The organism is Paenibacillus sp. J53TS2, assembly GCF_018403305.1.
GTDB lineage: Bacteria > Bacillota > Bacilli > Paenibacillales > Paenibacillaceae > Fontibacillus > Fontibacillus rhizolycopersici.
The window spans coordinates 288,358-403,700 of the sequence record NZ_BOSK01000003.1 but is presented as its reverse complement, the minus strand read 5'-3'; the positions used below and the strand labels follow the sequence as shown (position 1 = coordinate 403,700).

The following is a 115,343-nucleotide window of genomic DNA, read 5'->3' as shown; positions in this document are numbered from 1 at the left end:
ATTACGAAAAATTCGGGTATCAGATTCCAAACGTGGTTTTCCCGACAGGGAACGTCGTTAAAGACGGACTGCTTTACATTTACTACGGGGTGACCGATACGGCGATCGCGCTGGCGACTGTGCCGGTCGAGGAACTCGTCGATTATATCCTGAATGATCCACAGGCCTAAACTGCTAATGCCTCCATTGGAATGACCGCATCAAGCGGTTATTCCAAGAGCCATTTTTGCAACCGCTTACTGAAAGAGGTTGAAAAGGGTAAAAGCACCGGTTAGTGAAAGTGAATTTATAAATGTTATGTTATATAACATTGTTTTCTGAAAGCGGCACAAAAAACATCAAAACCAGCTTGATATTTCGGATATAATCGAAGATTTATAGGATATAGTCGAATCGGTACAGCTTTTATAATAGGTAATATAACGGGTAAGGAAACAAAAGTGATCATTTCCTGTTATGTTTAAGGACTAGATCCAAAAAACAAGAGAAGAGGGTTGACTATGGGCAAAAAACACAGAGGCAAAAAAGCGGTACTGCTCGGTTTGGTTGCGGTGCTGGCATTGTTCACGGCGGCTTGCGGTAACGAAAACGCGGCGGGCGGCAACAACAACTCCGGCGGCGCAGGCGAAGCGGAGACGATTACCTTAAACATGATGCATCCTTGGACTTCCCCGAACGTGGACAACGAAGTCTACAAAGCGCGGATCGCCGAGTTCGAAAAGCAGCACCCGAACATCGTAATTAAGCAAGACGGCGTACCATCCGCCCAATACAAAACCAAGCTACGCACGTTAGCGGCCGCCAACAACCTGTCCGATATCAACGTCGTATGGCCAGGGGCGGATTTGTCGCCGCTTGTAGCCGGTAATTTGCTTCAGCCGATCAACGATCTGATGGACAACTGGGGCTCCATTCTGCCGGAAGCCGCGTTAGCCGGATTTAACGTGGACGGACAGCAATATGCGGTACCGACCAAGCAAAACTTCGTAGACATCATTTATTACAACAAAGAGATGTTCGCTCAAGTGGGTTACGATCAATTCCCCGACACCTACGATAAATTCATCGATGCAGTGAAGAAGCTGAAAGCGGCGGGGATTACCCCGATTTCGCTCGGCAATAAAGAGCAATGGCCGCTGCAATCGTCTTATATTTCCATCATCGGCGACCGGTTCACCGGAAGCGATTTCCTTCCGGCCGTGCTTGAAGGCAAAGCGAAGTTCACCGACCCTGAGTTCGTCAAGGCGCTTTCGGTCATCGATGAGCTGACGAAGTTGGGTGCCTTCAATACGGACGCCAACAACATGGACTCCGTTCAAGGCCAGGACTACTTCATTCAAGGGAAGGCAGCCATGCATATTTCCTCCGCAACCGTCGATGGACGAGTACGGATTAACAACGAAGAGGGAGATAAATTCGGCATCGCTCTGTTCCCAAGCGTAGAAGGCGGCAAAGGCGATCCGAAGAAGAGCGCCGGGATCGTGCAATACGGCATCGCTATCAAGAACGGGCTCGACGAGAAGAAAAAAGCGGCTGCCGAGGAGTTCTTGAAGTTTTTCGTGAGCGAAGATCTGTATAAAGAGTTGATCCGCAACGGGGTGGTCGTGCCCGCTAAGGTAGAAATTCCCGAAGACGCCAGCCCATATCTGAAAGAAATGCTATCGCTGACAGGTGGCGGTACAGCCCCGGTATTCGATAGCGTTATTCCTACGCAAGTGGTGGACGTCCTGCAAAACGGATTGCAAGCCTTGACCGTGGGCCGCGGCACTCCAGAAGAGCTGGCTAAGGAAGTTCAGGAAGCCATGGAGAACTATAGCAGCAATTAACGAAGAAGAGTAGGCATTCTATATTCGCGATCAAACTTGCGCTTACGTCTTTCAAAATCGATGCGTGAAAGAAAACCCGAATCCCGGGTTTTCTTCATTCATCGGGCTTGAACCTAGATTCGACATAAAGGAAAAGGAGGGAACCTCTGGTGCAAACGTTACGAGGCACGAAACTGGCGATCTTTATCGGGTTGTTTCCGGCGTTAATCATCTATCTGGGCATTGCCATCGTTCCGATCGGAATGTCTCTGTACTATTCGGTGATGGATTGGAACGGCATCGGTTCGATGAAGTTCGTCGGCCTTGATAATTTCGTGAAGATCCTGGGCGATGACACCTTCTGGCTATCCGTCAAAAATAACATCATCATCATGGTGACCGGCTTGATCGGCCAAATTCCGCTTGGTCTATTGCTTGCGCTTCTGCTCAACCGCGGACTCAAAGGCTCCGGATTTTTCCGGACGGTTGGCTTCATGCCGGTCGTGATATCATCCGTCATGGTGTCCCTGATCTGGGGCATGGTTTATAACACGGAGTACGGGATGCTGAACAATCTGCTGAGTATCATTGGCCTAGACGGCTGGAAGCAAAATTGGCTCGGCGACGACCGGTGGTCGATGCTGTCGATCAGCATTGCGTACATCTGGCAGAACTGCGGACTGTACATGGTGATTTTCCTGGCCGCGCTGCAGAACATCCCCGACGAGGTGAACGAAGCAGCCGAACTGGATGGAGCCACCGGGCTCAAACGCACCTTTCGCATTACGATTCCGATGATTCGCAGCACGCTTATGGTTGGGGTCGTCTACAGTATCAGTAACTCCTTCCGCGTCTTCGACCTGATTCAGATCCTGACGGGCGGCGGTCCGGCGCATCAAACCGAGGTCATGACGATTCACATGTACAACAGCGCCTTCATGAACATGCGTTACGGATACGGCAGTGCCGTGTCGATCCTGATTCTGCTGTTTAGCTTGATCGTCATCTCCCTGGTGAATCGACTGGGCCGAGAAAAAGAAGCTTAAGGAAGGAGGATATACCCATGAATAAGAAGTCTGTCGGCTTCCGAATATTTGCATACACTTTTCTAAGCCTATTCGCTATGATGAATATAGTCCCGCTGTTCTGGATGGTCGTCAACTCTTTCAAAAACGAACAGGAATACGCGGCCAGTCCGTTTTCGTTCCCGGAGGCATTGCATTTTTCCAACTACGCCGAGGCGTGGAAGGTCGCGAATATGAATGTATACTTTCTGAACAGCCTTTTCGTCACGTTTACTTCCTTGATCGTGACCGTATTTTTCGGGGCCTTGGCGTCCTATTTCCTATCGCGGTTTCAATTCAAGCTTCGCGGATTCACCTACGGCGTATTTCTGCTCGGCATGCTGGTGCCGATTCATGCGACTTTGATTCCGATCTTTCTGATCATGCAAAAATTGCATCTGCTGGATACGCATTTATCGTTAATCTTGCCGTATACGGCGTTCCACCTATCCTTAACGATTATTATTCTGGAGGGCTTCATGCGGGGATTCCCCAAGGATTTGGAGGAATCGGGTGTGATGGACGGCGCGGGCATTTTCCGGATCTTCTGGTCAATCATTCTCCCGATCACGAGACCCGCGATGGCCACCGTCGTCATCCTCAACTTCATATACAACTGGAATGAGTACTTGTTCGCCTTGGTGTTGATCAGCTCTTCCGCACTCAAAACGCTGCCGCTTGGCTTGGCCAACTTCGTCGGCATCGAGACGGCGAGCCTCACCCTGCAAATGGCGGCGCTAACGATGGCGCTCATTCCGATCATTATCTTTTATCTCCTGTTGCAGAAACAATTGGTTACCGGAATGACAGCAGGAGCGGTTAAGGGCTAAGACATCACGAATGGCGGAGGTGAAGGCGATGACAGGCTATAGAAGGTTGCTCGGCAGCTTTGGTTTAAAGCGGAAGGCGCTTGTCATCTTCTTGATCTTCGTCATCCTCCCGACGTTTGGCGTCGGCGTGGTCGTGCAAATCCAATTTAACGAGGTCCTGCGGGAGCAGTTCATCAATTCGACCAAGCGAAATCTCGATAACGTCGCCGGCCAACTCAACGAGCAGACCAAGATGGTCGAGGATATCGCCAATTACTTGATATTGAGTCCGGATATGCGGAACTTTCTGCGCACGTCGCCTCCGCTCAGCAGCGAACAGCAAGCTTCCTATAAGCGAAATATCGAGGATTTTTTAACATTCCAACTGATGTCAAAGGGGTACATTCGATCCATCGAAGTTAATGGATTCAATGGCAGCTTTATCGAAATGGGCGAGCCGTTCAGCGGCGACGAGACGAAATGGGAACAGGCCGCCAAGGTGCGCAAAGGCGGGATTACCTGGACTGAAGGATATGCGCTCCATAGCGATTGGAACGGCGAAGTTCGCGTCCTGTCGATGTTCCGCGTCCTCAACTCCTACAGCCAGATTACCAAACCGCTCGGAAGGCTGATCATTCGTTTGGACGAAGCGAGTATCGTCGGTTTACTGGAGAAAGGGATTTTTAAAGACGGGGCCGGGAGCGTGTTTATCGTCGGCTCGGAAGGCCAGGTGATCCTGGGATCGAAGAATCCGTTGCCGGACGTGCTCCAACCGGGAGCGCCGCTTCTGGACAAGCTCTCGTCCGGACGGGGAGACTTAACGTACGAGGTGAACGGCCAGCGTTATTTGACCCTATATAAGGGGATGGAAAACACCGACTGGAAAGTGGTCGCCATGATTCCCGAAGCGAAGGTATCCGAGGAGTTCCGAGGGATCAAGATGACGATGCTGGTCATCCTGACGGCGATTATGCTGCTGGGGTTAACCGCATTGATCGGGTTCCACTATACGATCATCCGACCGATTTTGCGACTCAAAAAAGAAACCAGCAAAGTCACCTACGGCGATTTCAACGCTCGGGTTCCGGTCAATTCCAACGACGAAATTTCCGAATTGAACCGCAAATTCAATGAGATGGTCGCGACGATCCAGCAGCTCATTGAGCATAAATATAAGCTGGAGCTAAGGGAACGGGAATCCGAGCTAAAGCTCATGCAAAACCAGATGGATCCGCATTTTCTGTACAATACGCTCGATATGATCCGTTGGACGGCACGATTGGAGCAGGCGACGAAATCGAGCCAACTGATCGAAATGCTGTCGAAGTTCTTCCGGTCCAGCATGAATAACGGAAGTTATCAGACCACGCTGCGCAAGGAACTGGAATTCGCCCAATCCTACTTGTACCTGCAGCAGCGCCGGCTCGGGGAGAAAAAGTTGAAGTATTCCCTCCACGCCGAGGCGGGCATCGAGGAGGCCGTAACGTTGAAAGCTACGATCCAGCCGTTGGTGGAGAACTTCATCAAGCATGGCCTGGACCGCGGCAAACCGTTCGGGGAAGTGAGCGTGCGCTGTTACGCCCGCGAAGGCGAAATTCGAGTGGACGTCATCGACAACGGCAAAGGAATGGATCCCGGCAAGGCGGAAGCCATCCGGAACGCCCTGGAGCGAACGGGAACCAGCGGAACCAGGGAGGGAGCCATGCATAACATTCACGAAAGACTATCGATCTTTTTCGGACAGAACTACGGTTTGGAGATCGTAGAGACTTCGGCCGAAGGCACGTGGGTACGGCTTCGTTTCCCTTTTGCCGAGGCTTGCTATCCCGGAGGTGAACCCCATGAATCTTGATTATGGAACGAATACAGATCCTGCCGGCGTTGGTAAACGGGTGAAGATGCTGATCGTGGACGACGAAGCGGTCATCTGCGAGGGGCTGCGTTATACGATCGACTGGACGAAGCTGGGCGTGGAAGTCGTAGGCGAGGCGTATGACGGGAAAGAGGCGCTGCGGCTGGTCGAGGAGCATGGCGTCCAACTGGTGCTTTCGGACATCCGCATGGACGGCATGGACGGGCTGGAGCTGGCCAAGCATTTGCGGCAACGGCATCCTGCGGTGCAGGTGGTCATGATCAGCGGCTATGAGGATTTCGAATATGCACGCCAGGCCATTCGGCTTGGCGTGGAAGACTATCTGCTGAAGCCGGTCGATATCGAGGAATTGAGCTCGGTCGTGAAAAAAATCGTTGCCGGCATTCGGACCGGCGATAAGGAAGAGAAAGACCGGGAAATCGAGCTATGGCTTTCGGGCATGGCCCGGCACGGCTCGGCGTACGGCAAAGAGCCGCCGCCTTCGCTGGACGGCGTCCAATTTCGCATCGTAGCGACCCAATTGGCCGATTTCCACGAACGATTTGCCGATATGGAAGCGGAGCGGTTCGAAGAAATCCAAGAAGCTTGGTTGCTCGGGTTGCATCGCAATCTGGAGGCTGGCCCGTTTCGAGCGCTGTCCGTTTTCGACCATGAAAACTTACTTATCACCTTCTTGGCTTCGGAGCAAAGGGCCGAACTGGAGGCTTGGGACGAAAGGCTGTCCTCGGCTATGGGTTCGCTTGACCCTGGAGCGGGGGGACGTATTTATGGCGGTGCTTCCTCCGTATACGAGGATCTGGAAGAAACCGCGGATCGCTGCGCCGAAGCCGTGCGTCTGCTGGCGCTTCATGTGCTGGACGGGCGCCGGGTCCTGACGGCCGACTACGGCGATGCGGCGATGTTCGGCCGGACGCTGCCGGCGTTCGATATCACGGAGACGGTGCAAGGACTCGTATCCGCGTTCTTCAAGCAGGACCGGGAGGAAGTTCGCCGGGCGGTGGAGGGCATGGTTCGGTTTTGCCGGGAATCGGGTTATTTGCTGCCGGAATTCTGGAACCTGTACGAGGAATTGTTTGCACTGCTCCGCCAGCGCTTGCGCAAAAGCGGCATGACCGGGTTGGATTACGCCCGCCGGGGACAGCCGGACCCGAATATATATAACTCCTATGCCGGACTTGAAACGGTGGTCTTGGAGGATATGGAGGAACTGCAGCGGTTAATTGACCAGAACGGAATCGACAAGTCTTACTGGATCGTCGAAAAAGCGAAAAAGTTCATCGTCGACCGTTACCGCACGGACCTCAAGGCTTCCGAGGTCGCCGCTTGGCTGAAAATCACTCCGAGCTATTTCAGTTATATTTTTAAGCAGAGCACGGGAAAAGGGTTTACGGAGTATATGAATGAGATGCGGATCGATCAGGCCAAAAACCTGCTGGCCACGACGCAAGATAAGGTATTCGAGATTGCGGACAAGGTCGGTTATAAGGAATACAAGTATTTCGTGTCCGTGTTCAAAACGTACACGGGCATGACGCCGAAGGAGTACCGCGGTCTGCGCGTCTGCAAGGAGGCGTCCGTGGGCGGCGGGAATACGGCGGCCGGTATGGAACCGGCCAATGACTAGGAGACGGTCGGACGGCGTTTGGGCCTCCGGCCGATAAGCGGGAGGAAGACGGATGGAAACTTACAAGCTGCCGTCCGCTCCGTTAGAAGAGCGGGTAGCGGATTTGCTGTCCCGGATGACGCTCCGGGAAAAGGTGGGCCAACTCAATCAGCGGATGTACGGCTGGGACGCTTATGTGCGGAAGGGAGAAACGTTCGAGCTGACCGATGCGTTCAGGGACGAAGTAGCCAAAGGCGGCGGAATGGGCGCGCTGTACGGCTTGTTTCGCAGCGACCCTTGGTCGGGCGTGAATTACGATAACGGCATAGCCGCGGCGGATAGCGCGAGGGTGGCGAACATGGTGCAGCAGTACGTGCTGGAGCATACTCGGCTGGGCATTCCCGTCCTGTTGACGGAGGAATGCCCGCACGGCCACCAGGCGCTGGACGGGACGCTGCTGCCGGTCAATCTCGGCGCCGGGGCAACCTGGAATCCCGAGCTGATGGAGCGGGCGTACGCCCATGTGGCGGCGGAAATCCGCAGCCGCGGCGCGCACGTGGGGCTGGTCTCGGCGCTCGATATTTTGCAGGAACCGCGCTGGGGGCGTTCCGAGGAATGTTACGGCGAGGATCCTTATTTGGCCGCCCGCTTCACGGAAGCGGCGGTGCGCGGAATGCAGGGTGACGAGCCGCAGAAGCTGGATGCGCCGGATCGCGTCGCGGTCGTCCTGAAGCATTTATGCGCGCAGGGGGCGGCTCAAGGCGGGCGTAATGCCGGTCCGGCGGCCATCGGGCCGCGGGAGCTGCGGGAGATCCATCTCCCGGCTGCCCGGGCGGGAGCTCTTGCCGGAGCTGCAGGTTTCATGGCAGCCTATAACGAAATTGATGGCGTGCCGTGCCATGCCAACCGCGATTTGCTGACCGGCATCCTACGGGAGGAATGGGGCTTCGAAGGACTGGTGATGGCAGACGGCTGCGCGGTAGACCGGCTGCTGGCGCTAACCGGCACCTATGAGTCCGCGGCTGCCCTCGCCTTGGCGTCAGGCGTCGATCTTAGCTTATGGGATACCGCTTTTTCCACGCTGGAAGAGGCGGTACGCCTAGGATGGGTGCAGGAGGCGGAGATCGACCGTGCGGCCGCGCGCGTGCTGCGGCTGAAATTCCGGCTGGGGCTGTTCGATCGGCCTTACGTGCCGGAGCTCCGGGCCATTTCCGTTGTCGGCAGCCCGGAATTCCGGGACGTGAACCTGCAGGTCGCCCGCGAATCGGCCGTGCTGCTCAAGAACGAAGGCGACTTGCTGCCGATCGTCGGCCGAACGCGGAGGATCGCGGTGATCGGCCCGAACGCCGACCGCTTGTACAACCAGCTGGGCGACTATACGAGCGTCCAGCGGGAAGGGACGGGCACGACGGTGCTGCAGGGCATCCGTTCGTGCGCCCCGGAAGAGACCGAGGTCGTGTACGCCCTGGGATGCGGCATCCGCGACCGGTCCAAGGCGGGCTTCGCCGAGGCGGTTGAAGCTGCCCAGGGCGCGGACGTCGCGGTACTCGTGCTCGGCGGAAGCAGCGCCCGAGAGTTCGGAGGCGACTTCGAAGACAACGGCGCGGCGATCGTCAAAGAGGGCAGCCCGTCCGAGATGGACTGTGGCGAAGGCGTCGACCTGGCTGACCTTTCGCTCGGCGGAGTCCAGCGGGAACTGCTCGAGGCCGTTGCCGCCACCGGCACGCCGGTCGTCGCCGTCATCGTGCAAGGCCGCCCGCATGCGCTCCTCGACGTCGTTGATTTATGCGGTGCGGTCCTCTGCGCGTGGTATCCCGGCACGGAAGGCGGCCGGGCGATCGGGGAGCTCCTGTTCGGCATCGCGAATCCGAGCGGCAAGCTGCCTGTGACGATGCCGCGATCCTCAGCCCAACTTCCCGTGTATTACAACCAAAAGGATCCCGGACGAACCCGAAATTACGTCGATATGCCCTCCGCGCCGTTGTACCCGTTTGGCTACGGGTTGAGCTATACGCAGTTTGCTTATGCCCATTTATCCTTGTCCCGGGAAGTCGTCTCGACGGCGGAGCTGGAGAACGGGGAGCGGGTGAAGGTTCGCGTCGAGGTAGAAAATACGGGGGCCAGGAGCGGGGCGGAAACGGTCCAACTGTACATTCGAGCCCGGGAATCGGGCATCACCCGGCGGATTGCCGAGCTGAAGGGGTTCCACAAAATCGAGCTGAACCCGGGAGAAAGCCGTTTCGTCGAGTTCATGTTGGGCCTGGAGGAGCTGGGGATCTGGAACCGCGAGTTGCGTTTTGCGGCGGTTCCTTGCATAGTCTCCGTTCAAGTCGGGGGCGACAGCCGCGACACTCTTTCCGCTGATCTGACCGTCACAGTGTAACTATAGGAGACAATTTCGTAATTTGCAGCGCAAGGTTCCAAGGGCGGTCGCCCTGGTACTTGCGCTGTTTTGTTTTTATGGGGAAGGGGAAGCGGCTTTGGCGCCAGAGAATCCCCTTTGTCGGACGCTTTGCAGCATTATCCCGTTTGATCAGAAGTTAAGACAGTTAAGACTACAACATGAAACAGGCCAACTCGGGTGAGCAAACTTACGCCCCCTGAACAAAAGGGATAATGGTGAAAAACGCCCGCACAGAGCACAAAGCGCCCGGTTTATTTCGTTTCCCGGAAAGCGCTGGGCGATTGGCCGGTTACTTTTTTGAACAACATGGAGAAATATTTGTCGTTCCCGTAACCGACCCGTGCGGCGACTTCATGTATCGGCGCGTTGGTTTCGCGGAGCAGGCGCTTGGCCTCCTCGATCCGGCGGGTGATGAGATAGTTGACGGGCGAGTCACCAAGTTCTTTTTTGAACAGATGAGATAAATAATGTTGACTGACGTAGAGGGTATCGGCAATTTCCTTGAGCGTAATGCTGCGGGTGTAATTCTTATCGATGAACTGCTTGGTGCGGACGGTAATTTCGTTCTTGTCCTTCAAAGGATCAAAAGGATGCTTCACGTCAACGATCCGGTATAGGAGCGTGATCAGTGACATGAGCAGGTTGTTGCTGAGCGTCTCGTAGCCGAGCACTTGGGAATCACATTCCTGCAGCATTTCCGACAGGTAGCTCTCGACTTTATAGGCGTATTTTTCGCACGGGATCACCGGGTCGACGGAGGCGGGCAGCAGCTGCCCCGGCGGTACGCCGTCGATATGCACGTTGCCAACACCGCAGTAGATTAACTTAAACGGCTCTGGACTCACCGAACGTTCCTCATGCGGAACGCCTGCGTTATAGACAGCGACATCGCCGGGATGCACTTCGTAGGTCGTGCCCCCGATCCGGAATTCCCCTCGGCCTTCGACGATATAGATGATCTCGCAATAGTCGTGGATTTGCGGCGGCGCGTAGAAACGGCGTTCGTCCACGACTTGGCCGGCGTACAGCAGCTCGGGCGTCTTTTTGAAGCGGAAGCGGTCGCTTTTGCGATGAGGAATTTCGATTTTCGGCACGATGGGCTCCTCCCGAACGTTGGATACTCCCATTATAGCGGAAGCGAAGGCGAATGGGAGGAAATTGCAGGAAAATTACGCAGCGGAGAGGCGGTTCACTATTTTGCGGTGTTGCGGCGGCAAGAGGGCAATATAGTAGGTTCCCGAACGTACCGAGCCAACTTTAGAATGGGACTATAATTCATTGTCCAAGGAGGCAGGTTGGGTATGGTTGAAAACGGTTACAGATGGCGGGACGGATTTCCGAAAGTCGGCATTCGTCCAACGATCGACGGCAGAAGACGAGGCGTACGCGAATCGCTGGAGGAGCAGACGATGAACCTGGCCAAGGCAGTGGCCCGGCTGCTAGAGGCGGAGCTCCGTTACCCGAACGGGCAGCCGGTGGAATGCGTAATCGCCGATACGTGCATCGGCGGCGTAGCGGAAGCGGCGGCCGCGGCGAAGAAATTCAAGTCGGCCGAGGTCGGCGTATCGATCACCGTAACGCCGTGCTGGTGTTACGGTACGGAAACGATGGATACCGATCCGCAGATCCCGAAGGCGGTATGGGGCTTTAACGGCACCGGCCGTCCGGGTGCGGTGTATTTGGCCGCCGTGTTGTCCGCGCATGCGCAAAAAGGGCTGCCGGCGTTTGGCATCTACGGCGAGGACGTACAGGACGAAGGCGACGACCGGATCCCGGCCGACGTGCAGGAGAAGCTGCTGCGGTTTGCCCGCAGCGGGCTGGCGGCGGCGCTGATGCGCGACCGGGCCTATCTATCGATGGGCTCGGTGTCGATGGGGATCGCAGGGTCGATGGTGAACGACGCCTTTTTCCAGGAGTATCTGGGAATGCGCAACGAGTATATCGACATGACCGAGTTTACGCGGCGGATGGAGGAAGGGATTTACGATCCCGAGGAATACGATGCAGCATTGGCCTGGGTCAAGGAGAATTGCCAGGAAGGTCCGGATAATAACCCGGCCCAGCTACAGACGACGCGGGAGCGCAAGGACCAAGAATGGGAGACGGTCGTTAAAATGACGCTGATCACGCGCGACCTGATGATCGGCAACCCGCGCCTTGCCGAATTGGGGTACGAGGAAGAAGCGCAAGGCCATCACGCGATTGCCTCCGGCTTCCAGGGGCAGCGTCAGTGGACGGATCACTTCCCGAACGGCGATTTCATGGAGACGATGCTTAATTCGTCGTTCGACTGGAACGGCACGCGCGCGCCTTACCTTGTGGCAACGGAGAACGACAGTCTGAACGGCGTCGGCATGCTGTTTGGGTATTTCTTGACGAATACGGCGCAGATTTTTGCCGATGTGCGTACGTACTGGAGCCCGGCCTCCGTGGAGCGGGTGACCGGCCATAAGCTGGAAGGACGCGCTGCGGGCGGTCTCTTGCACTTGATTAACTCCGGTTCGGCGGCGCTCGACGGAACCGGCGAGCAAATGAAGGACGGCGCTCCCATCATCAAGCCGTTCTGGGAGATCAGCGACGAGGAGGTCGATCGCATGTTGCAAGCGACGCAATTCCGACCGGCTTCGCTGGAGTATTTCCGAGGCGGCGGATTCTCCACCGACTATTTGACCCGTGGCGGCATGCCGATGACGATGACCCGGCTCAACCTGGTCAAAGGGCTCGGGCCAGTGCTGCAAATCGCCGAGGGGTACTCGGTGGATCTGCCGGAGCAAGTGCACCACACGCTGGATAAACGAACGGACCCAACGTGGCCGTCGACCTGGTTTGCGCCAAACCTAACCGGCAGCGGCGCGTTCGCTAGCGTCTACGACGTGATGGATCACTGGGGCGCGAACCACGGCGTGATTAGCTACGGCCATATCGGCGCCGATCTGATCACGCTGGCGTCAATCCTGCGCATCCCGGTCAGCATGCACAACGTGCCGAAGGAGAAGGTGTTCCGTCCGCGGGCCTGGGGCCTGTTCGGTACCGAGGATGCGGAGAGCGCAGACTTCCGGGCGTGCACCGCGTTTGGACCGCTGTACAAGTAAACCGTTACTCAAGCCTATAAAGGAGCTAAACGAGATGCAAAACATGGAAACACGCCAGGAGCTTTGCAAATATGCCCGTAAGATTGTGGAGAGCGGGTTGGTCGTGGGGCCGGGCGGCAACATCAGCGCCCGGGCTGGCGATAAGATGTATCTGTCGCCGAGCGGCTTCGCGCTCGAGGAGATCGAGCCGGAGCAGTGGATCGAGGTGGATATCCCGACGGGGGAAGTGACCGAGATCGGCCTGCGTCCGTCGTCCGAGGTGCTGATGCATCTATATGGCTACCGCCAAAAGCCCGACATGGGAGCCATGGTGCATACGCACCCGTCCCATTGCATCGCTTTTACGCTGATCGAACGGGACCTGCCGATCATGTTCCCGGATCAGGCCGCTTTGGTCGGTCGGACGGCGTTTATCCCGTATTTGATCCCAACGACGGATCTGCTGGCGAATGCGGTCGCCGAAAAGGTGAACGAGGCGAGCTCGATTTTGCTTGGGAACCATGGGCTGGTGACAACGGGCCGTAATTTGCGGGAGGCTTACTACCGAACCCAGGTCGTGGAGGAAAGCGCGAAAATTTACTTAAACGCGAAGGCGGCGGGTACGCCTGTCCCTTTAACGGACCAGGAGGTCGCGGACATCGCGGCGCTCGAAAGTGAAGACTACCGGATCACGCTGCTGCAAAAAATGAAGTGATTGGACGGTGAAGGTCATGTCATCGGAACAACAACATTTCCCTTGCGTCCTCGCGTTTGATTTAGGCGCTAGCAGCGGTCGGGCATTCGTCGGCGAGATCATCTCCGAGCGCCTTGGTGACCCCTCCGGCGCCGGTGCCGACAACGGCTCTTCCAGCGTTCGGAAGCTGAATATCATCGAGGTTCACCGTTTCCCAAACGTTCCGGTCCAAATCGGCGGGCACCTGTATTGGGATACGCCGATGCTCCTGCGAGAGATCAAAACCGGCATTCGCAAAGCGTTCCAGGCCGGGTACCGGCCGGAGAGCTGCGCCATCGATACCTGGGGCGTCGATTTTGGCCTGTTGGATCGAAACGGAGAGCTGCTCGGCATTCCGTACCATTATCGGGATCGTCAAACCGAAGGAATGGTCGAGGAGGTATCCGCCCTGGTCGGCCCGGAGCGATTGTTCCGCGAAAGCGGACTGCAGTTTATGCCCTTTAACACGTTGTATCAGCTGTATGCCATGAGAAAAGCCGGTTCTCCCAAACTGGATCTGGCCGAAACGCTGTTGTTGACGCCGGATTTGCTGAACTATTTTCTAACCGGCCGGCGCGTTTGCGAATTTACGATGGCGACGACGACGGGGCTGTTCGATCCGGGAAGGGGCGCGTGGAACGCTACATTGATGGAGCAACTCGGTATCCCGAGCGCGATACTTCCCGATCCTGTACCCCCGGGCACCGAAATCGGCGAATTGACGGCGGAGGTCTGTGCGGAGCTTGGCGTGCCGCCGATCAAGATCATCGCCGCAGCCTCGCACGACACGGAATCCGCGGCTGCGGCCGTGCCGGCGGATTCGCCGGCGTTCGCCTACCTCGTGAGCGGCACCTGGTCGCTGCTGGGGACTCAGATGGCGAAGCCGCTGCTGACGTCGGAGGTGCTGGAGCGCCAATTCTCTAACGAGGGCGGCGTGGACGGCACCTACCATTTGCTCAAAAATATCATGGGCCTGTGGATCCTCCAAGAGTGTAAACGCAAATGGGAGCAGGACGGCGAAGTCTACTCTTTCGCCGAACTCGTACTGCTAGCTGAGCAGGCCGAGCCGCTGCGCACCTTGATCGACCCGGATGACTTGCGGTTTATGAATCCGGTCGACATGCCGGAGGAGATCCGGGCTTACTGCCGAGAAACGGGCCAGCCGGTACCGGAATCGCCCGGTGCCTTCGCCCGCTGCATCCTCGAAAGCCTGGCACTCCGCTACCGCCAGGTGTTGGAGCAGGCCGAGGAACTGACCGGCTTACGGTTTGCCGGGCTGCATATGGTCGGCGGCGGCATTCAGAACGAGCTACTCTGCCGGTTTACGGCAGAAGCGATCGGTCGCCGGGTCTGGGCAGGACCGGTGGAAGCCAGCGCGATCGGCAATCTGCTTGTCCAGCTGCGAACCGGCGGCTGGCTTAAGGATTTGCAGGAAGGCCTCGCACTGGTCAAGGCATCCTTCCCGCTCCGGATTTACGAGCCGGAGTCTGAGGAAAGCCAGTCGGCTTGGGCCGCCGCCTATGAGCGATTCGAACGACTTGGGAGGTCGATGAAATGTTAAAAGGGATATCCAGCCTCCTTTCACCTGAGCTGTTGAAGACTCTGATGGAAATGGGGCATTCGGACGAGATCGTGCTTGCCGACGGCAATTTTCCGGCAGCCAGCCACGCCCAGCGCTTAATCCGCTGTGACGGTCACGGCATCCCCGCGTTGCTGGATGCCATCCTGCCGCTGTTTCCGCTCGACGTCTACGTGGGCCACCCGGTCGCGTTGATGGCGGTCATGCCCGGCGATCCGGTAGAAACGCCGATTTGGGATGAGTACCGTCAGATCGTGAGCCGCCACCACTCGGCGGATCAGCCGTTCGAGGAAGTCGAGCGGTTTGCCTTTTACGAACGGGCCAAACAGGCGTATGCGATCGTCTCCACCGGGGAAAAAGCGTTGTACGCTAACGTGATTCTAAAAAAAGGCGTAGTAAAATCATAAGAAAAGTTATCGAATGCAAAGGGGGCTGCCGGAAGGCATGCCCCCTTTTAACGCCGAGAAAAAGCGTTTACAATAAAAGAGACCGCGGCCTCGGACAGAATGAGCAGATAGGGCTTCGGAGAAGGGGAGTGGACGGCAATGAGTTATACGGCATTGGTGACCGGCGCCGATCACGGCATCGGACTTGAACTGGTGCGCAAGCTGCTGGAGGAAGGCCACCGGGTGTTTGCCGGGAGGTTCAATTCGGCGGATCCAGGGCTGCCGGAGTTGGTATCGTCGTACGGCAACCGGTTGATTCTTGTGGACCTGGACGTGGGCAGCGATGCCAGCGTGCAGGCGGCAGCCGACAAGGTGCGGGAGCATACGGATTCGTTGGACCTCCTGATCAATAATGCGGCGATTCTGGGCGATATCGAAACGACGGTCCTCGGCGAGTTAAACTTCGAAGAAATGCTGCAGGTATTCAACGTCAACGCTTTAGGCAGTCTTCGGATGACGAATGCACTGATTAGGCTAATCCTAAACAGCGAGTCGCGGACGATCGCTAACATTTCCTCAGAAGCGGGAAGCATCGGTCAATGCTACAGGGACAGCTGGTTCGCTTATACGATGTCGAAGACGGCGGTGAACATGCATTCGAACGTCGTACATAACGGCGTGAAAGCGCAAGGGGGACAAGTGCTAGTCCTTCATCCCGGCTGGGTGCAGACGTTTATGCGCGGGGAAAAAGATTCTGCCGCAACCTTCACACCGGAACAATCGGCAGGTAAGTTATGGAGCATTATCCGAGAGGCGATGGAGCAGCGGCGAAGCGAGCCTGCCAAGGCGCCGGTATTCCTTGATGTGGATGGCCATATTTTACCGTGGTAGTCAAGTAGGATCCTTAATTGAAAATGGAGGTATCGACAAATGGAATACACGTACTTAGGACGTTCTGGAATAAAAGTGAGCAAGCTTTGCCTCGGCACGATGAACTTCGGAGTGAACACCGACGAGAAGGAAGCATTCCGGATCATGGACGCAGCTCTTGATGCGGGCGTGAACTTTTTTGATACGGCCAATATTTACGGATGGGGCGAAAACGCTGGGAAGACAGAAGAAATCATTGGCCGCTGGTTTGCCCAAGGCGGAAGCCGCCGCGAGAAAGTCGTGCTGGCCACCAAGGTTCATGGCGATATGAGCGATCCCCTCGACGGACCAAACAGCCCAGCCGGGTTATCATCCTATAAAATCCGCCGCCATCTGGAAGGCTCGCTGCGCCGGCTGCAAACCGACCACATCGAGTTGTACCAAATGCACCATATCGACCGCAACGTATCTTGGGATGAACTGTGGGAAGCATTTCAAGTTTCCATCCTGCAAGGAAAAATCGGTTATGTCGGCTCGAGTAACTTCGCCGGTTGGGATCTGGTGAAGGCGCAGTATGAGGCGAAGAACCGCCATATGCTTGGCCTCGTATCGGAGCAGCATAAATATAATCTGCTCTGCCGTTTGCCAGAGCTGGAAGTGTTGCCAGCCGCGGAGCATCTCGGCATCGGCGTCGTAGCTTGGAGCCCGCTCGAAGGCGGATTGCTCGGCGGCAACGCGTCAAAGAAGCAAGCTGGCTCGCGCACGGCGAACGATAACCGCTACGAGCAGTTCCGTCCGCAGCTTGAGGCATTCTCGGCGTTGTGTCAGGAGTTGGGCGAAAGCGAAGCTAACGTGGCTTTGGCTTGGACTCTGGTGAATCCCGCGATGACCGCGCCGATCATCGGACCGCGTACGTTGGAGCAGTTCCAGGATACATTGCGGGTGGTCGATATCAAGCTGGATGAGGCCACGTTGAAGAGATTAGATGAGATCTTCCCGGGTCCGGGAGGTTCGGCACCTCAAGCTTACGCTTGGTAAAAGGGGGATGACGGAGATGAGTAACACGCGGAAAAACGCATGGGTAATCGGCAATAACGCTGACGCGCCTTACCATCCGCTGAACGCGGTACAAGATGAGCTGGAGCGGATTCTGCAGGATGATTTCGAGCTTACGACCAGCCTGGATTACGGCATGCTGGCCGCTGGAACACTAGAGGAATACGATCTCTGCATCTCCTATACGGACCGTTGGGAGGACTCGGTTAGCGCGGAGCAGGCGGCGGGGCTACTTACCTACGTGGCAAATGGCGGCGGGTTGCTTGTCGTGCATAACGGGATCTCCTTGCAGGTCCGACCGGAGTTGGCCCAATTAATCGGGGCCAAGTTTACAGAGCATCCGCCATATACGGAGCTTGAGTTCCAGGTAGTGGTCGGAGCTGGGCATCCGGTCGTGGAAGGGATCGAACCTTTTGTGCTGGCGGAAGAACCTTATCGCTTCGAATTCGATCCGTTTTGCGCCAAAGAGGTGCTGCTCACGTACCACCATGAAGGCCAAGATTGGCCAGCGGCCTGGGCGCATGCTTATGGACTCGGCAAGGTCGTGTTCCTGATGCCGGGGCATCACCTCCCCACGTTTCAGCATCCCGAGGTAGCAAAACTGCTGCGAGGTGGAGCGAAGTGGGCGGCAAAATAAATTAGTATGAACTGGACTGGTCCTTTCGAGGCGAAACTTCGCCTTGGGGACCAGTATTTTTTGTGATTCAAAGAGGTAAGGTCAACCCTCTCTCACCCCACCGCCCCCCTGCCACCCCTGTCACCCCCGACACCCTCCGTCAGCCCCACCGTCACCTATGTCTGCCCCCTTCCCTTAACGATTATCCCATTTGATCAGGTTACGGCCGGTTCTGAAATGAATCCGAATGAATCGGGACAACAAGAAGATCTTCCGAGATGAAAGTAGTTTAGGGAGAAGAAAACAGCCAAGAGGAAGAAAGTAACTTAATGAGAAGAAAGTAGCTTAATGCGAAAGAAAGTAGCCTAAAGAGAAGAAACAATTAAGTTTAAATCAGAATGTAGCAGTCCGAACGCAAGAAATGAAAGAAGCGAAAGAAACGAAAAACGATGTAAGGCGACTAGAGCGGTAGTCGAGTCTATGATTAGGCCGCAGCTGCAAGGGGAGAATTCAGTTGACGGGCGATTAGTTTGTGGTAAGAGATTGCTGTAACCGATACACACATGGAAAGCAACTTTAGCAGCCTCTGCTGTTGCGTTTCTTTCGTTCCAGCTAGATGCAGTTGCCGGCGTCCGGTGAATTCGTTCAGGTACGCTTGAAGATGCTTCGATCCTAAGGCAACATAGGTACTCTTCAGTGAATCCCACGCCTCTCTCACCAATTTTCGCAAGGGAGTAAATAACCGAAAAGCCAGAGGGAACGACTGTACGGCAGAAGTACGAACATCCACATTTCGGGTGATAAACTCGTCGAGTTCAAGGCGGTTGGGCCTTCTTCCATCGCCTCTTTTGTGAGGCAACAGGCGTATTTTGACTAGCTCTGGTTCGCCTGATTCCGTTAGCGTGCATCCGGCTACGACCGCCGTGGCATGCGGGTGGGGGAACTGACACCGGGACGGGTTGCGACCGTACTGGTCGCTATTCACTTTCACATCACCACTCAGTAGTACCCGGGCATCGGACTCACCGAGGGTATGGCGTATTTTGTGCAGCATCAACCAGGCGGTCTTATAGGTGACATGGATCACCTGACTTAGCCGCATCGCCGAGATGCCGTCGGGGAGCAGGAATAGCTCCAGAGCGCGAAACCACTTCATTAAAGAGAGATGTGTTCTTTCAAAAATGGTACCGACCAAAGGTGAAGTTTGATGCATGCATCGTCCACACTCAAACAAGGGGATACGTCGGGTGGTCAGGCGGGTACACCGAGGGTAAGCACAGCGCGGGCAGACGAAGCCAGTAGGCCACTTCATGGCAATTAACGCCTCAATGCAGGCCTCTTCATTCTGATAGAAACTGTTAATAATTTGAAGATCCGTATCCGAACTGTCTCCCATGATCGCTTCCCCCCATTTCAATGAAAATACGTACGTATGTTCGTTGTAAGAAAATTTTACCAAACATACGTTCTTGAATCAAGCTTTTAACCTCACTTTAATAAACTTTTTTGCATTATTTTTTATTCACCATCTCCCTGGATAACTCGAATCCTGCAATCACTGCTTTCTGAGCTAAAGGGATAATCGTGGAGAGAGGTGTGAAGAGTACCCAATTACCAATTGCTTTAATCCGATAAAGCGATAAGTGCCCAAAGTCCAAAATTTTAATCGGCATTTTATGAAAGCGCTATACCCAAAACAAACCAAATCGTTTAAAATTAAAACAAACAAAAATAAAGGAAAAACCAAACAAACAAAAATGGAGGTAATTATGGTACAGAACTTATGGGACTCATCCAAAGCATCGGCTTTATCCACGGGATTGGAGCAAATCGTCTACCGTTCTAATTTACTTGGGGCAGACCGACGGGTGTGCAACTGGGGTGGCGGCAATACGTCGAGCAAAACCATGGAGAAAGACTTCCGTGGCCGGGATGTTGAAGTGATGTGGGTGAAGGGCAGCGGTTCGGATCTCGCAACGATGAAAGCTGGTAACTTCACCGGATTGCGCATGGACGACATTCGGCCCCTTTTTGAGCGGGAGGAGATGTCGGATGAAGAGATGGTGGCTTACTTGACGAACTGTATGATCGACGCCAAACATCCGCGAGCATCGATTGAAACGCTGCTTCATGCGTTTTTGCCCTTCAAGCATGTGGACCATACACATCCGGACGCGATCATCAGCTTGTGCTGTGCCGATAACGGCCAAGACATAGCCCGGGAAATCTACGGCAATCGGTTTGTGTGGGTTCCTTATATACGCCCAGGGTTTATGTTATCCAAAATGATCGCAGAGGGCGTACTGGCCAACCCGGATGCGGAGTTGGTGTTGATGGAAAAGCACGGGCTGGTGACTTGGGGAGAGACGCAAGAGGATTGTTACACCAAAACCATTGCCATTATCAATGAGGCAGAGGCGTATATTGAAGCGAAAAGCGGTACTCAAGCCGCGAAAGGCCGCGTGTTTGGCGGGCAGTTGGCTGAGCCGCTCGAAGCCGGACAGCGCCGAGCGATCGCGGCCGAGGTCATGCCGCTGGTCCGTGGGTTGGCGAGCGGGGAGAAGCCGGTCATCGTCACGTTCGATGACGAGGCGGACGTGCTCGAATTTGCCGGCAGCAAGGATGCGGGTGGGCTGTCGCAGATTGGAGCGGCTTGTCCCGATCACTTGGTGCACACCAAGGTGGTGCCGCTTTTCATCGACTGGAAGCCGGATGCCGCAGACGTCACCGGGCTGAAAGAGAAGCTGGCGGCAGGAATCGCCGATTACAAAGCGCGTTACCAAGCTTATTTTGAGCGTAATAAACAGGCGAATGACGCCATGTTTGACGCTGCACCGCGCGTCATTCTGATCCCTGGCGTGGGCATGCTGAACACCGGCAAAAGCTGGGTCAACTCCAAGCTGAGCGGGGCGTTATACCATCGGGCGATCGCAGTGATGAAAGGTGCAACGGCTCTCGGTCGGTTCGTATCGCTCAGTGAGAACGAGTCCTACAACGTCGAGTATTGGCCGCTTGAGCTGTACAAATTGTCATTGGCTCCGGCAGAAGCGGAATTCTCCCGCAAGGTTGCATTCATTACCGGAGGCGCTGGCGGGATTGGCAGTGAATCGGCTCGGCGACTGGCTGGAGAGGGAGCTCATGTCGTGTTGGCAGATCTCAATTTGGAGGGTGCGCGGAAGATAGCTGCCGAAATAAATGCCCAATACGGCGAGAACCGGGCACTGGCAGTGAAGATGGATGTAACGAGTGAAGAACAGGTCACGGCTGCTTACGCCGAAACAGCGTTGACCTACGGAGGCGTCGATATCATCGTGAATAACGCTGGGTTAGCGACGTCCAGCCCGTTCACGGAAACTTCGCTAAAGGAATGGAATTTGAATATGTCTGTGCTGGGGACGGGATATTTTCTCGTCGCGCGGGAAGCGTTCAAGCTGATGAAGGAGCAAAGCCTCGGCGGCAGCATGGTGTTTATCGGCTCGAAGAACTCGGTGTACGCCGGCAAAAACGTCACTGCTTACAGCTCCGCCAAGGCGCTCGAAGCTCATTTGGCCCGCTGCATCGCGGCCGAGGGCGGGGAGCTGGGCATTCGGGTGAATACGATTTTGCCCGATGCGATTTTGCAGGGCTCGGCCATTTGGAATTCTAACTGGCGGAATGAACGGGCCGCCGCTTACGGCATTGAGCCGGACCAACTGGAGGAATATTACCGCAAGCGCACGACGCTGCTGGTGAATATTTATCCGCGCGATATCGCCGAGGGCGTCGCCTTCTTCGCTTCGTCCAAGTCGGCGAAAACGACCGGCTGCATGCTGACGATCGACGGTGGTGTCCCGGCGGCGTTTGTAAGGTAGCATAAAAACCTAAGGGAGGTGCGAGGATGGAGCTGCTGGATAAAGCGGATACGGCAACGACCGAGACTGGCATCAAGGTTTCGATGTTTGTCACTTGTATCGGCGATGCGGTGTACCCGCGCATCGCGGAAGCGATGGCCCGATTGCTGGCTCGGGTCGGCGTCAAACTGGAATTTCCGCAGGTGCAAACCTGTTGCGGTCAGCCGGCGTTCAACAGCGGGTATTGGGATGAGGCGCGACGTTCGGCGGCCACGCTGCTTGAGGCTTTTTCAGATAGCGATTTCGTTGTTGGACCTTCAGGCTCATGCATCGGAATGATTCAACACTACCCGAAGCTGTTCGAGCAGGATCCGGTCCGGCTGGCAATGGCCGAGGAATTGAAAGCGAAGTCGTATGAATTTACCCAATTCCTCGTTCAGGTACTGGGCGTAACCGATCTTGGAGCGACGTTTCCGCATAAGGTTACGTACCACCCGTCCTGTCATGGCAGTCGGTTGCTCGGAATCAGGGAGGAGCCGATGGCACTACTCCAAAACGTAAGGGGCATGGAGCTTGTACCGCTCCCATTTGCGGAGGATTGCTGTGGATTCGGGGGCACGTTTGCCGTGAAGATGGCCGATATATCCGGGGCGATGGTGACGGAAAAAGCCGACCACGTCCTGGAGACGTCAGCCGAGGTACTGACCGGGTTGGACATGGCCTGCCTGATGAACATCGCCGGTCAACTTCGGTACCGCCGTCAGCCGGTACGCGTGATGCATCTGGCGGAGCTGCTGTATGAGGGGGTGAGCGGGGCATGAGCAGCGTAAAAGAGCGAGCGGATCTAGCACTAAACAATGATTTCTTGCGTAAGGCGGTGCGATTTACGACCGAACGTCTGCGCGACGGGAAGCGGAAAGCCGCCGATGACCATGGGAATTGGGAGGAATGGCGGGAGCGGGGGCGGCAAATTCGCCTGCATACGATCGCGCATCTCGATTACTACTTAAATCGATTTGCCGAGCAAGCTCGGGCGAATGGGGCGCATGTTCACATTGCTTCGACCGGTGAAGAGGCGGTGCGGATTGCTTTGGAGATTGCGGCACGCAAGCAAGCCCGTTCCGTCGTGAAGTCGAAATCGATGGTCAGCGAGGAACTACACATCAACCGGGCGCTGGAAGAAGCGGGCGTGGAGGCGGTTGAAACCGATCTGGGCGAGTATATCATTCAGCTTGCCGGTGAAGCCCCTTCGCATATCATCATCCCGGCGATTCACAAAAACCGTTACCAGATCGCCGAGCTGTTGTCCCGCGAAGCGGGGGAAGAGCTGCCGCCGGAAACGAGCGTGCTGGCGGGCTTCGTGCGCCGGAAGCTGCGGGCGAAGTTTCTGGCGGCGGACATCGGCATGACCGGCTGCAACTTCGCGATCGCCGAGACCGGTTCGATCGTGCTGTTCGAGAACGAAGGCAACGCCCGCATGGTGTCGACCGTGCCGAAAACGCAAATCACGTTTATGGGCATGGAGCGCATCATCCCCTCCTGGAGTGACCTCGAGGTGATGGCGACGCTGCTGCCGCGCTCGGCGACCGGTCAGAAGTTGACGGTTTATATGTCCGGCATCACCGGACCGCGCCGTAAAGCGGATGGGGACGGCCCGGAGGAGATGCACATCATCATCCTCGATAACGGCCGGTCCGAGCAACTGGGTGATCCGGAGTTTCAGGAGCTGCTGAACTGCATCCGCTGCGGAGCCTGCCTCAACGCTTGTCCGGTATATCGCCATATCGGCGGCCATGCTTACGGCGGAACGTACAGCGGCCCGATCGGAGCGGTCCTGACGCCGGCGCTGAACAAGAATGTAGCGGAATGGGACGATATCGCTTCGGCCTCCAGCTTGTGCGGGGCCTGTTATGAAGCGTGTCCGGTCAAAATTCCGCTGCACGACATGCTTGTCTATTTGCGCCGGCGCAAGGTCGAGCAAGGCTATGGAAACAAGCTGGAGTCGGCAGGGATGAGGGGCTTTGCCGCCGTGACGTCAAGCTCCAAGCGGTTCCAACGCGCGCTGAAGGCGGGAAGGGTCTTGCAGCGAATTATCGTTCGCAACGGTGAAATTCCGGCGCGGATTGGCCCGCTGAAGGGTTGGAACCGTTACCGCGTTGCGCCAAGCCTGGCAAACGAACCGTTCCGCGAACGCTGGAATGCGCTTCAGCATGAACTGCGCGCTTCCGTTCCGCAAACAGTGACCGGCACGGTCGTGCAGGAGCGGATGAAGGAGGCGCTACACAAGCGTGCGGCTAAGCCAATCGACCGGAAAGAAGGTCATACCTATGATGGATAACGAATATAACGATTGGTTGAAAGTGAAGGAAGCGGAAGCGCGGCAGAAGCAGGAGCAGTTTATGGACCGGATTGCCGGAAAACTCAAGCGGCCGCGGCTGCGGGAAGCGCCGGATCATCCGTTCCGGGGAGCGCCGGCGTACTGGAGGGAGCTGGATTGGAGCCTGGAGGAGCGATTGGCTCGATTTGAGGACAATTTTACGGCAGCGGGGGGGCATGTCGCCCGGCTGGACGATCTTGAAGCGGCCAAGGCATACATTATGGCCAAGGCGCAAGCGCTTGGCGCTCGTTATATTCTACGCCAGGACAATCCGTTACTGGCGGAGCTTGGACTGGATGAGGCGCTTGCCGCAGACGGCGCCCGCGTGTCCGTGTGGAACGGGCATCGCTCCGAGGCCTGGATCGCCCGGGCGGCGGAGGCGGACTTCGGCGTCGTGGCGCCGGACTTTGCCGTCGCTTATACCGGTTCGCTGGTCGTTCAGTCGGCCGCGGAGGAAGGGCGCTCGGTTAGCCTGTTGCCGACGGCGCTGTTCGCGATCATCCCCGTAGAGCGGATGAAAACCCGTTTGGGCGAGGTGCTGGATACGTTCGATGCGGTCGGACGCGAAACCTTGCCTGCCGGCATCCATTTCATCTCCGGCCCAAGCCGTTCGGCGGACATCGAAAACGATCTGACGATCGGAGTTCATGGGCCGGGCATCGTGTTTGCGCTACTCGTCGGTTAATACAACACTTCGATGTTCTTGCCTTGCAGAAGCTGAAGCCAGGCATCGGAGGGGCGCTCGTCCGTGATTAGATAGTCGATTTGCTCCCAGTCCGCCAGCTTGACGAAAGCATTCTTGTCAAATTTCGTATGGTCGGCCAGCAAAATGACTTTGTCCGCGTGACGGAGCATATGCTTCTTCAGCTCGCATTCCGGCTCGTTGGAATCGGAGATGCCCTTGTCCGGCGACATGCCTTTGCAACTGATGATCGCGGTGTCGACGTTGTACTTCTGCACGGTTTCCTGGGCGGCGGGGCCGACCAGCGACAGGGAACGCGCGCGCAGCGAACCGCCGGTGGAAATGATGTTCAGGTTCGAGCCGGCGAATTCGTTCAGGACGCTGACGGAATTAGTGATGACGGTGACGTTGTTTTTCGAATGCAGCGTCTTCAAAAATTCAAAGCAGGTCGAGCTCGGATCGATCATCAGCGTGTCGCCGTCGTTCACCAGGTCGATGGCCTTGAGCGCGATGTCCCGCTTGATCTCCACATTAAGCGTGTTCCGGGTCGTATACGGCAAGTCTTCGTTCGTGTGCCGGTTGAGTATGGCGCCGCCGTAGGAGCGGGTCGCGATCCCCTCTTTTTCGAGCTTCTCCAGGTCGCGGCGGATCGTCTCCTCCGTCACCTCAAACATCCGGCTGAGCTCGGACACCAGGACACGCTTGTCCTGATGAAGCAGGTCGATGATTTTTTGTTTGCGTTCTGCCGCCAGCATGGCGATTCACCTCGGGATCCGTTCATATTGTCAAGACACCAGGGTCTTGGGTTCCCTCCCATCATAGCGAGAAAAAGGGGCGCTTGGCAACCGCATTTGAAGAATGAGTCGGCTGAAACAGTCAGATTCCTTTCACGGAATAGACAAAAACAAAATAAAAACAACATAATACATCTTTGTTTATGTTGACTATGAGAGGAAACAGACATAGGATAGAAGTAAGAACAGGCAGCATTTCAGAGCGAGGAGCGCTGAACGATGAGAGAATACGTTGCGGTTGATATCGGCGCCTCCAGCGGGAGGCTGGTAAGGGGAGAACTGCAGGATGGACGGTTGTCGCTGCAGGAAATCCACCGGTTTGACAACGGGTTTTCCGAACGTGACGGGCATTGTTATTGGGATATCGATCATATATATCGGGAAATCCTCCGTGGGCTACAGCAGGCCAAACAGCTTGGGATCGAGAACTGTACGCTAGGCATTGATACATGGGCGGTCGATTATGCGCTGCTGGACGGGAAAGGGGAACGGATCGGCGAGGTTTATGCTTACCGCGATTCCCGTACGCTTGAAGCAGTTCCTCAAGTTCACGAGATCCATCCATTTGCACGGATTTATGAGAAAACGGGCATTCAGCATCTGCCTTTCAATACGGTGTACCAGTTATTCGCGCATGACCGCGAGGAGCTGGCGACGGCAGAGCAGATCCTGCTCGTGCCGGATTATCTCTATTATTTGTTATCCGGGCGGCGGATCAGTGAGATGACCAACGCTTCGACAACCGCGTTATTAAACCTGCAAACCCGCGAGTACGACCCGGGATTGCTTGAGTTGCTGGGGTTGCCCCGATCGAAGTTTCCGGTGCTAACTGAGCCCGGGACGCGGCTTGGGAAGATCAAGCCGGAATTGGTTCGGGATTATGGGTTGCCCGAATGCGAGCTGATCGTCGCGGCGACGCACGATACGGCCTCCGCTGTGTTAGGCGTTCCGGCCAGCGGCGATTCGTGGGCGTACCTCAGCAGTGGGACGTGGTCGTTGATCGGCGTGGAGCGGCAGACACCGCTGGCGACGGCGGAAGCGATGGAGCGCAACTATACCAATGAATGGGGCGCGTACGGAACGTACCGCTTTTTGAAAAACATCATGGGCATGTGGTTGATCCAAGAGGTTCGTAAGGATTACGACAAACAACACAGCTACGCCGAATTGGTGGAATTGGCGGAGGCGGTCTCGCCGTTTCGTTCCTTGATCGATTGTAACGACGATCGATTCCTGAACCCGGCGAATATGACCGAAGAGATTCGGCGGTTCTGTGCGGCGACGGGCCAGCCGGTTCCGGATACGCCGGGCGAGGTGGCGCGGTGCATTTTTGACAGCTTGGCCTTGTCCTATGATTTTTACTTGAATGAACTTGAGTGGCTGACCGGTCAACAGCCGGAGACGCTGCATATCGTCGGCGGTGGTGCTAACAATGGGCTGCTATGCCAATGGACGGCGGACGTGTCAGGCATCCAAGTGGAAGCCGGGCCGACGGAGTCGACGGCTCTGGGCAATTTGCTGGTGCAAATGATCAGCAGCGGCGCGATTCGCGATATCGGCGAGGGGCGTGAGCTGATTCGGCGGTCTTTTCCGATCCAGACGTATGTTCCTCGGGGGAGCAATGCCGACCCGATTACAGAGGCGCGGAAACGGTTCGTGAATTTGTTGGCACGATGACGGTTGGACGGAGCTATAGATAAATTATGCAAAAGGAGGAACAGAACATGGACAACGCGATTCAAACCAGCTATCACGAGGCGAAAAAGCTGTATGAGCACCATGGAATCGACGTCGACGCTGCACTGGCCCGACTGAGTCAAATCAAGATTTCGCTGCATTGCTGGCAGGGGGACGACGTCAAGGGATTCCTGGGCAAGGATCAAGAGCTGGGCGGCGGCCTGGCGGTTACCGGCAGTTATCCGGGCCGGGCGCGGACGTCGGACGAACTGCGGCAGGATCTAGACGAGGCGCTTCGCTTGATTCCCGGCCGGCACAAGGTCAATCTTCATGCAATTTATGCCGATACGGACGAACGGGTTGAGCTTGACGCCCTGGAGCCTAGACACTTTGCCGGTTGGGTAGATTGGGCGAAGGAGCGGGGGTTGGGGCTGGATTTTAACCCAACTTGCTTCTCGCACGAGAAAGCCAAGGACGGGTTCACGCTTAGTCACCCGGACCTGGATATCCGCAAGTTCTGGATCGACCACTGCAAAGCGTCGCGCAAGATCTCTGAATCGTTTGGACGGGAGCTCGGCCAGCCGTGCGTGACTAACGTCTGGATCCCGGATGGCTTCAAGGATTCGCCGGTGGATCGACTCACGCCTCGGGCTCGTTTGATGGAGGCTCTTGATGAAGTTTTCGCCGAACCGATCGATGAGAAATACAATATCGATGCGGTGGAGAGCAAGCTGTTCGGGATCGGCTCGGAGAGCTATGTCGTCGGCTCGCATGAATTTTACATGGGGTATGCGTTGTCTCGCGGCAAAGCGGTCTGCTTCGACGCCGGCCATTTCCATCCGACGGAGACGATCTCTAACAAGTTGTCCTCCTGGCTGTTGTTTGGCCGCGAGCTTCTCCTTCATGTCAGCCGCCCGGTGCGATGGGACAGCGATCACGTCGTGACGATGGACGACGAGCTGTTGGAAATCGCCCGCGAGCTGGTACGCGGCGAGCTGCTGGACCGTACGCACATCGGTCTCGACTTCTTCGACGGCAGCATCAATCATATCGCGGCTTGGGTCATCGGGACGCGCAACACGCAAAAAGCGCTGTTGCGGGCGATGCTGGAGCCGCTCGACAAGCTGAAGCAATTGGAACTGGACGGCGATTACACATCGCGGCTGGCGTTGGTCGAAGAATTCAAATCGTATCCGTACGGTGCCATTTGGGATTACTTCTGCGCAACGCAAGGCGTGCCAGTGCGTGAAGCTTGGCTGGCAGACGTGAAAGAATACGAAACGAACGTGCTGGCGACTCGGTAATGCAACCTAGGTTATCCGTTTTTTTATATAAGCTTGACCAAAAGGAGAGGAACCTACTGTGAGTACGACATTAACGGAAGTGGAGCAAGGTCGGCGGGTCCCGGGGATGGAAGTGCCTTTCATCCGGGAGATGGCGGAAATCTCGTTCCATATGTGGCGGCTGGGCTGGGATGAACGCAACGGAGGGAATATCAGCTATCTGCTGGATGAAGCGGAGGTGGCGAAATATCTTGGAGCCGCTTCTGTAACGGAGCGCCGTAAGCTGCAACTCGCGTTTCCGGTGAAGGAGCTGGCGGGACGTTATTTTATCGTGACGGGCTCGGGCAAGTATTTCAAAAATGTGATCTCCGATCCGGAAGCGAATCTGGGCGTATTGCGGGTGGCTGAAGGCGGTGACCAGGTCGAGATCCTGTGGGGCCTTCGGGACGGGGCGGTACCGACCAGCGAACTGCCAGCGCACTTCATGAGCCATATCGAGCGTTTGAAGGTGGACCCGGCGCACCGGATCATCATGCACTGCCATGCGACCCATGCGCTGGCCATGACGTTCGTCCATGAGCTGGATGAGAAAAAACTGACGAAAACGCTATGGGAAATGTGCACGGAATGTCTCGTGGTGTTCCCCGACGGCATCGGCATCGTGCCGTGGATGGTGCCCGGCAGCCCGGACATCGGGCGGGCGACCGCCGCGAAGATGCGAGAGCATCGCGTCGTCGTATGGCCGCAGCACGGGATTTTTGGCACCGGTACGACGATGGACGAGGCGTTCGGCTTGATCGAAACGGTCGAAAAGGCGGCGCAAATCTACATGCTGCTCGGCGACCGTCCGGTGCTGCAAAAGATCACCGATGCCCAGTTGCGCGACTTGGCAGTAGCGTTTGGTGTGACACCGCAGCCGGGGATTTTGAGCTAGGGATTATAGCGGAGGAGCAGAGGCTAGGCGCACGGGCTAAAAGCTGTGAGTGGAGAGCAAGAGGGATAGCGATGGAGAGCTAGTATAGAGCATAGACGATAATAGAGAAGAGACGATCGTTGGGAATACAGATCAGGACTCCGGTGCAGGGGTCCTTTTTTGCATGCTGCCGGCGATCTCGAAAGGGAGGTTCGGCTAACGGACACAGGAGACGTTATTTAGCCCAAAAGCGAGGGTTCGCATTTCTAACGGACCCTAGTGCACCTATTTCGCCAAATTGATGATGGAAACGTCCGATGGGGAGCCGATAAGGGCTCCTGGGTCCGTTAGAACTCGGAAGAGGCGCAAATGGACAGAATAAGGGCGCTCCGGTCCGTTAGAAGTAGGATGGGACAAAATTGATCTCAAATTCGCTAACAAATCCTATTGTCATTTTGAGCGGGTGGCAGTACAATGAGGGTAAATCGACTTGTACGTACAATTAGAGAAGAATTGTCGAAAATACCGATATGGTATGTACAAGTTAGCTAGCAGTTATTTATGATTAGGAGGCGCTTTGGCATATGAAATTGAAACCGCATTCTTTTTGGTTCGTGACCGGCAGCCAGCACTTATACGGCCCTGAAACGCTGGAGGAGGTGGCCGCCCATTCCCGCATCATCGCAGAACAACTGGACCAAGACCCGGCGATCGGATTCCCGGTCGTGTTCAAACCGATCGTAACGACGCCAGACGAAATCTACAAGTTGATCCTGGCCGCGAACGGCGATGAGACCTGCGCGGGGATCATCACCTGGATGCACACGTTCTCGCCGGCCAAAATGTGGATCGCCGGCTTGTCGCAGCTGCAAAAACCGCTGTTGCATTTCCATACGCAGTTTAACCGCGATATTCCTTGGGAAACCATCGATATGGACTTCATGAACCTGAACCAGTCGGCCCACGGCGACCGTGAGTATGGCCATATCGGCGCCCGGCTGGGCATCGCTCGCAAAATCGTGGTCGGCCATTGGGAAGACGGCGAAGTGCGCGGCTCGATCGCCGGCTGGATGCGGACGGCGGCCGCTTATGCTGAGAGCCGTCAGCTTAAGGTGGCCCGCTTCGGCGACAACATGCGCGAGGTGGCGGTGACGGAAGGCGACAAGGTCGAAGCGCAAATCAAGTTCGGTTGGTCAGTGAACGGATATGGCGTCGGTGATCTGGTGCAGGTGTTAAACGAAGTCAGCGATGCGGAAGCCGAAGCGCTGCTGAAGGATTACGCCGAGCAGTACGCGATTACGCAAGCGGGCCTAAGCAACGGACCAGTTCGCGAATCTATCGCCTATCAGGCGAAGCTTGAAATCGCCATGAAGTGGTTTTTGGAGCAAGGCGGCTTTGGCGCGTTTACGACAACGTTCGAAGACCTGCATGGGCTCAAGCAGCTTCCGGGTCTGGCCGTGCAGCGGCTGATGGAAGCCGGATACGGCTTCGGCGGCGAAGGCGACTGGAAAACCGCGGCTTTGACGCGCGTATTGAAGGTGCTGGCGAACAACAAGAGCACCTCGTTTATGGAGGACTACACGTATCATTTTGAGCCGGGTAACCACATGATTCTTGGCGCGCACATGCTGGAGGTGTGCCCGACGATTGCCGCGACGAAGCCTACCATCGAGGTACATCCGCTGGGCATCGGCGGCAAAGCCGATCCGGCACGGATCGTATTCGACGGCCAGGCCGGTCCGGCGGTCAACGCTTCGCTCGTCGATCTGGGCCATCGTTTCCGGCTGCTGGTCAACGTGGTGGACGGCGTGAAGGTAGAGAAGCCGATGCCGAAGCTGCCGGTCGCTCGCGTGTTGTGGAAGCCGCAGCCTTCGCTGCGAGAATCGGCGGAGGCGTGGATTTTAGCCGGCGGGGCGCACCATACGGTGTTGTCTTACGCCATCACGGCGGAGAACCTGTCCGATTGGGCGGAAATGACCGGCATCGAAGCGTTGATCATCGACAAGGATACCTCGGTACCTCGATTTAAGAATGAGCTGCGCTGGAGCGATGCGGCTTACCGGCTGCGTTAATCACAGTCCAAATCGGCCGATGATTTCGGCCCGATACGTTCGCCCGGCCTATGTTACAATAACGGGTAGTCAATAGAACGGTGGCATTGGTGAAGGGTGGACGAAACATGAATGACCGGAAAATCCCGAAATATATGCAGCTCAAAAACGAATTGTTGTCTTGGCTCGAGCAAGGAAAGCTCCAGCCCGGGAAACAGGTTCCGTCGGAGAACGAGATCGCGGAGCAGTTCGGCTTAAGCCGGCAGACGGTTCGGCAAACGTTCGGCGAGCTGGAGAAGGACGGCTGGCTGGAGCGCATCCAGGGCAAGGGCACATTCGTCCGGCATCCCGGACGGCGAGACGGCGAAGCGGTCAAGACGATCGGGATCATGACGACGTATATTTCGGATTATATTTTTCCCCATATCGTTCGGGGGGCGGAAGCGGAGCTGCGCCAGCAGGGGTATCGATTGATGCTGTCGAGCACGGACAATACGAAGGAGAAGGAGATGGACAGTCTTCAGCTCATGACGAGCCAGCCGCTCAGCGGACTGATCATCGAGCCGACGAAAAGCGCGGAGGGCAACCCGAATTTGGGGTATTTTTTGGAGTTGCAGGAGAAGGGCATTCCGTATCTCATGATCAATGAGAAGTATCACGAGTTGGAATGCCCTTGCCTGAAGGTGGATGACGAGGCGGGAGGCCGGAAGGCGGCGCGTTACTTGCTGGAGAAGGGGCACCGGCAGATCGCCGGGTTCTTCAAAAGGGATGACCTGCAGGGCGTAAACCGGCTGAAGGGCTTCCTGTCCGCCCATCGGGACTTCGGGATTGCGGTGTCACCGCAGCATGTGGTGACGTTTACGACGGAGCAAAAAGGCGAGTACGCCTATCAAAAAGCGCTGGAGCTGTTTCAAAAAACGCCGGATCAGCGTCCAACCGCATTGGTGTGTTATAACGACGAGTTGGCGGTGATGCTGATGGACGCCGCGGCCGCATGCGGCTTACGGGTACCTGAGGATTTGTCCGTCATCGGTTTCGACGATTCCAGCCTGGCGGCAGCCTCGGGCACGAAGCTGACGACGCTGACCCACCCAAAAACAACGATGGGAGAGCTTGCCGCCCGCCAACTGATCGGGATGATTGAGCGGGGAGAAACGCCGGGCGATACGGTGTTCGAACCGGAGCTGATTGAACGGGATTCGGTGCTGGAACTGACGGGTCAGAAATAAACGGGAATGAGACAACTTGGCGGTTTCATCGTCCTGCTGAAGTTCGGCGGGGCGGTGCCGTTTCGGGTTGAAGCAGGTGCTCGGTAACTTGTACGTACCTTTTGTTATATGGGATGACATGGGATGAGGAAAGGGGTTGGATCAAGCGATGATGGAAGCCTTAAAGCAGCAGGTGTGGGAAGCCAATTTGGAGTTGCCCAAATATGGCCTGGTCACGTTTACGTGGGGAAACGTCAGCGGGATCGATCGGGAAAGCGGATTGTTCGTCATCAAACCAAGCGGCGTGCCGTATGAGGAATTAAAACCGGAGCATATGGTCGTGGTCGATCTGGAAGGCAATGTAGTGGAGGGGAACCTGCGAGCGTCCTCCGATACGCCAACGCATCGGGTGCTCTACCGTGAATTCCCCGAAATCGGCGGGGTCGTGCACACGCATTCCCCATGGGGAACCAGTTGGGCCCAGGCGGGGCGGGGATTACCGGCGTACGGAACGACGCATGCCGATTACTTCTACGGAGAGATCCCGGTAACGCGGCCGATGACGCGGGAAGAAATCAAGGGTGCTTACGAGTTGGAGACAGGCAATGTCATCGTGGAGCGGTTTGCCGAGCTTGGCCTCGATCCGAACCAGGTGCCTGGGGTGCTTGTGCATTCGCATGCCCCGTTCGTATGGGGCAAGGATGCGCATAATGCCGTTCATAACGCGGTCGTGCTGGAGGAAGTAGCGAAAATCGCCGCCCGCATGCTGCAGATCAACCCGGATACGCAGGCGATGGATCAGACGCTGTTGGATCGGCATTTTTTGCGGAAGCACGGAGTAAATGCTTATTACGGGCAGAAATAACGGGGAGGGATAACCATGAGCAAAGGGAAAAAGTACACGATCGGCGTCGACTACGGCACCCAGTCCGGACGCGCAGTGCTGGTAGATTTGTCGGACGGCCGGGAGGTCGCTGACCATGTCACGCCATATCCGCATCATGTCATCGACGAGCGGCTGCCCGGTTCCGGGATCAAGCTCGAGCATGATTGGGCCTTGCAGCATCCCGGCGACTATCTGGAGGTGCTTCGGCGCTCCGTGCCCGCGGTGCTAAAGGAATCGGGGATCGATCCGGCGGACGTGATCGGGATTGGGATCGATTTTACCGCCTGCACGATGCTCCCGGTGGACGCCCAAGGTCAGCCGCTTAGCTTCGATCCGGAGCTGGCCGACAACCCGCATAGCTGGGTGAAGTTATGGAAGCACCATGCGGCCCAGCCGGAGGCCGACAAGATCAACGCGATTGCGGCTGATCGGGGAGAGGCTTTTTTGCCGCGATATGGGGGGAAGATTTCCTCCGAATGGATGATGGCCAAGGTATGGCAAATTCTCGATGAAGCGCCGGAGATCTACGAGAAGACAGATCTGTTTCTGGAAGCGACCGATTGGGTTATTGCGCAAATGACCGGCAACATCGTCCGCAACAGTTGTACGGCGGGTTATAAAGCAATATGGCATAAGCAAGACGGATATCCGAGCAAGGCGTATTTTAAGGCGCTGGATCCTCGGATGGAGGATTTGACGGATACGAAGCTGCGCGGCGACGTGATTCCGCTGGGGACGAACGCGGGCGGACTTCTGCCGGAAATGGCCGAGATGATGGGCCTTACGCCAGGCATCGCCGTGGCGGTGGGTAACGTGGACGCGCATGCGGCCGTGCCGGCCGTCGGCGTCGTTACGCCGGGCAAGCTGGTCATGGCGATGGGAACCTCGATTTGCCACATGCTGCTGGGGACGGAAGAGAAACAGGTGGAAGGCATGTGCGGCGTGGTCGAGGATGGAATCATTCCGGGCTTGTACGGTTATGAGGCTGGGCAGTCGGCCGTGGGCGATATTTTTGAATGGTACGTCGAAGAAGCGTTGCCGGCTTACGTGAAGGAGGCCGCCGAGAAGGAAGGCCTGAATGTGCACCAATGGCTGGAGCGGGAAGCGGCCGCGTACCAACCGGGGCAAACCGGCCTGCTCGCGCTGGATTGGTGGAACGGCAACCGGTCCGTGCTGGTGGATACCGATTTGACCGGTCTGATTGTGGGGATGACGCTGCTGACCAAGCCGCAGGAGATTTACCGGGCGCTGTTGGAATCGACGGCTTTTGGCACGCGCAAAATCGTTGACGCGTTTGATCAAAACGGCGTACGGGTGGATGCGCTGTATGCCTGTGGGGGACTGCCGCAGAAAAACCGCCTGTTGATGCAAATTTATGCGGATGTGACGAACCGCGAGATTTTTGTGGCGGATTCCAAGCAGACGCCGGCTCTTGGTGCGGCGATGTTCGCGGCCGTTGCGGCGGGTGAGGCGGCTGGCGGGTACGATTCGATCCTGGATGCGGCCGGGAAGATGGCCCGCGTCAAGGAGGAAACGTTCAAGCCGATTCCGGCGCACGTGGAAGTGTACGAGAAGTTGTACCAGGAGTACAGCCAGCTGCACGATTATTTTGGCCGCGGGGAAAACAACGTGATGAAACGTCTGAAGCGGATTAAGCAGGCAGCGGAGTAAGAGTAGGGGACGGGCGGAGAGATGGGCTGGCGAGTAACGTACCGATGGCTCAAAGGCTTCGCCTGTCGCCTATTTCGGAAGCTGCGGGAGTATTAGGATGTTGCGGAAGGTTGCAGGAGTCGATGGATAGCCCAGGGAGGGGATACCATGCTGAAAGACAGGTTATTGGAGCAATTGAAAGTGATTGAACTAGAACGGGGTGCAATCCGGAAGGTCGTTCCTTACTTGCGGGAACAAGGTTATGATCATGTCCTGCTGGTGGCGGACGATCACACGTATGCGGCGGCGGGGGAGCAACTGAGCGGTTTGCTGGCGGCCGAGGCCGTCGAGACGCGCGTTTGCCTGATTCAGCCTGACGCGCAGGGCGATGTCGTCGCTGACGAGATCGCGCTTGTCCAGCTGCTGCTGGAGATCCGTCCCGAGGAGACGGACGCGCTCATCGCTGTGGGCTCCGGGACGATTCACGATATCGTCCGGTTTGCCGCGCACAAGACCGGCAAGCCGTTCGTATCGGTGCCAACGGCACCGTCCGTGGACGGCTTCACCTCCGCGGGCGCGCCGCTCATTATTCGCGGGGTCAAGAAGACAGTGCCGGCGGTGCCGCCGGTAGCGATATTCGCCGACCTCGACGTTCTGATGGCGGCCCCGCAGCGGCTGGTCGCCGCGGGTTTTGGCGATATGCTCGGCAAGTGTACCAGCCTGTTCGACTGGAAGTTCTCCCGTCTGACCGCGGGGGAACCTTATGACGAACAGGCGGCGGCGATAACCGAGCGTGCGCTCTTGAACTGCGTGACGCACGCCGATGCGATTGGCGCGCGCTCGGAAGAAGGGATCCGCGCCTTGATGACGGCGCTGATCGAATCGGGCATCGCCATGCTGCTGTTCGGGCAGTCGCACCCGGCCTCCGGCGCAGAACACCATCTCTCCCATTACTGGGAGATGGAATACCTGCGCTTGGGCCGGCGGGCGCTGCTGCACGGCGCCAAAGTCGGCGTTGCCTGCGCCGAAATCGCCCGCGCGTACCACGCCGCGGGCGAAGGGACCTTCCCGGGCGCCGAGCCGGCGGCGCTCCGGGAACACGGGGAGCAGGTCCGCGCCTGGCTGCGGGACCTGCCCGGCGAAGCCGAGCTCCGCGGCCTGCTGCGCAAGGCCGGCGGGCCGGCAACCCTCGCCGAGCTGGGCGTCGGCGAGGAGCTGTTCGCGCGCAGCCTGCGCGAAGCCCACCTGGTGCGCGACCGCCGCACGCTGCTGCGGGCGCTGAACGAGGCGGAGCAGGCCTAGCGCGCGAACCGTCCCGCGGCCGGGCTGCCGGCTCGTTTGGCGCGAAATAGCGGTGATCCATCACCTTATTTCGCGTAAACTTCGATTTTTTGGCGAAATAGCGCCACAAAATCACCTTATCTCCCCGTATTCCGCCTTCCAAAGGGATTCCGGGGCGAAATAAGACCAAAAAATCACCTTATTCCGGTGAAAACGGGCGTTCCGTCGGAAATAAGGTGATTTTTTACCGCTATTTATGTCCGGCCACGGCCACGGCCAAAAGCCCCTTAAGCCACGCTCAACAAATCAATCAAAGCGCGGAGTGCGCTGGTTGGTTGGGCGTTTTTGCGGTAGATGAGCTCGGTCTGCATATGGCGCATCGCTTCGGGGACCTCATGAATCCGCACGGTACCGTCCTGCGCCTGCTTCTCGGCGACGATCCGCGGCACCAGCGAGATGCCGAGGCCGGCCGAAACGCCGCCGAGGATCGCTTCCAGCGTGCCGAATTCCATTGCTCCCACGTAAGTTCGGCCGCGAGACTGCTGCATTTCTTCCAGCATTTCGCGGTAGGTACAGCCTCGGCTGTAGACAAGGCTTGGCTTCGTTAGGGCTTCGTCCAGGTTATCAATGCCCGGGGGAGAAATGACGACAACCTCCTCGTCGAACACGGGAATACGGGTCAACTCGTCATGATTGTAGCGGAAGTTGCCGAAGGCTACGTCTAGATCGTAATGGATCACCTTCTCCGCCAGGCGGTCGGAGAGATCGGTGGTCAGCGTTAATTCGACCTTTGGATGCATTTCGTAATACTTGCTCAGCAGCTTGGGCAGCCGAACGGCTGCCGTTGTTTGGGTCGAGCCGATCAGCAACGGACCGGTAGGCTCGCCGGAGAAGGAAAGCGCTGCTGCCGCTTCGTCCAGAAGGCCGACGATTTTATCGGCGTAATCCAGCAGCATTTTGCCGCTGGAGGTCAAGGTCATGCCTCGGTTATGGCGGTAGAACAGCCCCGTCCCCAGCTCAGTCTCCAGTTGTCTAATGCGAGCGGTCACATTGGACTGTACATAACCCAGCCGGTCGGCGGCTTTCGTGATGGAGCCTTCTCGGGCAACGGCTTGAAAAATGCGTAATTCTGCGCTTTCCATCGGGGGAGTCCTCCTTTTGTGCGGATATCACCAAAAATGATATCAACTATCTCTACCAATCATTATACATAATTTCAAACCTCCCTTACAATACAAACAAGAATGACACCATGGGAGGAAGAGCTACATGAGGACTTATATAAATATACAGGTTTGCTGCTGTTGACCACGTTCTTAATGGGGACGGCCTACCCCGTTGCTAAGCTGGGAATGGTGTATACGACCCCGCTTATGTTAATGGGACTCCGGTTCTTGTTTGCCGGGGGATTACTTGCCTTATTCAGCGCTAAAAAACCGCAACCCCAAGGAGTCAAGTCCTGGCGGCAGATCCTGCTGCTCGGTTTATTTCAATCGGTTGGGGTGATGGGATTCACCGCTTACAGCATGAGATGGATCACCTCCGGGGAGTCGGCGATTATCTCGAGTACCAGCCCGCTCATGCTGATCTTATGGGGTGCGTTGATGGGCACTGCTTATCGCGTGAGGCAATGGTTTGGCGTAGCGATCGGTTTTATCGGCGTGATGATCACCTTTGGGCTGCATTTGAGCTTGGACCCCGGCATGGTGTTTGCTTTTGCCGGAGCGGTTTGCTTTACCGTCGCCACGTTGCTCATCAATCGATTTGGCCCGGCGTTCGATAAAAGCGTGCTGGCCGCCTACCAAATGCTCGCAGGCGGCGTTATGCTGCTGACCCTCAGCATAATAGGGGAGAACCCCGTCTTTGATCTGAATGTTACGTCAGGGTTGGTGGTCGTTTGGATGGTTTTCTTCTGTTCCATCGTCCAATTTACGCTTTGGTTCTATTTGCTTAGCCATAGCGATCCGGGAAAAACGAGCTCGTTCCTGTTCCTCGTTCCGATCTTTAGCGTGCTTTGCAGCTGGCTGCTGCTTGGCGAGCACATCGATTGGTATGTATACGTTGGCGGAGCCTTGACCTGCGCGGGCGTATTCCTGGTGAACTGGCAGGCGAAACGCAGCCCGCAGATCCACGCGAAGGCAACGAGTCCATATTTGATGCAGGAGGAGATGTAAATATGGGTTACCTTAACAAGGTTGTTCTGGTTACCGGGGGCGGTACGGGAATCGGCAGAGCTACAGCCATGCTGCTGGCCGAACGCGGGGCGATCGTCGCCATCAACTACTCCCGTTCCGCGGTGGAGGCCGAGGAGACCGCGCAGGCCATTCGGCAATTCGGCGGCCGGGCGATGGCCATTCAGGCCGATGTATCCCGAAATGCCGAGGTCGTCTCCATGGTCGAACAGATCGTCAAGGCATTCGGGACGATCGATTACTTGGTCAACAATGCCAGCATCACCCGGTATATCGCCATGGAGGACTTGGATGCGGTCACGGAGGAGACATGGGACGATCTGTTCGCGGTCAACGTGAAAGGCATGTTCAACTGTGCACGGGCCGCCGCGCCGTATTTGAAGGCCGGGAAGGGAGCCATCGTCAACGTCGGCAGCATCGCAGGAATCACGGGGAAAGGCTCTTCGCTTCCGTATGCAGTATCGAAGGCCGCCGTCCATGGTTTGACGAAATCGCTGGCCCATGCCTTGGCGCCGGACATTCGCGTCACCGGCGTAGCCCCCGGAGCGGTAGACACGCGTTGGTGGGCAGGTAAGGAGGAGCAGATGCGTGCGCTCATTCGTCATCTGCCCTTGGACCGGATCTCCACACCGGAGGAAATTGCCGCACTCATCGCCGCTGTCCTGGAACAGCCCTCACTGACCGGGCAAATCGTTACCATCGATAACGGGCAAACGATGTAGAATAGGTTGTTCATAAAAAAAGCAGCTTTCAGGCCGAATGGGGAACCTGATCGCTGCTTCTTTTGTTATTCCTCTCGCACATCATACAGCACCCGGGCCAGGAGGTCCTGGCTATAGTTGCCGAAGTTCCTGCCGAAGATAGTCAACCCCCGCTTGTTGATCGGCTTGTCGGTGACGGCGATGCGAAACGTCAGCTCGCTTTTGTAATCAAGGTTGATCTGCTCCAGTGTGACGTCGGAGATGCGGCATCCGTCGATAAAGCTGCCCTCATTGTTGATCCGGATCAGCTTCAGCATGCCGTATTGGTTCAGATGCGGCGGCCACCAATCCGGGTTAAACGTGCCACGTGCATCGCCGAAATCTCCCGGACTCGTCCAGAAGCCAATTTCAACGCCGTTCAAATAGAAATAGATGTCGGATGGGTAGTTGTCGCAATATCCCGGGGCCTCCGAGCCAAGCTCCATCGAAAATTGAATTTCCCGAAAGGTCTGGTTCGGCTTGAGGTAGTTCGGAATGCGATATTCGAGGAAACCCTCGGACAACCAAATGATCTCCGAATCGATTCGCTGCGGATCGGCAAAGTAGCGAGGTTCGTCAAAATCGCCGATGATGCTGTCCTTTGTCGCGAGCCCGCAGGTTGGAGCAACCTGATAATTACTGTAGTGACCCACTTGAATTTCCACTTCATATAAATTGTCGACATCCTTGCTCCGCAGGTCGACCATCAGCTTGTCTTTGTTCAAATAACAAATCTTCTGGATGCCATGTTTGCCTACCGAAGTATTGATTTCGATCAAACCGCTCTCTTCGAGCTTCTTAATATGCATGGTAATGGCCCCGTTGCTTAAGCCTAGTTTGGTGGCCAGGTCGTTCAGATTTAAGGCTTGGTTCTTCGCCAGCAGTTCGAGGATTTGAATCCTGATCTCGGAGCTTAATGCTTTAAAAATGTCGATCCCGCTCATCAAATCCTTAATATAGATCATCGGATATTCGAACCTTCTTCCAATAGGATAATGGATTCTTTTATTTTAGAATATTATAAACTAACTCGGTCGTTTAATAAAGTATCAAATCAAAATATGTAAATATAGTTCAAAAAATAGTTTAATTTTGTAATAAATACGCAATTAACTTCATGTTAATCTAAACTTAATTTCATTGTTTTATTGAAAATTCATGTGAATTACAGCGATTTTCAGGTGTTGCAGGATGTTTTATCTCATTAATTTTATAAAAACATAAAACAGTTTAGATAAATATATTTACAACCTTAATTTCATATGTTATTTTATACCTGTAAACGTATTCATTCAAGGAAATTCGAAATGGTTTAGTATTTACTAAAACGGAAGGTGGTCAACATGTCATCAGCAGCACCGCGAGCAACGATGGTCGTAGACAAAGCCTTTAAGATTGCCGAAGTGGATCGGCGGATTTACGGCTCCTTCATTGAACATCTGGGCCGAGCGGTCTACGGAGGGATTTATGAGCCTTCGCATCCGGCGGCCGACCGATTGGGATTCCGTAACGACGTAAAGGAGCTGGTCAAACAGCTGAACGTTCCGATCATCCGGTATCCCGGCGGGAACTTCGTATCCGGGTACAACTGGGAGGATGGAGTCGGTCCGGTTGAAGCGAGACCTAAGCGCCTGGAGCTGGCTTGGAGAACGGTTGAGCCTAATTGGGTTGGGACAAACGAGTTTGCAAGCTGGGCTAAAGAGGTTGGCTCGGAAGTGATGATGGCGGTGAACCTGGGCACTCGCGGTGTTGACGCCGCCCGCAATTTACTGGAGTACTGCAACCATCCCGGCGGTAGCTATTGGAGCGAATTGCGCCGCAGCCATGGTTACGAGCAGCCGCACAAGATCAAAACCTGGTGCCTGGGCAACGAGATGGACGGCCCCTGGCAAATCGGTCAGAAGACGCCGCAGGAATACGGCCGCCTCGCTTACGAGACGGCGAAGGCGATGCGTTTGGTGGATCCCGATATCGAGCTTGTATCTTGCGGAAGCTCCAGTTCTTCGATGCCTTCGTTCCCTGAATGGGAAGCGGTGACGCTGGATCATACCTACGAGGTTGCTGACTACATATCTCTGCATCAATATTATGGCAACCGGGATAACGATAGCGCCGGATTCCTGGCTCGCTCGATGGATATGGACCATTTCATCCGGACGGTGATCGCCACCTGCGATTATGTCAAAGCGAAGAAACGCAGCTCCAAAACGATGTACCTCAGTTTCGACGAATGGAACGTCTGGTACCACTCCAACGATGCCGACGCCAAGCTTACGCCTTGGGGAATTGCTCCGCCTCAGCTGGAAGACGTCTACAATTTCGAGGACGCCTTGCTTGTAGGCAGCATGCTGATTACGTTCCTGCGTCATGCCGACCGGGTGAAAATGGCTTGCATGGCGCAACTGGTCAACGTCATCGCCCCGATCATGACAGAGAATGGCGGACGGTCCTGGAAGCAAACCATCTTTTACCCGTATATGCATGCCTCGGTTTTCGGACGGGGGGTCTCGCTTCAACCGGTTGTCAACTCGCCGGTATACGATGCCAAGGATTATACCGATGTCCCTTATCTGGACAGCGCTGTTGTATATAACGAAGCGGAAGAGACGCTTACGATTTTTGCAGTTAACCGCCATCTAGAGGAAGCCCTTGAGCTGGATTGCGACATCCGCGGGTTTGAAGGATACCGCCTGATCGAGCATCTCGTGCTGGAGCACGAGGATTTGAAGGCCGTAAATACGGCGGACCGGGAAGATGTTAAACCTCACGCCGCAGGGAGTGCGACATGCGATGACGGTTATGTCAAAGCGCGATTGGCCAAAGCTTCCTGGAACGTGATTCGTTTGGGTAAGCCAATAAACTAGCTAGCGAATCGGTGCTCCTCCAAGAGAAGCCGGTTTATCTCCCAATTGAACGATGACAACATGAGCTATGCACAACAGGTGAGCGCTTCTAAGGGTCATTGATTGACCAACGGGTTGACTAGAAGTGAGAGAAACAGACTGTAGATGGAGTGTGTAGATTTTATTTTGTCAGGGAGGGTCAAGGATGAAGAAAAAAGGATTCATAGTGCTCTTGATATTAACGATGGCTACCTGGTTATGGGGCTGCGGCAAGGCGTCGACGACGGCCGGAGGGGAAACCTCCGTGCTGGACGGCGGTGCTGGTGAAAGTGCGACAGAACTCTCTTATTGGACATTCGTAGAACTGCATGGACAGCATTTTGAAAAGATGTTGGAGAAGTGGAACGCCGCGAATCCGGATCGGCAAATTAAGCTGAACGTCACCGTGATGCCTTACGATGATATGCATAACAAATTATCGATTGCCGTGCAGACAGGCGTTGGCGCTCCGGATATCGCCGATATCGAGCTGGGCAAGTTCCCGGATTTCTTGGCCGGGACGCCGCAGTTGGTCGAATTGAACGACGTCATCGACCCGTACCGAGACACGATCGTCAAATCCAGAATCGACCTTTACAGCAAGGACGGTAAGAATTACGGCATTCCGACCCACGTCGGCGCTTCGGTCGCTTTTTACAATACGGAAATTTTGGAAGCGGCCGGGGTGGATTACAAGACGATCGTCACATGGGATGATTATAAAAAAGCCGGGATCCAAGTTTATGAGAAAACCGGGAAATACATGGGGACCGCCGATACGAGCGCAACGTGGCAAACTTCCCAGCTGCTGGCGCAGCAAGGGACGGACTTTACGGACGACGCCGGGAACCCGGTCGTCAATTCAGAAGCGATGGTCAAGGCGCTCACGTTGCTGAAAGACCTACAGGACAACAATGTCATCGCCACGATCGCCGGCGGGCAGCCGGATACGGAAGAAGCGTACGGGGAGTTTAACGCAGGGAACTATGCGACCGCTTTCATGCCGCTGTGGCAAATGTCGAGATACACGAACTATATGAAGGATTTATCCGGAAAGATCGCGATCGCACCGATCCCGGTCATCGAGAAAGGGATGCCGCGGTCGGTCGGCGGCGGAGGAACCGGAACCGTTGTGACCAAGACGGCGAAAGATGTTCAACTGGCGAAGGATTTCTTGGCTTTCGCTAAACTGTCGGAGGATGCCAATATTGAGATCTGGAATACGTTGGGTTTCGACCCGGTCAACATGGATGTATGGGAAATGAAGGACGTTACCCATAACCCGGATAACCAGTTCGTTCAATATTTCGTGAACAATCCATTTGACGTGCTGGCCGATATCAAGGACGAAATTCGACTCATCAAATCGACTTCGGCGTCGCCAACGATCAACAACGTACTCTGTACGGTCACGTTAAACGAAATATTTGAAGACGGCAAGGATATCAAGCAGGCTTTGGACGATGCGCAAGCACAAATCGAGCAGGAACTGAAGTAATCCCAAATCTGCAGAAATAAACAGCGAGCTACTCCATCCGGAGTAGCTCTGTTTAAAAAAAGGGGTAGGGCGATGGTCAAAAAATTCCTATACTCACAAAAAGTAGCACCTTACGTATTTATTTTTCCGTTTGTGCTCGTGTTCCTCATCTTTTGGGTGTATCCTCTGGCCAGCTCCTTCGGGATGAGCTTTCAGAAAGTGACCCTAGGGCAGGAAGCGGCGTGGATCGGAATGGACAATTACGAGAAATTGATGGGGGACGGTATTTTCCTCAAAGCGGTTGGTAACAGCGCCATCTATATGGTCTTGACTTTAGTGATTCTGATTCCGTTTCCGATGCTGTTTGCCGTATTGATCAACAACAAGTTCATGTGGGCCAGGGAGTTTTTCAAGTCCTCATTTTTCTTCCCGGCATTGACCTCGGTCGTGGTGGCCGGGACCATTTTTCGACTGATGTTCGGGGAGATGGAAGGTTCCTTGATCAATAGCTTCCTCGGGTTATTTGGCGTGGAGCCTATCAAGTTCCTGAAAGGGCAAACCACCGGCTTCATTGCTTTATTGGCCCTGGCGACCTGGCGATGGACCGGGGTGAACATGCTCTATTTCCTATCCGGACTTAAGAATATTCCTGACGAATATTACGAAGCTGCTTCGATCGATGGCGCCTCACCCATCCAGCGATTTATGAAGATCACGATGCCGCTGTTGAAGCCGACAACGATTTATGTTTTGACGATCAGTATTTATGCCGGCCTGGCGATGTTCATCGAAAGCATGATGCTCTGGAACGGCAACAATTCTCCGAAGAACATCGGGTTAACTATCGTTGGCTATTTATACCGCCAAGGGATCGAGAAGAACAACCTGGGGTATGCGGCTGCCGTCGGTATCGTACTTCTCGTCATTACGATGGTCATTAACCTCACGCAGCTGGCCTTTACCGGTATGTTTAAGAAGGAGGAGGAAGTATGACGAAATCAACCCGCGGCTTGCCGATCAAAATCGTCTTATTCCTGTTTTTTGCCTTCCTGTGCGTACTGATCCTTCTGCCATTTTACGCCGTAACGCTAGCTTCGTTTAAGCCTGGCGAGGATTTGATCCGGTACGGGCTCAATTTGCGGTTTGATCTGCCTGCCATGAGCTTTGATAACTTTGTTTACTTGTTCACAGGGAATCATTCCTATTTTATGTGGTTCTTCAACTCGCTGTTGCTGACAGTCATACAGGTGGTATTGACGCTGTTGGTCAGCGCTACAGTGGCGTACGGGTTTTCGGCTTATGAATTTAAGGGGAAAAACGTCCTGTTCGTCTGCGTGCTGCTGATCATGATGGTTCCGTTCGAAATTCTGCTGCTGCCGCTGTATACGTTGACCTACGATATCGGGCTGATGAATTCCTACTCGGCCATCATACTGCCGGGGATCGCCAGCGCAGCGACCATCTTCTTCTTCAGACAATATCTGCGAGGAATTCCCCGGGAAATTATCGCGGCCGGCCGCGTTGACGGGGCAAGTGAGTACGGGATCTACGTGCGGCTGATCCTGCCGATCATGAAGCCTTCTTTTGCGGCGATGGCAATCCTGAACGGCATGAACAGCTGGAATAATTTCCTGTGGCCGTTTATGGTCCTGAGCGATGCGAACAAATATACGTTGCCGATCGGGTTAAAGACGCTGCTAACCCCTTACGGCAACAACTATGATTTGCTGATAGTAGGTTCGTTTTTCTCCATCATTCCGATTTTTATCTTGTTCGTCGCTTTCCAAAAATACTTTATCGATGGGATGACAGCGGGAGCAGTCAAAGGCTAGAACGGAAATAATGCCCGAGAAGCAGGCCGGCGAGAAATCCAAATAATAGAAGGAGAAGGAGAAACCGAGATGAGTCACAAGCAGGAGTATCTGAATCCGATCGTGGAGCAGCGGGCGGATCCGTGGGTTTACAAGCATCAGGACGGTTATTATTACTTTACGGCTTCGGTTCCCGAGTACGACCGGATCGAAATCCGCCGATCGACGACGCTGCAAGGATTGGGGGAGGCCGAGCCGGTCGTGGCCTGGCGTAAATATGAATCCGGTCCGTTGAGCGCCAACATCTGGGCGCCGGAACTCCATTTCATCGAAGGGAAATGGTATATCTATTTTGCCGCGGCGCGAACGACCGAGACGAACGAGGGGTTATTTGATCACCGGATGTACGTGCTGGAGAACCCTTCAGCCAATCCGCTCGAAGGTATATGGCAAGAGAAAGGCCAGGTTCGCACGTCATGGGAGTCGTTTGCGCTGGATGCAACGATGTTCGAGCATCAGGGGGAACGTTATTACGTTTGGGCACAGAAGGACCCGAAGATTGAAGGCAACTCCAATCTCTACATCTCCCGAATGAGCAATCCTTGGACGCTGATTGGAGAACAAGTCATGATCTCTTCGCCCGAATTCGACTGGGAAACCATCGGTTTTAAAGTAAACGAAGGACCGGCGGTACTAAAACGGAATGGGCGTATTTTCATCAGCTATTCGGCTAGTGCCACCAACCATCATTATTGTATGGGTTTGCTCTCCGCCGATGCATCTGCAAACTTGCTGGACTCCGGCTCCTGGATGAAATCGCCGATCCCGGTGTTCGTCTCCAATGAGGCTGCCGGTCAGTTCGGACCGGGACACAACAGCTTTACCGTCTCGGAAGACGGGCGCGACGTGTTGGTCTATCATGCCCGCAATTACAGGGAGATCGTTGGCGATCCGCTGTATGACCCGAACCGGCATACGCGGGCTCAGTTTCTGGAATGGAACGAAGATGGTACGCCGAATTTCGGTGTGCCGGTGCCGGACTCTTCCCTTAAGGGGAATTAGGGCAAATCAGTTGAACCCAAGTCCTTGCGGCGGGTTTGATCCGTTCAGGAAAAAGGCTGCTCTAGGCTCATCCAACGATGAGAAGGAGCAGCTTTTTCGTTCCTTTGCATCAAAATAGTGCAACAAGTCAACAGAATAATGTTTGTGGATGAAGCAAAAATTGAAATATAATAAATTGTAAACGCTTTATTAATCTTACTAACTGGAAGAACGAAACTTTTTTTCCGGTCGGAGGAATGCCTAATGATTAAAGTGCTTATTGTTGACGACGAACCCAAGCTCAGAGAAGGCCTACGTACGTTCATCGATTGGGAAGCCTGTGGCTACGAAGTTGTGGATACAGCGGCGAACGGGAACGAAGCACTGGATAAATTTCAACGATATCAACCCGACCTGGTGGTGGCTGACATCCGTATGCCTGGTATGGACGGGTTGCAATTGATCGAAAAGCTCCGAATGCAGGATCCGCTCCTGCATATTTTGATACTTAGCGGGTACGCGGACTTTAGTTACGCTAAGAAGGCGATGACCCAGCGTGTGGACGGTTATTTGCTGAAGCCGGTGGATGAGGATGAACTGAAGGATTATCTCTGGAAGATCAAGCTGACGGTCGATGAGGAGAGGGCCTCCCAGCAGTGGAAGCACGTCACGACCGAATGGAACCGGGAAGCACTGATACAGTCCGTGCTGACCGGTGAAGAAGATGACGATCCTGCTCCGCTATGCGAGCGGGCCAGTGAAGTCGGCATCAGCGGTAAGGTGTATCAAGTCCTGTTGCTTAGCGCGCAAACGGAAGGGGACGTCGAGGCCCAAGGCAATGCACTGGTCCGCAAAGCGCTGGCTCGGCTGTTCGAGGAACCCGGCCGCGGTTGGGTGTTCGCCATTCACGCCAAGATTGGAGTCCTGATTAAAGAACCGCTTTTATCGGTTGAACTCGGGGGGATCTATCGCGAGCTCACGGCTGAATTGGCCGGCACGGGGATCCGTTTCTCTGTGGCACTTGGCGGGAAGGTCGGTTGCTTGACGGAAATTCGGGAATCCTATCGGACAGCGTGCGAACTGGTTCGGCATCATTTTTTTCTAGATCAGGGAACCGTTTTGACCCCGGAAGACAAGCGATCCGGAAGGGCTGCTGACGCAGGGGATTTGTCGACCGAAGAACTGGGGGAACAGCTCTTTTATGCGGTAGACATCGGCAATCAGGATGCCGTGAAATCTTTGCTGCGCCAACTGGGCGAAGCGTATATGACGGATGGCGCGATGGAGAATGAAATCAAGAACCGTTACGTTGAGCTGTTGACGACGATATACAGCAAGGCGCTGAAGCAGTCGCCGGAGCTGCAAAGCCGCGGCAAGGAGTTTTCAGACGGTTTTTCCAAGATCCAAAAGGCCTATTCCATTCTGGAATTAAACGGGCAGGCAGAGGTTCTACTGCAGCAGATCATGAATCAACTCGGTGAAGACGGGAAACACCGCGAAGTCAAAATTATGCTAGACCTCATTCACCGGAACTACAGCGATAATCTCAAACTGGAGACACTCTCCGGTATTTTTAACTATAACAGCGCTTATTTAGGCAAGTTGTTCAAGAATACGACGGGCGAATATTTCAACACGTATCTGGATAAAGTGCGGATTGAGAAAGCAAAGAGTTACCTGGAGGAAGGCTTGAAGGTATACCAGGTGGCTGAAAAGGTCGGATATACGAACGTCGATTATTTTCATAGCAAATTCCGCAAGTATGTCGGGACTTCCCCTTCTGCCTACCGAAAGCAGACCAACCATGCTTGAGGCTTCTCTGGGCCGTTCCTCTCTCGTTAGGGGGTCGGAGGATGTAGGTCATCCGCTTTCTTCTGACCATTATCCCGTTGCATCAGGGAGTGGAGAAAGAGGTACTGAAACGTACGAGTGAAAAAAATGTAATAAAAGCGACCATTCTCGTTCGCTGATTAACCCGTAAGTTCAGCAGTCAATTAAGCCGCTGCTGCAATGGACGGGTTTTTTTGGTGTTCTATTAGCTGGCGGTACGGGATCGCCGGAATGGACACGCACATCTGAAGCAGTTTCTGGCGCATCGTCTCTTCAGAATCAGACATGCGCAGGCGGCGGCGTACAGTATACTCATTCAGATACGTCTGCAAATGCCCTATCCCCAAGGCAACATACGTATTTTTGAGAGAATCCCAAGCTGCTCTTATTTCTTTTCGCAAGGGCCAATACAGCCGATAAGCCAACGGGAACGACTGGATACTAGAGGTATGGACATCGACCTGCTTATTGATGAACGCGGCGAGATCGTGCCGGTTAGCCCGTTGTCCGCCACCCCTTTTATGCGATATCAGCTGAATCTTCACCCGCTCCAGCTCGCCGGACTCCGTTACCGTGCATCCGGCGACGACCGCGGTGGCATAAGGTTGAGAGGCTGGATGAAACCGCAACGGATCGTTCGCATACTGATCGCAGTTCACCTTCACCTCTCCGCAGAGCAGCTCCTGGGCATCGCATTCGCCGAGAGTATGGCGGATTTTGTGCAGCATGAGCCATGCGGTCTTGTAGGTAACCCGGATCACCTGACTCAACCGCAGCGCCGAGATGCCATCGGGAAGCAGGAATAATTCCATAGTTTGAAACCATTTCACCAAAGGCAGATGGGTTCTTTCAAATATGGTTCCCACCAAGGGCGAGGCTTGATAGCCGCATCTACCGCATTCAAACAAAGGAAGGCGGCGGGAGGATAGACGGGCGCACTCGGTATAGGCGCATCGCGGGCAGACGAAGCCATTGGGCCACTTCATAGCGATGATCGCAGCAATGCAGTCCGCTTCACTTTGAAAACGGGGGTTGATAGATTGAAGCTCCGTATTCGCATCTAATTCCAATGTACGATCCCTCCAACTCAAGATATGCGCACATACGTTCTCTTTTCCTTATTATACCAAACACACGTTCTGTTTTCAAGGAAAAAATCCCAGAAAATGATCTTGTTTTTAAACTCCTCCCCGATACCCCTAATTCTGAATGAAAGGGATAATCGTTGAGAGTAGGGGTGAGGTACCTATGGGGCCGTGTGGTCGATGCGATATTTTTATATGAAAAGATGACTAATATTCCGTGTATCGCAGGGGATGAATGGCGGGCTATGATAGGGTTGGTAAACCACGCGGGAACAAGCAGGGCATAACTTTTAAGCGCTTACAACGAAATTTTAGAGTATGGGAGCGAGGTAATCGTATGACGAACAGCACGTACCAATATCCTTATCAAAACCCCGATTTGCCACTGGCGCAGCGGGTGGATGACTTGGTTTCCCGATTCACACTGGAAGAGAAAGTTGAGCTGATGTGCCAGTTTCAAACCGAGGTGCCGCGGCTCGGCGTCAAACCATACAAACACGGTACGGAAGGGGCCCATGGCGTAGCTTGGCTAGGGGAAGCGACGTCTTTTCCGCAAAATACAGGGCTGGCCTGTACCTGGAATCCCGAGCTGATGCGTCAAATCGGCTCTGTGATCGGCGATGAGGCACGCGTGTATTTTCAGCGGAACCCGGCGGTTAACGGCTTGACGATCTGGGCGCCAACCGTTGATATGGAAAGGGACCCGCGGTGGGGGCGGACGGAGGAGGCCTATGGCGAAGATCCGCACCTCACGGGGGCGTTGACGACCGAGCTGGTGAAAGGCCTGCAAGGCGATCATCCGTTTTATTATAAAGCCGTAGCGACGTTGAAGCATTTTTACGGGAACAACAATGAAGTGGACCGCGGCAGCGATTCGGTGAGCATCGATCCGCGAAACAAGCGAGAGTATTACTTGAAAGCGTTTGAACGCACGTTCCGGGAAGGCCGGGCCGGGTCAATGATGACGGCTTATAACGGGATTAACGGTACGCCTTGCAACCTCAATCATGAAGTAAACGACATCGTTAAAGGCGAATGGGAGATGGACGGGTTTGTCGTTGGCGATGCCGGCGACGTGATGGGGACGGTGATGGATCACCGTTACTTGGAATCTTACGCGGAAGCGGTGGCTGGGAGCATAAAGGCAGGCATCGACAGCATGACGGATGATCAACCGATCATGTTCCAGGCGCTGCGAAATGCGTTGGATCAAGGCTTGCTGGCCGAGTCGGACCTAGACCGCGCCTTGCGCAACGCCTTCCGCGTCCGGTTCCGGCTGGGCGAGTTCGATCCGGAGGAGCGAAATCCGTACAGCCGCGTCCCGGAGGACAAACTGTGCGCACCGGAGCATGCGGCCTTGTCGTTGGCGGCGACTCGGGAATCGATTGTGCTATTGAAGAATGAAGGCTTACTGCCCCTGCCGCAAACGTTAAGTTCGGTGGCCGTTGTCGGGCCGCTGGCGGATGAAGCGATTACGGACTGGTACAGCGGCACGCCGCCTTACCGTGTAACTCCGTTGCAAGGCCTAAAGGAGAAAATGGGAGACCGTCCCGTCCTGTTCGGAACGGGCATGGACCGGATTCGCTTGCGCTCCTCGGTGAGCGGCAAATATGTCCGGATCGCGTCTGGTGAAGGGGCGGAAGCATTTCTGGCAGCTACCAGCGAGAACGCGGCCGATGCGGCGGTATTTGAGCGGGGCGATTGGGGCTGGGGCTCGAGCACGCTACGTTTGGTGGATACCGGCAAATTTGTGACCGAGACCGATTCGGGTCTGCTGACGGCAACGGCGAACGAAGCCAGCGGCTGGTTCGTGAAGGAAGTATTCGACTTTAGCCCCGCATCGGACGGCCAGATCGAGATGAAGGCATGGAACGGGCGGCCCATCGTCCTGAACGAGCGCGGCGGGTTGATCGCGGTTGGCGAGAACGTTTTTGATAATGCCATTAAGGTCGACAGCCGTCTGCCAGGGGAAAAATGGGTTGTGGAAATCGTAGAGAATGGGATCGAGAAGGCTGTCCATGCGGCCAAATCAGCGGAGACGGCGATTGTCGTCGTGGGTAACAACCCGTTCATTAATGCGAAGGAAACGATTGACCGCGCTGACATTGTACTGCCTCCAGCGCAGCAAGTGCTGATTCAAGCGGTACGGGCAACGAATCCGAATACCGTGGTCGTCATTGTCGGCAGCTATCCGTTTGCAGTCAATTGGGAGAATGAGCATGTGCCGTCGATTCTGTTTACCTCCCATGCTGCCCAAGAGCTTGGACATGCCGTAACCGACGTGTTGTTCGGCGACTATAATCCGGCGGGACGCCTCAATATGACCTGGTACCAATCGGTGAACCAGCTACCGGAATTGAAGGATTACGACATTATGAAAGGAAAGCGGACTTATCAATATTTTGACGGAGAAGTCCTTTACCCATTTGGTCATGGGCTTAGCTATACAACGTTTGAATATAGCGGACTGACGCTGGATCGGACGACGGTTGGTCAGGACGGTGAAGTTCAGATCGCATTTGAAGTGCGGAACTCCGGAGATGTGGCCGGGGATGAAGTGCCGCAGCTATACGTACGGATCGGGCAGTCTCGGGTGCCGCGTCCACTCAAGGCGTTGAAGGGTTTTACTCGCCTGCATCTTCAGCCGGGAGAAGCGAAACGGGTTACATTTACGCTGAAGGCGGATGAGCTGGCGTTCTGGGATGTGACTCGGGATCGGTATTGCGTGGAGGCGGGCGAAGTGACGGTCATGGTTGGATCTTCCTCGGAGGTCATTGCCTTGATGGCAACACTTCAGGTGGAAGGTGAAACCGTGCCGCCGCGTTCACTGCTCGAACCGGTGCGTGCGGTCAACTACGATGATTACGAGCAGGTCTTCCTGGATGAGTGCCGCGAGGGCGGCGAAAGCATCCGGTTAAAATCCGAGCGTGGATGGATTGCTTTCCGCGATGTCGATTTCGGAGAAGGAGCCTCCCGGTTCGAAGCTCGGGTATCGGGGAATTTGAAGGGCGGCGAAATCGCGGTGACCCTGGATTCCACGGATGGCGAGGCTGTGGTCAACTGCAAGCTTCTGCCGACCGGCGGACGCCAGGCCTGGACGACGGTAACTGCCGAAGCCGCAACCGGCTTGTCGGGCCGGCATGATGTGTATCTGCATCTGCAAGGGGAAGTGCAAATCAGCTGGTTCAAGTTATGTTAGAAGGATTAATCGCCGGATGTCTCCGGTTCTTTTGAGCCAAACTATAAAAAACGACAAATTAGCTGGGACTAATTCCAGCTAATTTGTCGCATCAAGAACGCGAACTAATCGAAATCTTCCCGGCACTTGCTGTGCTCACCGAACAGCTACACCCCCACCGGCGCCAGCAGCCGTTTGCGGAATTCCGAAGGCGAGCAGTTCATCGTCTTGCGGAATACCCGGATAAAATAGCTGATGTTGTCAAAGCCAACTTCCAGTGCAATATCGGAGATTTTGCGCTCCGGCTCGCGCAGCAGCTCGGCGGCCTGGCGAATTCGGTAGGAATTGATGTAATCCATCGGTGTCTGGCGGGTCATCGATTTAAAGAAGCGGCAGAACTGGCCCTCGCTCATTGGGATCAGTGCCGCCAGTTCCGCAAGCCGGATGGGATGACCGTAGTTCTGCTGGATATGCTGGATAACGGTCTTGAGCCTGTCGATCTTGGACGATTCGCTGCGGCTGCTGCCATAGGATCGGTTGACGGCCCGGCCTGTCGCTGCGGTTTCCGCCAGCATCAAGTATAGATGTCCTTTCACGGCGCCTTCATAGCCGGGCGATTCAGTGCTGCAACTGCGCATCATGGCTACAATATGCTCTAGTAAGGCAAGGCTTGCCGCTTCCTCTCGCTGAATATGGCGAGGGAACGTCGCTTTTCGTTCTTGCAGCGGCAGGACAAGGTTCTCCTGAACCGCGTCGTAATGGGCGCTGGCCAACAGCTGCGTATCGAAGACGAGGGAGAAGAACGCGCAGCCTTGCTCGCCGTGCGCATGCGCGGCGTGAATGTCTCCGCCATCGATAAACACCGCTTCCCCGGCCCGGACCGGGAAGTAGTCGGTATCGACTTGAAAGAGGGTTTCGCCTTCGAGGCAGTAGAAAAACTCAGCCTCGTCGTGCCAATGGCAGTCAATGACGTGTTCCCCGGGACCGTAGCGATACCAGTAAGTGCCGAACGGAAGGCGTTCATTGCCGTGACTTTTGCTCTCCTTCAGGGAGCGGCGGAGCGCTTGATCCATGCCTCTTCACCTCGTCAAAATAGTGTTATATTTTCGCTTGATAATGTTAGTTTATTGTTCGTTGTATCAGTATAATGCAAGTATAGAACGTTTTCATTTGAAAAACAATGTGACGAAAGGCGGGTTTTCCCAAATGAAGTTTACCGATGGCAACTGGCTGATTCGCGACGAATTTACGCTCTCCACCGCGGTGCAGGCCTATGATTTCCAGGTTCAGGACCATACCTTGATCGCCTCCGCATCGACAACACCGATCCGCGGCCGCGGCGACATGATCAATACCACCTTACTGACGATGCAATTCCATTCTCCACTGCCGGGAGTCATTGGCGTAAAGCTGATTCATTTTGCCGGTACGGTCGACCATGGTCCGCATTTTGAGCTCGCGAAGGGCGGCGACCATGCCGAGATCACCGAGAACGAACAATACGCCGAACTGAAGAGCGGCAGCCTTAGCGTCCGTATCAACAAAGGCCCGCAATGGTCCGTCGATTTCTATCGCGGTAGCGAGCGGATTACCGGCAGCGGCTCCAAATCGATGGCGCACATCACCGAAACGGGCGGCAACACCTATATGCGTGAGGAGCTTGACCTTCGCGTCGGCGAATGGGTATACGGACTAGGCGAACGCTTCACCTCGTTCCTCAAGAACGGGCAAGTCGTCGATATCTGGAACAAGGACGGCGGCACGAGTTCCGAGCAGTCCTACAAGAATATTCCTTTCTACGTCACCAATAAAGGGTATGGCGTACTGGTTAACGATCCGGGGGCGGTTTCCTTCGAAGTCGCGTCGGAAAAGGTGAAAAAAGTGCAATTCAGCGTCCCCGGCGAATCGCTTGAATATTTCGTGATCGATGGACCGGAGCCGAAGGACGTACTGAACAAATATACCGATTTGACCGGCAAGCCATCGCTGCCGCCGGCATGGAGCTTTGGCCTGTGGCTGACGACCTCGTTTACGACCGATTACGATGAAGCTACCGTGAATTCCTTCGTGGACGGCATGGCCGAGCGCGACTTGCCGTTGCATGTATTCCACTTCGATTGCTTCTGGATGCGCGAATTCCACTGGACAGACTTTAAATGGGACGAGCGCGTATTCCCGGATCCGGTAGGAATGCTGAAGCGCCTGAAGGAAAAAGGCCTGAAAATCTGCGTATGGATCAACCCGTATATTGGTCAGCGTTCCCGTTTGTTTGAAGAAGGCAAGAAGAACGGCTATCTAGTGAAAAAAGCGAATGGCGACGTGTGGCAATGGAACTTGTGGCAGCCAGGCATGGCTCTTGTGGATTTTACAAATCCGGAGGCTTGCGAATGGTTCGCCGGGTACTTGCGTGAACTGGTCGACATGGGCGTCGATTGCTTCAAAACCGACTTCGGCGAACGGATTCCGACGGATGTCGTATACCACGACGGCTCCGATCCGGTGAAAATGCACAACTACTACACGTACCTGTACAATAAAGTCGTCTTCGAAGTGCTTGAAGAGAAGTTGGGCAAAAATGAAGCCGCCTTGTTCGCTCGTTCCGCGACCGTCGGCGGTCAGAAGTTCCCGGTTCACTGGGGCGGCGACTGCTACGCCGATTATGAATCGATGGCGGAAAGCCTTCGCGGCGGCCTATCGCTGGGCCTCGCCGGCTTTGGCTTCTGGAGCCACGATATCGGCGGCTTCGAAAATACGGCACCGGTGCATGTGTTCAAACGCTGGCTGGCCTTCGGCTTGCTGTCGAGTCATAGCCGCTTGCACGGAAGCAGCTCGTACCGCGTACCTTGGGCTTATGACGACGAGGCCGTGGACGTAACCCGGTTCTTCACCAAGTTAAAATGCCGGTTGATGCCGTATATGTTTGACACCGCCGTGCAGGCGACGCAGCAAGGCGTGCCGACGATGCGGGCGATGTTCCTCGAATTCCCAGAGGATCCGGCTTGCGATACGTTGGACCGTCAATATATGCTAGGCGACTCGTTGCTCGTTGCGCCGGTATTCAGCGAAAAGGGCGACGTCTCGTACTACTTGCCGGAAGGCCAATGGACCCACTTGCTGTCCGGACAGACGGTAGAAGGCGGCAAATGGCGCAAAGAGAAATACGATTTCTTCAGCCTGCCGCTGTTTGTTCGCCCGAATTCGATTTTGGCGACGGGAGCGAATGATGTTCGTCCGGATTATGATTATGCGGACAAAGTGGAGCTCGGCTTGTACGCGATCAAGGACGGCGCAACGTTGTCTCGAACGGTTCGCAATGCGAAAGGCGATGCCGAACTCAACGTTACCGTCGTTCGCAGCGGAAAGCTCGTGAAATTGACGGCCGAAGGCGCTGGCAAACCGTTCTTCGTCACGCTGCATGGCATGGACGAAGCGGCTGCGGTGCAAGGCGCGGTGTTGGCAAGTAACGGCGCGGTGGAAGTGGCTTCCTTCAGCGGCAAAACCGAACTGCAAATCACTTTGAAATAATTGGTCCTGGACCTTGGCCGCTAGGTAATTTAATATGTGACAGGCATCCCTGGCGTAAGGGTAAGTGTCAGGGATGCCGAAATATCCCCTTTTCCCCTTAAAGAAGGGGATATTTCCATTTTAATGAGGGGGGATCTGATTGTTGGGTAAACTGGTCCGCATCACCAACAACCTGAGATTGAAGCATAAGTTGCTCATTTCCTATATTGTCGTGGTTATGATCCCCATCCTTATCGTAGGGGTCGCTGTAACCGCTTACTTTCGCAACCAAGCGATGGAACGTGCGATCGCGCAGACCACCAACAACGTCGAGAAAGTAAAGACCCGGACCGCCACGATGCTCCGCGTGCCGACCGATATTTCTGATTTTTTTATGCTCGATGAGGGACTGGAGAAGATAGTGGACACCCGGTATCCCAGTGTGTTGGAGCTCACGAAGGCATACCTCGATTATGATGATTTCCGCAACTACGACAGGACTTACCGTGAGGTTTCCGGGATTCGTTTCTATTATGACAATCCAACCTTGATCAACAACTTGGAGCTAATCCCGATGAACGAAGAGATCGAGGACATGTATTGGTACAAGCAGGCGATGAAAAGCAAAGACATCGGGTGGTTCTACATCAACGATAATCAGGAAGTCCCGGTGAAGCGGCTTAGCTTGGTTCGGCAAATTTCATTTGAAGGAACCCGAAAAAGCGGCGTCCTCATGGTCATCATGAACCAGGAGGAACTCAACCGGATGCTGCAGCAGGAGCCTTTTGAGACGCTGATCACCGATGATTTGGGATACGTTGTGGCGGCCAAAAATCCGTCGTTCGTCGGCAAGACGCTGGAGGATCTTGATTATGGCATCGATTTGCGGACGCAGCAAAAAGGAACCATTAAAGTAGCTATCCAAGGCGTACCGTCTTATCTCGTGATTGATACCTTGACGCCGGAATCCAGCATGAACGGCTTGAAATTCATTTCGGTGTTTGCAACAGAACCGATCGTAAAGGACGCGAATACGGTAAGCCTTATTGGACTTTGGATCATTATCCTCGTATTGCTGATCGCACTGATCTTTGTATATATCGTTTCGTTCTTGACCACAAACCGGATGCTGCGGCTAAGCCGCCATTTGAACCGGTTGGCACTGGGGGATTTTCACGTTGTATCACGGATCGACGGCAACGACGAAATCGGACAGCTGTCACGGCAGTTTAACTATATGGTGGAAAGTATCCGCCAACTGATGGATCAAGTTGTGGAGAAAACCGAACAAAACAATGCCTTGGAGCTTGCGCAGCGGGAGATCAAGCTAAAGATGATGGCCAGCCAGATCAATCCGCATTTTCTGTTTAATGCGCTGGAGTCTATTCGCATGAATGCCCATATGAAGGGAGATAAAGAAATCGCCAACGTGGTCCGGCTGCTAGGAAAGATGATGCGTAAGAACCTGGAAGTCGGCAGGGAGAGCATCCCGCTGAAGGAAGAGTTGGATATGGTCAGCTCTTATCTGGAAGTCCAGAAGTTTCGTTACGAGGAACGCTTAAGCTATACCTTATCGATCGATCCTGAAGTCAGCGCCATCCGGGTACCGCCGCTGATTATCCAGCCACTGGTCGAGAATGCCGTTGTCCACGGGGTCGAGGATAAGGAAGAAGGCGTGCATGTCGAGGTGAACATTGAAAGGGACAAGGAACAGGTCCGGGTAACGGTACGTGATAACGGGATGGGGATGACGACGGAACGCCTTCGTGAGGTGACGAGCTTTATATCGGGTACCAAAGAGCCGGAGCAGAAGCGGATCGGACTGCGAAATGTCCATCAAAGACTCGTATTGTCCTATGGGGAAGAGCATGGATTGCGTATCGTCAGTGAGTATGGCATCGGCACGGAATTTACCTTTACGATTCCGACCGGAGGGAATCTCTAATTATTATATGGTTTTGTTCGAAATCTCTCGGGTATTTCGCCGCCCCCCCTTGTTTTATCATTAAGCTATAGCAGACGAGGGGGGAGAAAAGAGATGGAAACGCTGTCAACTCAGCCCGAAACCAGAAATGTAAGCGCAACCCCTAAGCCGCCGAAAAAGCGGAAGACCGGTATCTGGCGGAGCATTTTACAGCAGAAATACTTGTACTTAATGTCCATGCCATTCGTCATCTGGTTGTTTGTTTTCAACTATTTGCCGGTCTGGGGATGGACGATGGCTTTCCAAAATTATAAGCCGTCAAAATCCTTCTCCGAGCAGAAATGGGTAGGATTTAAAAACTTTGTGGACCTGTTCCAGGATGAACGGTTCTACCTGGTACTTCGCAATACGCTGGCCATGAGTATAATGGGCCTGATCGCGGGATTTGTGATTCCAATCACCTTTGCGGTGCTGCTCAACGAGCTGCGCGGCAAATACTTCAAGCGAACGGTGCAAACCGTATCCTACCTGCCGCACTTTGTGTCCTGGGTTGTTGTCGGGGGGATCATTACGAAAATGCTCTCGATCGACGGCGGGATTGTCAACGAGCTTCTGGTGTCGTTGCACATCATTAACGAGCCGATTCAATTTATGGCCCAGGGGAAATGGTTTTGGGGAATTGTAACCGCTTCCGATGTCTGGAAGGAAACTGGTTGGAACGCCATCATTTATTTAGCGGCGATCACCGGTATTGATAAAGAGCTTTACGAGGCGGCCCGGGTCGATGGGGCCGGACGCTTCCGGCAAATCTGGAACATTACGCTTCCGGGGATCCGGACAACGATTTCGGTGCTGCTGATTATGTCGATCGGCCATTTGATCGGCATCGGGTTCGAGAAGCAGTTCCAGCTCAGCAACTCGCTGGTTACCGACTATTCCGAAGTACTGGATTTATATGCGCTGAACTACGGGATAAATATCAGCCGCTTCTCTTACGGTACGGCAATCAGTATGTTCACTTCGGTGGTCAGCATTATCCTGCTGCTTACCGCCAACGGAATTATGAAGAAAACAACCAAAGAAAGCATCATGTAGGGGGAGGGAGACGACGATGGCAAGTTCAAGCAAAGCCTTCAACGATACACGGGGCGATAAAATCTTCAATATCTGTAATTTCATTCTTATGAGCGTTATTTTGATCATCACGTTGTACCCTTTCCTGAACGTGCTTGCGATCTCCCTGAATGATTCCACGGACACGGTAAGAGGCGGCATTTACCTCTGGCCTCGGGAATTCACCTTGGAGAATTATAAGACGATCTTTAATTACTCCAGCCTGATTACGGGATTCAAAATTACGATTTACCGGACGGTGCTCGGAACCGTGCTCGGGTTGATCAGCGCCTCGATGCTGGCGTATACGCTAAGCCGGCCTGATTTCAAATCCCGGAAGTTCGTCTCCACGTTTCTGGCGCTTACGATGTACTTCTCCGGCGGGTTGGTTCCAACCTATATGCTGATGCGCCATCTGGATTTGATCGGCACGTTCTGGATTTACATCCTCCCGGGAATTGTCAGCGCATTTAACGTTTTCATCATCCGTTCCTTTATCGACGGATTGCCGTATGCGCTGCAAGAATCCGCCAAGCTGGACGGGGCCAACGACTTTACGATTTACTATAAAGTCATCCTGCCGCTCTGCAAGCCCGTTCTGGCAACGATCGCCTTATTCCTGGCGGTAGGCCAGTGGAACTCCTGGTTCGACACCTATCTTTACAACGGGAACAAAGCGCATTTAACGACCTTGCAATACGAGTTGATGAAAATTCTGCAAAGCACAAACCAAGGTGCAAGAATGACCAATGCCAACGATATGGCCAATATGATGGCTCAGGTATCTCCCGAGTCCATTAAGATGGCGATCACGATTGTCGTTACGGTACCGATTTTGATCATCTATCCGTTCTTGCAACGTTATTTCGTAGACGGTATGACGCTGGGCGCGGTAAAGGCTTAATCAATAAGCTTTTGACTTCGCTTCCGCCGCAGATTCACTGGCGGCGGGGCTGCCTCAAGCGGACGATCTTTCTTGTCAGCCAATAATGAAAGCCCTTTCTCGTTCCGGAACGCCGGGCAGAAGGGGAGCAGGTCTCGGTATCAGCAGGCAAAGCCTGTTATACAATATAGGTTTTATCAAGACTACGAGGGGGAAAGTAGAAATGAAATGGAGAAGCCCTAAAGCTTTTGCAGCGATTTTGCTCGCGAGTACGATGTTGGTAGCGGGGTGCGGAAGTAACGGAAACAATGCAGCCAATAACGGAAATGCAGGCAACACCGGAAACGCAGGAACCAATGCGGAAGCGGCAGCCGATACAAGCCCGATTACCTTTACCTTCTTCGGCGCTGACGCTAGCCCGAACTGGAACAACATGCAAGACGATGTGGGCAAAGTGATTACCGAAAAAACCGGCGTTTCGATCGATGCCGAGTTTGACGTAGGTGCCGGCGGCGGCGAGAACAAAATCGCCCTGATGGCAGCGAGCGGCGATGTACCTGATTTGATTTTTGCCAAAGGCGAATTGAGCAAACTGGTCGATGCCGGACTGATCGTCGATATGGCCCCATTGATTGAAGAGCATGCGCCAAACCTGAAGAAAATGTTCAGTGAAAACATGAATCGTCTGAAATATAGCAATGATGATCAAGCGATCTATTCGTTGTTTACAAACGGCGGCGTGGACCAACAATATTTTGACGCCGGCGGCGGATTTGAAATTCAACAACGCGTTCTGAAGGAGCTTGGTTATCCGAAGGTTCGTACGGTACAGGACTTTGAAAATGTACTGAAGCAATACGTGGAGAAAAACCCGACGACGGACGGTCAGCCGACGATTCCGTTGACGCTGAGCGCCGACGACTGGAGAATCATGATTACGGTAACGAACCCGGCGTTCCTGACAACCGGCGCTCCGGATGATGGCGAATACTACGTCAATCCGGAAACATACGAAGCTCAATTGCACTACAAACGCCCGGAAGAGAAAGAATACTTCCGTTGGCTGAATCACATGTACAATGAAGGTCTGTTGGACAAAGATACGTTCGTTCAAAAAGAAGACCAATACAAAGCGAAAATCGCCAGCGGCCGCGTGCTTGGTCTGATTGACCAAGAGTGGGGCTATCAGGATGCAGAAAACGCACTGAAAACCGCAGGCAAAGATGAATACACCTACGCACACTTCCCGGTAACCTTGTCGGAAGACTACGAAGACCATTCCTTCCAGCAAGCGGGGGTTGATGGTTACGGTATCAGTATCACGACAGCATGTAAAGATCCGGTGCGTGCAATCAAGTTCATTGACTGGTTATCCTCCGACGAAGGCCAAGTGCTGAGAAACTGGGGGGTCGAAGGCAAACACTATACCGTTGAAAATGGTCAACGTGTTGTTCCAGCCGACGTTCAAGATCGCAAAGTGAATGACAGCACGAACTTTACGAAGGAATCCGGCATCAGCCTTTATCGCACCTTTGGTGCTAACTATGGCGACGGCGTAAAAGATCCTTCGGGCAATTACTATACCACGAACTTCCCGGATCAAATCGTAGCAGGTTATACGGAAGCTGAGAAAGAAACACTGAAAGCTTACAACGCAACGACTTGGAAAGACTTGTTCCCTGGTGAAGATGCATTCCCTGCGAAGGATTGGGGCGCTCTGTACAACATGCCTACTCCAACAGACGGCGATTACCAAGTGATTTTCCAAAAAACGCAGGATATCGTCCGCAAACGGATTCCGGAAGCGGTTCTGGCGAAAGCAGCCGACTTCGACAAAGTGTATGACGCATTCCTTGCCGAGCTGGATAAAGCGGGTGCTAAGGAAATGGAAGCCGAATATACGGAACTGGTTAAGAAAAGAGTCGAGTTGTTTACCGGCAAGAAATTGTAATCATCGTATATCGTCTGACGATCTAAATAAGGTTGTGAAAAGGCCCGTGATTTCCTCGGGCCTTTTTGCGCCAATATGAAGGAGAATTTCGGAGGAGTGAGAAAGGTGACCTATCCAGATCAAACAGAGTGGGAATTGTGGTATGATCGGCCCGCTTCCCGCTGGGAGGAAGCTCTTCCCGTCGGAAACGGGCGGATCGGTGGCATGGTCTTTGGCGGGATTCATGAAGAAACGATTGCATTAAATGAGGATACGTTATGGTCGGGATTCCCCAGGGATCAGCAAAACTACGATGCGCTTCGTCACCTTGGACCGGCACGGGAGTTGATTTTTGCCGGCAAATATAAGGATGCCGAAAGGCTGGTCGACGCAAAAATGTTGGGTCGGCGCACGGAATCCTACCAACCGCTCGGGAATTTGCGATTGGAGCAGGGGGGAGTTGAGGCGGCAGGGGAAAGCGGAGTTAGCTCGTTCCGGAGAGAATTGGATTTGGGAACGGGGATCGCCGCTACGAGCTATCGAATAGGCGAGGCAGCTTATCAGCGCGAGGTGTTTGTCAGCGCGGTTGACCAGGTGCTGGTCGTGCGTATCGCTGCGCATGGGGAGAAACCCATTGATTTGACCGCTTCGCTGGATTCGTTACTGCGGTATCAAATCGGAAGCGAAGGGGCGGAAACAGCCCGAATCGTCATGACAGGTCAAGCCCCCAGCCATATCGCCGACAATTATCGTCGTGACCATCCACAGTCGGTTTTGTACGAGGAGGGCTTAGGCCTGTCTTTTGAGGTACAGCTGCTGGCGTTGACAGAAGGCGGCACGGCAGAGGTGGATAAATCAGGTCGACTGATCGTCCGCGGAGCACAGTCTGTGACGCTGCTGTTAGCCGCCGCGACGAACTTTGCCGGTTATGAGATGGCGCCGGGAAGCGGCGGGGTGGACCCGGCAGAGCGGTGCCGGACTGCGTTGATCGCGGCGGCGGAGCTCGGCTATGAGCGGCTGCGTGAGCGCCATGTGGAAGATCACCGCCGGCTGTTCGAGCGCGTAGAGCTGCGCTTAGGCAGCGCTACCGCGGCAGCGGAGCGGGCGTCACGGCCGACCGACGAGCGGCTAGAAGCCTATCGCAGTGGGGCAGAAGATCTTGCGCTGGAGGCGCTGTACTTTCACTATGGCCGGTATCTGTTAATGGCCAGCTCCCGGCCAGGGACGGAAGCCGCCCATTTGCAGGGGATCTGGAACCCTCATGTACAGCCGCCGTGGAATTGCGGGTATACGACCAACATCAATACGCAAATGAATTATTGGCATGCAGAGATAGCGGGGCTGCCCGAGTGCCATGAGCCGTTGTTCGAGTTGATCCGCGATCTGAGCGTTACCGGTAGCCGAACGGCGCGAATTCATTACGGCGCTCGGGGCTGGGTAGCTCATCACAACGTGGATTTATGGCGTCAGTCCACGCCGTCGGATGGCGAATCAAGCTGGGCGTTCTGGCCGCTCGGCGGGGTATGGCTGTGCCGGCACTTATGGGAGCATTATCAATTTGCACCGAATGAATCATTTTTGCGGGAGACCGCTTATCCGTTAATGAAAGGGGCCGCTGAGTTTAGCCAGGATTGGCTCGTGGCCGGACCCGACGGACGGCTCGTTACAGCGCCTTCGACTTCGCCGGAGAATAAGTTCCTGACACCGGATCGCGGCGAACCCTGCAGCGTCTCCGCCGGCAGCACGATGGATCTGTTCTTGATCCGGGAATTATTTACGCATACGATTCAGGCAGCGGAGATCCTTGGCCTTGATGAAGCGTGGCGAGTGGAACTGGCGGAGACGCTGGCGAGCATGGCCGAGCCACAAATCGGCCCGGACGGTCGGCTGCAAGAGTGGAGCGAGCCGTTTGCGGAAGCTGAGCCGGGACACCGGCATGTGTCACATCTCATTGGCTTCTACCCGGGGGACGCGATCACCGTACGGCAGACGCCGGAACTGACGGAAGCCGTACGGCGAACGCTGGAAGAACGTATCCGGAACGGCGGAGGCCATACCGGTTGGAGCTGTGCCTGGCTAATCAACCTGTACGCCCGGTTGGGTGACGGGGAGACCGCACACCGCTTCGTGGAAACGCTGTTGTCGCGCTCCACGTATCCGAACCTGTTCGATGATCACCCGCCATTCCAGATTGACGGTAACTTTGGCGGAGCGGCCGGCATCGCTGAAATGCTGCTGCAAAGCCATATGGACGGCATCGATCTGCTGCCCGCTCTACCCGCGGCCTGGACGAGCGGCCGGGTGAGCGGCCTTCGGGCGCGAGGGGGATTCTCCGTCGACCTCGCGTGGGAGGAAGGTCGCTTAACGTCGGCCAGGGTTACGTCGACGGTCCGAGGCGAGTGCACGCTGCGCGGGCTGCACGGCCTGTCCGTTCGCTTGCCGGATGGCCGCGCCGTCCAGGAGGGGGACCGTTTTCAGACGGAAGCGGGAGTGACGTATATCGTGGGCTAAGAGACTAGCGGCACAGAACTAATGCAAGCGGCGAAACTGCTGAGGCGTCATACCCGTATGCTTGCGAAAAGTGGCGACAAAGTGGCTGGCATCGCGGAAGCCCGTTTTTCCGGCGATGGCAGATACAGTAACGCCGGGCTCGCTGGCCAGATGCTCCTTTGCTTTATGGATGCGCATGTGGGTGAGGTAGCTGTATGGCGCGAGGCCAAACGTTTGCTGGAACAGCTTGCTGAGATGTCTGCCCGACATCCCAACGACGTCCGCCAGGGTATCCAACCCGATGTCGGGGTTGCCGTATTCCTGCTCCATCCAGGCGAGCAGCGGACCTAGCTTCTCCATATTACGAGGGACGGCGCTGCTGCTTACCTGACCGAACTGGCTCAGGACGGCGAGAAAACGATACACCTCTGTCGAGGTTTCCAGGCCAAACAAGTCCTGGATGCTGTCCAGCTTGTTCAGTAATTGACCGAGAAGCGGGGTGAGGGGCGCCTCCGCTTCCCAGCGGAACATCGCGGCCTCTCGGATCCCAAACGCGGCTAGGATCGAATTGGCGGCCGCTCCGCCAAAGGTGAGATAATACGTCTCCCATTTCGAGCTCCGTTTGGCCTCGTAAGCATGCGGCATGTCCGGCGGCAACAGCATTCCGCTGCCCGGCGGAAGCGGAACTGTTCCGTTGGCAAAGGTCAATTCTCCTTCGCCTTCGGCGGTTTGCAGCCAATGGTAATAAGGATATCCGTCCGGACGAGCGATTTTTTCCTGATTCGGATTATAGCCTACGCTTTCCAGAAGCAACGGAAGATCCGGGGTAGCGGCCGGAGAGAAAACGAAACGGGTAAATGCCCGTGAGCTCATCGTGATGAATGCCTCCTTACTTGATCCATATTATTATATAACAATACGAAATTATTATATATAAAGCGGGAAAATTCTCTTTTACAATGGACTTAGAAGTTATATTTGCTAAAGGATGTGGGTAGGGTGATCAACGATAAACTGCCGAAAATCTGGTATGGCGGCGACTACAATCCGGAGCAGTGGGGACCGGACATTTGGAAAGAGGACGAACGGATGTTTAAGCTGGCGGGCATCGACGTTGCTACGGTTAACGTCTTTTCCTGGGCATTGAATCAACCGGACGAAGAAACCTATGACTTCACGCAATTGGACGAAACGATCGACCGCTTGTACAAGAGCGGAGTTCATGTATGCCTCGCAACGAGCACGGGAGCACACCCGGCTTGGATGGCCCATAAATACCCTGACGTGCTGCGCGTTGACGTGCAGGGTCGAAAACGTCGGTTTGGCGGACGTCATAACTCCTGCCCGAACTCGCCGACCTACCGCAAATATTCCACACGTCTGGCCGGCAAGCTCGCCGAACATTATAAGGACCATCCAGGCCTGCTCATCTGGCATGTCTCCAACGAATACGGCGGGTACTGTTATTGCGACAATTGCGCTGCGGCCTTCCGCGTTTGGTTGCGGAAGCGTTACAAAACGCTGGATGAGCTCAACCGGGTTTGGAACACGCGGTTCTGGGGCCATACGTTTTATGATTGGGAAGAAATCGTGGTCCCGAACGAATTGAGCGAGGAATGGGGCGGAAGCCGCACGAATTTCCAAGGGATTTCGCTCGATTACCGTCGCTTCCAGTCGGAATCGCTGCTGGAATGCTACAAGCTGGAGTATGATGAAATCAAGAAGCATACCCCAACCCTTCCCGTGACGACGAATCTGATGGGGCTCTATCCGGAGCTAGATTATTTTGAGTGGGCCAAACATATGGATATCGTCTCCTGGGACAACTATCCGTCCTTAGATACGCCTGTCAGCCATACGGCCATGACCCACGACCTGATGCGCGGGCTGAAGAGCGGTGCCCCGTTTATGTTGATGGAGCAGACGCCAAGCCAGCAAAACTGGCAGCCGTACAACTCCCTCAAGCGTCCCGGCGTGATGCGGTTATGGAGCTATCAGGCGGTCGCCCGCGGTGCCGACACGGTGATGTACTTCCAGTTGCGCCGCTCGATCGGGGCTTGCGAGAAATACCACGGGGCGGTCATTGAGCACGTCGGTCACGAGAATACCCGGGTATTCCGCGAGGTGGCGGAGCTTGGCCGAGAGTTGGAGCAGCTTGGCGGCACCCTGCTGGACGCGCGGACCGAGGCGAAGGTGGGTATCGTATACGATTGGGAGAACCGCTGGGCGATCGAACTCTCAAGTGGGCCAACCGTAGCTTTGAATTACGCGAACGAGGTGCACAAATATTACGATGCGTTGTTCCAAATGCACGTGGAAAGCGACATGGTGTCGGTGGAGGAAGATTTCAACAAATATGAAATCGTGATTGCGCCGGTCATGTATATGGTGAAGCCGGGATTTGCGAAGAAAGTGGAGGAGTTTGTGGCCGCCGGCGGGACGTTCATCACCACCTTCTTCAGCGGCATCGTGAACGAAAATGATCTGGTGACAACCGGCGGTTATCCGGGCGAGCTGCGTTCCGTGCTGGGCATCTGGGCGGAGGAGATCGACGCTTTGCTGCCGGGCCGCACAAATCAAATCGTGATGAAAGAAGCCTGGGGCGCATTGTCAGGCCAATACGAATGTGGTCTCTTGTGCGATTTGATCCATACCGAAGGTGCTGAAGTGCTGGCGGAGTACGGATCGGATTTCTACAAGGGGATGCCGGTTATAACGGCAAACCAGTACGGTAAAGGCCGCGCTTATTATGTAGCGAGCAGCCCGGAAGCTGCCTTCCTGCAAGGGTTCCTGAAGAACCTGTGTGAGGAAAAGGGGATCAAGCCGCTGCTTGACGCTCCAACTGGCGTCGAAGTAGCCCGTCGCGTCAAGGACGGCAAAGCCTTCCTGTTCCTGCTCAACCATAACGAAGGAGCAGCCGAGGTAGAGATTGGCTCGTCCGGGATGAAGGATTTGCTGGCGAATGCCGAGGTGTCAGGCACCGTAACGGTGCCTGGCCGGGGCGTCGTGATCTTGGAAGACCGGAAATAAATAAAAACCGCAAGGCCGTGGTCGGGGCCTTGCGGTTTTTTGCGCTGTTCCTTCAGCAATGTTGTAGGAACTGCAACATTGCTAGCAGGATAGATGGCTTTCGAAGCAAAGTGTTGTTGTTTCCGAAACATTTTACCCACGGACGTGAGCGGACCACCGTCGCGGCGTTTAGCTGTTCTCCAAGATCGTGTTCAATGTCGTGCGGTCTAGCCCGCGCACGAGGCGGATCAGCAGCTCCTTAGCCGCATCGTAATCATCCGTATGGATGATCGATGACGACGTATGGATATAACGGGAGCAAATGCCGATAACGCTAGATGGCACGCCGGTGCCGCTGAGATGTACCTGCCCGGCGTCCGTGCCGCCCGGCGACACGAAATATTGGTATTTAATCTTGTGCGTGTCCGCCGTATCGCGGATATACTCGACCAAACCGCGGTGGGTGATCATCGTCGGATCGAGGATGCGAAGCAATGCGCCGTCGCCCAAGCGGCCAAACGCCTTTTTATCACCGGTCATGTCGTTAGCGGCGCTGGCGTCCAAAGCGAGGAAAATGTCCGGCTTGATCAGATTGGCCGCTGTCCGCGCCCCCCGCAAACCGACTTCCTCCTGCACATTGGCACCGGCGTAAACGATATTCGGCAGCTTCTCTCCATGGAGCGCCTCAACCAACTCGATCGCCAAACCTACGCCATAGCGATTATCCCAGGCTTTGGCCATGATTTTCTTCGGATTGACGAGTGGAGTGAACTCGCAAATCGGCACGATCTGCTGGCCGATCCGTATTCCGGCGGCCTCGGCCTCTTCGCGGCTGTCGGCGCCGATGTCTAGATACATCGCCTTGAGATCTACCGGCTTATTCCGCTGCGACTCGTCCAGCAGATGCGTCGGGATCGATCCGACCACGCCCGTGACCCGGCCGTCAGGCGTAATAATTTGCAGGCGCTGTGCTAATACGGCCTGGCTCCACCAGCCGCCCAACGGTTGAAACGATATCATCCCGTTGTCGCTGATGCCGGTGGTCATGAAGCCAACCTCATCAAAATGTCCGGCAACCATCACCCGAGGCCCTTGCTCGTCGCCGCGCAGTACCCCAAACAAGCTGCCTAAATTATCTTGTACGAACTCCTGCGTATAAGCAGACAGTTTGTTTTTGACGAGGGCGCGCAGTTCCCGTTCAAAGCCAGACGCCGCCGGGAATTCCGTCAGCTCTTTAAATAGCTCGCGCGTTTTTTGATCCATTGTATTCTCTCCTTTTTCTGTATTCGCATGTAAACATTCCATCTTAGTATGAACTACCTTTTTTCGATTGTCCATGCGGCTTATTGCTCTTGAGGTAAACCCTCCGCCGCACCCAGCCTCCACAAGCGGCATATACTGCAGCATGCAGCAGTCTGATGGGCGAATGAGGGAGGCTACGCTTATAATGGAACGATATGCCAAAGATTGGCTCATAATTTGTCTTCTATTCATCCTGCTGGTCATCATCCTTCAGTATTTATGAATGGTCTGAAGATACTCCAAGATGGCAGCGCTTATTTAGCAATACCCCGTCCCGCCTAACGCGAACCCGCCGGAAGCTGATTCCTGCGGGTTTTTCATGCCGTAAACCATGGATGATTTTCCAAACATAACAAGCGGTCGGATGACAAATAATGAGTATACCGTGCAAGTTAGGAAAAGAAGGAGGAATGCCGTTTGCCTGCAAAAGCGAAAAACAAGCCGGGAGCCCGTGTGAAGCTGAACCACCTGCTGTTGACGGAGCAAGACTACAAGCAGGTTGCCGACCAGCATAAACCCAAAACGAACATTTGGGGCAATTGCCTGAGGGCGTTTCTGGTCGGCGGGCTCATCTGCCTGATCGGCCAATGCATCCAGCAACTGTTCATGACCTTTGCCGACATGACGGCGCGGGAGGCGGCCAGTCCTACGGTTGCCGTGCTGATCTTCATCTCCGTCGTGCTCACTTCGATGGGGGTTTACGATAAAATCGCCCAGTGGGCGGGGGCCGGTACAGCCGTACCGGTAACCGGGTTTGCCAACTCGATGTCCTCCGCGGCGATCGAATCCCGAGCGGAGGGGCTTGTCCTCGGCGTTGGCGCCAATATGTTCAAACTGGCGGGATCCGTGATTGTGTTCGGCGTCGTTGCCGCCTTCATTGTGGGCGTTATCCATGTCATCTTCGGCTTGGGAGGAGTGCATTAATCCATGCTGATCGGCGCACAAACCTGGGAATTTCGCTCCAAACCGGCGATCATCGGGGCGGCGACGGTCGTCGGACCTGAAGAAGGGGAGGGGCCGTTGTCCCACACCTTTGATTTCGTATACGACAATTTGGAAATTGACGAGAAGACATGGGAAAAAGCCGAACGCAAGCTGCTGGAACACGCATCCGCGCTCGCATTAGTCCATGCCGGTATCAATCGGGAGGATTTGTCCTTCTTCATCGGTGGGGATTTGATGAATCAAATCATCACCGCGACGTTTGCTGCCCGTACGATTGCCGCTCCGTATCTCGGCGTGTTTGGCGCCTGCTCCACCTCGATGGAGAGTCTGGCTCTCGCCGCTTTCCTGGCCGATGCAGGAGGGGCGCGTTACGTCATGGCCGGTACGGCCAGCCATAACTGTACGGTGGAGAAACAGTTTCGCTATCCGACCGAATACGGTTCGCAAAAACCGGCCACGGCCCAATATACGATTACCGGAGCGGGATGCGCGGTCGTATCGAAGGAAGGTTCCGGTCCCCGAATCACCCATGCGACGATCGGGCGGATCCAGGATCTTGGCGTCAAGGATCCGTTTAACATGGGGGCGGCGATGGCTCCGGCTGCGGCGGATACGCTGGTCTCTCATTTTCGCGATACCGGCCGTGGGCCCCAGGATTACGATTTGATCGTTACCGGAGACCTCGCTTCGGTGGGACATGCTATCGTCAAGGATCTTCTCGACAAAGACGGCGTCTCCATGAACCAAACGGAATTCAACGATTGCGGGCTGATGATTTATGATCGTGACAAACAAACCTACGTCAATGCTGGAGGCAGCGGTTGCGGCTGCTCCGCGGTCGTCACGTACGGCCATATTTTACGAAAACTAAAAAACCGGGAACTAAACCGGGTGCTGATCGTTGCTACGGGTGCTCTCTTGTCGCCGCTGTCTTATCAGCAAGGCGAGAGCATACCCTGCATCGCTCACGCGGTCGCCCTGGAACAGGAGGATAACGGAAGATGATATTTGTATGGGCGTTTTTGGTTGGCGGGTTAATTTGCGTCATCGGCCAATTGATGATGGATGTGCTGAAATTGACCCCAGCGCACACGATGAGCTCGCTGGTTGTAGCCGGCGCGGTGATGGATGCGATCGGGTGGTACGATCCGTTGGTGAAGTTCGCCGGAGCAGGAGCCTCCGTGCCGATTACGAGCTTCGGCAACTCGCTGGTTCACGGGGCGTTGACCGAATTAGAGCGGGACGGTTGGATCGGGGTGATCACCGGGATTTTCGATGTGACTAGCGCGGGGATCTCGGCTGCGATCATTTTTTCCTTCCTCGCCGCGCTTGTGGTACGGCCTAAAGGATAATATTTCGGAAATTTGCACGCTTTTTACGGGTATCAGTGTACTCCCTATCTATCTTCATGTAAAATAGGTAGATATATACAGGTCTTATTTGGGAGGGAAAATGCGTGCCCGTACATGAGCAATCGATGCAAACTTTAACCGCCGTAAAGAACAACCTGGAGTCGTGTATTTTAGGAAAGTCGTTTGAAATCAAACTGCTGCTCTCGGCGCTGCTGGCCGGCGGCCATGTATTAATCGAGGACGTACCCGGTACTGGCAAGACGCAGCTCGTCAAGGCGCTGGCCAAATCGATGAGCGGCGATTACCGGCGCATTCAATGCAACCCGGACATCCTCCCCAGCGATATTACGGGGGTTTCGGTTTTCCATCCCCATGAGGAACGTTTCGTATTTCGGCCGGGTCCGGTGATGACTCATATTTTGCTGGCGGATGAAATTAACCGAGCTACCACCAAAACGCAGTCTGCCTTGTTGGAGGTCATGGAGGAGCGAAGTGTGACTGCCGACGGCGTAACCCACCCGCTTCCCCATCCTTTTATGCTTTGCGCTACGCAGAATCCAATCGATTTCGAGGGCACCTATCTGCTGCCAGAAGCGCAGCTGGACCGTTTTATGATGAAAATCGGCATCGGCTATCCCGACGCCGGGACAGAGAAAGCGATGCTTCGCTCCCATAGCCAGGGTCAACCAGCGGACCAATTGGAACCGGTTACAACCATGGAAGAGATCTCGGCCATCCAAAGCGAGGTACAACATGTACATATCAGCGAACCATTGGCTGATTATTTGCTGGAGATCGTTCGCCGAACGCGGGAACATGAAGATGTTCTGCTGGGAGCTTCTCCGCGGGCTTCGCTGGCGTTTATGGCCGCGGCAAAAGCGTATGCTTTCTTGGAGGAACGGGATTATGTGCTGCCGGACGATATCAAGACGCTGGCGCCGTTCGTTCTGGAGCATCGAATTCTATTGCGGCCCGAGTCCCGTCTGGGGCACCGGAACGTCGGTGAAGTGCTGCAGCAAATTCTACGGCAGGTCCATGTACCGGTCGCTGTGGGACGGTAACCGATGCGTGCGCTGGTCGAAGGCGTTAAATTAGGCCTCACTTCCCGCAAGTTCTGGAGAGTTGCGTCCGTCTGGCTCATCTGCCTGCTGTACGTCTTGTTTCAAGGCGGGAAAACCTCGCTGATGTTGTTTATGATGGTTTCGGTGCTGGGCTTGTATTGGGCGATCGGCGGACTCGGCGGCGTGAAGCGAATCCGAGGTTCAAGAACGCTGTCGCTTTCCGGGGAACGAGGCGGGTTGCTTCAAGCCGGGGATCAAGTGCTGGTCAAGCTGCAGTTGCAGCTACCTGCTTTCCTGCCTCTTCCTTACATCGTTGTCCGCGAAACGCTGCGACGCCACAACGGGGATACCTGGGTATTCGAGGATAGCGTGGTGCCTTACTTCAGCTCAAGGTCTGAGTTGGTGTATAAGACGCCGTCACTTGAGCGCGGCAAATACGCATTCACCGGTACGAATTGCAGTGCCGAGGATATCTTTGGCCTGGTGGAGCATACCAGTGTATTCCAAACCGGTGGGGAGTTTCGGATCCTCCCCCGGACGGTGTTTATCCCCCACTGGGAGCTCTACAGCCGCAATTCGCGGCTGGCTGGTCCGGAGACCGCCGTTGCCCTGTCGCGCCGGGAATCGACCCAAATCAACGGGGTGCGCGACTATGTGTACGGGGATCGGATTTCCCGTATTCACTGGAGTGCCACCGCGAAGACGGGGACTTGGAAATCCAAAGAATTTGAACATGAATCGCTGCCCAAAATGCAATTGGTGTTGGACGCCCACGCCAGCGGATATCTTCGCCCTGCGCAATTTGAATTAGCGGTCTCCACTGCCGCTTCGCTGCTGGAATACGGGGCTAGAGAACGAATCAGCATGGGCCTTTGCACCTTGGGGAAGACCCTCCGTCATTTTCCGCCAGCGGAAAGTTATCTGGAGCGACAGCAAATGCTGCACCAGCTTGTTGATATCAACGCGGATGGGTTCGGCAACTATAAGGAACGCATGGAGGCGCAACAGGAACTTTTTCAGCCGGGAGCGTTTTTTATCCTTATCAGCCCGCTGGCGGACGATAAGGTGCTCGCTATGTTAAGGTTGGCCAAATCCCGGCAGATGATTCCGTATCATATCCAGATCGGGGAAGAGTCGGTGGCGGAGGGCATGTCAAACTCCTACCGCGCCGGCAAGCGCACCGCCTGGCAAGGGACCCTGCAGGAACGGGGACTGCGAGGCGTTTACGTCTCCTCGCTCCGCGAGCTTCCCGCGGCGATGGGGGGGGCGAAGCTGTGAAACAAGCTACATCCCCACAACATTCCAAGTCCTATCGGACTCTAACACTGCTATGGGTAGTTATAATCGCCATGCAATGGATCGATTTTACGGAACCGCTCTGGTTTTCGGTGACGACGACTTTAGTGACCGTAACGATAATCATGATGGCATTGGTGGAATGGCTCCTGCCGGTGCAGGCCGGTTGGAAATGGACGATTAAAATTATCGTGCTCCTGACCGTATGGCGCTTTATCTTGACCAGTTATGGCGTATATGTTCCGTATGGGCCGTTTTACCCGGATCAGATCCGCGGCATGGCGTTGACCTTTACGCCGTATATCTGGTTTTCGCTTGTGGCTTGGGGGCTACTGGAGGCCGTGCTGCGGCTAGTTATGAACCGCCCGCGAATCCTGCTCTTATTGGCGGTCCACCTGATTACCTTTGCGATTTTGGATTCATTTACACCTTATCATTTATGGAAAAACGTAGCTTGGATTGTCTTTGCCGGCCTCGGTTGGCTGGTGAGTACACACTTCTACGGATACCGCATGAAATATCCCCAGGGCTGGCAGCGTCTGCGGCAAAGTCCAGTAAAAATCGCCGTGAATATTGGCATCGTGTTCACTTGCGTGCTGCTGATCGGCATCAGTATGCCATCGGTCTCGCCGACGTTGACCGATCCGTATACCGCTTGGATTAAGCGAAGCGGGGGAGGAGGAGGCGGCCCCTCCGCGCTGTCCGGCGCCCTTGGGGATGGCCCGTCAGCGGTCAAGGAAGAGATCGTCTCCGGCTATAGCCGGGACGACAAAACCCTTGGAAATGGCTTCGAATTCAGCTACAGCCCGGTCATGTCGATCGATACGCCGGTGAGGTCTTATTGGCGGGGAGAAACCCGGAGCGTTTATTCCGGTACGGGATGGGCTGATCTTGAGCAGGAAGGCCGGGACACGGAACGTTACCGCGGCGCTCAAGACGCTGACCCGCTTGGGCATGAGCAGCCGGGCAAGGTGGAGACGATGCGGGTCGAGCAAACGGTGACGATGAATACCGACAAAGTGTATCCGGTGATGTTTGGCGGATACGCCATCGAAAGTGTCGAGTTGCTTGACGAACGGCAGCAGTCCGATATGCGCTGGGCCGGGAAACAAGCGGAGATGTTCTGGAATGGTTACCGCGATCCCGAGGATTTGCCGGATTACCCGCGGAAATACAAGGTTGTTGCCAATATCCCTTTGATTCCGCTCGAGGAGTTGGAACAGGCCAGTTACGAAGCCTTATATCCGGAAGGAGCTCCGGAGGAATATTTGCAGCTGCCGAGCAGTTTGCCGCAGCGGGTCAAAGACCTAGCTGAAGAGATCACCGCGGAAGGCGAGACCCCCTATGCGAAAATGGATCTCCTGCAGCAATACCTCCGGCAGAATTACGAATATACGAACAAACCGGATTTAGCCCGCAAGCGCAGCGATGACTTCGTGGACAGCTTCTTATTCGAAATTCGGCAGGGATATTGCGATTACTATTCCACGGCGATGGTCGTTATGGCCCGTTCGCTGGGCATACCGGCCCGCTGGGTTAAAGGGTACGCCCCCGGCAGTCAGCCAAGCGACGAGATGATGATGCGAAGTCCGGAGCTGGGCCGTGCGTATAATGTGAGCAATGCCGACGCTCACTCCTGGACGGAGCTGTATTTCGGCGATTACGGCTGGATTCCGTTCGAGGCGACGCCTGGTTTTGTTTCACCGATCATGGAAGCACCGGAGGACAGCGAAGAGGCTTTCGCGCTGGATACGGACACCGATACGGAGGTTTCGGCAGCCGAAGAAGGCTTCTTTTCCAAGATCGATCCGATCATCATGCAACGAATTTTCATCACGGCCGTAAGCGTGCTGTTGCTATGGACGCTGTACCAGCTGCGCTCGGAGCTTTATTTCCTCTGGCTCCGCCTGCGATTGGGCCGGCCGTTGACGCCGGCTGAGAAGGCGATCTACGAAACGTTACGGCTGGTAAGACGACTGCGTCACAGAGGTTATGTCCGTGGCGACCAAGAGACCTTACGGGAAGCGTTCGGACGGTGGAAGCTGGAGCAATCGCAGCTTGCTGAAGCGCTGGATCCGCTGCTGCTCATTTATGAGCAGGCGAATTATGGCCGGAGTCCGGCCGCCGCGAATTGGCGCAAGGCACGGGAACTGTCGCGGCAAGCCGTCAAATTGGCTGGCGGAAACCGTTGGAAGCAGGCCTTACCGAACAGCGGCAAACGGTTCCTTGGACGATAATGGGTCGGATTGCCGCCTTCAGGTGGACCGGGTTGGCATTGCCGATAGGAACGACTACCCGGGACTATTCGTTTGATTACGCCACCGCGCTTGCGCGGGAGGCGTTTTCTTTTTTAAAATAGAAGCATGATGGGGGAAGAATATGGTATAGTTTGTCGTATGAAACCGAGGTGAACGTATTTGTTTGAGAAGTTTATGCCGAATGTGCGCGTAGACAGCGTATTCGATATCGATCTGGAAGGACTCTATGCCAAAGGCTACCGCGGCATCATCACCGATCTGGACAACACTTTGGTCGGTGCCAAAGCGCCGCTGGCCACTCCCGAACTGATCGGTTGGTTTGAGAAAGTGAAGAAATGCGGGTTTAAACTCGTGATTGTGTCAAACAATAATTTGGACAGGGTGTCGGTATTCGCGAACCCTTTGAATATTGAGTTTGTGCACGCAGCCAGAAAACCGTCCGGCGCAGCTTTTCATCGAGCCATGGAAATGATGGACCTTGGGCCGCAGGAGACGATCGTCGTGGGGGACCAGATGATGACCGACGTGTTTGGCGGTAACCGGCAGGGGCTCTTTACGGTGCTCGTGCTCCCGATTGCCGTACAGGATGAAGGGATCGGTACGAGGATCAACCGCCGGCTGGAGCGGATCGTGAAGCGGCGGCTGGGTAAGGTTGGATTATGGCTCGAGGAGGAAAAGAAGCGATGACGGAAGTACAGAATGCAGAGGGCGCTCTTCGCTGCAGCGGATGTGGCGTTTTGCTGCAAACTGGGGAACCCAGCAAGCCGGGATTTGTTCCGGAACAAACCTTAACGAAGGAACCGGTGATTTGCCAACGCTGTTTCCGAATTAAGAATTACAATGAATCTTCATCCGTTACGGTGGAGCAGGACGAGTTCTTGCGCCTATTGTCGCAGATCGGCGGTAAGGAAGCACTGGTGATCCATATCGTGGATCTGTTCGATTTTCAAGGCAGCGTTATATCCGGACTTCAACGGTTTGTTGGCAACAATCCGGTGCTGTTGGCGGTGAATAAAACCGATCTGCTACCCAAGGTGACGAACTGGAACAAGGTACGGAACTGGGTGCAGAAGGAAGCGAAGGACCTGGGGCTGAAGATTGAAGACGTCGTCCTTTGCAGCGCCAAGCAAAACAGCGGTTTCGACCGGTTGCTTGAAGCGGTAGCGGCACGGCGGGGAGATCGGGACGTGTATGTCGTCGGCGCAACCAATGTCGGCAAGTCGACGCTGATCAACCGATTGATACGCGATTACAGCGATCTGGAGCAGGAATTGACCGTTTCACGCTATCCGGGCACAACGCTGGATATGGTGCATATTCCACTGGATGACGGGAAGGCGATCATCGATACGCCGGGGATCATGTATCCGTCTAGATATAGTGAGCTGGTAGCCCCCTCCGATTTGGGCGTTATTATGCCGGACAAAGCGCTCAAGCCGGCAGTGTACCAGCTGAATGAGGGACAGACGCTCTTTTTCGGCGGCTTTGGCCGGTTTGATTTTATTCAGGGGGATCGCCAATCCTTTACTTGTTTTGTCAGCGGCCGGGTGCCGATTCACCGAACGAAGCTGGAGCGGGCGGACGAGCTGTTTGCGGAGCATGCCGGGGAAATGCTGGCGCCGCCGAGCAAGGAGCATCTCGAAGCATTGCCGGAGTGGACGCGTCACGAGTTCCGAATTCCGAAGGGCAGCCGAAGCGACTTGTTTATTTCCGGTCTGGGCTGGATCAAGATCAACAATGACTTTGGTTCAGTAGTTGCGGCGCATGTGCCTAAGGGTGTGAAGGTGCTCGTCCGGCCTTCGTTGATTTAGGAGCCAATTCATCGGGTGGTCTATCATAAGGGTAAAAAAGGGCGCTATTTGATCGTGGATGCAAGTTTGGAGTGGGATAGCGGTAATTTTAGGCGTTATTTTCGGCTTATGGCCCAAAAGTAGGCGCTTTTCGGTAACACCAGGCGAATTAGGGCCGCAAAATACCGCTATTTGTGATATAAAGAGGACTTCGGGGGAAATAAGGCCCATTTATACCTTTATTATTCCCAGAGTCGGCTGAGCAGGAGGAGAACCGATGGGAGAGCAAGCGAATCACGAGAAATGGGAAGGTGAACAGGCGCGGGAAGGCGGCCGCGCCGGGCAGCCGCTGCTGCTCGGCGTCATCGGCGATCCGATCCAACATTCCAAATCGCCGGTCATGCATACGGCCGCGCTCAAGGCCTGCGGGCTCGCAGGCGCTTATCTGCCGTTTCACGTTAAGGGAAACCGGCTGGAAGAGGCGATCCGGGGCGTTCGCGCGCTGGGGTTCCGGGGCATCAATGTCACGGTCCCGCATAAAGTGGAAGTGATGGACTACTTGGACCGGATCGACGAGGGAGCCCGGTTAATCGGAGCGGTGAACACGATCGTCAATGACGACGGTGTGCTCACCGGGTACAATACCGATGGGATCGGGTATATCCGATCCCTAAAAGAGGAAGCGGCCCCAGAACTAAGAGGAAAACGTGTGCTGGTGCTGGGCTCCGGCGGCGCAGCGCGCGGGATCGTATATGCGCTGCTGCAGGAGGAGCCGGGCCTCGTGACGGTCGCCAACCGTACCGCTGTGAAAGCGCGGGAAATGGCCAACGAATGGGCGCATCTCGGCCGCTTGAACGGCTGCGGGATGGAGGAACTGGATGAAGTTCTACCGGAAGTTGATCTCATCATCAACACCACCTCTGTCGGTATGCATCCGCACGTTGGGGATTGTCCGCTGGATTCGCGGCAGATCCCGGAGGAGATCGTCGTTAGCGATCTGATCTACAATCCGCTCAAGACAGAGCTCTTACAGCAAGCCGAGGTGAGAGGATGCACGATCCATAGCGGACTCGGAATGTTCGTCTACCAGGGAGCTTACGCGTTTGAGCATTGGACCGGCCGGACCGCTCCGGTTGAAGCGATGCGGGCCGCGGTTTTAGCGAGCATGCATCAATAAAGTGAGTTGTCGCATAATTGAATATTAAGGAGTCATGAAACGACATGTTAACGGGAAAACAAAAACGTCACCTGCGCAGTATGGCGCATAGCCTGCAGCCTATTTTTCAAGTAGGCAAGGGCGGAACGAATGAGCATATGGTCAAGCAGATTTCGGAGGCACTCGAACGCCGGGAGCTAATCAAAATTTCTGTGCTCAATAATAACCTGGACGATCCGCAGGAAATCGCGGAGGAGCTGGCGAAAGGCGCCGGCGCCGAGCTGGTTCAGTTGATCGGTCGGACGATTATCCTCTACAAAGAATCTCGCGAATACAAGCAAATCGAACTTCCATAGGTTCGGAGGAAACGCAAAATGAGAAAAATCGGCATTATGGGCGGGGCGTTTGATCCGATTCACCTCGGCCATCTCCTGGCGGCGGAGGCCGCCCGAGAACAATATCATTTGGAAGAGGTTTGGTTCATGCCCTCCCATATCCCTCCGCATAAGCATCAGGCCGGCGTCAGCGGCCAGCAGCGGCTGGAGATGGTGGAGGCGGCGATCGCCAGCCATCCGGCTTTCAAACCGCTCGACATCGAGCTGCGCCGCGGCGGGGTATCCTATACCGTGGAGACGATCCGGGAAATCCGTTCGTTGCATCCCGATCTGGAGTTCTATTTCATTATCGGGGCCGATATGGTCAATTATCTTCCGAAATGGGAAGGGATCGAGGATTTGGCCGGGATGCTCTCGTTTATTGGGCTGCAGCGCCCTGGGAGCTTTCTGGAGCTGGACGCGCTGCCCCCATTCATCCAGGAGGCGGTGCAGCTCGCAGAAATGCCGCTCGTCGATATCTCTTCGAGCTTGATCCGCAGCCGCTTATCCGCTGGACGTTCAATCCGGTATATGGTCCCGGACGTCGTGTATGAATATATGACAAGGAGCGGATTGTATGGACTACAGCCGTGAGGAACTGATCGCTGCTGTTTCCGCGGGGATGCCTTCCAAACGTTGGAAGCATGTTGAAGGCGTAATGGAGAGCGCGGTCATCCTGGCCAAGCGGTATGGAGCCGATCCGGTCAAAGCCGATTTGGCCGCCCTGCTGCATGACCTGGCTAAGTTTTGGCCGATTGAAGAGCAGGAGGCGATCATCCGCGATAACGGCTTGAACGCCGATTTGCTCCGGCATGACAAGCAGCTGCTGCATGCCGAAGTCGGGGCTTTTATCTCGAAGCGGGATTACGGCGTGGAGGATGAAGAGGTGCTGGACGCGATCCGCTACCATACCTCGGGCCGAGAGGGCATGACCCTGCTGGACAAAATCGTCTGCCTGGCAGATTATATCGAGCCGGGGCGCGAATTCCCCGGTGTGGAGAAGATTCGTGAACTGGCGGAGACGAGTCTGGAGGATGCGCTGGTTGCCGGATTCGACTCGACGATCTCTTTTTTACTGGAGAAGGGTAAACCGATCTTTCCGCTGACGTTATTGGCGCGTAATGATTTGATAGTAAACCGAACAAAATCAAGGGAGGCTGAGTGAATGGCGGTAAATTCAAACGAATTGTTGAACATGGCGGTGCAAGCCGCAGACGATAAAAAAGCGATGAACATCGTAGCATTGGATTTGAAGGGGATTTCTTTGATCGCGGACTATTTCGTGATCTGTCACGGCAACTCGGATACACAGGTGCAGGCGATCGCCACGGAGATCCGGAAAAGAGCGCATGACGCTGGCGCGAACGTTCGTGGCATTGAAGGTATGGATTCCGCACGCTGGGTACTGATGGATCTAGGCGATGTGGTCGTTCATGTGTTCCATCGGGATGAACGCGAATATTACAATATTGAACGGCTTTGGTCGGATGCCAAAGTCGTGGAGACGGTATGAGTCTGGTCGCAGGGACGATTGTATCTTTGCCGATAGATCGCGAAGTTTCGCCATACGGCTATTTCCTTAGCGCGGGTGGACAGGATGTCCTTCTCCATTACTCTGAGCTGACCCGTCAGGTTAAGCCGGGGGAACCGGTTGAGGTATTCCTGTTCTTCGATACGGAGGACCGTTTGGCAGCCACGATGAAAAAACCGCATCTGACGCTTGGCGAGCTGGCGTTGCTCGAGGTGGCGGACGTACATCCGCGGCTGGGCTGCTTCCTAGAGATGGGTTTGGGTCGTCAATTACTGTTGCCGATCCGTGAGCTACCTGAGTTGAAGGAGCTCCATCCACAAGTTGGTGATCAGGTGTACGTCATCATGGAGCACGACAAGCAGGGACGACTCAAAGCGAAGCTGGCGGGTGAGCAGGAGCTCGCTCCTCACGCCTTCCATGCCCCGGAATCCTGGAAAAATCAATGGCTGGACGCCATCGTCTACAAGCCGCTGCAAATGGGGACGTTTGTTGTCGTCCAGGGCGGCGTGTTGGGGTTTGGCGCGATCGGAATGATCCACACATCAGAACGCAATCGTCTACTGCGGCTAGGTGAACGTGTGCAGGTTCGCGTATCCCATATTCGCGAGGACGGGCGCGTGAACCTGGCGATGGCTCCGCGCAAGGAAATCGGCATGGGCCAGGACGCGGAGCGCATCCTCGCGTATCTGGAGAGCCGCCCGGGCGGCGGTATGCCGTATTCCGACGCGACACCGCCGGACCTGATCAAGCAGCGGTTTTCGATCAGCAAATCCGCGTTTAAGCGGGCGATCGGCAAGCTGATGAAGGAAGGCAAGGTGGTCCAGAAGGAAAACTGGACCTATTTGGTCGAGTCGCCGGCAGCTGGCGGAGACGACTCAAAACAACCGGAAGCCTAAGTAACAGCAGCATCCAGACAGAAAGCGGTGACTAGCAAGCCCATGGCATCCTATCGGAAATTTGCTTATGTGTATGACGAATTGATGGAAGACATGCCTTACCCGGACTGGATCCGATTTGCCCGCACGGCCTGGGAGCGGCATGGAATGCCGCGGACGGTCGTCGATCTCGGCTGCGGAACCGGCAGCATCACGATTCCACTGGTGAATGCCGGGTTCGAGGTGACGGGGATCGACTTGTCCGCCGACATGCTGGCAGTGGCCCGCCGTAAAATGGAAACGACACCCCAAGGTGCCCGGCTGTTCCGCGAGGGCAGCGTGCGCTGGGTGCAGCAGGATATGACGGAGTGGTCCGTGCCTGAGCCGGTTGACGCCGTCATTTCTTTTTGCGATTGCTTGAACTATTTACTGGAAGAGGACGATATTGTTCGCACCTTCCGCCGTACATATGAAGGATTAAAGCCCGGAGGAACGTTTCTGTTTGACGTGCACCACCCCAACACTTTAGTTCGGTACGAGGAGGAGCAGCCGTTTATTTGGGATGAGCCCAGCGTGTCCTATATCTGGACATGCGAACGGGATGCCTATCGGAATGAGATCGAGCATCATTTGTCGATCTTCGCTCGCGAGGAGGAGCAAGGGCCGGGGTTATACCGCCGATTCGAAGAAACGCATATCCAGCGGGCCTACGACCCGGCATGGATGAGAAGCGAGTTGCTGCGTTGCGGATTCCGCGACGTAACCATTTACGCGGATTTCGAGTGGGTGGAAGCGGTGGATGACGCGGCCCGGCTGTTTTTTGTGGCGGTGAAGTGATCGTGTTCTTATCCATGTGAAGCTACGCATCATACAACTGAATAGATGCAAAAGTGCAGTTATTTTGGAGTCATTTTGATGCCAACGACGAAATAGTTGCGTATGTGCAGTTATTTTTGGCGATGAACGGGTTTTTGCCCTTATACTCTCAAAAATAACTGCATTTTTGCAGCAAATCGCGAGTTTGAGAACAGACTTGAGGAATTAGCTGCATTTTTGCACTAATTTCTTCATGAAGGATCGCGGGTTTCCAAAGTTATAATGGGAAACAGAGTCGAATGGAAAGAGGAGAAACGCATGAAAAAGCAGCTGACCGTTTTGTTCCAAGGGGATTCCATCACGGATGGAAACCGGGGACGAGACAAGGATCTGAATCATATTCTGGGGCATAGCTACGCTTATATCATCGGTGCTAAGCTGGGCAATGATTTCGCACATTTGAAGCCTACCTTTGTCAATCGGGGCGTGAGCGGCGACCGGGTTTCTGATCTGTACGCCAGATGGAATGAGGATGCAATCAGCCTGAAGCCAGATGTTATCAGCCTGCTGGTTGGCGTTAACGACGCTTGGCGGCAAATGAGCGGTGAACCTAGCGGGGCGACGGATCGCTTCGAGCGGGCGTACCGTCATTTGCTGGAGGAGACGAAGGAAGTATTGCCAAACACCAAGCTGGTGTTATGCGAACCGTTTATCTTGAACACCGGTGCTACGGCGGAAAAATGGACCGAGTGGGAGCGCCTGGTGGGGCGATATCAGGACACCGTGCGCCAATTGGCCGAGGAGTTTGGTGCGGTGCATGTGCCGCTGCAGGACGCTTTTGATGCGGCGACCGAGAAGGCAGAGGCGGCATACTGGCTCTGGGATGGCGTCCATCCGACGGCGGCGGGTCATGATTTGCTGGCCGGACGTTGGCTGGAGGTCGTAGGACGCAGCGGATTGTGGGACTAAGCGAACATGAACAAAGGGTTTAAAGCGGAGGATATCCGTTTTAAACCCTTTTATTTTTGACGAAACATTTCTTTCAGTACACGGTAGGCACGCGCTTGTTCCTCAGCGGGCTGCTCTTGCAGCAACTGCACGATTTATTCTACCAATTGAATAATACGCATCGCGGATTGATCATTAAATACGTCGAATTATTCGAACGTTATCGGAGCTTCGCTTCTGCTCATGTTATAGATACCTATCAGGAATTAATTGGTAAATTGAAACAAAATGATATGCAAGCCTAAACAGTTACGCCTCAACCCCCTGTATTCTTCTATCATTCCGTAAAAATTAAATAGTTATTGTGCCGATAATTCAGTATAATTCTCTTATACCCTATTGAACGAACCCTTCAGAGAGGATTATCTACCTAATGAATGTAGCAGCAACTAAACCAGTAAAGACAAATCGACGTTCGAAGTCGTCTCCACCGCCTGTACGGATTTTCTCGCTCGGCGGGATCGGGGAGATCGGCAAAAATATGTACGGCATCGAATATAGAGATGAGATCATTCTGATTGACGCGGGGCTTAAATTCCCGGATTCCCGCTTGACGGGCATTGATTGCATCATTCCGGATATTCGTTATTTAATTGACAATAAGCATAAAATGAAAGGCCTGTTCCTCACCCATGGTCACGAGGATCATATCGGCGCGATTCCGTACGTGCTTCGCCAATTGCAACTGCCGATTTACGGCGGCCCGTTGACCATCGGGTTGGTTAAAGCCAAGCTAGAGGAGCATCGGCTGCTCGGACAAGCGGAGCTGCATGTGTTCCAAGAGAACGATCGGTTCGCGTTTAAACATTTGGCCGTGCATTTCTTCCGGACCACGCACAGTATCCCGGATGCCTTCGGTATCGTCGTTGATACCCCATACGGGTCGATCGTGCATACGGGAGATTTCAAATTCGATTTCACGCCGGAGGACCGTCCTGCCGATCTATTTAAAATGGCCAGCGTTGGCGGTGAAGGCGTATTGGCGCTGCTCGCCGACAGCACGAACAGTGAGAAGGAGGGCTTTACTCCTTCCGAACGTCGGGTCGGCGACGCAATCTTGGATTCGTTCCGCGGCTGCCATGGGCGGATCTTGTTCGCTACCTTCGCCTCCAACGTACATCGGCTGCAGCAAGTCGTGGAAGCGGCGACCCTCGTGAACCGTAAAATTGCCGTCATCGGCCGCAGCATGGAGAAAGTGTTCGCCATCGGCCAGGATCTGGGATATATCCGCGTACCGGAAGGCATGCTGATCGACGTGAAGCATATCGACCGTTACCCCGAGGAGCAAGTACTCATCGTCTGCACCGGCAGTCAAGGAGAGCCGAACGCGGCGCTCAGCCGGATCGCTTCGGGGGCCCACCGGAGTGTGCAGGTTTATCCGGGAGATACGGTCATTTATTCGTCCTCGCCGATTCCCGGCAATGCACAGAACATCAACCGCAGTATCGACTTGCTGCTGCGGGCTGGCGCGAACGTCATTTACGGCTCGATTTTCGACATTCATACGTCCGGGCACGGTTGCCGGGAGGACCTGAAGCTGATGCTCAGCTTTATCCGTCCGAAGTACTTCATCCCGATTCACGGTGAATATCGGATGTTGCTTAGTCACCGCAATCTGGCGCTGCAAACGGGCATTCCCGAAGATCATGTGTTTGTCATGAACATCGGTGACACGTTATCGGTGTACCGGAACCGGGCCAAACGGGGGCGGACCATCCCTTCCGGGCAAGTGCTAATCAGCAACGGGGAGATGCGTCCGACCTCAGAAGACGCGCTGCTGGTTGAACGAATGGAGCTGGCTCAGGAAGGCATCGTCATCGTCGTGATGACGGTTGACCGTAAAACGCGGCAAATTCTAGCCGGACCGGATATCGTCTCGCGCGGCTTCGTCTACATGCAGGACGCCAGGCCGTTGCTGCGCCGGGCCGAAGCGATGCTGAAGCGGAGCTTGAACCGGCTTGGCGAGAAGGAGTCTTACGATCAAAACGCTTGGCTGCGGGCGACACAGCAGCAGCTGCGGCGATATTTTGTCAAAGAAGTGGGCCGAACCCCGCATATCATGCCGTCCATTCTGGAAGTCTAGTGACGGCAGGGAGCTTCCCGAGAAATAGGGAGGCTCCTCTTTTTATTTGACCACCTGTTCATATTTCCGTATAATGTGTAAAAATATAGGAGATTCCGAAGGAGGGAGATCCAATGACGAATGAACCCACGATTCGTTCCGTGATCAGCCGCCAGCTGGAAAGGAAAGGATATTCCTTGCACAGCTTTTCCCACCGTTCAGGAATTAATCGGGGAACGCTCAGTGCCATTTTAAACGGAAATCCCCCCAAACCTATCTCCATCGGGCAGCTAGACTTGATCACTGAAGCGCTCGAGCAACCGATCGGACGGTATTATCCCTTATACATTGAGGAGTGTATCGATTCCGGGCATCCGAACCGGAGGAGATTGAAGTCGTTTATGCTCCGCTGCGCGGAAATTGGAGAATTGGCCTGTATTGAACAGGTGTTGTCCCGTCTGGCCGAGGACCTGTCCTATCTCCCGATGATTTTTGCTATTGGCGAGGAACTCTATGAAGAAGGAAGGCGCGAAGCGGCGGGGCTATTCTACCAATCGGTTTGTGAATACGAGAAATATCAGCATTCGGAACGTTTGGCGATCAGCCAATACCGCCTGTTCCGGATGAACCTGGGGGATGACGCGGAATCGAATCTGCGGTCCGCGACCTGGTTCGAGCCGTACCGCAACCGGCTTCCGGAGGATCTTCAACTCGACGGGCTGCTTCATCTGGCGAATGCCTATTACACGCTGCAAAAGTGGTCTTATGTTGTTAGATTTGCCGAGGAATTGCAAACGCTGGCCCGGCGTATCTATGAAACGAGCCGCAAAACGACGTCTGCGAACCCTTATCACGAACTGCATTGTGAACGACACCTGGTGGTCTATTACGGTCAAGGGTATTTGTTGAAAGGCTCGGCCTTGGAGCATCAGGGGAGGTACGGCGAAGCGTTGGCCTGCGTGGCCGAATACGCGGATTTAAGCTGGTTTGAAGGCCTAAACGAAACGGGTTGGAAAGAGGTCGGGAAATTTAAGGTTTGGGCCAGAGCAAACCGGTACAATCTGGAGATTTTGAATGGAAATGAAGCCATCCTTCCGGAATATATCGACTTCCTCAAAGAGCATCCCTATGAGGTTCTTCCCAGTTTGAGGATCATTGTCGAAGCGGCGAACCTTAACGGTTTTCTGATCGACGACGTATTAAAAGAGTTTCCCGTGAATACGGATTTATATAACCAGTTTCCGAATTACTATGTTTCTGCCGTCAATAAGGACCGGTACCTGGATTTAAACTACCAGCTGGCCATGTATTTGCTGCGAGAACAGAAAATCGCGGAAGGCTTGGAGAAATTGATCTATGCGCTCAAATATGCCGTTGCTCAGAAGAATAAGGAGTTTTTTATGAAAATGGTCCCGCTGTTTGAGCAGTATCGAAGCTTTGTTTCGTCCGAACAGCTGAAAGAGTACGAAATCTTGATGGGGGAGGTGTTGAAAGGTGCGGAAATGGATCTTGGCACTCACGCTGATCATTAGTTTCGGCACAGGGGGGCTCGGCAGCAGCCTCAGTTATGACGGTCATCTCACAGCCTATGAGAATGGGGTTGGGGGTTAGGCTGTCGCGAGAGAGGGGGCACTTCCGAACGTTGAACAAGCCGGTTCATCCGGGGTAACCCGAAGGGTGGATTGGCTTTTTTTCATATTATGCCTATTATTATAGTTTTCAGAGACCGGACATGAGATAATGATAACAAACTGAATCCAAAAGAAGGTGTGAATCTGAAAATGAATTCGTTCAGTGAAACTAGACCGAAACCGGGAAGCCCGGAAGTCGTCACGTTCGGCGAAAGCATGGCCTTGTTGATCGCGGAAGGGGGCAAAGGGCTCGAATATGCAAGCGCTCTCTCGCCATCGTTTGGGGGTGCGGAATCCAACGTGGCTATCGGGTTGGCCCGTCTGGGGCAAACCTCGGGATGGTGCGGCCGCCTTGGGGACGATCCGTTTGGCCGACGTATTCTGAAGGTGATCCGTGGCGAAGGTGTCGATGTGAGCCGCGTCCGGTTGACGGACGAAGCGCCTACGGGCATGATGGTACGGGAGAACGTGGCAGGCAAAAGCTCGGTTTATTATTACCGTAAGTTATCCGCGGCCAGCTTCATGCGTCCGGAGCATCTGGACGAGTCGTATATCGCCGGGGCCAAGGTGCTGCACTTAACCGGCATTACGCCTGCGCTTAGCGCCTCCTGCGTGGAAACCGCCCATGCGGCGGTAGATATCGCCAAACGGCATGGGGTGAAGGTCAGCTTCGATCCCAACTTGCGCTTGAAGTTATGGAGCATCGAGGACGCGCGCAAGGTGTTGTTACCGCTTGCGATGAAGGCGGATTATTTCCTGCCGGGGCTCGATGAATTGAAGTTGTTATACGAGACCGATTCGGTGGATACGATTATCGGGAAGCTGCAGGAGCTGTCAGCCATTAGCATTATCAAAGGCGGAGACGACTGTACCTACGTGCTGGAACAAGGCCATTTGACCTCTGTCCCTTATTATAAGGTAGAGCACGTGATCGACACGGTGGGAGCGGGCGATGGATTTTGCGCTGGATTTCTGGCCGGCGTGGTGCGCGGATACAGCATGGTTGAGGCCGTTCGCCTAGGTAATCTGGTCGGGGCCCAAGTCATTCAGGCCGTTGGCGATTGGGAAGGACTGCCGAGCGCGGCGGAGATTGATCGTTTGCTGTCCGGTAAAGGGCATGTAGAGCGGTAAAGACTTCAACTAACTCTTCCGACGGAGATGAAATTAGCCTAGAATGTTAACGTGATCATTTTATTGTTTTTGCTGCATCCCCTCACGCCCAAGCCGCCGGAGCAAAGTTTCGGCGGCTTGGTTGTTTCTTAGGAGCGCTCGGCCGCGCGGTACCCAATCGCGGCTGCCTTGGGAGCGCGGCGTTCGCTTCGGCTCATCGGCGGCTGCCTGTGAAGGCCGCATGTTCCAAATCAAGCAGCCGGGTCTTCATCTCCAGGCCGCCGCGGTAGCCGGTGAGCGCGCCGTTTTTGCCGATTACCCGATGGCAGGGAACGGTGATCAGCAGCGGGTTGGCTCCGATCGCCGTACCAACGGCGCGGACGGAGGACGGTTTTCGGATGGCCTCGGCGATATCCGTGTAAGAACGGGTCTGCCCGAAGGGAATGTCGCAAAGCGCCTCCCATACCGCGAGTTGAAACGCCGTTCCCCGCAAATCGAAGGGGAGGGTGAAACGTTCGCGTTTGGCCGCCAAATACTCCGTCAGTTGAGCGGCGTAGGGTGCCAGGCGCTGCTCGTCCTGCATGAGCGGACTCCCTGGGAAGCGGCGGCCGGCCCATGCGGCTAGTTCTTCGAATGGCCGGCCGAAAGAGCCGACGTACGCCAGGCCATCGCCGGTGGCGGCGAGGTACAGGGTCCATTGGCCATCGTTGAGCCGTGACCAGTATATGGGTTGGGGTTGGTTGGTTTTCATGGGTAATGCACCTCCAGGCTTGATTGAATATAGCCGTGAACAACGATAATTTTCGCTAGGTCGGCGATCCCGCCTGCGAATTCCGATATTCGTTTGGCGTGATTCCGGTCGTTTTTTTGAACAAGGTGATAAAGTACGATGGGCTGCCGATCCCCACTTCGAGGGCAATATCCGCAACCGTGCGTCGCGTATGGAGCAGCGCGCGCTTGGCCGCTTCGATTCTGCGCCGCTGGATGTACTCGACCGGCGTCATTTGCATGACGCGTTTAAAAGTGCGTTGCAGATGGTACGGACTGCCGTGGCACATGTCGGCCAGAAGTTCCAACGTAAGCTTCTCGTCATAATGGCGGTCGATGTAGTCGGCGATTTGCCCCACCCATTCCCGGTCCGGCAGCGGTTGTCCGTCGGGTTTGCAGCGCTTGCAAGGGCGGAAACGGGCGGCCTTGGCTTGCTCGGCACTGGCGAATATCCGGACGTTTTCCCGTTTGGGCGGCTTCGATTTGCATGAGGGCCGGCAGAAGATCCCCGTGCTGGCGACCGCGTAGAAAAAGCGACCGTCCTGCGAGGCATCGTTTTGGATGATCGCCTGCCATTCCGTTTCACTGGCGGTTGGATAATCCCCGCTGGTCATCGTCATGGGTGACCTCACCTCCTGCCTTAGTATACCTTTGCAAAGGCTGCCTCGTCATGTTTTTCGAATGGAAAAGCAAGATAACGAAATGGATTCGAACGCGAATCGTGTTAAAACTATAGGAGTAAAGCGTTGTTCAAAGCGAGGAGGAAGTGTCATCGGTCAGTTAGATTCAGGAAAGCCGAATGCGGTGTGGGAAGATCAGGGGTCTATGTTAAGGCTGTCGGTGCCCGAGGAATTCAGTTTTGCCGAAAATGTGAAGTACTTGTCGCGGTCATCCAATGAATGCTTGTCGCGGATTGACAACCAGCGGCTGTACAAGGCCGTTCCGCTGGAATCCGGAGCGACTCCCGTGATGGAAATCAGCGCGGAGGGGAGCGAGGCCTTGAAGGTTCGATTCCTCGGCGGCACGGCTCCTTCCCGGAAGCAGGATCGCGAAGAGGTCGCGCGTTACGTAAGGGACTGGTTCGATTTGGATACCGATTTGCGCCCGTTTTATGAGATGGCGCGAAGGGACGCATTGCTTCAGGGAACGGTGGATTCCTTCTACGGACTGCGCAATATCGGCATTCCCGATTTGTTCGAAGCCTTAGCCTGGGGAATCATTGGCCAGCAGATCAACCTGGCCTTTGCCTACACGCTGAAACGGCGGCTTGTGGAGCAGTTCGGTCGGCATGTCGAGTGCGAAGGAGAACGGTACCTTGTATTTCCGTCCGCCCGAGACATCGCCGGTTTGACCGTCCAGGATTTGGAGGGGATCCGCATGACCCGGAACAAATCCGAGTATCTGCTCGGCACGGCCCAATTGATTGCCTCGGGAGAACTGACGAAGGAGGGGCTACGGGCGTCGGGCGGGGTGAAAGCAGCGGAGAAGCGGCTCGTCGGCATCCGCGGCATCGGTCCGTGGACGGCCAATTATGTGCTGATGCGTTGCCTCCGAATGCCGGATGCCTTTCCGGTTGACGATGTAGGTTTGCAGAATGCGGTCAAGCATGTGCTTGGGATGGAACGGAAACCGGCCGCAAAGGAGCTCTTGGCCTGGGCGGAAGGTTGGAAACCGTGGCTGTCGTACGCGACCTTCTACTTATGGAGAGTGTTGTATTAACAAATCGGAAACAGGCAGCCGCCGTTGGAAATACTCGGAGCTGCCTGCTGGTGATATCGATATTAACTTATCTTGCCATCCATCCGCCGTCGACGCAAAGGATATGGCCATTCAAATAGTCGGAGGCGGCGGAGGCGAGGAAGACCGCCGGGCCCTTTACGTCCTCCGGTGTTCCCCAACGTCCGGCTGGAATCCGATCCGTGATCGAGGCCTTCCGGTTCTCATCGGCCCGAATCGGCGCCGTGTTGTCTGTCGCCATGTAACCAGGAGCAATGCCGTTGACCTGCAAACCGTAGGAAGCCCATTCATTGGCGAACGCTTTGGTTAGTCCTGCAACCCCATGTTTGCTGGCCGTATAGCCAGGTACGTTGATTCCTCCTTGGTAAGATAACATCGAGCAGATGTTGATCATTTTGCCGCTGCCGCGTTCGATCATGTGGCGCCCGGCGATTTGCGACAGCAGGAATACCGTGTTCATGTTAATGTTGATCACGTCAAGCCAATCCTTCTCGCTGTGGTCCTTGGCGGGTGTTCGACGAATGATCCCGGCGTTGTTTACTAGAATATCGACCGCTCCCGTAAGCTTCAGCGCCTCGTCGAAGGTCTCCTGCAATTTGTTGTGATCGCTGAGGTCCACCACGATTTCCGAAGCTTTACGGCCCAAGGCCGTAATCATGCTTACTGTCTCCGCGCTGCTGCTCAGCGAGGCGCAAACGACGTTGGCACCGGCTTCAGCTAACCCGACAGCGATGCCCTGACCGAGTCCGCCGGCTGCCCCGGTGACGAGGGCCGTTTTGCCTGTTAAATCAAATCGATTCATGAGTATACGCTCCTCCTTAAAATATCGTTCGTTATTCGTCTTTCCATTCGATCGTTACGCCGGCGCGCTCGTACGGTAGTGACGTTTCAGCAGGGAGGCCGCGATCGGTGATGATACGCGAGATTTCGCTGAGCGAAGCGAAGGTGCGGAGCGCCGTCTGCCCGAACTTCTGATGGTTCATGACCGCGATCGCTTCCCGGGACGTTTCGATCAAAGCCCGTTTGAAATCAATTAAATCACCGGTATAAATCGACAGCCCGTGTTCCGGGTGGATGCCGGTCGCCGAGATAAAAGCCTTCTGGATATTTAACTGACGAACGTACGCTGCGGACTCCGGACCGGCCAGCATATTGCGGACGCGGTAGCCCCCCGGCACGACGAGACGGATTTGGTCTTTGGCAGCCAGCTCGCTGATAATGTACACGTCGTTGGTGACAACGGTCAGAGGCCGATTCTCGAGACGCCGGGCCATCTCCAGCGTGGTGCTGCCGCCGTCCAGCGCGATAATGTCGCCCTCCTGGATGTGGGCTAAGGCGAGCTGGGCGATTTCGCTTTTCTCCTCGGCATGTTTCGCCAGCGGCTCTTTGGACGGCAGGATGCCGTACTGATCGCTTTGGGCAAGCATGGCTCCGCCATGCACGCGCACCAGAAGCCCTTGCTCCTCCAGCTTGGCGAGATCCTCCCGGATCGTCTTGCCGGTCACGCCCAGGCTCTCGCTTAATTCCGCCACCGTCACTTCCTTTTGCGTCAGCAGAACCTCCATGATTTTTTCATAACGTCGAATTTGATTCATGCTAGATTTCACTCTTTCTTATTTCAAGTCTTTCATGGGAACTGCGTCCATGTCCGCATAGGCTTTGTTATCGCCGGCCATTCCCCAAATAAATGTATAATTGCTTGTTCCGACCCCGCTATGAATCGACCAGCTCGGCGAGATGACGGCTTGCTCGTTGCGCATCACGATATGCCGGGTTTCGCTGGGTTCGCCCATTAGATGAAATACAACGGCGTCGTCCGCCAAATCGAAGTACATATAAGCTTCCATCCGGCGTGGATGAACATGGGCAGGCATCGTGTTCCACATGTTGCCGGTCTTGAGCTGGGTCATCCCCATCACGAGCTGAGAGCTTTGCAGGCCGTTCTCATGAATGAATCGGTGAATAGTACGGTCGTTCGAGTTCTTGATCGAACCAAGCGCACCGGATTCGGCTTCCGCTAGCGTTGTTTTGGCCGTAGGGAACTCCAGATGCGCCGGGGCCGAATTTAAATAGAATTTCGCCGGCTTCGTCGCATCCTTGCTTCGGAAAATTACCTCGCGCGAGCCTTTGCCGACGTACAAGCAATCCTTGTTGTTCAGCTCGTATTCCGTACCGTCGACAAGGATCGATCCCGGCCCGCCTACATTAATGGCTCCAAGTTCGCGCCGTTCGAGGAAGTAGGCGACCCCCAGTTCCTTCAGATCGGTCTCCAGCTTAACTTCCTGCTTCACCGGGGCGGCACCGCCGATAATCAGCCGGTCTTCATGCGTGAGTACCAGCTCCAGGTGATCCGGCGTAAACAAGGTGGGGATGTGGAATTCCTTGCGCAGCCGATCCGTATCGAATTGCTTGACCTCATTGGGATGCGAAGCGTAGCGACGTTCCATGTAAAATCTCTCCTTTTCACGTTCATTTTGGTGTATAATGTTCATATACGTTCACATTAATCCATTTCGGTTCATTTTGCAAGGGGTTACATCTAGAGAAGGAAGCTCGCAGAAGTTCAGAGGATTGCCGTAACAAATCGTGGATTCACCGGCTTTAGCCGCCGTGGGAACCATGATAGGATGTGGGGGAAGGGGCGCTATTTGATGAATCTTTATCGAGCAAGAATGGGAGAAATCGTCCATCGAGCGGCCGAGTATGCGTGGCGTCAGCCTCTCCTAGCCAGCGGGCTGTGGTTTCACGGCGATATTCGGGACAACTTTTATTACGCCTCCTATTTATTTGCAGCCGCCGTCGACTCGGAAGAAACGTCGTCGTTTGATCGCGTGGAAGGCCGGCAACTGGCGGAGAAGGTGCTGCTGCGTGTGCTTCTACTGCAGGATCGGGTGGCGGCTAGCCCGTTGTCGTTGTACGGCCATTGGCCACTGGGGCTTGACCCGGCTCCGGATCTGGCAACGCCTCATGTGCTGCCGGTGGAGCTGATGGGCAGTTTGATGGTGTATTTCGTGCAGAGCTATGGGGAGCACCTGAGCCCGGAGGTGGCTACGCGGTTCGAGGAGGCCTTGTCCCATGTGTACCGCAGCGGATTTTATCGCAAACCTTTACGGGAGTACAACCATCACGAGGCGAAGTACACGGCTGCGAAGCTGATCTTTGGACAGCGATACGGGGATGCGGCATTGTTTGCGGATGGAAGGGAATGCCTGCGACAAACGCTTGCCCATCTTCGCCTTGAGGGTATGGCCGAATACGGGGCTTTGCCGTGGTTCTGGCATTGGATTCAGGCGTTTACCTGCGCGTGGGGGCTGGTGGATGATGCGGAGGTCAAGAACGAGCTCTCCGAGATGCTCGACCATTTATGGAACGTTCGAGCGGTGTATTATTTCAAAGGGTCCTGGGTTGGGGCCCATGCCCGCGGCTGGCCGCATGATGCGCCGCGGGACGCCAACGTCCTGCACGACTATGTGCAATTCGGCGATTTCGAGTTGCCGAAAGCGATGCCACGCACAGAGTATGCCGGGTTTCTATTCTACGAAGCGCCCCTGCGAGCTCGGCATCGGGCGCTGGAGCGGAATGAACCCTTCGAGGCCCGAGCCGCTCTACTTAAAGAGATCGGCGGTGTGAAGCATCGGCTTCATTCCTATGCTTATGTCACCGGTCAATTTGGGGTCGGGGGGATGTGGGAGAGAGTCGAGGAATTCGACAACGAAAAGCTGCGTTGGCTATTCAGCTTGCCGGTCCGCGGCGAGAAAGGCAATCAGCTGTATTTTTTCCATCCCGGCAAAGGATATGATCCTGCGGGCAACGACCCGCGCCATCAAAGCGGGTGGACGGATGTGCTGTATCATAAGAATGTCGTTATGGCTGTATACTCACTGCCGGAAGACGCGACGGAACAGGTCTATGGCGTGCTTCCGGAAGGAGAATGGCGGTTTGCAGCGAATGGTATATTCGGAAAGGTCGAAGAGACGTATTTTGCCGTGTATGTATCGGGGGCTTACCAGGTACAGGATCGGAACGGTTATCTGCAAGTTGTGGCGGATGCACGCTGCGTTGGCATCGTAGTGGAAGCCCTTGGCGTACCGGGAGCGAGCCTTCGGGGGATCACCGGACTGGATGAGTTCGTCTCAACTGCGATGTCCCGTGCGCCCCGATATGAAGTCGGTGGAGGAGCGGGAAGCATCGGTGTGTCGTACGCTACATATGCCGAGGAAGCCAAGCTTTTTCTCCGCGTTGAGGGTCCCGGACTTCTGGGAAATCGACAGGTGAACGGCCAGCGTGTTGATTTGGAGTCATATTCTTTTTCATTGTAAGGGGCAAAGAACACGTAATCGTAAGAAAGAGGGTATAAGGATGAAGAAGCTGCTGCTTACGCAAAAAATCATGCAAGAAGGCGTTGTCGCCGTGTTGCGTGGTGAAACTCCGGAGGATGTCGTGCAAATGGCCGAGCAGGCGATTGCCGGCGGTATTAAAGTCATCGAAGTCACGATGACGATTCCGTTTGCTTTACGGGCGATCGAGGAGCTAGCCCGCAAATACACCTGGGACACGCAGGATGAATCCCGATATGCCATAATCGGCGTGGGAACGGTGCTTGATCCCGAAACGGCGCGGGCGGCGATTCTGAGCGGCGCTCAGTTCGTCGTCGGGCCATCCTTGAACCCGGACACGGTGAGATTGTGTAACCGTTACCGCATCCCGGTGATGCCTGGATGCATGACGATCAAAGAAATCCAGGAAGCGCTGGAGCTGGGGGCGGACATCGTGAAGCTGTTCCCGGGCAATCTGTACGATCCGTCGATGATCAAGGCCGTCAAGGGGCCGCTGCCGCAGGCAAACCTCATGCCTACCGGCGGGGTCTCGCTGGCGAATCTCGGCGAATGGATCCAAGCCGGGGCGGTGGCTGTCGGCATTGGCTCGGACTTGACGAACGAAGCGGTGAAGAAGCACGACCTGTCGCTGATCGCCCAGAAGGCGGCGGCTTATAAGGCGGAGTATTTGAAGGCCAAAGGGTTATCCTAAACGTAGATTATTCTGAATAAAAAAGAATAAATCGACGAGGAGGGATTCACGTGGATCTTGGTTTGCAAGGGAAACGGGCAATGATAACCGGCGGCAGCAAGGGCATTGGTCTTGCTACCGCCCTCATACTAGCTGCGGAAGGGGCTCAAGTAGCCATCGTCGCGCGGGGGGAAGGTCCGCTTAGGGAAGCGGCCGCGACCATTCATGCGAAGACGGGGGTTGAACCGCTCGTCCTCGTCGCCGACGTCGCTTCGGGTGAGGATGCGCGCCGGGCGGTAGAGCAGGCGGCGGAGCAATTTGGCGGGCTCGATATTGTCATCAACAACGCCGGAACGTCGGCCGCAGGGCCTTTCGAGCAAGTCGAGGCGGAGACTTGGGGAGCGGATCTGGATCTAAAGGTGCTCGGGACAGTGAACTTCTCCCGGGCTGCCGTTCCCTATCTGCGTGAAGCCGGGGGCGGTGCGATCCTAAACGTCACCGCAATCAGCGGCAAGACGCCGGGAGCTTCTTCTTTGCCGACATCGGTTAGCCGGGCAGCCGGCCTGGCCCTCACGAAGGCGATGAGCAAGGACCTAGCTGCCGACCGCATCCGTGTGAATGCGGTATGCATCGGGCTGGTCCGCAGCGACCAGATCGAGCGAAAATGGCGCCAAGCCGCGCCCGACCTCACCTGGGAGCAGTTCGCGACCGATCCGCGCCATGGCATCCCGCTGGGGCGGATTGGCCAGGTAGAGGAGGCGGCGAAGGTGATCGCCTTCCTGGTCTCCGAGGCCGCGTCGTATGTGACGGGCACGGCGGTCAACATCGACGGCGGCACGTCGTCGGTGTTGTAACACGGCGGGGGGAATCGCCGGTTGAAAAGGCTGATCGTCGAATTAGTGACGATCCGCTTTTTTTACAGGGGAGATGCTCCGGTTCATTTGAATCAACCGCGCTATGGGTATTCGCTTCATCGCCTCCGTCCCCAAAGCGCTGCCAATCGAGCCCAACAGCACGCTGGCGGTTACCAACTTGATCAAGTAGTAAATTCCGGTCCCTGCTATGAGATCCAGAACAAAGATGTTTCGGATCGTAGACGCTTTGATCGTCACAAATATAAAGGGACATTGCTTATTTGCGGCCATAGTTCCCCCATTCCTCTCCATAAATCGCTGTTCATCTATATGGCGCGCATAGTTTGGACTATACTAAAAAAAGAACTCCCGAACTGAAAGAAGCTCGGGAGTTCTTTGCGATTAGGTTTCGTCAGCTAGTTATCCGGCTAATCGAGTTGATACGGCTCCAGGCCCACCGGCAATGCGGCGGGTGGGGTACAGGTGCTTTGCATCTCATAGTAGGTGCCCGCATCGGAGGCATCGTGGAAGCCCCACATCGCCTCCAGCACGTGGTAGGCCAGCTCGCCGCTGGCGCGGTGCGGCCGGTCGTGCAGTAAGGCGCTCGCCATGTCAGCCGGGCCGATGCCGCGGCTGTTCTCGGCATAGCCAAGGAGCAGCGGGACCTCGGTCCAGGCTTCCTCGCCGATCCGACGGAGTTTGACCGGGCCGCCGAAGGAATTCGGATCAGGCACAAGCAACGTGCCTTCGGTCCCATGAATTTCGATCGGGGGCAGCGTGCTGCCACCAAAAATATCGAAGCTGGTGGTTAGCGTAGCAATCGCTCCATGCGCAAATTGCAGCGTACCCGTGACATGAGTGGGCACCTCGACTTCAATCGATTGCCCGTACTTTTTCTCGCTAGTGATCGTACGTTGTTCCAGCGCTTTGCCGGTCATCCCGGCGATACGATGAATCGGACCCAGCAACTGAATCAGTGCCGTCAAATAGTAGGGACCCATATCAAACATCGGTCCTCCGCCTTTGGCATAATAAAATTCCGGGTCTGGATGCCAGAACTCGTGCCCGCGGCTCATCATAAACGCAGCCGCCGACACGGGACGTCCAATGGCCCCGTCCTGAATCAGCTTCAGCGCCGTCTGGATTCCGGCGCCGAAGAACGTCTCCGGCGCGCTGCCGACCATGAGCCCGTTGCGGCGGGCTGCTTCGAGGACGGCCAAGCCTTCCTCACGGGTTACGGCCAGCGGCTTCTCCACGTACACATGTTTGCCGGAATCCAATGCTTTCAGGCAAACCTCGGCATGTGCCGCCGGAATGGTCAGGTTGATCACGATCTGAATGTCGGGATCTTGCAGCAACTCGTCAACCGAGCAGGCTCGGGGGACGTTGTATTGTTTGGCCTGCTCCCGCGCCCGGTTCACATCGAGGTCGGCACAGGCCACAAGATCAAGCGCCTCGAACTTTGCGCAATTTTCCATGTAAATGCCGCTGATTTTGCCGCAGCCGATAATCCCTACCTTGATTTTGTCCATTATTGGCTGTCCCCCATGCCCGTATAGTTGTGCTGGAGATGTCCATTGCCGCCTTGCGATTCCAGGGCAAGCCGCTTGCCTTCCGCTGCCCACAGCATCCCGCGAGTCATCATTTCCTTCACCGGAGGCAGGTCCACGATATCCGCGTGATGACCTAGCGAATTATAGTAGACTCGTCCGATGCCCCAGCGCTTCGTCCACACGACCGGCATATCAACCGGCTTATTGAGGCGGTGAGGTCCGTCAACGACCGGGAAACGGGTGGTCGCTAGCACCTCAACCGCGGGGTCGACATGGAGGTAATACTGCTCGGTCTGGACGCGGAAATCCTCGATCCCTTCCACTAACGGACTGGAATTGGCGATGATTTCAACCTTGTAGTCCACACCGTCATTACCAGGGTGGGCAACCCATTGTCCGCCGGTCATAAATTGCCAATCGACGTTGTTCCGGAACGAATCGCACATCCCGCCATGGCAACCGGCCAGGCCGGTTCCCGCTTGTACCGCTGCCGACACATTATTTACCAGCCCCTGGTCGATGGTTCCCATCGTCCACACCGGTACGATTAGATCAAGACCAAGCAGCTTTTCCGCATCGGCAAAAACCTCCAAGGTATCGGAGACCTCCACCTCGAATGCATGCTCTCGCAGAACGCCGGCGAAAATTCCAGCTACCTGATCCGGCTCATGTCCATCCCAGCCGCCCCAGACGATTAATGCTTTTTTCATCTTGATTTTCCTTCTCTCCTCTAAGGTATGTTTCCTCCGAACACATTTCAGTGGCTCATCTAGTTGCTAACGGACACCAGAGACGTTATTTACCTGCGTGCGTGCAGTTGCGAAATCTAACGGACCGAGGAGACCTTATTTGGGATAAAACCAGCTAAATGTATGCGATGAGAGTCTAATAAGGTCTTTGGAGTCCGTTACAGCGGGAAATAGCCGGGAAATGGGCAAATAAGGTCGCTACGGTCCGTTAGGCGCGCCGCACCCCGGGTAGAACTTCCGCGCCGTACTCCGGTACCGCACTCCCGCGCCGTACTCCCGCACACGCACTCCCGCGCCGCACTCCCGCGCCGTACTCCCGCACACGCACTCCCGCGCACGCATTCCCGCGCACGCACTCGCTCTCGCACACGTTCCCGCAACAGGCACCACTCCGCACTCCCACGCCACGACCCGCTCCTGGGTCGGGCCACATTTGCAGGCTGAAGCTCCGGACTCATGGGGTCCAACTGACTCACATCTCCGAAATGTCGACCCAACGCCGTTCCGCGACCGAGCGCTCCACCGCTTCCAGCACCGCCTGGCATTGTACGCCTTCGCGGAAGCTTGGCACCGGCTGGCGGCCTTCGCGGATCGCCGTGGTCAGCTCGAGCATTTCGTGCGTAAACGTGTGCTCGAATCCAATCGTGTGCCCCGGCGGCCACCACGCTTCGGCATAGGCATGTGCCGGATCGGTCGCAAGGACGCGGCGGAAGCCCTGAACATCGGCGTCGTCCGAGGTGAAATACACCTCAAGCTCATTCATTCGCTCGAAGTCGAATTTCACGCTGCCCAGACTGCCGTTGATTTCAAACGCATTCGTCGAGCGGTGGCCAGCGGCAAACCGCGTCGCCTCAAAGCTGCCCAACGCCCCGTTCGCGAACCGGGCCAGGAACAGCGTGGCGTCGTCGACCGTGACCGGCCCCTTCGGCGCATTCGCGCTGCTCTTGGCGCTGAGTCCCGTCATGTTCTCGGCCAGCGGCCGCTCCTTGATAAACGTCTCGCTCATGCCGATCACCTCACGGATGTCTCCGACCAAATAGTGGGCCAGGTCGATCAGATGCGCGCCTAAATCGCCGTGCGAGCCCGAACCCGCAACGTCCTTTTGTAGCCGCCAAACGAGCGGAAAGGACGGATCGAGGATCCAATCCTGAAGGAACCAGGCCCGGAAATGATAGATTTTACCCAACCGGCCGCTTTGCACCAGCTCCTTGACCAACTTGACCGCCGGGGAGAAGCGATAGTTGAATCCGACCATATGGGCGACGTCGGCTGCTTCGGCAGCAGCCAGCATCTCGCGAGAATCCTTTAATGTAAGCGCTAACGGTTTTTCGCAAAAAATATGCTTACCCGCCCGGGCCGCCGCCAGCGCGATTTCCTTATGAGCGTCACTGGGAGCATTGATGTCGATCAGGTCGATATCGTCCCTGGCAACAAGTTCACGCCAATCCGTGGCGATTTCGCGCCATCCCAAGCGATTTGCGGCCTCCTGCACCGCTTCCTCGTTACGGCCGCACAGTACGGCCATTTCCGGTTTTAAGGCACCGGGGAAAAACATCGGCAACGCCCGATAGGCGTTGCTGTGGGCTTTGCCCATAAACTTGTAACCGATCATTCCGACACGCAGCGGGTTCATCGAATTCCTCCGTTTCGCGGGTATGGTAATTGCTGTTATTTCAAGAATCATTATAAATAGATTCCTCAGATTTCTCTCGCCAGTTTATGTGGAATCCTGGACAAAATATGCGTTTTCCGGCTTTTTGCGAGAACTTTAGCTTTCCGGGTGGCGCAGGCTGGAAGGGATGTTGCCTCGCAGTTCCTTAAAGACCCGATTGAAGGTGCGAATACTGCTGAAGCCGCATTCCAGGGCGATTTCCATGATGCTGAGGTCGCTGGTCAACAGCTGGTGCTCGGCGCTTAACACTCGAACCGTGTTGAGGTAGGTTTTGAAGTTCATGCCGATAGCGGCTTTGAAGGACCGGCTGAAATGAGAGGGTTCCATCGAAAAACGCTCCGCCATCACCGCAACGTTTAATTCTTCGCGATAATGATCCTCGATATAGGACAAAATTTGCTGCATCCGTGCGCGGCGGGATTCGTACTTCTCCTTGGTAGAACGATCCATTGGATGGGTATCTACGTATCTTTGCAAGCTTCCGTATAACCTCGCAATCCCGGCTTTCAGGAGTAGCGGGTAACCGGGTTGTCTTTCGTTTTTCTCTCGGATGAGCTCTTCCAGTATCTTTTGTACCCTTTCCAGCCCTGGGGTATTCGCCGGAATATAAGGAGAAGCGAACCGAAAGTCGAGCGGCCAGCTCTTAGTCATGGTGATCCATTCTGGCTTACAGATGAGAATCATGATTTCCGATTCGAATCCCCGACTGTCAAAGTAGTGGATGTCGTTGCTGCCGCAGACCACCATGTCACCTTGCCGGAGCATGCGGCTCTCTTCGTTCACACCGATCCGAATCGCTCCGGATATGACATAAATAAACTCGATCTCGGCATGAAAATGGGGATAAAACGTGATGTTGGTGCTTTGATAGATGTCCATCGGAAGCTCCGGATCCAGTTTCCAATTTTGATAGAACGATTTCACGTAGCTCACTCCGCGTCGTTGAGATAGGTTTCCTCCTAAATGTACTGCATTTCGGCCAGAGATTCCTCTATTTTATTTCGAGAATAGAAGGCAGAGCTTGGACATAGGATGAAAGTACAAAAGAGTAAAAAATGGTAATTGTGGAGGATATATGAACGATCGATGGGTGAAAATATTTCAAATTGCCGTGACCTATATCGGTACCGTCGTGGGTGCGGGGTTTGCTTCGGGACAATCGATCATGCAGTTTTTCACCCTGTACGGCCCGGTTGGAACGGCGGGTATCGTTGTCACAACCTTTCTGTTTATGTGGCTAGGGACGAAAATGATGATTTACGCCCATCGGATTCAAGCCTTTTCGTACCAGGAATTTAATGATCATTTGTTTGGCCGCTTCTTCGGCAAGGTAGCCAACTTTTTGACTTTGCTGATTTTGCTTGGGGTTACCGCCGTAATGTTGTCCGGCACCGGTTCCATCTTCGCGGAGCAGCTCCATCTTCCTTATCAACTGGGGATCGTGATCAGCATCGGTTTAAGTTACCTGGTCATGACGAAGGAAATGAACGGCATCGTGATCGTCAATGCGCTTGTCGTTCCCATGATCCTTCTGTTCACGAGCTTGATTGCCTTCCGAGCGATTCAGCCGGAGAGCCTGCTGGGGATCAACGACTGGCAACTGCAGCAGTTGGGGGACTTCCGCTGGGCGCTAAGCCCGTTTACTTACGCCGCATTGAATTTTGCCTTTATCCAGGCGGTAATGGTTCCGTTAGGCAGTGAGGTCCGGGATGAGAGCACTTTGAAATGGGGAGGGATATGGGGGGGCATCGGTTTGGGGGCGATGCTGATGATTTACCATTTTGCCCTGAATTCACGAATGCCCGAGATGCTCAGCTATGACATTCCGATGGCGGAAATCGTCCGTGATCTGGGGGCGTTCCTGCATGTCCTCTTTCTTCTGGTGATCTACGGGGAGATCTTTACGACGTTGATCGGAAACGTGTTTGGGGTCACAAGGCAGCTGCAAAGCCTCTACAAGGTGCCCAAAAACGCAACCCTGCTCACCGTGTTGCTTGCTTGCTTTCTGATCAGTCAGGCAGGCTTCTCCTACTTATTAACGTACTTGTATCCGTTGTTTGGTTATATCGGCATGCTGCTGCTCCTCCTGCTGGCGTTCCGCCGGTTGCCGAAGCGTTAACTTCGTGCTTGCTGCCTCGCTGTTCTCAAGTCGGATCCTCCACCACTCATTTCCTTGCTGAAAATATCACGGAGCCGCTTCGCAGGCTGGTTTATACTGGGGATAGCGGTCATTTCCCGAGCAATAACCCTTTAATGCGGCCAATCGCAACCGGTGGTTGACAGATTGCCAGCTTCGCTTGATAGTTCGGGAATGCTGGAGCGGATATGATGGAGGCGAGGTGATGAACATGGATTTTGCAGAGAAGCTGCAGAACTATCGGAAGCAAAAAGGGATGTCCCAGGAAAATTTGGCCGAAGCGATCGGAGTATCGCGGCAAGCCGTTTCGAAGTGGGAGTCGGGTCAATCGTACCCGGAAACGGATAAATTGATTGCCTTATGCGAGTTGTTTCAGGTGAGCATGGATCATTTGGTCCGGGGTGTACAATCGGAACAACAGGAGCTGCCCTTGGGGTCAAATGTTCAAACTACTCGCTATCGAGTTCATTATGAATACAAAAGTAAAACGACCTGGTTTGGTGTGCCGCTCATTCACATTAATGTAGGACGCGGCATGTATGTAGCGAAGGGTGTCATTGCGATCGGTAATATTGCCATCGGTACTGTTTCGCTTGGTCTTCTCGCGCTTGGCGGTCTATGCCTTGGTGTGGTGTCGGCGGGACTGGTCAGTCTTGGCGCGCTAGCGTTGGCCATACTCCTGGCAGCTGGTGGGTTTGCAGCCGGTTTTGTCGCTGCCGGCGGGGTCGCGATCGGCGTACTGGCCTTCGGCGGCTTGTCTATCGGTGTTTATGCTTTTGGCGGTCTGGCCATCGCCTCCCGGATTGCCATCGGGGGGTATGCCAGCGGGCATATAGCCATCGGAGATGCTGTCAGAGGAGCGTATACGCTGGCTATCCAAAACGATGACTTTGCCAGCATTCATGCCGATCAGGTGAGGTCATTGATCGCCCAGGAATATCCGAAGATGTGGAAACCGCTGTTGGAATGGATCGTTGCCATGTTCCGTGGATAACTCCTAGCAAGGATCACGGCCCCCATCTCTTGATGGGGGCTGTTTGCATGGATGCCCAGGCCCCTCGGGTACCGATGAACTAGGGTTGACAGGAAATGAAAGGAAACTATAATTAAAAGTAAACTTATAGTTTACTTTGTTGCACTATAGTGCAATTTGTGGAGGGATTCCATTGGGGAGCCAGGAGCGCAAAGAGAAAGCCCGCGAGCTGCGCAGGCAGGAAATGATCGAGGCGGCGGAAAAGGTGTTTTTTGCAAAAGGGTACGATCTAGCAACGATGGACGATGTCGCGAGAGCGGCAGAATTCAGCAAAAGGACGCTATATATCTACTTTAGCAGTAAGGAACAGCTCTATTTCGAAATCATGACCCGAGGGTACAAACAACTGCTCCAAATGTTGAGAGACGACACGGAGAAAAAAGACCGTACCGATGCCATTGGAGAACTCAAGCAGATGGCCTTGACATTACATCGGTTCAGCCTCACGCATCCCGACTATTTTCGCGCGATCATGGAATACGAGAACGGAGAGCTTGATTTTAAGAATGACGTTCCGGACCCGTCCCGGGAAGCGTGTTACGAGCTCGGCGAACAGGTCATGGGCCGTTTGATCGGAATTTTGAACAAAGGAATGGCGGAAGGCTCCGTGCGATCCGATATCCATCCGGAGAAAACCGCGCTCGTTCTATGGGCCTGCACCGTTGGCGTATTTAATACTGCGGGTAAGAAAGGAAACTATATTCGTAACTACTATAATACGACGTCGGAGGATTTGGTGGCGGAGGCTTATCATCTGCTGATTCGTTCGATTCGCTCCGGTCAAGGAGAGAGTGACCGATGAGGCTGAGAATAGGGAGAGGTCGAGTGAAGATGATCGTAGCGGGCATCGGCATTTTCATCGTTGCGGCGTTTATCGCGCTGCTTCTGATCAGCGGGATTGGGGCATCACCGAAATATCTTGAACCTTGGCAACCCGAATACGCGCAACAGGCAGACGATCCGCGGATTTCCTTGGTTGCGCGCGGTCTGCTCGCGGCAAGCGGGCATAACATGCAGCCATGGAAAGTTCGGCTTGACCCTGCGGATTCGAACGTATTGGATTTGTATGCCGATTCAACACGCCTAACCCCCGAGGTGGATCCATTATCTCGGCAGATGATGGTGACCCAGGGGACGTTTCTGGAGTACGTGCGCATTGCCGGACAGCAGGAGGGGTATGATGTGGAGATTCGGCTGTTCCCGGAAGGAGAATACGACGAGCGGCATTTGACGGCCAGCATGGAGAAGAAACCGGTGGCGCGCATAACTTTGACGCAAGCCGAACCGCGAACCGAGCCGCTATATCCGTTTCTGTATTCGCCGGATACGAACCGGGGAGCCTACGAACCGGGCAAGCTTTCCTCCGAAGCCAAGGCAACGCTTGAAGGAATCGGTGACGGTTACGGGGTGCAGGTTACGGTGTACCAGGATGAGGATAACGTTCAGAAGCTTGGCGAGTACGCGATTCGAGCCGCTAAGATCGAGGCGAGCGTAAGACGGGTGATGAAGGAAACGGAGCTGATTTTTCGAGCCAACGAACGCGAGAAAAATGAATACCGTTACGGATTTTCCGTCGAGGGACAAGGAACTCAGGGCCTCATGCGACATTTGATGCAAGGGATGGTTACGTTATTTCCGTCCCTCAACGTAGGCCAAGCTGCAGCCGATACCTTCGTCAAGTCAACTCAAACTTCGGTAGATCATACCTCGGTTTACGCTATGATCGTCGCATCCGAGAATACCCGATCCGCCCAAGTTCTAAGCGGTATGGCATACAGTCGATTGATCCTGGAAGCCCATCGCTTGGGCCTGGCCGTCCAGCCGTTAAGCCAAGCCTTGGAAGAGTACCCGGAAATGAAGGCTAAGTACGACGGCATCCATCGCGATTATGCCCCCGGCGGCGGCTCGATTCAGATGCTCGTCCGGGTGGGCCGTCCCACCCGGGAAGCCCCGTTAAGTATGCGGCGCGATGTCATGAATGAATATCCGTATACGGCCCCTAATGCCAGGATATAGGACAAGTAGGTCCAGCCGATATTCCATCCGTTTCCGTATTGGATCTTGTCCAGGCAGACGTAAACGAATTCGGCACCGGTCAATAAGGCGGCAAAAGCCGCAATCATCAGGGCGGCATTGAACCGGAACCGGGTAGTAAATATGAAGTGGAGCATCCAGCCCGCCACGATCGGATAGATCCCAAGGTTAAACGGAATGGTGGTTACGGACTCCATGTGATCCGGATGTAACTGCCACCACTTGGTATAAACGCCGAAGTCGTTGAACAGCAGCGACATGAACCCGCCCGAAGGAAAGGCAAGCAGCATCGCTTTTTTGTCCCAATAGATCAGAAAAGCGCCGGCAATCCAGGGAACCAGGAATCCGGCGATGATATTGATCAGCAATTTAATCACCTCAGTAGCAGTTTGTCCAGATTTTGGTTTCTCCAACTGGTTCGGCAGATTTTCCTTCAACCCCTTATTTTGGAGCCGAGATCATGACGCTCCTGTAAGTTCTTTGAAATTATTTGAATATTTCATGAAAGATAACCGAAATTCCCCCGAAAACGATCGCCCTTTGTTACATATTTGGTTGAGGCCGGATGAACCCATCTTATATAATACGGTTCTGAGTTCAGGTTCTGAATTTAATGAGGGGTTGATTCGTTTGAAATGGACGATCGGTTTGCGCAATCTCAAGACGGGCCTAGCCATCTGTTTGTGCGTGATCATTGCCGCGTTAATGCGCCTGGAGTATCCTTTTTACGCCGCGATCGCAACGATAATCTCAATGGAAAATTCGGTCACCAACTCGTTTACCGCCGGGAAACACCGGACGATGGGTACATTCGTTGGGGCAATCGTTGGTGCGGGTTTCGCCATGATCGAACCAGGAAACGCGGTATATTGCGCAATTGGGGTCATCGTCGTGATTTATATTTGCAATCTGTTAAAATGGAATAAATCGATATCCATCGGTTGTATCGTATTTTTAGCCATCATGCTCAATCTCCAGCCAGGAGAAAGTCCCATATTCTATGGCATTAACCGGATCACGGACACGCTGATCGGGATTGCCGTTGCCGTCATTGTCAATTTGGTGGTCTTTCCGCCTAAACATGAAGCTGATCTGGAAAAAGCGCGTAAAGCCGTCGCCAAACGGATGGCCGATTTGTTCGGGCAGATTGCAACCTGCCGGGAAACCGTCGATCTAAAGAGCTTTCGTGCAGAGCTGGACTGCTTAGTGAAATATTATCAGCTGTGCAAAGAAGAGTTCCATTTGACGCGAGACCTGAGTGAATCGATGGATCAAATCGCCGAGGAGATTGAATCTTATCGGCATATCTATGAGCATCTGGTCATCCTTCAGCAATTGATTAACGAGCATCGACTGCTGCTGGCTGACAGCGATAACGAACGGGTTGAAGAGCCGACGGCGGGTTACCATAGTGAAGAGCTGCGTCGTAACATCGAAATCGTTTATGCTTATCATTCGGATTGGATCTACGCCGAATTGCAGAAGCTGGGATTGCCGCTTCCGATTCAGGAGCGGGGACGTCTCCAAGCGAAGGTGGAGCTTAAAATATCGTAACGAATAGAAGCAGCCTCCCCGGAGGCTGCTTTCTTGTTATATACTACTGAACATAACCTTGAACGATAGGGAAGCAGATAGAAGGGGAGCGATAACCGATGAATACCGACCGCATCACCATCCCGCCAGGTTTATGGGCGAGTTTTCAGTTATTGGGAATCGACCCTCATGTGGTGGCCAGCCGAGCGCAACTGTCGTTATCCCGGATGACGGACCCGGTCTTCGTCACCACGGCACAATATGTTCGGATATGGCAGACTTATGCCGACCTCATGGGCGATTCAGCCAAAGGGATAGTTAAGCTTGCGGCCACATTTGATTCGGATCACTATCCGCCAACTGTTTTAGCGACATACCATGCCCGTACTTATCGTGAGGCGTTGTATGGAATGGCGCGGTACAAACCCATGTGTCCTCCGGAAAACTTGTTGATCAACGAAGAGGAGGGGGCGTACATTACATTAGAGCTAAGCGGTGGGCCAAGTGAGCCAACCAGCCCTGCCGTCCTGATCGGAACGACGCTGGCCTTTCTCCTTGAGCTTGGACGTCGGGGAACCGGACAGCCTATCAAAGCCCGTTCCGTGGAATTTTCCGGATCGGTGGACAACGTAAGCATATTGGAAGATTATTTCGGTTGCCGGGTCACCGTCGGTTCCACCCGAAACCGGCTGACGCTGAATCGGAGGGATTTAGACCGGTCGTTTGTTTCGCATAACCAAGAATTGCTGGAGATTCTGACCCCTATATTGGATCAGTCATTAGATGAGAAACGCTCGCGTTCGATTTCTGAGGCGGTTCGTCGGACGCTCAAGCGAGATTTGGGCGAAGGACGCTTGGACATTCATGTTGTGGCAAGGAAGTTGGGCATGAGCGATCGCACCTTGCAGCGTCGATTGGCAGACGAAGGCACAACATTCAAACAGATGCTGAATCGGGCTAGGCACGAACAAGCCCGAGAATACTTGGCGAATCCCGAGCTGAATATCAAAGAGGTCGCTTTTTTGGTCGGATTTGAGGACCAGAATTCGTTTTACCGGGCTTTCCGCCTCTGGGAAGGGGATACGCCTTCGAATTGGCGTTCCGCCCAATTGGGGGGCAGATCGTCATGACAAGTGGCGCCGAATCCAAGAATTTTGTCGCGGTACGCTAGTTACCGAACAAGCCTAACCCTGTAACATAAGCTGTATCCAGACGCCGGATTGCTGCATTCCGAGCATCCAACCGGCTTGTCGCGAATACAGCTAAAGGAGACATACATCTATGGATATGGGATTAGGGAACAAAACGGCATTAGTCACCGGATCAACCAAAGGGATAGGGAGAGCCATCGCTTTCGAACTTGCGCGGGAGGGCGTTCAGGTGCTGGTCAATGGCCGGGATCCGGAAGAAGTCGAACGCACCGTGCAAGAGTTGAAGCTGGAGTTCCCGGCAACTTCGCCGCAGAACGCGCAAGCCGATTTGGTGGACCCGCAGCAACGGGACGCCTTGTTTGAGCGGTATCCTGAGGTTGATCTATTGATTAACAATATGGGGATCTATGAAATCATGGCCTATGAAGACGTGAAAGAGGAGGTATGGGATACTTACTTTCGAACCAACGTCCTTGCCGCGAACGCGTTGACGAAATTCTACTTGCCCAAGATGTTGAAAAATAACTTTGGCCGAATCCTGTTCATGGCCAGCGAGGAAGCGGTGATGCCATCGGGGCAAATGCCTCAGTATGCGATGACCAAATCCATGTTATTATCGCTTTCCAAAAGCCTCTCCAAACGGACGGCAGGAACGGAGGTCACCTCGAATACCATCCTGCCGGGACCGACGCTATCCGAAAAGGTACAGCAGATCATCGAACAGATATATCCGGAAGACCTGGCTTTTGCAGACAAGGAGAAAAAATTCATGGCCGCAAACCTGGCGCATTCCGAGTTGCAGCGGTTTATCCGACCGTTTGAAATCGGGCGGTTAGCCGTGTTCTTATGCAGCCCTTATGCCTCGGCATTCAGAGGCTCTCCGGTTCGCATGGACGGAGGTATGATACCCACGATCTATTAAGGGCCAGCTCGACCCGAAAAGCAAAACAAACTCGCGGCCTCATCGCCGCGAGTTTGTTTGTGTGCAAGCAGCCCAGTATATTATTTCTTTGTTTGTTTCTTCATCACTTGATCCAGGCTGGCTTGAACTTGCGTCTGAATGGAAATCAGCGCTTTATCCAATGTCTTTTTGTTATTCAAAACCTGTTTTATCTCGCTGGTTACGATAATCGAATACTTTTGATTGTCAAAGGGAATCCCCTTCGGTTCAAGACGCGGCGGAGAGTCTAAGTTGGGTTTCAGTTTATAGAAGGCATCCAAACGATGTTCTTGATACTCTTGGCTATTCTCCTAAAGTTCGATTAATCGCATAGCGCAGTTGAACGACGCCGCTGCCGAGAGGCCTGCAGTCTAATAGTTGCACTTGCTTAAATCGATAGTTGTCTTTGTCGATTAAGAGATTTAACCCTCTGCCTTCCAATATGGGTGCTACATTGAAAATCACTTCGTCTACAAGTCCTTGACCCAGGAATGAATTGTGGACATCAGCTCCGCCGCTAATAAGAGCGGTCTGATGGCCCTTTTCCTGCAGGTAATCCAAGGCTTCCTCTGGCGATCTCACAACCTTTACGCCCGGTATTTCCGTGGCGCTCTTAGAAACAACAACGATATCGATATCGGCAAAAGGCCCTGGTCCACCGCTGCCACGCATTCCTTCGAAGGTCCGACGCCCGACAATGAAATTTCCTGCAGCTTTGGCGTGTGTAAAGAAGTCGTCCAACGCTTCTTTTCTCGGCGGATTTTCGGGGCCGGATTGTGCATAATTTCCATTGGCGGTTAAGGTTCCCCATAGAATGGTTTTCATTGTCTTACTCCTCCTCATATTCGTTTCGATCATGTTCGGATAGCGGCTGACACCCGCGGTAAGGTAGCCACCGGTCGGTGAACGGGTCTCTGCAGGGTCTAATCAAGTTGATCCTCCTTCCTAACGAAATGCCCAACATGTTTTCCCGCCCTTGCTTCACATCTTAATTGATCTGTGTTACATTTGAAAAGTAGTTACATTTAAGTGCAATAGTTTCAAAAAATGAACTATGGAGTGGTAAACGTGATGGATCGATCATGCCCTGGTACTGTTGAGCCTATCTTGGAAATCTTGGATGGCAAGTGGATGCTTCTTCTCTTATTCGAACTGTTCAACGGGAATCGACGTTTTGGCGAGTTACGTCGTAAACTGCAACCGATTAGTCCGAAAACTTTGACAGATCGCTTGCGACTGTTAGAGGAAAAAGGAATCGTCACGCGTACTCTTTACCCAGGCATACCGCTGCATGTCGAATATGACCTTACCGAGAGCGGGAAGGCGCTGCAACCGATTTTTGAGGCGATGTGGACGTGGACTCAGGAGCATGGCTCATATCTGCGGAATAAGACGATTGAGAAATGAGGCGCTCCATGTTTTTGGCGCTGCACATTTGATGATTATTCAACCTGTCGAAACGACAGGTTTTTTGTATAGATAAACAAAGAAGCCCATTATCTATAAAATTTGCGGATAAAAAGCATCCAAATGAGGGTGATGGGCTCAATTAAATTTTCCTAAGCACTACACTACATTAGACTGACGGCGGGTGTTATACGAACGGGCAGTTTAGCGTGGCAGCCGACCAACAAAGTAGTTGCATAATCTCAATTTTTGGAAGGAAAGTTCTATTCTTTCGCGAATTCAATAGACATGTCTATATCTTCATAGAAAGGTGATTATGCATGAACCAAAGACCATCAGAAGAAGAATACGCCGGTGACGCCGGCGCGTATATCCGGTTGGTGCCGGAAGGCAACATCATTGACATTCTGCTCGCTCAGGAAAAGCAAATGACTGAGCTACTGTCATCGTTGACCGAAAGCCAGAGCGTCTATCGGTATGCGGAGGGGAAATGGATGCTGAAAGAAGTCGTGGGCCACATCGCAGACAGTGAACGCGTCATGACCTACCGCCTGCTCCGATTTGCAAGAGGGGATCAGACGCCGCTGCCCGGTTTCGATCAGGAATTGTTCATTCCTCCTTTCGGAAGCTGGACAACGGCGCAATTGGCCGAAGACTACCGGGCCGTACGGCAATCGACGATCACACTGCTGCGAGGGTTACCGACGGAGGCATGGTCCCGCAAGGGCACAGCCAACAACGTAAGCATTACGGCGCGTGCGCTCGCTTACGGCATTGCAGGACACGAGCTTCATCACATGGGGGTTATCCGAAATCGTTACTTGAGTTAGTCGTCCGGAGGATTGGGACGGAAGCTACGTGGACAACGCGGCTTCCGTCCTTACTTTAGGGCACTCTTCCCGCCTCTTTCATAGACTGATATGAAGAGAGGGCAAGACGTGTTGAAAAAACAGCAGCGATTGGTTCACCGATGAAGTTCTTAATAAAGATAATTTTAACAACAAAAAAACAACTCCCTTCTGGATTAAATATCCAATAGGTGTTGTCTATTGATTCAAAACCGTAAAATAAGAATCGAGACGACAGGATTTGAACCTGCGACCTCTTGCTCCCGAAGCAAGCGCTCTACCAAGCTGAGCCACGTCTCGTCAGTTGTAGTACTCATTTTTATGGGGGAAACATTAATAAATTATACTCTCTTGAGCGAAACTGTAAAGAGGGTTACGGGTGAAAAAATTGCGAACGAAGGGCAATCGTTCCGACATTGACGATCCGTGGCATTATTTTATATAATGATTGATAATCCAATTCTATATTGTGGAACTTTGAAGAGGAATAGTAATTTGAATTCCGCCATCCAGAGAGCCGGCGTTTGGTGCAAGCCGGTTGGGGAATGCAGACGAACTCGCCTTGGAGTTATGATGCGCAAATCATCATCGTTTTGCCCGCGTTAAGGGTCCAAAGGGAGCTAGGACAAAGCATGTCCGATGCTAACTAGGGTGGTACCACGGGAAACTTCCTCTCGTCCCTAGCGATTATACGCTACGGGTCGGGAGGTTTTTTTGTTAAAGGTAGTTCAAAAAGTCAACTTTTGGCCCACATCTTAATTTGGTATTTCAAGGAGGATTTTGAATTATGGCGGACCACAACGTGCCCCATGACGTTTACCGAGCCCAGGCCATCGAACCGAAATGGCAGGCTTACTGGGATCAGCATCACACTTTCAAAACGCGGGAAGAGTCAGGCAAACCGAAGTTTTATGCGCTTGACATGTTCCCTTATCCATCGGGGGCCGGTCTTCACGTCGGCCATCCGGAAGGTTACACGGCCACGGATATCGTCTCCCGCTTCAAACGGATGCGCGGTTACAACGTACTCCATCCGATGGGCTGGGATGCCTTCGGACTGCCGGCGGAGCAACATGCACTTGATACAGGCGAGCATCCGCGGGACATTACGGTTAAGAATATCAACAATTTCCGGCGCCAAATCAAGTCGCTGGGCTTCTCCTACGATTGGGACCGCGAGATCAGCACGACCGATCCGGATTATTACAAATGGACGCAATGGATTTTTATCCAGCTGTATAAGAAAGGGTTGGCCTATGTAGCCGAAGTTCCGGTGAACTGGTGCCCGGCACTGGGAACGGTCTTGGCGAACGAAGAGGTCATTGACGGCAAGAGCGAGCGCGGCGGTCATCCGGTTATTCGCAAACCGATGCGCCAATGGGTGCTGAAGATTACCGAATACGCCGAGCGGCTGCTTGAAGACCTTGAGGAACTGGACTGGTCGGAAAGCATCAAGGATATGCAGCGCAACTGGATCGGGAAATCCGAAGGGGCTGAGGTCGTATTCGAGATTGAAGGCCGGAATGACTCTCTGACGGTCTTCACGACGCGCCCGGACACGCTGTTTGGAGCCACCTATGCGGTGCTAGCGCCGGAGCATGAATTGGTCCAAACCATCACGACGGATGCCCAGCGCGAAGCGGTGCAGGATTACCAAGACCAAGCAGCGCGCAAGAGCGACCTGGAGCGCACCGATTTGGCGAAGGAGAAAACTGGGGTATTCACCGGCGCTTATGCGATCAATCCGGTGAACGGCGCGAAGCTGCCGATCTGGATTGCCGACTACGTGCTCGCAGGTTACGGTACGGGTGCCATCATGGCAGTACCGGGGCATGACGAGCGCGATTACGAATTCGCCAAGCAATTTGATCTGCCGATCATTGAGGTGGTCGCAGGCGGCGATCTGGCGAAGGAAGCTTATACGGGAGAAGGAGAACATGTGAACTCCGGCTTCCTGAACGGGCTGGGGAAAGAGGAAGGGATCAAGAAAATGATTACCTGGCTCGAAGAGAACGGCAAAGGCCGCGGCAAAGTGACTTACCGATTGCGCGACTGGTTGTTCAGCCGCCAGCGGTATTGGGGGGAGCCGATCCCGATCCTGCATCTGGAGGACGGCACGATGAAGCCGGTACCGGAGGATCAGCTCCCGCTTGTCCTGCCGGATGTCGACGCCATCAAACCGTCGGGTACTGGAGAGTCGCCGCTCGCGAACGTCACCGACTGGGTTAACACGGTTGATCCGGAAACCGGTAAACCGGCTCGCCGCGAGACCAACACGATGCCGCAATGGGCCGGCAGCTGCTGGTATTACCTGCGCTATATCGATCCGCATAATGACAACGAGCTGTGCTCGAAAGAGAAGCAGGAGGAATGGCTTCCGGTTGACCTGTATATCGGTGGGGCCGAGCATGCGGTGCTTCACCTGCTCTACGCTCGGTTCTGGCACAAAGTCCTGTACGATCTAGGCGTCGTCTCGACCAAGGAACCGTTCCATAAGCTGGTGAACCAAGGGATGATTCTCGGCACCAATAACGAGAAAATGAGTAAATCCCGCGGCAACGTCATCAATCCGGACGAGATTGTGGGCGAATACGGAGCGGACACGCTGCGCGTCTATGAAATGTTCATGGGGCCGCTGGAAGCGACCAAGCCTTGGAACGCTAGCGGCGTGGATGGCATTCACCGCTTCTTGTCCCGTGTTTGGCGTCTGTTCGTCGCCGAGGACGGCAGCCTGAATTCGAAAATTACGACGGACGGGGGCAGCGACGAATTTAAACGTACCTGGCACAAGACGATCAAGAAAGTGACGGAGGATTTTGAGAACCTGCGTTTCAACACGGCGATCAGTCAGTTGATGATCTTCGTCAACGAGGCCTACAAAACAGATGCCGTGCCGAAAGCGGCGGCGGAAAACTTCGTACAGCTGCTGTCCCCGCTGGCTCCGCATTTGGCGGAAGAACTCTGGGAACGGCTGGGCCATACCGGTACGATTACGTATGAATCATGGCCAGCGTACGACGAGGCTTGGACCGTTGAAGCCGAGGTGGAAATCGTGGTGCAGGTGAATGGTAAAATCGTCGAACGCACGAAAATTTCCAAGGACTTGGATCAGGCAGTGATGCAGGAACATAGCTTAAGCCTGCCGAGCGTGCAGCAGGCCGTGGCTGGGAAGACGATTCGTAAAGTCGTTGCCGTACCGGGCAAACTGGTTAATATCGTCGTAGGATAGATAGCTATAGCTCCATTCACCTGCGAGATGAACGGTTTGTTCAGGAAATGGAGGTTGCCCCTGATCCGTCTGGTGGTTTGACATCGGTTAGGGGACTTTCCTTCTCCGGGCACACCGATCTTGGGTTAGCTGATGGCGGAGAAATCTCCGGTTTATCCGGGTGAAAGAGCGCGTGCAGCTTGCCGATATCCTCGTCATATTTGCGGTGCGTCGTTTCAATCAGGCGGGTAAATACACCGCGCAGACCGGATTCGAGTACGGCGATGCCTTCGGCGGTTACTCCGCCGGGAACGGCAACCCGCTCGATCAGCTCTTCCGGGCTTAGGCCGCCTTCGGTCAGGAGTTTGCCGGTGCCAAGCAGCATTTCCGAGCCAAGCTCGATCGCCTCGGCATAACCGATTCCCGTCAGTTCGGCGGCTGATTCCGCCCAAAGCTGCAGCATATACGCGACGAAAGCCGGACCGCAGCTCGAGAAGTCGGAAGCGATCCGGGTTTCGCTCTCTCGGAGGGTGGTCGGCGTGCTGATCGAGGACA

At 54.6% G+C, this 115,343-nt stretch carries 97 protein-coding genes, 1 tRNA gene, 1 pseudogene and 1 other annotated feature (2 of these 100 only partly in view); of the genes and pseudogenes, 75 read left to right on the top strand and 24 right to left on the bottom strand.

Features of this window, described 5'->3' with window-relative positions:
* From KJS42_RS09670 to KJS42_RS09640, 7 genes are all read left to right on the top strand, one after another.
* On the top strand, positions 1-170 hold the 3' end of the coding sequence (locus KJS42_RS09670) for a glycoside hydrolase family 130 protein (RefSeq protein WP_155605719.1). It extends 850 nt beyond the left edge of the window; only the last 170 of its 1,020 coding nucleotides appear in the window; its start codon lies off the left edge, out of view; its stop codon occupies positions 168-170.
* A gap of 330 nt (positions 171-500) precedes the next feature.
* Positions 501-1,826, top strand: a complete 1,326-nt coding sequence (locus KJS42_RS09665; RefSeq protein WP_213622708.1) for an extracellular solute-binding protein — start codon at positions 501-503, stop codon at positions 1,824-1,826.
* A gap of 149 nt (positions 1,827-1,975) precedes the next feature.
* The gene (locus KJS42_RS09660; RefSeq protein ID WP_213622707.1) at positions 1,976-2,851 is read left to right on the top strand and encodes a carbohydrate ABC transporter permease; all 876 of its coding nucleotides are present in this window, start codon (positions 1,976-1,978) and stop codon (positions 2,849-2,851) included.
* A gap of 17 nt (positions 2,852-2,868) precedes the next feature.
* Positions 2,869-3,699 carry a carbohydrate ABC transporter permease gene (locus KJS42_RS09655; RefSeq protein ID WP_213622706.1) on the top strand — a complete coding sequence of 277 codons (831 nt, stop codon included), beginning with the start codon at positions 2,869-2,871 and terminating at the stop codon, positions 3,697-3,699.
* A gap of 28 nt (positions 3,700-3,727) precedes the next feature.
* Entirely contained in the window at positions 3,728-5,530 is a 1,803-nt protein-coding gene (locus KJS42_RS09650; RefSeq protein ID WP_213622705.1) for a cache domain-containing sensor histidine kinase, read from the top strand.
* Positions 5,520-7,175 carry a response regulator transcription factor gene (locus tag KJS42_RS09645; protein WP_213622704.1) on the top strand — a complete coding sequence of 552 codons (1,656 nt, stop codon included), beginning with the start codon at positions 5,520-5,522 and terminating at the stop codon, positions 7,173-7,175. Before KJS42_RS09650 ends, KJS42_RS09645 begins: the two co-directional genes overlap by 11 nt.
* A 52-nt stretch (positions 7,176-7,227) precedes the next feature.
* The gene (locus tag KJS42_RS09640) at positions 7,228-9,537 is read left to right on the top strand and encodes a glycoside hydrolase family 3 N-terminal domain-containing protein (RefSeq protein ID WP_213622703.1); all 2,310 of its coding nucleotides are present in this window, start codon (positions 7,228-7,230) and stop codon (positions 9,535-9,537) included.
* A 272-nt stretch (positions 9,538-9,809) separates the two neighbouring features.
* Here the strand turns inward: KJS42_RS09640 and KJS42_RS09635 are convergent, their stop codons facing one another.
* Entirely contained in the window at positions 9,810-10,652 is an 843-nt protein-coding gene (locus KJS42_RS09635; RefSeq protein ID WP_193416467.1) for an AraC family transcriptional regulator, read from the bottom strand.
* A 207-nt stretch (positions 10,653-10,859) separates the two neighbouring features.
* On the opposite strand from KJS42_RS09635, the gene KJS42_RS09630 reads away from it, so the two are divergent.
* From KJS42_RS09630 to KJS42_RS09600, 7 genes are all read left to right on the top strand, one after another.
* A complete protein-coding gene (locus tag KJS42_RS09630; protein ID WP_213622702.1) occupies positions 10,860-12,650 on the top strand; it encodes an L-fucose isomerase in 1,791 nt (596 codons plus the stop codon).
* 34 nt (positions 12,651-12,684) lie between these two features.
* Entirely contained in the window at positions 12,685-13,344 is a 660-nt protein-coding gene (locus tag KJS42_RS09625; protein ID WP_213622701.1) for a class II aldolase/adducin family protein, read from the top strand.
* A 16-nt stretch (positions 13,345-13,360) separates the two neighbouring features.
* Entirely contained in the window at positions 13,361-14,923 is a 1,563-nt protein-coding gene (locus tag KJS42_RS09620) for a rhamnulokinase (protein ID WP_213622700.1), read from the top strand.
* Positions 14,917-15,348 carry an L-fucose mutarotase gene (gene fucU / locus KJS42_RS09615; RefSeq protein WP_213622699.1) on the top strand — a complete coding sequence of 144 codons (432 nt, stop codon included), beginning with the start codon at positions 14,917-14,919 and terminating at the stop codon, positions 15,346-15,348. The genes KJS42_RS09620 and fucU overlap by 7 nt, the downstream gene beginning before the upstream one ends.
* Before the next feature lie 138 nt (positions 15,349-15,486).
* Positions 15,487-16,218 (top strand): SDR family oxidoreductase, encoded by a 732-nt coding sequence (locus KJS42_RS09610; protein WP_213622698.1) that lies wholly within the window; start codon positions 15,487-15,489, stop codon positions 16,216-16,218.
* A 39-nt stretch (positions 16,219-16,257) separates the two neighbouring features.
* Positions 16,258-17,235, top strand: coding sequence for an aldo/keto reductase (locus KJS42_RS09605; RefSeq protein WP_213622697.1), 978 nt, complete (start codon positions 16,258-16,260; stop codon positions 17,233-17,235).
* Positions 17,236-17,251: 16 nt separating this feature from the next.
* Complete coding sequence (locus KJS42_RS09600; RefSeq protein WP_213622696.1) at positions 17,252-17,890, top strand: ThuA domain-containing protein; 639 nt, start codon at positions 17,252-17,254, stop codon at positions 17,888-17,890.
* Positions 17,891-18,353: 463 nt separating this feature from the next.
* Here KJS42_RS09600 and KJS42_RS09595 read toward each other — a convergent pair whose 3' ends face one another.
* Complete coding sequence (locus tag KJS42_RS09595) at positions 18,354-19,025, bottom strand: hypothetical protein (protein ID WP_244868443.1); 672 nt, start codon at positions 19,023-19,025, stop codon at positions 18,354-18,356.
* Positions 19,026-19,085: 60 nt separating this feature from the next.
* Positions 19,086-19,265, bottom strand: a pseudogene (locus tag KJS42_RS23280) (transposase); the annotation flags it as partial.
* Between the two features lie 373 nt (positions 19,266-19,638).
* Here KJS42_RS23280 and KJS42_RS09590 point away from each other — a divergent pair.
* From KJS42_RS09590 to KJS42_RS09575, 4 genes are all read left to right on the top strand, one after another.
* Positions 19,639-21,720, top strand: coding sequence for a bifunctional aldolase/short-chain dehydrogenase (locus KJS42_RS09590; RefSeq protein ID WP_244868428.1), 2,082 nt, complete (start codon positions 19,639-19,641; stop codon positions 21,718-21,720).
* 71 nt (positions 21,721-21,791) lie between these two features.
* On the top strand, positions 21,792-22,520 hold the full coding sequence (locus KJS42_RS09585) for a (Fe-S)-binding protein (protein WP_213622761.1): 729 nt from the start codon (positions 21,792-21,794) through the stop codon (positions 22,518-22,520).
* A complete protein-coding gene (locus KJS42_RS09580) occupies positions 22,517-24,037 on the top strand; it encodes a LutB/LldF family L-lactate oxidation iron-sulfur protein (RefSeq protein ID WP_213622693.1) in 1,521 nt (506 codons plus the stop codon). The genes KJS42_RS09585 and KJS42_RS09580 overlap by 4 nt, the downstream gene beginning before the upstream one ends.
* Positions 24,030-24,761, top strand: coding sequence for a LutC/YkgG family protein (locus tag KJS42_RS09575; protein WP_193416581.1), 732 nt, complete (start codon positions 24,030-24,032; stop codon positions 24,759-24,761). Before KJS42_RS09580 ends, KJS42_RS09575 begins: the two co-directional genes overlap by 8 nt.
* On the opposite strand, the gene KJS42_RS09570 is transcribed toward KJS42_RS09575, so the two are convergent.
* Positions 24,758-25,513 carry a DeoR/GlpR family DNA-binding transcription regulator gene (locus tag KJS42_RS09570; RefSeq protein ID WP_213622692.1) on the bottom strand — a complete coding sequence of 252 codons (756 nt, stop codon included), beginning with the start codon at positions 25,511-25,513 and terminating at the stop codon, positions 24,758-24,760. The genes KJS42_RS09575 and KJS42_RS09570 overlap by 4 nt on opposite strands.
* A gap of 258 nt (positions 25,514-25,771) precedes the next feature.
* Here KJS42_RS09570 and rhaB point away from each other — a divergent pair, with 258 nt between their 5' ends.
* The 8 genes from rhaB (at position 25,772) to KJS42_RS09530 (ending at position 36,522) form a co-directional block, all read left to right on the top strand.
* Positions 25,772-27,229: a rhamnulokinase gene (gene rhaB / locus KJS42_RS09565; protein ID WP_213622691.1), complete on the top strand. Its 1,458-nt coding sequence runs from the start codon at positions 25,772-25,774 to the stop codon at positions 27,227-27,229.
* Positions 27,230-27,276: 47 nt separating this feature from the next.
* Positions 27,277-28,533, top strand: a complete 1,257-nt coding sequence (rhaA, locus tag KJS42_RS09560) for an L-rhamnose isomerase (RefSeq protein ID WP_213622690.1) — start codon at positions 27,277-27,279, stop codon at positions 28,531-28,533.
* A gap of 106 nt (positions 28,534-28,639) precedes the next feature.
* A complete protein-coding gene (gene rhaD, locus KJS42_RS09555) occupies positions 28,640-29,446 on the top strand; it encodes a rhamnulose-1-phosphate aldolase (RefSeq protein WP_193416580.1) in 807 nt (268 codons plus the stop codon).
* Positions 29,447-30,009: 563 nt separating this feature from the next.
* The gene (gene araA, locus KJS42_RS09550; protein ID WP_213622689.1) at positions 30,010-31,497 is read left to right on the top strand and encodes an L-arabinose isomerase; all 1,488 of its coding nucleotides are present in this window, start codon (positions 30,010-30,012) and stop codon (positions 31,495-31,497) included.
* A 107-nt stretch (positions 31,498-31,604) separates the two neighbouring features.
* Positions 31,605-32,705, top strand: a complete 1,101-nt coding sequence (locus KJS42_RS09545; protein WP_213622688.1) for a GntR family transcriptional regulator — start codon at positions 31,605-31,607, stop codon at positions 32,703-32,705.
* 148 nt (positions 32,706-32,853) lie between these two features.
* Positions 32,854-33,549 (top strand): L-ribulose-5-phosphate 4-epimerase, encoded by a 696-nt coding sequence (araD, locus tag KJS42_RS09540; RefSeq protein WP_280516404.1) that lies wholly within the window; start codon positions 32,854-32,856, stop codon positions 33,547-33,549.
* Positions 33,550-33,564: 15 nt separating this feature from the next.
* The gene (locus KJS42_RS09535; protein WP_213622687.1) at positions 33,565-35,241 is read left to right on the top strand and encodes a ribulokinase; all 1,677 of its coding nucleotides are present in this window, start codon (positions 33,565-33,567) and stop codon (positions 35,239-35,241) included.
* Between the two features lie 147 nt (positions 35,242-35,388).
* The gene (locus tag KJS42_RS09530) at positions 35,389-36,522 is read left to right on the top strand and encodes a sn-glycerol-1-phosphate dehydrogenase (RefSeq protein ID WP_213622686.1); all 1,134 of its coding nucleotides are present in this window, start codon (positions 35,389-35,391) and stop codon (positions 36,520-36,522) included.
* 266 nt (positions 36,523-36,788) lie between these two features.
* Here the strand turns inward: KJS42_RS09530 and KJS42_RS09525 are convergent, their stop codons facing one another.
* Complete coding sequence (locus KJS42_RS09525; RefSeq protein WP_193416452.1) at positions 36,789-37,643, bottom strand: LysR family transcriptional regulator; 855 nt, start codon at positions 37,641-37,643, stop codon at positions 36,789-36,791.
* 102 nt (positions 37,644-37,745) lie between these two features.
* Between KJS42_RS09525 and KJS42_RS09520 the strand changes: the two genes are divergently transcribed.
* Together KJS42_RS09520 and KJS42_RS09515 are read left to right on the top strand one after the other, a co-directional pair.
* Positions 37,746-38,675 carry a DMT family transporter gene (locus KJS42_RS09520; RefSeq protein ID WP_213622685.1) on the top strand — a complete coding sequence of 310 codons (930 nt, stop codon included), beginning with the start codon at positions 37,746-37,748 and terminating at the stop codon, positions 38,673-38,675.
* A gap of 2 nt (positions 38,676-38,677) precedes the next feature.
* Positions 38,678-39,415, top strand: a complete 738-nt coding sequence (locus tag KJS42_RS09515) for an SDR family NAD(P)-dependent oxidoreductase (RefSeq protein ID WP_213622684.1) — start codon at positions 38,678-38,680, stop codon at positions 39,413-39,415.
* A gap of 65 nt (positions 39,416-39,480) precedes the next feature.
* Here KJS42_RS09515 and KJS42_RS09510 read toward each other — a convergent pair whose 3' ends face one another.
* Positions 39,481-40,398 (bottom strand): ArsR/SmtB family transcription factor, encoded by a 918-nt coding sequence (locus KJS42_RS09510; protein ID WP_213622683.1) that lies wholly within the window; start codon positions 40,396-40,398, stop codon positions 39,481-39,483.
* Positions 40,399-40,776: 378 nt separating this feature from the next.
* Between KJS42_RS09510 and arfA the strand changes: the two genes are divergently transcribed.
* The 6 genes from arfA to KJS42_RS09480 all read left to right on the top strand — a co-directional run bounded on the left by arfA (position 40,777) and on the right by KJS42_RS09480 (position 48,456).
* Positions 40,777-42,297, top strand: coding sequence for an arabinosylfuranosidase ArfA (gene arfA / locus KJS42_RS09505; protein WP_213622682.1), 1,521 nt, complete (start codon positions 40,777-40,779; stop codon positions 42,295-42,297).
* A 184-nt stretch (positions 42,298-42,481) separates the two neighbouring features.
* A complete protein-coding gene (locus tag KJS42_RS09500; RefSeq protein ID WP_155605688.1) occupies positions 42,482-43,813 on the top strand; it encodes an ABC transporter substrate-binding protein in 1,332 nt (443 codons plus the stop codon).
* Positions 43,814-43,885: 72 nt separating this feature from the next.
* A complete protein-coding gene (locus KJS42_RS09495) occupies positions 43,886-44,785 on the top strand; it encodes a carbohydrate ABC transporter permease (RefSeq protein ID WP_193416447.1) in 900 nt (299 codons plus the stop codon).
* Entirely contained in the window at positions 44,782-45,624 is an 843-nt protein-coding gene (locus KJS42_RS09490) for a carbohydrate ABC transporter permease (protein WP_155605686.1), read from the top strand. Before KJS42_RS09495 ends, KJS42_RS09490 begins: the two co-directional genes overlap by 4 nt.
* A 69-nt stretch (positions 45,625-45,693) precedes the next feature.
* Complete coding sequence (locus tag KJS42_RS09485) at positions 45,694-46,665, top strand: glycoside hydrolase family 43 protein (protein ID WP_213622681.1); 972 nt, start codon at positions 45,694-45,696, stop codon at positions 46,663-46,665.
* Positions 46,666-46,908: 243 nt separating this feature from the next.
* A complete protein-coding gene (locus KJS42_RS09480; protein ID WP_193416445.1) occupies positions 46,909-48,456 on the top strand; it encodes a response regulator transcription factor in 1,548 nt (515 codons plus the stop codon).
* A 182-nt stretch (positions 48,457-48,638) separates the two neighbouring features.
* Here the strand turns inward: KJS42_RS09480 and KJS42_RS09475 are convergent, their stop codons facing one another.
* Positions 48,639-49,544, bottom strand: coding sequence for a transposase (locus KJS42_RS09475; protein WP_213622680.1), 906 nt, complete (start codon positions 49,542-49,544; stop codon positions 48,639-48,641).
* Positions 49,545-49,896: 352 nt separating this feature from the next.
* On the opposite strand from KJS42_RS09475, the gene KJS42_RS09470 reads away from it, so the two are divergent.
* Entirely contained in the window at positions 49,897-52,758 is a 2,862-nt protein-coding gene (locus KJS42_RS09470) for a glycoside hydrolase family 3 protein (RefSeq protein WP_213622679.1), read from the top strand.
* 146 nt (positions 52,759-52,904) lie between these two features.
* Here KJS42_RS09470 and KJS42_RS09465 read toward each other — a convergent pair whose 3' ends face one another.
* Positions 52,905-53,810 carry an AraC family transcriptional regulator gene (locus tag KJS42_RS09465; protein WP_155605681.1) on the bottom strand — a complete coding sequence of 302 codons (906 nt, stop codon included), beginning with the start codon at positions 53,808-53,810 and terminating at the stop codon, positions 52,905-52,907.
* 133 nt (positions 53,811-53,943) lie between these two features.
* On the opposite strand from KJS42_RS09465, the gene yicI reads away from it, so the two are divergent.
* The 6 genes from yicI (at position 53,944) to KJS42_RS09435 (ending at position 64,602) form a co-directional block, all read left to right on the top strand.
* Positions 53,944-56,262, top strand: coding sequence for an alpha-xylosidase (gene yicI / locus KJS42_RS09460; RefSeq protein ID WP_193416442.1), 2,319 nt, complete (start codon positions 53,944-53,946; stop codon positions 56,260-56,262).
* A 139-nt stretch (positions 56,263-56,401) separates the two neighbouring features.
* Entirely contained in the window at positions 56,402-58,186 is a 1,785-nt protein-coding gene (locus KJS42_RS09455) for a sensor histidine kinase (RefSeq protein WP_213622678.1), read from the top strand.
* A 93-nt stretch (positions 58,187-58,279) separates the two neighbouring features.
* Entirely contained in the window at positions 58,280-59,260 is a 981-nt protein-coding gene (locus KJS42_RS09450; RefSeq protein WP_155605678.1) for an ABC transporter permease, read from the top strand.
* A gap of 16 nt (positions 59,261-59,276) precedes the next feature.
* Positions 59,277-60,182 carry a carbohydrate ABC transporter permease gene (locus tag KJS42_RS09445; RefSeq protein WP_155605677.1) on the top strand — a complete coding sequence of 302 codons (906 nt, stop codon included), beginning with the start codon at positions 59,277-59,279 and terminating at the stop codon, positions 60,180-60,182.
* Between the two features lie 202 nt (positions 60,183-60,384).
* Positions 60,385-62,112, top strand: a complete 1,728-nt coding sequence (locus KJS42_RS09440) for an ABC transporter substrate-binding protein (protein ID WP_193416440.1) — start codon at positions 60,385-60,387, stop codon at positions 62,110-62,112.
* A gap of 75 nt (positions 62,113-62,187) precedes the next feature.
* On the top strand, positions 62,188-64,602 hold the full coding sequence (locus tag KJS42_RS09435; protein ID WP_213622677.1) for a glycoside hydrolase family 95 protein: 2,415 nt from the start codon (positions 62,188-62,190) through the stop codon (positions 64,600-64,602).
* Between the two features lie 18 nt (positions 64,603-64,620).
* On the opposite strand, the gene KJS42_RS09430 is transcribed toward KJS42_RS09435, so the two are convergent.
* Positions 64,621-65,454 (bottom strand): AraC family transcriptional regulator, encoded by an 834-nt coding sequence (locus KJS42_RS09430; RefSeq protein ID WP_213622676.1) that lies wholly within the window; start codon positions 65,452-65,454, stop codon positions 64,621-64,623.
* 126 nt (positions 65,455-65,580) lie between these two features.
* Here KJS42_RS09430 and KJS42_RS09425 point away from each other — a divergent pair, with 126 nt between their 5' ends.
* Complete coding sequence (locus tag KJS42_RS09425; RefSeq protein WP_213622675.1) at positions 65,581-67,611, top strand: beta-galactosidase; 2,031 nt, start codon at positions 65,581-65,583, stop codon at positions 67,609-67,611.
* 168 nt (positions 67,612-67,779) lie between these two features.
* Here KJS42_RS09425 and KJS42_RS09420 read toward each other — a convergent pair whose 3' ends face one another.
* Positions 67,780-68,853 carry a M42 family metallopeptidase gene (locus KJS42_RS09420; RefSeq protein WP_155605672.1) on the bottom strand — a complete coding sequence of 358 codons (1,074 nt, stop codon included), beginning with the start codon at positions 68,851-68,853 and terminating at the stop codon, positions 67,780-67,782.
* A gap of 456 nt (positions 68,854-69,309) precedes the next feature.
* Between KJS42_RS09420 and spoVAC the strand changes: the two genes are divergently transcribed.
* The 19 genes from spoVAC (at position 69,310) to KJS42_RS09325 (ending at position 88,178) form a co-directional block, all read left to right on the top strand.
* Positions 69,310-69,816: a stage V sporulation protein AC gene (spoVAC, locus tag KJS42_RS09415; protein ID WP_213622674.1), complete on the top strand. Its 507-nt coding sequence runs from the start codon at positions 69,310-69,312 to the stop codon at positions 69,814-69,816.
* A 3-nt stretch (positions 69,817-69,819) separates the two neighbouring features.
* Positions 69,820-70,842, top strand: a complete 1,023-nt coding sequence (gene spoVAD / locus KJS42_RS09410; protein ID WP_213622673.1) for a stage V sporulation protein AD — start codon at positions 69,820-69,822, stop codon at positions 70,840-70,842.
* Positions 70,839-71,189 (top strand): stage V sporulation protein AE, encoded by a 351-nt coding sequence (gene spoVAE / locus KJS42_RS09405; RefSeq protein ID WP_155605669.1) that lies wholly within the window; start codon positions 70,839-70,841, stop codon positions 71,187-71,189. Before spoVAD ends, spoVAE begins: the two co-directional genes overlap by 4 nt.
* 104 nt (positions 71,190-71,293) lie before the next feature.
* Entirely contained in the window at positions 71,294-72,250 is a 957-nt protein-coding gene (locus KJS42_RS09400; protein WP_213622672.1) for an AAA family ATPase, read from the top strand.
* 3 nt (positions 72,251-72,253) lie between these two features.
* Positions 72,254-73,528: a DUF58 domain-containing protein gene (locus KJS42_RS09395; protein ID WP_155605668.1), complete on the top strand. Its 1,275-nt coding sequence runs from the start codon at positions 72,254-72,256 to the stop codon at positions 73,526-73,528.
* Positions 73,529-73,599: 71 nt separating this feature from the next.
* Positions 73,600-75,783 carry a transglutaminase-like domain-containing protein gene (locus tag KJS42_RS09390; protein WP_213622671.1) on the top strand — a complete coding sequence of 728 codons (2,184 nt, stop codon included), beginning with the start codon at positions 73,600-73,602 and terminating at the stop codon, positions 75,781-75,783.
* 180 nt (positions 75,784-75,963) lie between these two features.
* Positions 75,964-76,491, top strand: a complete 528-nt coding sequence (locus KJS42_RS09385) for a YqeG family HAD IIIA-type phosphatase (RefSeq protein ID WP_155605666.1) — start codon at positions 75,964-75,966, stop codon at positions 76,489-76,491.
* Positions 76,488-77,615: a ribosome biogenesis GTPase YqeH gene (gene yqeH / locus KJS42_RS09380; protein ID WP_193416432.1), complete on the top strand. Its 1,128-nt coding sequence runs from the start codon at positions 76,488-76,490 to the stop codon at positions 77,613-77,615. The genes KJS42_RS09385 and yqeH overlap by 4 nt, the downstream gene beginning before the upstream one ends.
* A 256-nt stretch (positions 77,616-77,871) precedes the next feature.
* Positions 77,872-78,771, top strand: coding sequence for a shikimate dehydrogenase (gene aroE, locus KJS42_RS09375; protein ID WP_213622670.1), 900 nt, complete (start codon positions 77,872-77,874; stop codon positions 78,769-78,771).
* A gap of 44 nt (positions 78,772-78,815) precedes the next feature.
* Positions 78,816-79,106, top strand: a complete 291-nt coding sequence (yhbY, locus tag KJS42_RS09370; protein WP_155605663.1) for a ribosome assembly RNA-binding protein YhbY — start codon at positions 78,816-78,818, stop codon at positions 79,104-79,106.
* An 18-nt stretch (positions 79,107-79,124) separates the two neighbouring features.
* On the top strand, positions 79,125-79,718 hold the full coding sequence (locus KJS42_RS09365) for a nicotinate-nucleotide adenylyltransferase (RefSeq protein ID WP_213622669.1): 594 nt from the start codon (positions 79,125-79,127) through the stop codon (positions 79,716-79,718).
* The gene (gene yqeK, locus KJS42_RS09360) at positions 79,702-80,289 is read left to right on the top strand and encodes a bis(5'-nucleosyl)-tetraphosphatase (symmetrical) YqeK (protein ID WP_155605661.1); all 588 of its coding nucleotides are present in this window, start codon (positions 79,702-79,704) and stop codon (positions 80,287-80,289) included. Before KJS42_RS09365 ends, yqeK begins: the two co-directional genes overlap by 17 nt.
* Complete coding sequence (gene rsfS / locus KJS42_RS09355) at positions 80,290-80,637, top strand: ribosome silencing factor (RefSeq protein ID WP_193416429.1); 348 nt, start codon at positions 80,290-80,292, stop codon at positions 80,635-80,637.
* Complete coding sequence (locus KJS42_RS09350; RefSeq protein WP_155605659.1) at positions 80,634-81,551, top strand: CvfB family protein; 918 nt, start codon at positions 80,634-80,636, stop codon at positions 81,549-81,551. The genes rsfS and KJS42_RS09350 overlap by 4 nt, the downstream gene beginning before the upstream one ends.
* A gap of 42 nt (positions 81,552-81,593) precedes the next feature.
* A complete protein-coding gene (locus KJS42_RS09345) occupies positions 81,594-82,367 on the top strand; it encodes a class I SAM-dependent DNA methyltransferase (RefSeq protein WP_155605658.1) in 774 nt (257 codons plus the stop codon).
* 297 nt (positions 82,368-82,664) lie between these two features.
* The gene (locus tag KJS42_RS09340; RefSeq protein WP_213622668.1) at positions 82,665-83,315 is read left to right on the top strand and encodes an SGNH/GDSL hydrolase family protein; all 651 of its coding nucleotides are present in this window, start codon (positions 82,665-82,667) and stop codon (positions 83,313-83,315) included.
* Between the two features lie 412 nt (positions 83,316-83,727).
* The gene (gene rnjA, locus KJS42_RS09335; protein WP_280516403.1) at positions 83,728-85,437 is read left to right on the top strand and encodes a ribonuclease J1; all 1,710 of its coding nucleotides are present in this window, start codon (positions 83,728-83,730) and stop codon (positions 85,435-85,437) included.
* A gap of 113 nt (positions 85,438-85,550) precedes the next feature.
* Positions 85,551-86,948: a helix-turn-helix domain-containing protein gene (locus KJS42_RS09330; RefSeq protein WP_213622667.1), complete on the top strand. Its 1,398-nt coding sequence runs from the start codon at positions 85,551-85,553 to the stop codon at positions 86,946-86,948.
* 249 nt (positions 86,949-87,197) lie between these two features.
* Positions 87,198-88,178 (top strand): sugar kinase, encoded by a 981-nt coding sequence (locus KJS42_RS09325; RefSeq protein ID WP_213622666.1) that lies wholly within the window; start codon positions 87,198-87,200, stop codon positions 88,176-88,178.
* 193 nt (positions 88,179-88,371) lie between these two features.
* On the opposite strand, the gene KJS42_RS09320 is transcribed toward KJS42_RS09325, so the two are convergent.
* The gene (locus KJS42_RS09320; RefSeq protein ID WP_213622665.1) at positions 88,372-88,908 is read right to left on the bottom strand and encodes a methylated-DNA--[protein]-cysteine S-methyltransferase; all 537 of its coding nucleotides are present in this window, start codon (positions 88,906-88,908) and stop codon (positions 88,372-88,374) included.
* A gap of 55 nt (positions 88,909-88,963) precedes the next feature.
* Complete coding sequence (locus KJS42_RS09315; protein ID WP_193416423.1) at positions 88,964-89,545, bottom strand: bifunctional transcriptional activator/DNA repair enzyme AdaA; 582 nt, start codon at positions 89,543-89,545, stop codon at positions 88,964-88,966.
* 205 nt (positions 89,546-89,750) lie between these two features.
* On the opposite strand from KJS42_RS09315, the gene KJS42_RS09310 reads away from it, so the two are divergent.
* Positions 89,751-90,644, top strand: a complete 894-nt coding sequence (locus KJS42_RS09310) for a DNA-3-methyladenine glycosylase 2 (protein ID WP_213622664.1) — start codon at positions 89,751-89,753, stop codon at positions 90,642-90,644.
* A 67-nt stretch (positions 90,645-90,711) separates the two neighbouring features.
* On the opposite strand, the gene kduD is transcribed toward KJS42_RS09310, so the two are convergent.
* From kduD to kduI, 3 genes are read right to left on the bottom strand one after another with little or no spacing between them, the layout of a single operon-like run.
* On the bottom strand, positions 90,712-91,464 hold the full coding sequence (gene kduD, locus KJS42_RS09305; RefSeq protein ID WP_213622663.1) for a 2-dehydro-3-deoxy-D-gluconate 5-dehydrogenase KduD: 753 nt from the start codon (positions 91,462-91,464) through the stop codon (positions 90,712-90,714).
* Positions 91,465-91,495: 31 nt separating this feature from the next.
* On the bottom strand, positions 91,496-92,257 hold the full coding sequence (locus KJS42_RS09300; RefSeq protein ID WP_155605647.1) for a DeoR/GlpR family DNA-binding transcription regulator: 762 nt from the start codon (positions 92,255-92,257) through the stop codon (positions 91,496-91,498).
* Positions 92,258-92,275: 18 nt separating this feature from the next.
* Positions 92,276-93,109 (bottom strand): 5-dehydro-4-deoxy-D-glucuronate isomerase, encoded by an 834-nt coding sequence (gene kduI / locus KJS42_RS09295; RefSeq protein ID WP_213622662.1) that lies wholly within the window; start codon positions 93,107-93,109, stop codon positions 92,276-92,278.
* A 204-nt stretch (positions 93,110-93,313) separates the two neighbouring features.
* On the opposite strand from kduI, the gene KJS42_RS09290 reads away from it, so the two are divergent.
* The 3 genes from KJS42_RS09290 to KJS42_RS09280 are packed head-to-tail and all read left to right on the top strand — an operon-like array spanning position 93,314 to position 96,523.
* Positions 93,314-94,981 (top strand): hypothetical protein, encoded by a 1,668-nt coding sequence (locus tag KJS42_RS09290; RefSeq protein ID WP_244868427.1) that lies wholly within the window; start codon positions 93,314-93,316, stop codon positions 94,979-94,981.
* A gap of 40 nt (positions 94,982-95,021) precedes the next feature.
* Positions 95,022-95,690 carry a bifunctional 2-keto-4-hydroxyglutarate aldolase/2-keto-3-deoxy-6-phosphogluconate aldolase gene (locus KJS42_RS09285; protein WP_213622660.1) on the top strand — a complete coding sequence of 223 codons (669 nt, stop codon included), beginning with the start codon at positions 95,022-95,024 and terminating at the stop codon, positions 95,688-95,690.
* A gap of 50 nt (positions 95,691-95,740) precedes the next feature.
* A complete protein-coding gene (locus KJS42_RS09280; RefSeq protein ID WP_213622659.1) occupies positions 95,741-96,523 on the top strand; it encodes an SDR family NAD(P)-dependent oxidoreductase in 783 nt (260 codons plus the stop codon).
* A 42-nt stretch (positions 96,524-96,565) separates the two neighbouring features.
* On the opposite strand, the gene KJS42_RS09275 is transcribed toward KJS42_RS09280, so the two are convergent.
* The 5 genes from KJS42_RS09275 to KJS42_RS09255 all read right to left on the bottom strand — a co-directional run bounded on the left by KJS42_RS09275 (position 96,566) and on the right by KJS42_RS09255 (position 101,421).
* On the bottom strand, positions 96,566-96,814 hold the full coding sequence (locus KJS42_RS09275; protein ID WP_244868426.1) for a hypothetical protein: 249 nt from the start codon (positions 96,812-96,814) through the stop codon (positions 96,566-96,568).
* Positions 96,815-96,951: 137 nt separating this feature from the next.
* Positions 96,952-98,055 (bottom strand): Gfo/Idh/MocA family protein, encoded by a 1,104-nt coding sequence (locus tag KJS42_RS09270; protein ID WP_213622658.1) that lies wholly within the window; start codon positions 98,053-98,055, stop codon positions 96,952-96,954.
* Positions 98,055-98,786, bottom strand: a complete 732-nt coding sequence (locus KJS42_RS09265) for a ThuA domain-containing protein (protein ID WP_213622657.1) — start codon at positions 98,784-98,786, stop codon at positions 98,055-98,057. The genes KJS42_RS09270 and KJS42_RS09265 overlap by 1 nt, the downstream gene beginning before the upstream one ends.
* A 511-nt stretch (positions 98,787-99,297) precedes the next feature.
* Positions 99,298-100,458, bottom strand: coding sequence for a Gfo/Idh/MocA family protein (locus KJS42_RS09260; protein WP_213622656.1), 1,161 nt, complete (start codon positions 100,456-100,458; stop codon positions 99,298-99,300).
* Positions 100,459-100,593: 135 nt separating this feature from the next.
* Positions 100,594-101,421, bottom strand: a complete 828-nt coding sequence (locus KJS42_RS09255) for an AraC family transcriptional regulator (RefSeq protein WP_213622655.1) — start codon at positions 101,419-101,421, stop codon at positions 100,594-100,596.
* Between the two features lie 151 nt (positions 101,422-101,572).
* On the opposite strand from KJS42_RS09255, the gene KJS42_RS09250 reads away from it, so the two are divergent.
* The 4 genes from KJS42_RS09250 (at position 101,573) to KJS42_RS09235 (ending at position 105,683) form a co-directional block, all read left to right on the top strand.
* Positions 101,573-102,616, top strand: a complete 1,044-nt coding sequence (locus tag KJS42_RS09250; RefSeq protein ID WP_213622654.1) for a YkvI family membrane protein — start codon at positions 101,573-101,575, stop codon at positions 102,614-102,616.
* A 223-nt stretch (positions 102,617-102,839) separates the two neighbouring features.
* On the top strand, positions 102,840-103,628 hold the full coding sequence (locus KJS42_RS09245; RefSeq protein ID WP_204801117.1) for a helix-turn-helix domain-containing protein: 789 nt from the start codon (positions 102,840-102,842) through the stop codon (positions 103,626-103,628).
* Between the two features lie 172 nt (positions 103,629-103,800).
* Positions 103,801-104,469, top strand: a complete 669-nt coding sequence (locus tag KJS42_RS09240; protein WP_155605638.1) for a TetR/AcrR family transcriptional regulator — start codon at positions 103,801-103,803, stop codon at positions 104,467-104,469.
* 29 nt (positions 104,470-104,498) lie between these two features.
* Complete coding sequence (locus KJS42_RS09235) at positions 104,499-105,683, top strand: Acg family FMN-binding oxidoreductase (protein WP_244868438.1); 1,185 nt, start codon at positions 104,499-104,501, stop codon at positions 105,681-105,683.
* Here KJS42_RS09235 and KJS42_RS09230 read toward each other — a convergent pair.
* Complete coding sequence (locus KJS42_RS09230; protein ID WP_213622652.1) at positions 105,578-106,138, bottom strand: CBO0543 family protein; 561 nt, start codon at positions 106,136-106,138, stop codon at positions 105,578-105,580. The genes KJS42_RS09235 and KJS42_RS09230 overlap by 106 nt on opposite strands.
* 193 nt (positions 106,139-106,331) lie before the next feature.
* Here KJS42_RS09230 and KJS42_RS09225 point away from each other — a divergent pair, with 193 nt between their 5' ends.
* From KJS42_RS09225 to KJS42_RS09215, 3 genes are all read left to right on the top strand, one after another.
* On the top strand, positions 106,332-107,255 hold the full coding sequence (locus tag KJS42_RS09225) for an FUSC family protein (RefSeq protein WP_155605636.1): 924 nt from the start codon (positions 106,332-106,334) through the stop codon (positions 107,253-107,255).
* A gap of 98 nt (positions 107,256-107,353) precedes the next feature.
* Positions 107,354-108,364 (top strand): AraC family transcriptional regulator, encoded by a 1,011-nt coding sequence (locus tag KJS42_RS09220; protein ID WP_213622651.1) that lies wholly within the window; start codon positions 107,354-107,356, stop codon positions 108,362-108,364.
* A gap of 151 nt (positions 108,365-108,515) precedes the next feature.
* On the top strand, positions 108,516-109,307 hold the full coding sequence (locus KJS42_RS09215) for an SDR family NAD(P)-dependent oxidoreductase (RefSeq protein WP_213622650.1): 792 nt from the start codon (positions 108,516-108,518) through the stop codon (positions 109,305-109,307).
* 321 nt (positions 109,308-109,628) lie between these two features.
* On the opposite strand, the gene KJS42_RS09210 is transcribed toward KJS42_RS09215, so the two are convergent.
* Complete coding sequence (locus KJS42_RS09210; protein WP_213622649.1) at positions 109,629-110,150, bottom strand: dihydrofolate reductase family protein; 522 nt, start codon at positions 110,148-110,150, stop codon at positions 109,629-109,631.
* Between the two features lie 222 nt (positions 110,151-110,372).
* Between KJS42_RS09210 and KJS42_RS09205 the strand changes: the two genes are divergently transcribed.
* Positions 110,373-110,732, top strand: a complete 360-nt coding sequence (locus KJS42_RS09205; RefSeq protein ID WP_155605631.1) for a winged helix-turn-helix transcriptional regulator — start codon at positions 110,373-110,375, stop codon at positions 110,730-110,732.
* A 320-nt stretch (positions 110,733-111,052) separates the two neighbouring features.
* Positions 111,053-111,562 (top strand): DinB family protein, encoded by a 510-nt coding sequence (locus KJS42_RS09200; protein WP_213622648.1) that lies wholly within the window; start codon positions 111,053-111,055, stop codon positions 111,560-111,562.
* A gap of 244 nt (positions 111,563-111,806) precedes the next feature.
* Here KJS42_RS09200 and KJS42_RS09195 read toward each other — a convergent pair.
* Positions 111,807-111,880: transfer RNA gene (locus KJS42_RS09195), tRNA-Pro, on the bottom strand.
* A 168-nt stretch (positions 111,881-112,048) separates the two neighbouring features.
* Positions 112,049-112,265 (top strand) — a binding site (T-box leader).
* Positions 112,266-112,367: 102 nt separating this feature from the next.
* On the opposite strand from KJS42_RS09195, the gene leuS reads away from it, so the two are divergent.
* The gene (gene leuS / locus KJS42_RS09190) at positions 112,368-114,809 is read left to right on the top strand and encodes a leucine--tRNA ligase (protein WP_213622647.1); all 2,442 of its coding nucleotides are present in this window, start codon (positions 112,368-112,370) and stop codon (positions 114,807-114,809) included.
* 40 nt (positions 114,810-114,849) lie between these two features.
* Here the strand turns inward: leuS and comER are convergent, their stop codons facing one another.
* On the bottom strand, positions 114,850-115,343 hold the 3' portion of the coding sequence (gene comER, locus KJS42_RS09185; RefSeq protein ID WP_213622646.1) for a late competence protein ComER. 442 nt of this gene lie beyond the right edge of the window; the window shows 494 of its 936 coding nt (coding positions 443-936); the start codon falls outside the window, past its right edge; its stop codon occupies positions 114,850-114,852.

Bases quoted from the DNA above. Each gene is read 5' to 3' on its own strand.
- KJS42_RS09320 (WP_213622665.1), bottom strand. From the start codon at position 88,908: ATGAAAACCAACCAACCCCAACCCATATACTGGTCACGGCTCAACGAT.
- KJS42_RS09605 (WP_213622697.1), top strand. From the start codon at position 16,258: ATGGAATACACGTACTTAGGACGTTCTGGAATAAAAGTGAGCAAGCTT.
- KJS42_RS09265 (WP_213622657.1), bottom strand. From the start codon at position 98,786: ATGAAAAAAGCATTAATCGTCTGGGGCGGCTGGGATGGACATGAGCCG.
- KJS42_RS09600 (WP_213622696.1), top strand. From the start codon at position 17,252: ATGAGTAACACGCGGAAAAACGCATGGGTAATCGGCAATAACGCTGAC.
- KJS42_RS09515 (WP_213622684.1), top strand. From the start codon at position 38,678: ATGGGTTACCTTAACAAGGTTGTTCTGGTTACCGGGGGCGGTACGGGA.
- KJS42_RS09205 (WP_155605631.1), top strand. From the start codon at position 110,373: ATGAACTATGGAGTGGTAAACGTGATGGATCGATCATGCCCTGGTACT.
- KJS42_RS09525 (WP_193416452.1), bottom strand. From the start codon at position 37,643: ATGGAAAGCGCAGAATTACGCATTTTTCAAGCCGTTGCCCGAGAAGGC.
- araD (WP_280516404.1), top strand. From the start codon at position 32,854: ATGATGGAAGCCTTAAAGCAGCAGGTGTGGGAAGCCAATTTGGAGTTG.
- KJS42_RS09580 (WP_213622693.1), top strand. From the start codon at position 22,517: ATGAGCAGCGTAAAAGAGCGAGCGGATCTAGCACTAAACAATGATTTC.
- kduI (WP_213622662.1), bottom strand. From the start codon at position 93,109: ATGGAACGTCGCTACGCTTCGCATCCCAATGAGGTCAAGCAATTCGAT.
- arfA (WP_213622682.1), top strand. From the start codon at position 40,777: ATGTCATCAGCAGCACCGCGAGCAACGATGGTCGTAGACAAAGCCTTT.
- KJS42_RS09625 (WP_213622701.1), top strand. From the start codon at position 12,685: ATGCAAAACATGGAAACACGCCAGGAGCTTTGCAAATATGCCCGTAAG.
- KJS42_RS09235 (WP_244868438.1), top strand. From the start codon at position 104,499: ATGATCGTAGCGGGCATCGGCATTTTCATCGTTGCGGCGTTTATCGCG.
- KJS42_RS09530 (WP_213622686.1), top strand. From the start codon at position 35,389: ATGCTGAAAGACAGGTTATTGGAGCAATTGAAAGTGATTGAACTAGAA.
- rnjA (WP_280516403.1), top strand. From the start codon at position 83,728: ATGAATGTAGCAGCAACTAAACCAGTAAAGACAAATCGACGTTCGAAG.
- KJS42_RS09435 (WP_213622677.1), top strand. From the start codon at position 62,188: ATGAAGGAGAATTTCGGAGGAGTGAGAAAGGTGACCTATCCAGATCAA.
- KJS42_RS09215 (WP_213622650.1), top strand. From the start codon at position 108,516: ATGGATATGGGATTAGGGAACAAAACGGCATTAGTCACCGGATCAACC.
- KJS42_RS09510 (WP_213622683.1), bottom strand. From the start codon at position 40,398: ATGATCTATATTAAGGATTTGATGAGCGGGATCGACATTTTTAAAGCA.
- KJS42_RS09570 (WP_213622692.1), bottom strand. From the start codon at position 25,513: ATGCTGGCGGCAGAACGCAAACAAAAAATCATCGACCTGCTTCATCAG.
- leuS (WP_213622647.1), top strand. From the start codon at position 112,368: ATGGCGGACCACAACGTGCCCCATGACGTTTACCGAGCCCAGGCCATC.
- KJS42_RS09595 (WP_244868443.1), bottom strand. From the start codon at position 19,025: ATGAAGTGGTTTCGCGCTCTGGAGCTATTCCTGCTCCCCGACGGCATC.
- KJS42_RS09640 (WP_213622703.1), top strand. From the start codon at position 7,228: ATGGAAACTTACAAGCTGCCGTCCGCTCCGTTAGAAGAGCGGGTAGCG.
- KJS42_RS09650 (WP_213622705.1), top strand. From the start codon at position 3,728: ATGACAGGCTATAGAAGGTTGCTCGGCAGCTTTGGTTTAAAGCGGAAG.
- KJS42_RS09440 (WP_193416440.1), top strand. From the start codon at position 60,385: ATGAAATGGAGAAGCCCTAAAGCTTTTGCAGCGATTTTGCTCGCGAGT.
- KJS42_RS09260 (WP_213622656.1), bottom strand. From the start codon at position 100,458: ATGAACCCGCTGCGTGTCGGAATGATCGGTTACAAGTTTATGGGCAAA.
- KJS42_RS09575 (WP_193416581.1), top strand. From the start codon at position 24,030: ATGGATAACGAATATAACGATTGGTTGAAAGTGAAGGAAGCGGAAGCG.
- spoVAD (WP_213622673.1), top strand. From the start codon at position 69,820: ATGCTGATCGGCGCACAAACCTGGGAATTTCGCTCCAAACCGGCGATC.
- KJS42_RS09270 (WP_213622658.1), bottom strand. From the start codon at position 98,055: ATGGACAAAATCAAGGTAGGGATTATCGGCTGCGGCAAAATCAGCGGC.
- KJS42_RS09350 (WP_155605659.1), top strand. From the start codon at position 80,634: ATGAGTCTGGTCGCAGGGACGATTGTATCTTTGCCGATAGATCGCGAA.
- KJS42_RS09495 (WP_193416447.1), top strand. From the start codon at position 43,886: ATGGTCAAAAAATTCCTATACTCACAAAAAGTAGCACCTTACGTATTT.
- KJS42_RS09285 (WP_213622660.1), top strand. From the start codon at position 95,022: ATGAAGAAGCTGCTGCTTACGCAAAAAATCATGCAAGAAGGCGTTGTC.
- KJS42_RS09210 (WP_213622649.1), bottom strand. From the start codon at position 110,150: ATGAAAACCATTCTATGGGGAACCTTAACCGCCAATGGAAATTATGCA.
- fucU (WP_213622699.1), top strand. From the start codon at position 14,917: ATGTTAAAAGGGATATCCAGCCTCCTTTCACCTGAGCTGTTGAAGACT.
- KJS42_RS09245 (WP_204801117.1), top strand. From the start codon at position 102,840: ATGAACATGGATTTTGCAGAGAAGCTGCAGAACTATCGGAAGCAAAAA.
- KJS42_RS09290 (WP_244868427.1), top strand. From the start codon at position 93,314: ATGAATCTTTATCGAGCAAGAATGGGAGAAATCGTCCATCGAGCGGCC.
- KJS42_RS09445 (WP_155605677.1), top strand. From the start codon at position 59,277: ATGGCAAGTTCAAGCAAAGCCTTCAACGATACACGGGGCGATAAAATC.
- KJS42_RS09470 (WP_213622679.1), top strand. From the start codon at position 49,897: ATGACGAACAGCACGTACCAATATCCTTATCAAAACCCCGATTTGCCA.
- KJS42_RS09590 (WP_244868428.1), top strand. From the start codon at position 19,639: ATGGTACAGAACTTATGGGACTCATCCAAAGCATCGGCTTTATCCACG.
- KJS42_RS09645 (WP_213622704.1), top strand. From the start codon at position 5,520: ATGAATCTTGATTATGGAACGAATACAGATCCTGCCGGCGTTGGTAAA.
- kduD (WP_213622663.1), bottom strand. From the start codon at position 91,464: ATGAATCGATTTGATTTAACAGGCAAAACGGCCCTCGTCACCGGGGCA.
- KJS42_RS09250 (WP_213622654.1), top strand. From the start codon at position 101,573: ATGAACGATCGATGGGTGAAAATATTTCAAATTGCCGTGACCTATATC.
- araA (WP_213622689.1), top strand. From the start codon at position 30,010: ATGAAATTGAAACCGCATTCTTTTTGGTTCGTGACCGGCAGCCAGCAC.
- KJS42_RS09535 (WP_213622687.1), top strand. From the start codon at position 33,565: ATGAGCAAAGGGAAAAAGTACACGATCGGCGTCGACTACGGCACCCAG.
- spoVAE (WP_155605669.1), top strand. From the start codon at position 70,839: ATGATATTTGTATGGGCGTTTTTGGTTGGCGGGTTAATTTGCGTCATC.
- aroE (WP_213622670.1), top strand. From the start codon at position 77,872: ATGGGAGAGCAAGCGAATCACGAGAAATGGGAAGGTGAACAGGCGCGG.
- yhbY (WP_155605663.1), top strand. From the start codon at position 78,816: ATGTTAACGGGAAAACAAAAACGTCACCTGCGCAGTATGGCGCATAGC.
- KJS42_RS09610 (WP_213622698.1), top strand. From the start codon at position 15,487: ATGAGTTATACGGCATTGGTGACCGGCGCCGATCACGGCATCGGACTT.
- rhaD (WP_193416580.1), top strand. From the start codon at position 28,640: ATGGAAGTGCCTTTCATCCGGGAGATGGCGGAAATCTCGTTCCATATG.
- KJS42_RS09330 (WP_213622667.1), top strand. From the start codon at position 85,551: ATGACGAATGAACCCACGATTCGTTCCGTGATCAGCCGCCAGCTGGAA.
- KJS42_RS09430 (WP_213622676.1), bottom strand. From the start codon at position 65,454: ATGAGCTCACGGGCATTTACCCGTTTCGTTTTCTCTCCGGCCGCTACC.
- KJS42_RS09655 (WP_213622706.1), top strand. From the start codon at position 2,869: ATGAATAAGAAGTCTGTCGGCTTCCGAATATTTGCATACACTTTTCTA.
- KJS42_RS09315 (WP_193416423.1), bottom strand. From the start codon at position 89,545: ATGACGATGACCAGCGGGGATTATCCAACCGCCAGTGAAACGGAATGG.
- KJS42_RS09200 (WP_213622648.1), top strand. From the start codon at position 111,053: ATGAACCAAAGACCATCAGAAGAAGAATACGCCGGTGACGCCGGCGCG.
- KJS42_RS09390 (WP_213622671.1), top strand. From the start codon at position 73,600: ATGCAATGGATCGATTTTACGGAACCGCTCTGGTTTTCGGTGACGACG.
- KJS42_RS09420 (WP_155605672.1), bottom strand. From the start codon at position 68,853: ATGGATCAAAAAACGCGCGAGCTATTTAAAGAGCTGACGGAATTCCCG.
- rhaB (WP_213622691.1), top strand. From the start codon at position 25,772: ATGAGAGAATACGTTGCGGTTGATATCGGCGCCTCCAGCGGGAGGCTG.
- KJS42_RS09630 (WP_213622702.1), top strand. From the start codon at position 10,860: ATGGTTGAAAACGGTTACAGATGGCGGGACGGATTTCCGAAAGTCGGC.
- rhaA (WP_213622690.1), top strand. From the start codon at position 27,277: ATGGACAACGCGATTCAAACCAGCTATCACGAGGCGAAAAAGCTGTAT.
- KJS42_RS09365 (WP_213622669.1), top strand. From the start codon at position 79,125: ATGAGAAAAATCGGCATTATGGGCGGGGCGTTTGATCCGATTCACCTC.
- yicI (WP_193416442.1), top strand. From the start codon at position 53,944: ATGAAGTTTACCGATGGCAACTGGCTGATTCGCGACGAATTTACGCTC.
- KJS42_RS09300 (WP_155605647.1), bottom strand. From the start codon at position 92,257: ATGAATCAAATTCGACGTTATGAAAAAATCATGGAGGTTCTGCTGACG.
- KJS42_RS09665 (WP_213622708.1), top strand. From the start codon at position 501: ATGGGCAAAAAACACAGAGGCAAAAAAGCGGTACTGCTCGGTTTGGTT.
- KJS42_RS09620 (WP_213622700.1), top strand. From the start codon at position 13,361: ATGTCATCGGAACAACAACATTTCCCTTGCGTCCTCGCGTTTGATTTA.
- KJS42_RS09485 (WP_213622681.1), top strand. From the start codon at position 45,694: ATGAGTCACAAGCAGGAGTATCTGAATCCGATCGTGGAGCAGCGGGCG.
- KJS42_RS09345 (WP_155605658.1), top strand. From the start codon at position 81,594: ATGGCATCCTATCGGAAATTTGCTTATGTGTATGACGAATTGATGGAA.
- KJS42_RS09465 (WP_155605681.1), bottom strand. From the start codon at position 53,810: ATGGATCAAGCGCTCCGCCGCTCCCTGAAGGAGAGCAAAAGTCACGGC.
- KJS42_RS09310 (WP_213622664.1), top strand. From the start codon at position 89,751: ATGTTAAGGCTGTCGGTGCCCGAGGAATTCAGTTTTGCCGAAAATGTG.
- KJS42_RS09490 (WP_155605686.1), top strand. From the start codon at position 44,782: ATGACGAAATCAACCCGCGGCTTGCCGATCAAAATCGTCTTATTCCTG.
- rsfS (WP_193416429.1), top strand. From the start codon at position 80,290: ATGGCGGTAAATTCAAACGAATTGTTGAACATGGCGGTGCAAGCCGCA.
- KJS42_RS09395 (WP_155605668.1), top strand. From the start codon at position 72,254: ATGCGTGCGCTGGTCGAAGGCGTTAAATTAGGCCTCACTTCCCGCAAG.
- KJS42_RS09545 (WP_213622688.1), top strand. From the start codon at position 31,605: ATGAATGACCGGAAAATCCCGAAATATATGCAGCTCAAAAACGAATTG.
- KJS42_RS09500 (WP_155605688.1), top strand. From the start codon at position 42,482: ATGAAGAAAAAAGGATTCATAGTGCTCTTGATATTAACGATGGCTACC.
- KJS42_RS09325 (WP_213622666.1), top strand. From the start codon at position 87,198: ATGAATTCGTTCAGTGAAACTAGACCGAAACCGGGAAGCCCGGAAGTC.
- yqeK (WP_155605661.1), top strand. From the start codon at position 79,702: ATGGACTACAGCCGTGAGGAACTGATCGCTGCTGTTTCCGCGGGGATG.
- KJS42_RS09520 (WP_213622685.1), top strand. From the start codon at position 37,746: ATGACACCATGGGAGGAAGAGCTACATGAGGACTTATATAAATATACA.
- KJS42_RS09480 (WP_193416445.1), top strand. From the start codon at position 46,909: ATGATTAAAGTGCTTATTGTTGACGACGAACCCAAGCTCAGAGAAGGC.
- KJS42_RS09340 (WP_213622668.1), top strand. From the start codon at position 82,665: ATGAAAAAGCAGCTGACCGTTTTGTTCCAAGGGGATTCCATCACGGAT.
- KJS42_RS09220 (WP_213622651.1), top strand. From the start codon at position 107,354: ATGAATACCGACCGCATCACCATCCCGCCAGGTTTATGGGCGAGTTTT.
- yqeH (WP_193416432.1), top strand. From the start codon at position 76,488: ATGACGGAAGTACAGAATGCAGAGGGCGCTCTTCGCTGCAGCGGATGT.
- KJS42_RS09275 (WP_244868426.1), bottom strand. From the start codon at position 96,814: ATGGCCGCAAATAAGCAATGTCCCTTTATATTTGTGACGATCAAAGCG.
- KJS42_RS09450 (WP_155605678.1), top strand. From the start codon at position 58,280: ATGGAAACGCTGTCAACTCAGCCCGAAACCAGAAATGTAAGCGCAACC.